This is a genomic window from Intestinimonas sp. UBA1698 (assembly GCF_002320075.1).
Classification (GTDB): Bacteria; Bacillota; Clostridia; order Oscillospirales; family Oscillospiraceae; genus Intestinimonas; species Intestinimonas massiliensis.
Genome location: NZ_DCJO01000044.1, coordinates 1 through 88616, shown reverse-complemented (window position 1 = coordinate 88616; position 88616 = coordinate 1). Strand labels below are relative to the sequence as shown.

The 88616-nt window shown below is 60.7% G+C and carries 88 protein-coding genes, 1 pseudogene and 1 CRISPR repeat array; of the genes and pseudogenes, 10 read left to right on the top strand and 79 right to left on the bottom strand.

Features of this window, described 5'->3' with window-relative positions:
• Positions 1–55 precede the first annotated feature (55 nt).
• Positions 56–1568: direct repeats of the CRISPR family, unit length 33 nt; unit sequence GTCGCGCCCCGCAAGGGGCGCGTGGATTGAAAT.
• Positions 1569–1727: 159 nt separating this feature from the next.
• The gene (locus B3H64_RS12020; protein WP_050618381.1) at positions 1728–2864 is read right to left on the bottom strand and encodes a protein kinase; all 1137 of its coding nucleotides are present in this window, start codon (positions 2862–2864) and stop codon (positions 1728–1730) included.
• 89 nt (positions 2865–2953) lie between these two features.
• Positions 2954–3907 carry a DUF6076 domain-containing protein gene (locus B3H64_RS12015; protein WP_286735322.1) on the bottom strand — a complete coding sequence of 318 codons (954 nt, stop codon included), beginning with the start codon at positions 3905–3907 and terminating at the stop codon, positions 2954–2956.
• 323 nt (positions 3908–4230) lie between these two features.
• Between B3H64_RS12015 and B3H64_RS12010 the strand changes: the two genes are divergently transcribed.
• Positions 4231–4425, top strand: a complete 195-nt coding sequence (locus tag B3H64_RS12010; RefSeq protein WP_050618379.1) for a hypothetical protein — start codon at positions 4231–4233, stop codon at positions 4423–4425.
• Between the two features lie 74 nt (positions 4426–4499).
• The gene (locus B3H64_RS12005; RefSeq protein WP_286735319.1) at positions 4500–6137 is read left to right on the top strand and encodes a recombinase family protein; all 1638 of its coding nucleotides are present in this window, start codon (positions 4500–4502) and stop codon (positions 6135–6137) included.
• Here the strand turns inward: B3H64_RS12005 and B3H64_RS12000 are convergent.
• Together B3H64_RS12000 and B3H64_RS11995 are read right to left on the bottom strand one after the other, a co-directional pair.
• Positions 6092–6286, bottom strand: a pseudogene (locus B3H64_RS12000) (manganese catalase family protein); the annotation flags it as partial. The gene B3H64_RS12005 and the pseudogene B3H64_RS12000 overlap by 46 nt on opposite strands.
• A complete protein-coding gene (locus B3H64_RS11995; protein WP_286735317.1) occupies positions 6287–6742 on the bottom strand; it encodes a spore coat protein CotJB in 456 nt (151 codons plus the stop codon). It abuts the pseudogene before it with no gap.
• 216 nt (positions 6743–6958) lie between these two features.
• Here B3H64_RS11995 and B3H64_RS11990 point away from each other — a divergent pair, with 216 nt between their 5' ends.
• The 3 genes from B3H64_RS11990 to B3H64_RS11980 all read left to right on the top strand — a co-directional run bounded on the left by B3H64_RS11990 (position 6959) and on the right by B3H64_RS11980 (position 10341).
• On the top strand, positions 6959–7678 hold the full coding sequence (locus tag B3H64_RS11990) for an N-acetylmuramoyl-L-alanine amidase (RefSeq protein ID WP_286735316.1): 720 nt from the start codon (positions 6959–6961) through the stop codon (positions 7676–7678).
• Positions 7679–7703: 25 nt separating this feature from the next.
• On the top strand, positions 7704–9077 hold the full coding sequence (gene radA, locus B3H64_RS11985) for a DNA repair protein RadA (RefSeq protein ID WP_286735315.1): 1374 nt from the start codon (positions 7704–7706) through the stop codon (positions 9075–9077).
• Between the two features lie 247 nt (positions 9078–9324).
• Positions 9325–10341: a tyrosine-type recombinase/integrase gene (locus B3H64_RS11980; protein ID WP_050618376.1), complete on the top strand. Its 1017-nt coding sequence runs from the start codon at positions 9325–9327 to the stop codon at positions 10339–10341.
• 22 nt (positions 10342–10363) lie between these two features.
• On the opposite strand, the gene B3H64_RS11975 is transcribed toward B3H64_RS11980, so the two are convergent.
• A complete protein-coding gene (locus B3H64_RS11975) occupies positions 10364–10915 on the bottom strand; it encodes an amidase domain-containing protein (RefSeq protein WP_050619584.1) in 552 nt (183 codons plus the stop codon).
• 86 nt (positions 10916–11001) lie between these two features.
• Here B3H64_RS11975 and B3H64_RS11970 point away from each other — a divergent pair, with 86 nt between their 5' ends.
• A complete protein-coding gene (locus B3H64_RS11970) occupies positions 11002–11652 on the top strand; it encodes an HAD family hydrolase (RefSeq protein ID WP_050618375.1) in 651 nt (216 codons plus the stop codon).
• A gap of 222 nt (positions 11653–11874) precedes the next feature.
• Here B3H64_RS11970 and fba read toward each other — a convergent pair whose 3' ends face one another.
• Positions 11875–12813 (bottom strand): class II fructose-1,6-bisphosphate aldolase, encoded by a 939-nt coding sequence (gene fba / locus B3H64_RS11965; protein WP_050618374.1) that lies wholly within the window; start codon positions 12811–12813, stop codon positions 11875–11877.
• A 158-nt stretch (positions 12814–12971) separates the two neighbouring features.
• On the opposite strand from fba, the gene B3H64_RS11960 reads away from it, so the two are divergent.
• Positions 12972–14216: a 6-phosphofructokinase gene (locus tag B3H64_RS11960; RefSeq protein ID WP_050618373.1), complete on the top strand. Its 1245-nt coding sequence runs from the start codon at positions 12972–12974 to the stop codon at positions 14214–14216.
• A gap of 103 nt (positions 14217–14319) precedes the next feature.
• On the opposite strand, the gene pfkA is transcribed toward B3H64_RS11960, so the two are convergent.
• The 7 genes from pfkA to leuC form a co-directional block, all read right to left on the bottom strand.
• Positions 14320–15306: a 6-phosphofructokinase gene (pfkA, locus tag B3H64_RS11955; RefSeq protein WP_050618372.1), complete on the bottom strand. Its 987-nt coding sequence runs from the start codon at positions 15304–15306 to the stop codon at positions 14320–14322.
• Between the two features lie 22 nt (positions 15307–15328).
• Positions 15329–16768, bottom strand: a complete 1440-nt coding sequence (gene purB / locus B3H64_RS11950; RefSeq protein WP_050618371.1) for an adenylosuccinate lyase — start codon at positions 16766–16768, stop codon at positions 15329–15331.
• A gap of 85 nt (positions 16769–16853) precedes the next feature.
• Positions 16854–18044 (bottom strand): pyridoxal phosphate-dependent aminotransferase, encoded by a 1191-nt coding sequence (locus B3H64_RS11945; protein WP_050618370.1) that lies wholly within the window; start codon positions 18042–18044, stop codon positions 16854–16856.
• Positions 18045–18234: 190 nt separating this feature from the next.
• Positions 18235–19029 (bottom strand): type III pantothenate kinase, encoded by a 795-nt coding sequence (locus B3H64_RS11940; RefSeq protein ID WP_286735311.1) that lies wholly within the window; start codon positions 19027–19029, stop codon positions 18235–18237.
• 127 nt (positions 19030–19156) lie between these two features.
• Positions 19157–20233, bottom strand: coding sequence for a 3-isopropylmalate dehydrogenase (gene leuB, locus B3H64_RS11935; protein ID WP_050618368.1), 1077 nt, complete (start codon positions 20231–20233; stop codon positions 19157–19159).
• Positions 20230–20715 (bottom strand): 3-isopropylmalate dehydratase small subunit, encoded by a 486-nt coding sequence (locus B3H64_RS11930; RefSeq protein WP_050618367.1) that lies wholly within the window; start codon positions 20713–20715, stop codon positions 20230–20232. Before B3H64_RS11930 ends, leuB begins: the two co-directional genes overlap by 4 nt.
• 15 nt (positions 20716–20730) lie before the next feature.
• Positions 20731–21990 (bottom strand): 3-isopropylmalate dehydratase large subunit, encoded by a 1260-nt coding sequence (gene leuC, locus B3H64_RS11925; protein WP_050618366.1) that lies wholly within the window; start codon positions 21988–21990, stop codon positions 20731–20733.
• Positions 21991–22099: 109 nt separating this feature from the next.
• Here leuC and B3H64_RS11920 point away from each other — a divergent pair, with 109 nt between their 5' ends.
• The gene (locus B3H64_RS11920; protein ID WP_050618365.1) at positions 22100–22720 is read left to right on the top strand and encodes a Crp/Fnr family transcriptional regulator; all 621 of its coding nucleotides are present in this window, start codon (positions 22100–22102) and stop codon (positions 22718–22720) included.
• A 4-nt stretch (positions 22721–22724) separates the two neighbouring features.
• On the opposite strand, the gene B3H64_RS11915 is transcribed toward B3H64_RS11920, so the two are convergent.
• Positions 22725–23306 (bottom strand): HD domain-containing protein, encoded by a 582-nt coding sequence (locus B3H64_RS11915; protein WP_050618364.1) that lies wholly within the window; start codon positions 23304–23306, stop codon positions 22725–22727.
• Complete coding sequence (locus B3H64_RS11910) at positions 23303–24127, bottom strand: formate/nitrite transporter family protein (RefSeq protein WP_050618363.1); 825 nt, start codon at positions 24125–24127, stop codon at positions 23303–23305. Before B3H64_RS11910 ends, B3H64_RS11915 begins: the two co-directional genes overlap by 4 nt.
• 270 nt (positions 24128–24397) lie before the next feature.
• On the opposite strand from B3H64_RS11910, the gene B3H64_RS11905 reads away from it, so the two are divergent.
• Positions 24398–24832 carry a GNAT family N-acetyltransferase gene (locus B3H64_RS11905; RefSeq protein ID WP_286735305.1) on the top strand — a complete coding sequence of 145 codons (435 nt, stop codon included), beginning with the start codon at positions 24398–24400 and terminating at the stop codon, positions 24830–24832.
• A gap of 51 nt (positions 24833–24883) precedes the next feature.
• Here the strand turns inward: B3H64_RS11905 and B3H64_RS11900 are convergent, their stop codons facing one another.
• The 60 genes from B3H64_RS11900 to hprK all read right to left on the bottom strand — a co-directional run bounded on the left by B3H64_RS11900 (position 24884) and on the right by hprK (position 83437).
• Positions 24884–26029 carry an acyl-CoA dehydrogenase family protein gene (locus B3H64_RS11900; RefSeq protein ID WP_414600965.1) on the bottom strand — a complete coding sequence of 382 codons (1146 nt, stop codon included), beginning with the start codon at positions 26027–26029 and terminating at the stop codon, positions 24884–24886.
• A gap of 192 nt (positions 26030–26221) precedes the next feature.
• Positions 26222–27700, bottom strand: coding sequence for a stage IV sporulation protein A (spoIVA, locus tag B3H64_RS11895; protein ID WP_286735304.1), 1479 nt, complete (start codon positions 27698–27700; stop codon positions 26222–26224).
• A 15-nt stretch (positions 27701–27715) separates the two neighbouring features.
• Complete coding sequence (locus B3H64_RS11890) at positions 27716–29248, bottom strand: DUF3794 and LysM peptidoglycan-binding domain-containing protein (protein ID WP_286735303.1); 1533 nt, start codon at positions 29246–29248, stop codon at positions 27716–27718.
• Positions 29249–29541: 293 nt separating this feature from the next.
• Entirely contained in the window at positions 29542–30438 is an 897-nt protein-coding gene (rsgA, locus tag B3H64_RS11885; RefSeq protein WP_286735302.1) for a ribosome small subunit-dependent GTPase A, read from the bottom strand.
• Positions 30438–32558 (bottom strand): Stk1 family PASTA domain-containing Ser/Thr kinase, encoded by a 2121-nt coding sequence (gene pknB, locus B3H64_RS11880; RefSeq protein ID WP_286735300.1) that lies wholly within the window; start codon positions 32556–32558, stop codon positions 30438–30440. The genes rsgA and pknB overlap by 1 nt, the downstream gene beginning before the upstream one ends.
• A 20-nt stretch (positions 32559–32578) precedes the next feature.
• Positions 32579–33307 (bottom strand): Stp1/IreP family PP2C-type Ser/Thr phosphatase, encoded by a 729-nt coding sequence (locus B3H64_RS11875; protein ID WP_050618358.1) that lies wholly within the window; start codon positions 33305–33307, stop codon positions 32579–32581.
• Positions 33308–33367: 60 nt separating this feature from the next.
• Positions 33368–34390: a 23S rRNA (adenine(2503)-C(2))-methyltransferase RlmN gene (gene rlmN, locus B3H64_RS11870; RefSeq protein WP_050618357.1), complete on the bottom strand. Its 1023-nt coding sequence runs from the start codon at positions 34388–34390 to the stop codon at positions 33368–33370.
• On the bottom strand, positions 34387–35727 hold the full coding sequence (rsmB, locus tag B3H64_RS11865) for a 16S rRNA (cytosine(967)-C(5))-methyltransferase RsmB (protein ID WP_050618356.1): 1341 nt from the start codon (positions 35725–35727) through the stop codon (positions 34387–34389). The genes rlmN and rsmB overlap by 4 nt, the downstream gene beginning before the upstream one ends.
• A 1-nt stretch (position 35728) precedes the next feature.
• Positions 35729–36430 (bottom strand): zinc metallopeptidase, encoded by a 702-nt coding sequence (locus tag B3H64_RS11860; protein ID WP_094762421.1) that lies wholly within the window; start codon positions 36428–36430, stop codon positions 35729–35731.
• A gap of 16 nt (positions 36431–36446) precedes the next feature.
• On the bottom strand, positions 36447–37361 hold the full coding sequence (gene fmt, locus B3H64_RS11855) for a methionyl-tRNA formyltransferase (RefSeq protein WP_050618355.1): 915 nt from the start codon (positions 37359–37361) through the stop codon (positions 36447–36449).
• Complete coding sequence (gene def, locus B3H64_RS11850; RefSeq protein WP_050618354.1) at positions 37358–37852, bottom strand: peptide deformylase; 495 nt, start codon at positions 37850–37852, stop codon at positions 37358–37360. Before def ends, fmt begins: the two co-directional genes overlap by 4 nt.
• A 14-nt stretch (positions 37853–37866) precedes the next feature.
• Positions 37867–40347 carry a replication restart helicase PriA gene (gene priA, locus B3H64_RS11845; RefSeq protein WP_242853719.1) on the bottom strand — a complete coding sequence of 827 codons (2481 nt, stop codon included), beginning with the start codon at positions 40345–40347 and terminating at the stop codon, positions 37867–37869.
• Between the two features lie 62 nt (positions 40348–40409).
• Entirely contained in the window at positions 40410–40616 is a 207-nt protein-coding gene (gene rpoZ, locus B3H64_RS11840) for a DNA-directed RNA polymerase subunit omega (protein ID WP_050618353.1), read from the bottom strand.
• 6 nt (positions 40617–40622) lie between these two features.
• On the bottom strand, positions 40623–41234 hold the full coding sequence (gmk, locus tag B3H64_RS11835) for a guanylate kinase (RefSeq protein ID WP_050618352.1): 612 nt from the start codon (positions 41232–41234) through the stop codon (positions 40623–40625).
• Positions 41234–41506 (bottom strand): extracellular matrix/biofilm regulator RemA, encoded by a 273-nt coding sequence (gene remA, locus B3H64_RS11830; protein WP_050618351.1) that lies wholly within the window; start codon positions 41504–41506, stop codon positions 41234–41236. The genes gmk and remA overlap by 1 nt, the downstream gene beginning before the upstream one ends.
• Positions 41507–41521: 15 nt before the next feature.
• Positions 41522–42400, bottom strand: coding sequence for a YicC/YloC family endoribonuclease (locus B3H64_RS11825; RefSeq protein ID WP_050618350.1), 879 nt, complete (start codon positions 42398–42400; stop codon positions 41522–41524).
• A 35-nt stretch (positions 42401–42435) separates the two neighbouring features.
• The gene (locus tag B3H64_RS11820; protein WP_286735295.1) at positions 42436–42966 is read right to left on the bottom strand and encodes a hypothetical protein; all 531 of its coding nucleotides are present in this window, start codon (positions 42964–42966) and stop codon (positions 42436–42438) included.
• Position 42967: 1 nt separating this feature from the next.
• The gene (locus B3H64_RS11815; protein ID WP_050618348.1) at positions 42968–43570 is read right to left on the bottom strand and encodes a J domain-containing protein; all 603 of its coding nucleotides are present in this window, start codon (positions 43568–43570) and stop codon (positions 42968–42970) included.
• Entirely contained in the window at positions 43567–44445 is an 879-nt protein-coding gene (locus B3H64_RS11810) for a DUF5685 family protein (protein ID WP_050618347.1), read from the bottom strand. The genes B3H64_RS11815 and B3H64_RS11810 overlap by 4 nt, the downstream gene beginning before the upstream one ends.
• Entirely contained in the window at positions 44445–44867 is a 423-nt protein-coding gene (locus tag B3H64_RS11805; protein ID WP_050618346.1) for a SoxR reducing system RseC family protein, read from the bottom strand. Before B3H64_RS11805 ends, B3H64_RS11810 begins: the two co-directional genes overlap by 1 nt.
• Before the next feature lie 8 nt (positions 44868–44875).
• Positions 44876–46132: a CdaR family protein gene (locus B3H64_RS11800; protein WP_050618345.1), complete on the bottom strand. Its 1257-nt coding sequence runs from the start codon at positions 46130–46132 to the stop codon at positions 44876–44878.
• A complete protein-coding gene (cdaA, locus tag B3H64_RS11795) occupies positions 46113–47003 on the bottom strand; it encodes a diadenylate cyclase CdaA (protein WP_094762419.1) in 891 nt (296 codons plus the stop codon). Before cdaA ends, B3H64_RS11800 begins: the two co-directional genes overlap by 20 nt.
• Before the next feature lie 221 nt (positions 47004–47224).
• Positions 47225–48346 (bottom strand): aminotransferase class V-fold PLP-dependent enzyme, encoded by a 1122-nt coding sequence (locus tag B3H64_RS11790; protein ID WP_286735292.1) that lies wholly within the window; start codon positions 48344–48346, stop codon positions 47225–47227.
• Positions 48343–48597 (bottom strand): DUF3343 domain-containing protein, encoded by a 255-nt coding sequence (locus tag B3H64_RS11785; RefSeq protein ID WP_286735290.1) that lies wholly within the window; start codon positions 48595–48597, stop codon positions 48343–48345. Before B3H64_RS11785 ends, B3H64_RS11790 begins: the two co-directional genes overlap by 4 nt.
• Positions 48598–48695: 98 nt before the next feature.
• A complete protein-coding gene (gene ispF, locus B3H64_RS11780; RefSeq protein ID WP_238073310.1) occupies positions 48696–49184 on the bottom strand; it encodes a 2-C-methyl-D-erythritol 2,4-cyclodiphosphate synthase in 489 nt (162 codons plus the stop codon).
• Positions 49181–49915, bottom strand: a complete 735-nt coding sequence (gene ispD / locus B3H64_RS11775) for a 2-C-methyl-D-erythritol 4-phosphate cytidylyltransferase (protein ID WP_286735289.1) — start codon at positions 49913–49915, stop codon at positions 49181–49183. The genes ispF and ispD overlap by 4 nt, the downstream gene beginning before the upstream one ends.
• A 72-nt stretch (positions 49916–49987) precedes the next feature.
• Positions 49988–50467, bottom strand: a complete 480-nt coding sequence (locus B3H64_RS11770) for a CarD family transcriptional regulator (RefSeq protein WP_050618340.1) — start codon at positions 50465–50467, stop codon at positions 49988–49990.
• Positions 50468–50643: 176 nt separating this feature from the next.
• Positions 50644–52614 carry a bifunctional 4-hydroxy-3-methylbut-2-enyl diphosphate reductase/30S ribosomal protein S1 gene (locus B3H64_RS11765; RefSeq protein ID WP_286735288.1) on the bottom strand — a complete coding sequence of 657 codons (1971 nt, stop codon included), beginning with the start codon at positions 52612–52614 and terminating at the stop codon, positions 50644–50646.
• Positions 52611–53207, bottom strand: coding sequence for a lysophospholipid acyltransferase family protein (locus B3H64_RS11760; protein WP_286735287.1), 597 nt, complete (start codon positions 53205–53207; stop codon positions 52611–52613). Before B3H64_RS11760 ends, B3H64_RS11765 begins: the two co-directional genes overlap by 4 nt.
• Positions 53204–53881, bottom strand: coding sequence for a (d)CMP kinase (cmk, locus tag B3H64_RS11755; protein ID WP_286735286.1), 678 nt, complete (start codon positions 53879–53881; stop codon positions 53204–53206). Before cmk ends, B3H64_RS11760 begins: the two co-directional genes overlap by 4 nt.
• Positions 53882–53885: 4 nt before the next feature.
• Positions 53886–55130, bottom strand: a complete 1245-nt coding sequence (locus tag B3H64_RS11750; protein ID WP_094762418.1) for an NAD(P)/FAD-dependent oxidoreductase — start codon at positions 55128–55130, stop codon at positions 53886–53888.
• Positions 55131–55154: 24 nt separating this feature from the next.
• Entirely contained in the window at positions 55155–56018 is an 864-nt protein-coding gene (locus tag B3H64_RS11745) for a MurR/RpiR family transcriptional regulator (protein WP_050618336.1), read from the bottom strand.
• Between the two features lie 132 nt (positions 56019–56150).
• Complete coding sequence (locus tag B3H64_RS11740) at positions 56151–56852, bottom strand: pseudouridine synthase (protein WP_050618335.1); 702 nt, start codon at positions 56850–56852, stop codon at positions 56151–56153.
• Positions 56853–56903: 51 nt separating this feature from the next.
• On the bottom strand, positions 56904–58055 hold the full coding sequence (locus B3H64_RS11735; protein WP_094762417.1) for a D-alanyl-D-alanine carboxypeptidase family protein: 1152 nt from the start codon (positions 58053–58055) through the stop codon (positions 56904–56906).
• Positions 58056–58094: 39 nt separating this feature from the next.
• On the bottom strand, positions 58095–58502 hold the full coding sequence (gene ytfJ, locus B3H64_RS11730) for a GerW family sporulation protein (RefSeq protein WP_050618334.1): 408 nt from the start codon (positions 58500–58502) through the stop codon (positions 58095–58097).
• A 2-nt stretch (positions 58503–58504) separates the two neighbouring features.
• Positions 58505–59116 (bottom strand): DUF2953 domain-containing protein, encoded by a 612-nt coding sequence (locus B3H64_RS11725; protein WP_286735285.1) that lies wholly within the window; start codon positions 59114–59116, stop codon positions 58505–58507.
• Positions 59117–59120: 4 nt separating this feature from the next.
• Positions 59121–59744: an SMC-Scp complex subunit ScpB gene (gene scpB / locus B3H64_RS11720; RefSeq protein WP_286735284.1), complete on the bottom strand. Its 624-nt coding sequence runs from the start codon at positions 59742–59744 to the stop codon at positions 59121–59123.
• Between the two features lie 16 nt (positions 59745–59760).
• Positions 59761–60561, bottom strand: coding sequence for a segregation and condensation protein A (locus B3H64_RS11715; protein WP_278895688.1), 801 nt, complete (start codon positions 60559–60561; stop codon positions 59761–59763).
• A gap of 20 nt (positions 60562–60581) precedes the next feature.
• Complete coding sequence (locus B3H64_RS11710; protein ID WP_238073300.1) at positions 60582–61268, bottom strand: site-2 protease family protein; 687 nt, start codon at positions 61266–61268, stop codon at positions 60582–60584.
• A 21-nt stretch (positions 61269–61289) separates the two neighbouring features.
• Positions 61290–61979 carry a tyrosine-protein phosphatase gene (locus B3H64_RS11705; protein WP_286735283.1) on the bottom strand — a complete coding sequence of 230 codons (690 nt, stop codon included), beginning with the start codon at positions 61977–61979 and terminating at the stop codon, positions 61290–61292.
• Positions 61980–62081: 102 nt separating this feature from the next.
• Positions 62082–62837 carry a fumarylacetoacetate hydrolase family protein gene (locus B3H64_RS11700; RefSeq protein WP_050618329.1) on the bottom strand — a complete coding sequence of 252 codons (756 nt, stop codon included), beginning with the start codon at positions 62835–62837 and terminating at the stop codon, positions 62082–62084.
• The gene (gene yihA / locus B3H64_RS11695) at positions 62834–63433 is read right to left on the bottom strand and encodes a ribosome biogenesis GTP-binding protein YihA/YsxC (protein ID WP_286735282.1); all 600 of its coding nucleotides are present in this window, start codon (positions 63431–63433) and stop codon (positions 62834–62836) included. The genes B3H64_RS11700 and yihA overlap by 4 nt, the downstream gene beginning before the upstream one ends.
• 13 nt (positions 63434–63446) lie before the next feature.
• Positions 63447–65855 carry an endopeptidase La gene (gene lon, locus B3H64_RS11690; protein ID WP_286735281.1) on the bottom strand — a complete coding sequence of 803 codons (2409 nt, stop codon included), beginning with the start codon at positions 65853–65855 and terminating at the stop codon, positions 63447–63449.
• 76 nt (positions 65856–65931) lie between these two features.
• Entirely contained in the window at positions 65932–67251 is a 1320-nt protein-coding gene (gene clpX, locus B3H64_RS11685; RefSeq protein WP_050618326.1) for an ATP-dependent Clp protease ATP-binding subunit ClpX, read from the bottom strand.
• Between the two features lie 90 nt (positions 67252–67341).
• Positions 67342–67926, bottom strand: coding sequence for an ATP-dependent Clp endopeptidase proteolytic subunit ClpP (gene clpP / locus B3H64_RS11680; RefSeq protein WP_050618325.1), 585 nt, complete (start codon positions 67924–67926; stop codon positions 67342–67344).
• 117 nt (positions 67927–68043) lie between these two features.
• A complete protein-coding gene (gene tig, locus B3H64_RS11675; protein WP_050618324.1) occupies positions 68044–69444 on the bottom strand; it encodes a trigger factor in 1401 nt (466 codons plus the stop codon).
• Between the two features lie 118 nt (positions 69445–69562).
• On the bottom strand, positions 69563–70252 hold the full coding sequence (locus B3H64_RS11670) for a metallophosphoesterase (protein WP_050618323.1): 690 nt from the start codon (positions 70250–70252) through the stop codon (positions 69563–69565).
• The gene (gene thrC / locus B3H64_RS11665; protein WP_050618322.1) at positions 70252–71739 is read right to left on the bottom strand and encodes a threonine synthase; all 1488 of its coding nucleotides are present in this window, start codon (positions 71737–71739) and stop codon (positions 70252–70254) included. The genes B3H64_RS11670 and thrC overlap by 1 nt, the downstream gene beginning before the upstream one ends.
• A complete protein-coding gene (locus tag B3H64_RS11660) occupies positions 71727–72662 on the bottom strand; it encodes a dipeptidase (RefSeq protein WP_286735280.1) in 936 nt (311 codons plus the stop codon). The genes thrC and B3H64_RS11660 overlap by 13 nt, the downstream gene beginning before the upstream one ends.
• Complete coding sequence (locus B3H64_RS11655; RefSeq protein ID WP_050618320.1) at positions 72663–73031, bottom strand: YraN family protein; 369 nt, start codon at positions 73029–73031, stop codon at positions 72663–72665.
• A complete protein-coding gene (locus B3H64_RS11650) occupies positions 73028–73630 on the bottom strand; it encodes a ribonuclease HII (protein WP_050618319.1) in 603 nt (200 codons plus the stop codon). Before B3H64_RS11650 ends, B3H64_RS11655 begins: the two co-directional genes overlap by 4 nt.
• Positions 73617–74516, bottom strand: a complete 900-nt coding sequence (gene ylqF / locus B3H64_RS11645) for a ribosome biogenesis GTPase YlqF (protein ID WP_286735279.1) — start codon at positions 74514–74516, stop codon at positions 73617–73619. The genes B3H64_RS11650 and ylqF overlap by 14 nt, the downstream gene beginning before the upstream one ends.
• Before the next feature lie 276 nt (positions 74517–74792).
• Positions 74793–75134: a 50S ribosomal protein L19 gene (gene rplS / locus B3H64_RS11640; protein WP_050618317.1), complete on the bottom strand. Its 342-nt coding sequence runs from the start codon at positions 75132–75134 to the stop codon at positions 74793–74795.
• A gap of 140 nt (positions 75135–75274) precedes the next feature.
• On the bottom strand, positions 75275–75883 hold the full coding sequence (locus tag B3H64_RS11635; protein WP_238073287.1) for a site-2 protease family protein: 609 nt from the start codon (positions 75881–75883) through the stop codon (positions 75275–75277).
• Positions 75884–75909: 26 nt separating this feature from the next.
• The gene (locus B3H64_RS11630) at positions 75910–76905 is read right to left on the bottom strand and encodes a M23 family metallopeptidase (protein ID WP_050618316.1); all 996 of its coding nucleotides are present in this window, start codon (positions 76903–76905) and stop codon (positions 75910–75912) included.
• Between the two features lie 59 nt (positions 76906–76964).
• A complete protein-coding gene (locus B3H64_RS11625) occupies positions 76965–77789 on the bottom strand; it encodes an ABC transporter permease (protein ID WP_256303639.1) in 825 nt (274 codons plus the stop codon).
• A 37-nt stretch (positions 77790–77826) separates the two neighbouring features.
• Positions 77827–78783, bottom strand: coding sequence for an ABC transporter permease (locus tag B3H64_RS11620; protein ID WP_050618314.1), 957 nt, complete (start codon positions 78781–78783; stop codon positions 77827–77829).
• Between the two features lie 87 nt (positions 78784–78870).
• The gene (locus tag B3H64_RS11615; RefSeq protein ID WP_094762415.1) at positions 78871–80481 is read right to left on the bottom strand and encodes an ABC transporter substrate-binding protein; all 1611 of its coding nucleotides are present in this window, start codon (positions 80479–80481) and stop codon (positions 78871–78873) included.
• 8 nt (positions 80482–80489) lie between these two features.
• Positions 80490–82325, bottom strand: a complete 1836-nt coding sequence (gene glmS, locus B3H64_RS11610) for a glutamine--fructose-6-phosphate transaminase (isomerizing) (RefSeq protein WP_286735274.1) — start codon at positions 82323–82325, stop codon at positions 80490–80492.
• A gap of 161 nt (positions 82326–82486) precedes the next feature.
• On the bottom strand, positions 82487–83437 hold the full coding sequence (gene hprK / locus B3H64_RS11605; protein WP_256319131.1) for an HPr(Ser) kinase/phosphatase: 951 nt from the start codon (positions 83435–83437) through the stop codon (positions 82487–82489).
• A 205-nt stretch (positions 83438–83642) separates the two neighbouring features.
• Here hprK and rpmB point away from each other — a divergent pair, with 205 nt between their 5' ends.
• Positions 83643–83831 carry a 50S ribosomal protein L28 gene (gene rpmB, locus B3H64_RS11600; protein ID WP_050618310.1) on the top strand — a complete coding sequence of 63 codons (189 nt, stop codon included), beginning with the start codon at positions 83643–83645 and terminating at the stop codon, positions 83829–83831.
• Positions 83832–84488: 657 nt separating this feature from the next.
• Here the strand turns inward: rpmB and B3H64_RS11595 are convergent.
• From B3H64_RS11595 to B3H64_RS11580, 4 genes are all read right to left on the bottom strand, one after another.
• On the bottom strand, positions 84489–85490 hold the full coding sequence (locus B3H64_RS11595) for an NAD(P)H-dependent glycerol-3-phosphate dehydrogenase (RefSeq protein WP_286735272.1): 1002 nt from the start codon (positions 85488–85490) through the stop codon (positions 84489–84491).
• A gap of 3 nt (positions 85491–85493) precedes the next feature.
• The gene (locus B3H64_RS11590; RefSeq protein WP_286735271.1) at positions 85494–86225 is read right to left on the bottom strand and encodes a glycerol-3-phosphate acyltransferase; all 732 of its coding nucleotides are present in this window, start codon (positions 86223–86225) and stop codon (positions 85494–85496) included.
• Positions 86226–86227: 2 nt separating this feature from the next.
• The gene (gene der, locus B3H64_RS11585; protein ID WP_349676183.1) at positions 86228–87553 is read right to left on the bottom strand and encodes a ribosome biogenesis GTPase Der; all 1326 of its coding nucleotides are present in this window, start codon (positions 87551–87553) and stop codon (positions 86228–86230) included.
• A 22-nt stretch (positions 87554–87575) separates the two neighbouring features.
• Positions 87576–88616 (bottom strand): DUF512 domain-containing protein (locus B3H64_RS11580; RefSeq protein ID WP_286735270.1); only part of this gene is annotated, 1041 nt, incomplete at its 5' end.

The following is an 88616-nucleotide window of genomic DNA, read 5'->3' as shown; positions in this document are numbered from 1 at the left end:
AAGGGGCGCGTGGATTGAAATAAGGGCCAGAAAATCCAGGCTTATCCCATATGACGTCGCGCCCCGCAAGGGGCGCGTGGATTGAAATACCAGATATAGGAGGGAAAAGCAATGGAGTATATCGTCGCGCCCCGCAAGGGGCGCGTGGATTGAAATCCAACCGCAACGGGAGGGCGGCAGAACTCCGGGTCGTCGCGCCCCGCAAGGGGCGCGTGGATTGAAATGAAAAATTGAGGCAAAGAAAAGTGAAGTGACTGAGTCGCGCCCCGCAAGGGGCGCGTGGATTGAAATTCGTCCGGCAGGGCCTTTGCGGCCTCTGCCAGCGGTCGCGCCCCGCAAGGGGCGCGTGGATTGAAATGCGAGTTGCGTCCATCGAAGGCGATATGGCTTGCGTCGCGCCCCGCAAGGGGCGCGTGGATTGAAATAATCCGCCCCGTCTCCACAGGCCGCTGGTAGGCCGTCGCGCCCCGCAAGGGGCGCGTGGATTGAAATGTATTTGGAACGGCAATAATGCATGTGTGCTAAGTCGCGCCCCGCAAGGGGCGCGTGGATTGAAATATGCCGGCCTCTTCCGCCGCACCAGACCACATGGCGTCGCGCCCCGCAAGGGGCGCGTGGATTGAAATCCTAATCGTGCCCATCACGCGGTATATCAGAGAGGTCGCGCCCCGCAAGGGGCGCGTGGATTGAAATACGGGAGACGCGGCGGCGGGGGAGGTCTGGCGGGTCGCGCCCCGCAAGGGGCGCGTGGATTGAAATATCCCGCATGAGTATCAAAGCTACTGCATCCGCCGGTCGCGCCCCGCAAGGGGCGCGTGGATTGAAATCAAGTACCAAGACGCGATCAGCCAGATTGATGGACGTCGCGCCCCGCAAGGGGCGCGTGGATTGAAATGTATGGCAAAGTCTGAGGGCGATATCGCAACTCGTCGCGCCCCGCAAGGGGCGCGTGGATTGAAATCCATAAGCGAGGTGATTTAATATGGCAGAGACAGAAGTCGCGCCCCGCAAGGGGCGCGTGGATTGAAATGTCGTAGCCGCCGGAACGGGGAGCCCAGTTGACGGTCGCGCCCCGCAAGGGGCGCGTGGATTGAAATTCCCACGATCCGGCGAGGGGCAAGGCCACTACCGTCGCGCCCCGCAAGGGGCGCGTGGATTGAAATCTTAGCGGACATAGAGCGCATCGCCATCGTCACGTCGCGCCCCGCAAGGGGCGCGTGGATTGAAATTTGATAAATTGATATGCGATACGCAGTTTCCTATCGGTCGCGCCCCGCAAGGGGCGCGTGGATTGAAATCAGTAAGCGGGGTTAATGATGATACTGGCCCCGGCGTCGCGCCCCGCAAGGGGCGCGTGGATTGAAATGTCGTAAAGCGAGTCCCAATTATCTGATATGTATGTCGCGCCCCGCAAGGGGCGCGTGGATTGAAATAAGAAGGTTACCTTTTAGGCGGTAACTTGGTAACGTCGCGCCCCGCAAGGGGCGCTTGGGTTGAAATCGCTCAAGCGTCTGTGCCGCCGTCATCGCCTCTGAGTCGCGCCCTGCAAAGGGCGCATGGGTTGAAATAAACGTGATGCCGCCCTCAGAATGGTCAGACTGTCGCGCCCCGCAAGGGGCGCGACGATGCCTTATTAAGGGCATGGTCAAGCACATTTATAGTAGGAATGTAGTATATGAGAAAAGAGCAAGGCTGTTGGTAAATGAGCCAACAGCCTTGCTTTCATTTCATATGGTTAACAGCAATTTAACTCGTTTCTGCACCTGCTTCTCAATCATCCGCAGGCGCTTTTCAGGCAGATTATATCTGGAATGCTTCTTGAATTTGAATGTCAGAAGATGCCGCAGTTTTTCGTGCAGCTCCGGTGTCAGGACGCTTGCTGCTGTGCCGAGAAAATCATCGTACACGCTGGGGTACAGCGTTTTGATATATTCCTCCAGCGCGGCCTCGTCCGTCCATGCGTCCCCACCCGCAAAGTTAAAGAGGGAATTGCCGTGGTCAAACAGGGGAGCAGGGGAGACGATGGTATTCGTTCGATTACCGACCATCACGCCAAAGTTTCCAAAATGGCGGTCTACATTACAGATCACCGCGTCAAACACCAGCATTTCGTTCAGCGCATGGACAAACTCAGTTCCCAGCTTTTCGTAATATGCTTTAACGGCCTCCATGCCGCCCTTAGAAACGAGATGGCCGACAGGAAGGTAGGCATACTCTTTGCTAGTGAAAAGCTCGCAGGTGGAGCAGAGAACGCCTTTCCAACGGGATAAGCCGTAGGGAATTGCATGAAGGCCCATCGCAGCGGCGATTTGAGCGGCGTAAAACTCAGAATATGGTTCGTTGCCTGTATTGGCCGCACCCTCTGTGCCGCCCTTGTATAGATAAACCTTGCCGCCGACGCGACGCCAGCATTTGCGGAGCATTCCGTTGGTGGTAAACTCCGGGCTGGAGAACCGGGAGGGACGAATACTGCTGCCATAACCCGTAAAGGCTAGCTCGGCTAAAACATTGCTGAACGGGTTGTCATAGAGGTTGACTTTATCAAAAGGAATAGCATCGCCATCTTCAACAACCCAATAGCAATCGTTAAGCGATAGCCCTTTACAAACACTTATAATACTAAGCGGACGGTTGAGGTTTAAGCCGCATTTCGCCAAAAGATTATGAACATAGGCACGATTCTTCGGGATCGTGCGGCGGCGAAGCCAACGGCTCATTCCGTCCGGCGTAAGCGTCAAATCAAGCGGCAGAAATGCCGCTTTTTCTTCATTTGTCCAAAGAATTTGAATCTCCGGTTCGCTGGTATCCGTTGTCGCGGAGAATTTAACAAGCGGTTCATCGAACTGCTTTAGAATATAGTCCATGATAAATCCTCCTCAAAGCTGTCATTATTTTTGTTATCATACCACATAAGAGCTATGTTGAAAACATGAAAATTTCGTATTTCTTTCGTCTATTTTTCGCCTTTCTTCTTAGGGAGCTGCGTGAGTGTATCCAGTTCCTCATAGGTCAATTCACCGTTCACATAGCAATCTCGCGCATCCTCGGCCTGTGCTTTCCAAGTTTGAAACTCAGCATCCGTATAAATTGCCGGAGTACGGCGCACGCGCATATCATAGGTTTTAATTCGCTGTCGAATGAGCTTTAAGCCATTATCGGCAGCAATTTTCTTTTCATGTTTTTCCTTTATGGCAAGCTCTTTGCAGCTTTTTCCAGTATTGCCGACCAACCGATCACAGTAAAGAGCCTTGGATGAAAAGGGGATAAAGTAACGATGACAATATTCACACTTTTTCAATTCGATCCCTTGCTCGACCATTTCCAACAGTTCCGTCAGCAGCATTGCGCCTAAATCATCCGATCCCTCAATGCGGGCAAAACGGACGGACTTCGGCGGCTCTGTAATACGGTCTGCAATTAAGACCGGATCATAATTGCGTTCATCCACATACATCTTTCGTTCTGCGCGCATTTTCTGGTTTAGACCGGCGATCTTTGTGGCGATTTGGAAATCGCGGCTCATATAGAGTGCCAACCGCTGCTTGGCGTTCAAGTCAGAACGATCTAACAGAAGCACGGTATCAACAAAAGCAGAAAACTCTTTTTGCAGTTTCTCAAAGCCTGACAGCCGTTTATCAAATGCATCAGATAGGTTTTCTTCAAAAAATAAGGACTGCACAAATCGCTCCAAGAAAGGGTGTGCTGCAATCAGTTCATTTTTGACTTCAGTAATTGCCGCATTTTCCATCATAGGCGTTTGCCGTTCCCGCAATTTGGCACGCAAACGGTCAAAATCTGTGGACAAAAAGGTGATGAGAGCGGTTCCGAGCTGATATTCCACGGGCTTGAGGTCTGTTTCTACATATTCCTTTTTGCGGCCAAAACTCAAGCAATACAAAGCTCTCAAGGCTTTTCCTCCATTCGTTACCACAACTCCGCATGGCGTGTGGTATATCATTTGTAATGTAAATAGTTTACCACATATTGAAATCTCCGTCAACGCTTGCTATCATTTTTGTGGAGGTTGAAATTCAACAGAAACAATCTTTCACAAAATTGAATGACCGCCGGAGCATTTCTTTTTCGGGGAAGCAGGCCATGACCGTAAATAATGCGAGCGTGCCAAGAATGAGAAATCGAGTTTCCGTCAGGCTGGAAACCGCTTCTGGGAAAACGGCAAACAAGTTCACTGACCTCTCCGCATAATCTCAAAAGAAGGGAGGGGGCAGGATGGCAAGCAAGCCGGAGCTGTTACAGTACCAAGCGGCAGATGAGATCGGGCAGGACTTTCTTCTCGCATATCAGCGAGCCGTCCTGCTCTCCTTGCAGCAGCAAGGTATCCTCAACGAAACGCAGTTCAAAGACTGCGTACAAAAATTAGGGCAGCAGGTAAGAACAACAAACAAATCAAATTCTGTAAAGTAATAATACCTTTCAGTATTCGCACATTTGCAAAGGCATGATTTGAGCCGTATGATACCCACAAAGGAGGCGGTTCTATGTTACAGGTAGCGGCGTACTGCCGCGTATCCACTGATAAAGAGGATCAGGCGAACTCATTTGAAGCCCAGCAGCGCTATTTCCATGACTATATCGAGCGCCAGCCGGATTGGGAACTGCAAGGCATCTATGCCGACGAGGGCATCTCCGGAACATCTACTCGAAAGCGTGTGGAGTTCAATAAAATGCTGCACGCGGCGGAAATGGGGCAAATCGATTTGATCGTAACCAAGGAGGTCAGCCGATTTGCCCGCAATACGGTAGACGCGCTTCAGATCACCCGTGATTTGCTGAAAAGGAAGGTCGGCGTTCTGTTTCTTAGTGACAACATCGACACGAGAGACGACGACATAAACCTTCGGCTGGCGATGATGAGTACATTCGCGGAGGAAGAAAGCCGAAAGACTTCAAAACGCTCCAAGTGGGGACAAATGCGAAGTATGGAGCAAGGCGTCGTCTTTGGCGGTTCTCTGCTGGGATACGATGTGGTAGGCGGTAAAATGAGCATCAATCCAGAGGGAGCGGAAATTGTTCGGCTCATCTTCCATAAGTATCTGCAAGAGCGCAAGGGGTGCAGCACCATCGCAAAGGAACTGCGGGAGGCCGGCATTCTCAGCAGCAAGGGCAACTGTTTATGGTCGTCGGCCACGGTGACAAAAATTCTGAAAAACGAGAAATACTGTGGCGATCTGATTCAGAAAAAGACATATACTCCGGATGTGCTGACCCATGAAAAGAAATATAATCATGGAGATGAGCCGCTGGTAGAACTGAAAGACCACCATGAACCCATTATTGACCGTGAAACGTGGCAGGCGGTACAGCGGGAACTGTACCGCCGCAACACGGCAAAGGGCAGCGGGGGACACGGCAATCGTTACCCGCTGTCCGGCAAAATACGATGTGGTGAGTGCGGCAAGAGCTTCGTCAGCCGCACGAAAAAGCGCAAGGATGGCAGCAGCTATAAACGCTGGTGCTGTTTCACCGCCACCAACGAGGGCCTACGGCGCACCGACGGGGCAGGAAACCCGATGGGGTGCAGCGTGGGACGGCAGATACGGGATGACATAGCCATGGACATTCTGCGGCGCTCCGTGAACGCTGTGACGCTGGATAAGAAAGCCATCATATCGAACCTTACCCGCATCGTGGAGAGCGTTCTGGCGTCCGGTGAGGACAGCGGCGAACAGGAGCTGCGGCGGCTGGAGATTGAGCTTGAAAAGCTGCAAGCCCGTAATGACACGATCCATGACCGCTTTTTCGACGAGAGTATCTCCAAGGCCGACTTTCAGCGGGCCAAAGCTCGCTGTGAAGGCGAAATAAATCGGGTGCAGGAGAAAATCACCGCTATCAAGCAGAGACAGGCGTTGAACACTGATACACAGACCTTAAAACCGGACATCCGTTCCGCCATCACCGGCATTGTCAGCGGACGCACGGCAAATGATGCCTTTTATGGGCATTTGCTCCAACAGATGACTGTGTATCAGGACGGCAGGGTAGAGGTGGCTCTGAATTTACTGCCCGCCAAATGGACATATGTGCTGGACGGACTGGAAAAATACCGAGCAAAAATAGGGGCGCATAGTGCTTCTTCTGTGCCGATGTCGGTCAGTAGCCCCTTCAGCTCCGGATAGGGCATGGCGTACCGCTGACTCAGATAGCGCAGGGATGCGCCCAATTCTCCGTCTGGACCGCCGTACTGGGAAATAATTACAGACGCCAGCTTTGGGTTGGGAGTTTTAATTTTTACCGGATACTGGAGTTTTTTTTCATAGGCAAACATTTATTTCGTACCTCCTTCCTGGAAGTTCCAGGGCCAAGGGTCATTGAGCCAGGTGTAGGTTTTGCTCTCAGCGGTTTCACTGCGGAGTACGGGGCCGTGGTTGGCCACGTAGGCGGCTCTGGCTTCCTGTTCCATAGCAGTGTACTGACGGAAGAGTTCAAAGGCTTCCGCATCGTTGGGATGAGTATCCAGATAGAGCGCCAGCTCCTGGTTCACGAACTCCAGGGCCTGAAGCTCCGTCAGCGGCGTCACGGGCACGCTGGTGGCGGTAGCCTTGATGTGGAAAGGCAGATTCAGACCCGGGTAAAGCGTACCGTTGTTGAGCGCGTCGCTCTGTGAGTAACGCTTGGGGTTGGACTGCTGAAAGGGCACATAGGGAACAGCCAGAGGCGCGCACTCCGGCAAGATACCGCAGTTGTCGCCGCAGGCAGGCATAGTTCCGTTTTCCGGATTCAAGTGATGTTCCTCCTTCGAAGGTATTGAGCGAGAGCCCGCCGTACCGCGGCGGGAATCCCCTCCGTTCTATCATATGCGACAGGCAACGAAGTGGAACGCCCTTTTCAATCGTACAAATGTATGTTATAATCATTCCAATAACATATTGACGGGGACAGCCTCATAAAGTGCTGAGAGGGGGTGTCCGCGTTGAAAAAAGACAGCATGCAGAGAGGCTTGGCAATCTTACTCGTATTCGCGCTGGCCGTCAGCACCAGCTATTACCTGTTCCTATGGCCTGGACGGACCGTAGAGACGATGGCCCATCCGGGGCGCTTTGGGACGGAGACGGTGGTCATTGACGCAGGCCATGGCGGCGAGGACGGAGGAGCGGTCTCCAAGGCGGGGAACGTGGAGAGCCATGTGAATCTGGCAATCGCCACCCGCTTGGACCATATTTTGGGCCTGTTTGGGGCCAATGTCGTGATGCTACGCACGGAGGATGTCTCTCTCCACGATGACAGCGCCTCCACGCTGCGGGAAAAAAAGGTGTCTGATCTGCACAATCGGGTGGCGCGAATCGAGGCTACGCCGCATGCAACGCTGATCAGCATCCACCAGAATACCTATGATGGCAGCTCCAGATACCATGGTGCGCAGGTATTTTACGCCAATGGAGCTTTGAGCCTGCCGCTGGCCCAGTATACGCAGGAGGTCCTGCGCCGGGCGCTGGACCCGGAAAACAGCCGTCAGGCCACAAAAATCCCGGATTCCGTTTATCTGATGAGCCATATCTCCTGCCGGGCGATTCTTGTGGAGTGCGGCTTTTTATCCAATCCCTCGGAGGACGCCCTGCTGCAGACCAGCGGTTACCAGACAAAGATCGCTGCCGCATTGGCGGGGGCCTATTTGGGATTTGACCCAGAAGAGACGGCCGATATAAGCGAAGGGGCCTGAAGGCCCTAGGGAAGGGAAGACCCCTATGCCAAAAGCCAAGACGATTTTTTACTGTACGCAATGTGGAAATGAGATGCCGAAATGGGCGGGGAAATGTCCGGCCTGCGGAAGCTGGAATACCATTGTAGAGCAGCCCGCTGAACCCAGGAAAAAGGCGTCGGCCGGACAGCAGGGGGGCGGTATCCGCGGGGGGCTGCTGAACCGCCCCAAGCCGATGGCGGAGGTGGAGACCACCGACGAGCTGCGGTTTGAGACCGGACTTTCCGAACTGGACCGCGTCCTGGGCGGTGGGGCGGTGCAGGGCTCACTGGTGCTGGTGGGCGGTGCGCCCGGTATTGGAAAGTCCACCCTGATGCTGCAGATCTGCGACAACCTCTGCCGCTTTTCCAGGGTCCTGTATGTATCGGGTGAGGAGTCGGAGCGCCAGATCAAGCTGCGGGCGGAGCGCCTCCATATCCGCGGCGAGGGCCTCTATCTACTGGCGGAGACAAGCCTGGAGGACATCCTGGAGGCGGTGCAGGAGCAGAAACCGGACGTTCTCATCGTGGACTCGATCCAAACCATGTACAATGGGGAGCTACAGGCCTCGCCGGGTAGCGTCGGACAGGTCAAGGACTGTACCATGGCGCTGATGCAGTTGGCGAAGGGACAGGGCGTTACCGTGTTCGTGATCGGCCATGTGAACAAAGAGGGCTCCATCGCGGGCCCCAAGGTACTGGAGCATATGGTGGACTGTGTACTGTACTTTGAGGGGGAACCCCACATGTCCTACCGCATTCTCCGGGCAGCGAAAAATCGGTTTGGTGCTACCAATGAGATCGGCGTATTTGAAATGGAGGACAGCGGCTTGGCGGCGGTCCCCAATCCCTCTGAAGTGCTGCTGTCCGGCAGGCCGAAAGATGCGCCGGGAACCTGCGTGACCTGCGTTATGGAGGGTGTCCGGCCGGTTTTGGCTGAGGTGCAGGCCCTTTTGGCGCCCAGCGGATATGGAAACGCACGGAGGACCAGCAATGGATTTGATTATAACCGCGCCATGCTTCTGCTGGCGGTCCTGGAGAAGCGGGGAGGCCTGATGGTCAGCGGCTGCGACGCCTATTTGAATGTCATTGGCGGGCTCTATTTGGACGAGCCGGCTGCCGATCTGGCGGCTGTGATCGCAATGGCTTCCAGTTTCAGAGACAAGCCTGTGCCCGGCAGCCTGGCCGCAATCGGCGAGGTGGGGCTGACCGGAGAGCTGCGCTCGGTCAGCGCCTTGAGCCAGCGGCTGTCTGAGGTGCGGCGTCTGGGCTTCACCCAGTGCCTGATTCCGGCCAGAAACAACGCCAAGCTGGCCGAGCCGGATGGCCTACAGCTCATCCGAGTCCGAAATATTCGGGAGGCGCTCCGTGCGGTGCTGTAGCGGCCGGGAACCTGCGGCGGGCCTGGGCAGAAAATTCACGCAGGGGTCATGGGCGCAGGGCAGTCCGGCAGAGTCGGCGCGCGCCAGTGAGCAATATCCGTCTCGTTGGTGTACGCACGCACTGGTGCAGGCAATGAGACTCATACAAGATCCACTCCAATCAGATCAGAAGGGAGGCAAAACAACCTCCGAAATGAACTCAACAAAATAAAAATTTTGTTGAGTAGAGAGGGGGCTGAAGTCTGCCATGGACTATCGTACCGAAGCGCCTGCCATCATTCGTGACTTTTTGGTCTATCACGAGACGATCCAGGGCCACTCCAGAAAAACAGTCGATGAGTATTACCTGGATCTGCGGAACTTCTTCCGATTTATGAAAATTGAAAAAGGAAAAGCATCCCGGTCCGCGGAACTGGATGAGATCGCGATTGATGATGTGGATCTGGATTTGGTCCGCTCGGTAACCTTGACCGATGTCTACTCCTACATGAACTACCTCAGCCGCGACCGCGTCAGGCACGCCAACAGCCCGGGCGCCGGTTATGGGCTTGCTCCGGCCGCCCGCGCCCGAAAGATTGCCGCCATCCGCTCGTTTTATAAGTATCTCACCAACAAGGCAAAATTAATCGCGGAAAATCCCATGCAGGATCTGGACTCTCCCAGACTGAAAAAAACCCTTCCGCGCTATCTGGATCTCCACGAGAGTATCCAGCTTCTGGAAAGTGTGGATGCGCCAAACAAGGAGCGGGACTACTGCATTTTGACCCTCTTTTTGAACTGTGGACTTCGGATCTCCGAGTTAGTCGGCCTGAATCTAACGGATGTTCGAGGAGAACAGCTCAGAGTGCTGGGCAAAGGCAATAAAGAGCGGATGCTCTATTTGAACGACGCCTGTCAGGGGGCGATTGAGGACTGGCTGGCGGTCCGCAGCCATTTGGCTGCAGCGGATAAGAACGCCCTATTTCTGACCCGTAAGCATACCCGCATGACTACGGACGCAGTCCACTACATGGTTAAACAGCGGCTGAAAAAGGCGGGGCTGGACAGCAGCCAGTATTCCAGCCACAAGCTGCGCCATACGGCCGCCACGCTGATGCTCCAAAACGGCGTGGATGTACGGACCCTTCAGGAATTACTGGGCCATGAGCATTTGAATACCACCCAGATTTACACCCATGTGGACCGTGATGATTTGCGTCTGGCGGCCCGGGCCAATCCACTGGGAACGGTTAAAAAAAGATCTGTAAAACCCGAGAAGCCGTAAAAAAGGGACCACGGCCACCCCCTCAGACGGGCGGCCGTGGTCCCGGCATCTGCGGCCAGGGCTGGGGTGCATAGGCCCCTAAAATGTGGAGGAAGCGGATTTCCTGAAAGAAGTAACTGCTAACCGGCCGCCAGTCGGCATCATAGGAGTGGGCGGCGACCAGCGTATTGTCCAGTGTGGGAGGTTCTCCCATGGCCACAATGATCGGCGTGTGGCCAAAGGCCTCTTTGTTGAATCGGAACTGGATGAAATCGCCAGGCTCCAGGTGGTCTAAGGTGGTCTCAACACCAAAGGGGCCTGGACTGATCTCGTTCCGGGTGATAAAATTATAAAAATAGGCCACACCGGTCCAGGCAGGGGCTTTGTTGTTGGCATCAATGTAGTACCAGCCGTAAGTGGGCGTAAAATTCATGACGCCGGTACCGGCATAAAGGCACTGGGAGGCGAAATTGGTGCAGTCGCCGCCCAGCTCCTCATAATCGTAAAAGGCGGGGTTGCGGCTGAAGGCCCACTGATGCGCATAGCGCACGGCCGCTTTTCTGTCGTATGGAATGATGGGCAATGCCAAGGGCAGCTCCCTCCTTTCCAAGGTTCTGCTTTATCCTATGCGGGGAAAGCACTTTGGGGCCATAATTTTGTTTGGAGGGAATGGAGAGAAAAATGAGACGATTCGATACCGTGATCTTTGATTTAGACGGCACACTCCTGGACACGCTGGAGGACCTGGCGGACAGCACCAACTATGCCCTGCGTGAGAACGGGTTTCCCACCCGCAGTCTGGCGGAGGTGCGGCAGTTCGTGGGAAACGGCGTGGCGCGGCTGATCCATCTGGCTTTACCGGCGCGGGTTTCGCCGGAGCTGGAGGCAAAATGCCTGGAGACGTTTAAGGGCCATTACCGACTTCACATGCGGGATAAGACCGGGCCCTACCCCGGCGTCCCAGCCCTGCTGGAACGGCTTCAGGCAGATGGATTCCGCATGGCGGTGGTATCCAACAAACTCGATGACGCGGTCAAGACGCTGTGCGACCATTCGTTTGGGCCGCTGGTGCCGCTGGCCCTCGGAGAACGTCCGGGACTGCGGAAAAAGCCGGCTCCGGACCTGGTACTTCAGGCGCTCCGGGAACTGAAGGCGGAACCCACACGGGCCGTCTATGTGGGCGATTCCGAGGTCGATCTCCAGACGGCTCACAATGCCCATCTCCCCTGCCTATCCGTATCCTGGGGATTTCGAGACAGGGCATTTCTCCAGGAACAGGGCGCTGAAAGCATCGTGGACACGCCGGAGGAGCTGCTCCGGCTCTTGCTTTGAGTGCGGAGGCGCTGCAGGGATACTGGCCGTAATTGACCGGCACGGCGGATGCAGGGGAAAGGCTGACGCCGCCTCCCCCTCTCCTGGCTCCAGGGCCCCCTGGCCCGGCTGAACGCCCTCTTGCGTCGGACGATGCCTGCGACGGAGCGAAGCCGGCTGCTCAGGAGGTATCAAACAGCCGCCCCAGTGTCATTCTGCACCGGGGCGGCTGTTTGGCAGGTTTTACGCTTTGTGATCGCAGCCCAGGACGTCCACGATCTTATGAGCCACCAGCTCCTTGATGTTTGCGCGGGCGGGCTTGAGGTATTCGCGGGGATCAAATTTGTCAGGATGCTCGTTGAAGAACTGTCGGATGGTGCCCGTCATGGCCAGGCGCAAATCAGAGTCGATATTGATCTTGCATACGGACATGCGGGCGGCCTGGCGGAGCTGGTCCTCCGGCACGCCAATGGCGCCAGGCATATTGCCGCCATTCTCGTTGATCATCTTCACATACTCCTGGGGCACGGAGGAAGAGCCGTGGAGCACGATGGGGAAGCCGGGCAGGCGCTTGGATACCTCCTCCAGCACATCGAAACGGAGCTGGGGCTTGGTGCCGGGCTTAAACTTATAGGCGCCGTGGCTGGTGCCGATGGCAATGGCCAGGGAGTCACAGCCGGTCTTGGTGACGAACTCCTCCACCTCTTCGGGGTGCGTATAGGAGGAATCTTCAGCAGAGACCTTCACGTCATCCTCGATGCCGGCCAGGGTACCCAGCTCCGCCTCCACCACCACGCCGTGGTCGTGGGCGTATTCCACCACCTTTTTGGTGATTTCAATGTTTTCGGCAAAGGGCTTGGAAGAGGCGTCAATCATGACAGAGGTAAAGCCTCCGTCGATGCAGCTCTTGCAGGTCTCGAAGTCGGGACCGTGGTCCAGATGCAGGACGATGGGGATGTTGGGGCACTCGATCACGGCGGCCTCCACCAGCTTCACCAGATAGGTGTGGTTGGCATAGGCGCGGGCGCCCTTGGAGACCTGAAGGATCAGGGGGGCGCTCAGATCCCGGGCGGCCTCGGTGATGCCCTGCACGATTTCCATATTGTTGACATTGAAAGCACCGATGGCATAGCCGCCCTCATAGGCCTTCTTGAACATTTCGGTGGATGTGACCAGTGGCATAGCAGATCAACTCCTTTTTTATTTTGTAATTCAATTTTAACAGCAATAGTTGATAAATGCAAGAGGGTGTGCTATTATATTTAGGCAGAAACGACTTTCTAGCGAAAGCATTTTGAGAGGAAACGAAAAATACTATAATTGCGATAGGAGGATTTCATATGAGCGAATTGAAGGGCGCGTGCATCATCGGACAGTCCGGCGGCCCCACCGCCGTCATCAATGCCAGTGTGCAGGGTGCTATCCAGGCGGCTCTGGAGGCTGACTGCATCACCCGCGTGCTGGGCGCAGCCCATGGCATCAAGGGCGTGCTGGAGGACCGGCTGTACGACATGGGGCAGGAGGAACCGACGGAACTGGAGCTGCTGCAGAACACCCCCTCCTCTGCCCTGGGCTCCTGCCGGTATAAGCTGGCCGACCCCGACGTGGACGACACGGACTACAAGCGCATTCTGGAGATTTTCCAGAAATATAATGTGCGCTATTTCTTCTATAACGGCGGCAACGATTCCATGGACACCTGCAACAAGATCTCCAAGTATATGCAGAAGGTGGGCTATGAATGCCGCATTATGGGGATTCCCAAGACCATTGACAACGATCTGAACGGCACGGATCACTGCCCGGGGTTCGCTAGCGCCGCCAAGTATATCTCCACCTCCTGCATGGAGGTCTGGCAGGACGCACATGTCTATGATACCGGCATGATTACCGTGGTGGAGATCATGGGCCGCCATGCCGGCTGGCTGGCTGGCTCCGCCGCTTTGGCTACCTGGGCCGGGTTCGGGCCGGACCTCATCTACCTGCCCGAGACCGACTTCGACATGGAGCGGTTCATCGCGGATGTAGAGGATATCTATCGCCGGACCGGAAAATGTATGATTGCGGTATCTGAGGGCATCCACTACGCCGACGGCACGTTTGTGTCCGAGGCCAAGACCTCTGCGACCGACGGCTTTGGCCACGCTCAACTGGGCGGGCTGGCCACGATGCTGGCCGAAGTGGTGAAGCAACGGACCGGCGCCAAGGTCCGGGGCATTGAGCTCTCTCTGCTTCAGCGCTGCGGTTCTCACCTGGCCTCTCAGGCCGACGTGGAGGAGGCTAAGCTGGCCGGCCGGGTGGCGGTGGAGTCCGCCGTGGCCGGCGTGACCGACAAGATGGTGGCGTTCGAATGCCTGCGGGCCGGAGAGCGGTATGAGTGCAGAACCGTGCTCCAGCCGTTGGATATCGTGGCCAATTTTGAAAAAAAGGTGCCACGCGAGTGGATCAATGAGGCGGGCAATGGCATTGAGCAGCCCTTCATTGACTATGTACTGCCGCTGATCCAGGGAGAACCGGAGCGCCCCAGAGAGCACTCCCTCCCCCGCTTTGCAAGGTTGAAAAAGGTTCTCACCACAGAGATGTGATCCCAAACGGCACGGTCGTTCGATGGGCGAACAAAAGTGCAGGGTATGACTTTTCCATACCCTGCACTTTTCTCTTTTATGGACACCCGGCTTTGGCTTTTGATCATTCCGCCCCCACGCCGGTCAGGGCGCGCATAACGGTATAGGTCTGCTCATTGAGATCTTTTTTCATTTTGAGGGCCTCCGTGATGTCGTAATCCACATAGGTCTCACCCTGAACGCAGACGACGCGGTTGGTCTTTCCCTCCGCCAACAGGCGAACAGCTTCATAGCCCATATAGGTGGCCACCACCCGGTCGCGGACCGAGGGGGCTCCGCCTCGCTGGACGTGTCCCAGTACCGTGACCCGGGTATCGAGAGAAGTGGCCTCTGTGATGTGCTTGGCTACATCGTAGGCACTGGCCACGCCTTCGGCCACGATGACCATGAAGTGTGTCCGGCCGCCCAAGCGGGCCCGACGGATGGGTTCAATGACATCCCGCTCAAAATCCACCTTCCGCTCCGGCACCAGCACGCAGGTGGCCCCGCAGGCCACGCCCACATAGAGAGCCAGGTGCCCCGCGCGGCGCCCCATTACTTCCACCACCGAGCAGCGCTCATGGGACTGCATGGTGTCGCGCAGTTTATCGATGGAGTCCAGGGCAGTATTGCAAGCGGTGTCAAACCCGATGGTATAGGTGGAGCAGGCAATGTCATTGTCGATGGTACCGGGTACGCCTACCACGGAGATTCCCAGCCGGGAGAGCTCCAGAAGACCGCGGAAGGTGCCGTCGCCGCCGATGCCGACAAGGCCCTCCAAGCCCAGCAGCTTACAGGTGGCCGCTGCTTTCTCCTGACCGGCCTCCCCGCGGAATTCTTCACTCCGGGCGGAGTAGAGCATGGTGCCGCCCCGGCGGCTCAGGCCGCTGACGCTTTCAAAATTCAAAGGGGTGAAGTCTCCTGTAATCAGGCCGTGATACCCCCTGCGGATACCAATACACTCAATACCCATGTGCAGAGAGGTGCGGACCACGGAACGGATTGCGGCGTTCATACCGGGCGCGTCACCGCCGCTGGTAAACACGCCGATACGGCGTACTGCACTTGCCATACTGCTGACCTCCTTATTTCATTTAGACCTTTAATTCCACACTGCCGGTGCTCAAGGCCTCCGCATGGCGCGCCAGGACCGGCTTCACGCTGCCCTCCAGGAACTCCGTCACCTGCTCCGGGCAGCGGCCGATATAGCGGGAGGGCTCGAGATGGGCGGTAAGCGCTTCCCTGTTCATGCCAAACATGGGGTCCGCGGCGATGAGCTCGATCAGATTATTGGACAGGCCAAGCTCCTTTACATTCCGCCCCGCCTCCTGGGAGAGGACCCGGATGCGCTCATGGAGGGCCTGCCGGTCGCCGCCCCGCTTCACCGCGTCCATCATGATGTTTTCCGAAGCCATGAACGGCAGCTCTTCCAGGATGTGCTTTTCGATGACCTTTTCATGGACCACCAGACCCGACACCACGTTTTCATAGATATTGAGGATGGCATCTACCGCCAGGAAGGCCTCGGGGACCGAGATGCGCTTGTTGGCAGAGTCATCCAATGTGCGCTCAAACCATTGGGTGGAGGCTGTGACCGCAGGATTGAGGGCATCCACCATCACGTACCGGGCCAGGGAGCAGATGCGCTCCGAGCGCATGGGGTTGCGCTTGTAAGGCATGGCGGAGGAGCCGATCTGATTTTTCTCAAAGGGCTCCTCCACCTCCTTCAGGTGACACAGAAGCCGCAGATCGGTGGCAAATTTACTGGCCGACTGGGCAATCCCGGACAGGGTGGCCAGAACGGCGGCATCCACCTTGCGGGAGTAGGTCTGACCACATACGGGTACAGTGGATGTAAAGCCCATCTCCTTCGCAATTTTGCGGTCCAGCTCCAGCACTTTCTCATGGTCGCCCTCAAAGAGTTCCAGAAAGCTGGCCTGGGTACCGGTGGTCCCCTTTACGCCACGGAGCGGAAGCCGGTCGATCCGGTACTCCACCTCATCCAAATCCATCAGCAGCTCATTCATCCAGAGGGTGGCCCGTTTTCCCACGGTGACAAGCTGTGCAGGCTGAAAGTGAGTAAAACCAAGGGTCGGAAGGGATTTATACTTGTCGGAAAAATCGGCCAAAACCGCCAGCACACGTACCAGCTTATCCCGGATGAGTCCAAGGCCCTCCCGCATAAGGATGAGGTCGGTATTGTCGCCGACATAACAACTGGTGGCGCCCAGGTGGATAATGGGCATAGCCTTGGGGCACTGCTCTCCATAGGCATGAATGTGGGCCATCACGTCGTGGCGGAGCTTCTTTTCCCACTGGGCGGCGGAGTCGTAATTGATGTCGTCCAGATGGGCTTCCAGCTCGGCCACCTGTTCGGCGGTGACTGGGAGGCCCAGTTCCATCTCTCCCCTGGCCAAGGCCACCCACAGGCGCCGCCAGGTTGAAAACTTTTTGTCAGCGGAAAACAGCCGGAGCATTTCATCGCTGGCATACCGGGAGGACAGCGGGCTTTCATAGGTACTGGTGTTACTCATGGGTCCACCTCGTCTTCAAAAATTCAAACACAGGATACCACAAAAACGGAGCGGACACAAGGTCCGCTCCGTTTTTCAGCGGGGTTTATTCCGCCAGGAACTTTTCCAGGCGGTTCAGGCCTTCGTCGATGTTTTGCAGGGAGGTGGCATAGGACCAGCGGACAAAGTTGGGAGCGCCAAAGCCGGTACAGGGCACCGTGGCGACCAGCCCATGCTTCAGGAAGGCATCGGCAAAATCGTCGGCATCCCGGATGAATACCCCGTGGAGGGTCTTCCCCACCAACTGCTCCAGATTCATCATAATATAGAAGGCGCCCTCGGGCTTCAGACAGCTCACGCCGGGGATCCGGTTCATCCGCTCCACCAGATGGTCGCGGCGGGCCTCAAAGGCGGAGGTCATGGTGTCCACCGTGTCCTGGGGACCAATGAGAGCTTCCACGGCGGCTTTCTGGGCGATGGAACAGGGGGCGGCGGTGGAGTGACTGAGGTAGTTGGACATGACCTTGGCGATCTGCTCGTTGGCGGCAGCATAGCCGATCCGCCAGCCCGTCATGGCATAGGACTTGGACACGCCGTTGATCAGGACGGTGCGCTCCTTGACCTCCTCGCTCACAGATGGGAAGCTGGTAAAGGTTTTTCCGTCGTAAATCAGATGATAATAAATCTCGTCGGCAATGACATAGATGTCCTTTTCCACGCAGACCCGGCCGATGGCCTGAAGCTCTTCCCTGCTGTAGACCATGCCCGTGGGGTTGGAGGGGTTGTTCAGGATCAGGGCTTTGGTCCTGGGCGTGATGGCGGCGGAGAGCTGCTCGGCTGTCAGCTTGAAGTGACTGGCTTCGGTCGCATCCAGCACCACCGGAACCGCGCCCACCATTCTGATCAGCTCGTAGTAGCTCACCCAGAACGGCGCGGGCAGGATGATCTCGTCCCCAGGGTTCACCAGCGTCTGGAGCGCGATATACAAGGCGTGCTTGGCTCCGCTGGCAGCCACAATTTGTGCGGGCTTATAGTCCAGATCACAGTCGGCCTTGAGCCGGGCGCAGATGGCTTGGCGCAGCTCCATGATGCCAGAGGCGGGGGTATAGCGGGTAAAGTTGTCACGGATGGCGGCGATACCGGCCTCCTTGATGTTATCAGGCGTATTAAAATCGGGCTCACCGGCGCCGAAACCGATCACATCAATGCCGTCAGCCTTCATCTGCTTGAACAGGGCGTCAATGGCCAATGTCGTGGATGCGCGGACAGCCTGTGCGGTTTGGGACAACTCTTTCATAACAAACTCCTCCAGCTTGCGATTAAAATCACTATGACACATTATATGACGCAACTTGCAGAATTGCAAGTACAAATCCCGTTGAAGCCCAAAATTTTGAATGACAGTTTGACGTATAGTTCATGCAAAATGCAAAAAAGGGGCCGCCGCAGATGTCCGCAGCGGCCCCTTTGGGGTCCAAATGCAAGAGTCAGGATTTTTTTTGCTTGGCTTCGATGTTTTTGCGGTATACGAGGTGAAGGCCGTCCAGAAGCAGATCGGCATCGTAGAGGATGTCACGCTTGCACTCTCTGAGGACGGCCAGCGTGTTGCCGCCGGTGGCGACAACGGCCGCAGCCGGAGCGCTGGCATCCTCCAGGCGCTGGATCATACCGTCGATCATGCTGGCATTGCCGTAGACCACGCCGGAGCGCATGGCGTCCACCGTATTGTGGCCGAAGATTGAAGGCGGCTGGACGATGGAGATATGGGGCAGCTCGGCCGCCCGCTCTGACAGAGCTTCCAGGGAGACCCGAATCCCCGGCATGATGACGCAGCCCTCGTAGGTATTGCCCCGCAGGTAGGACATGGTGACGGCGGTCCCCATGTCGATGACGATGACCGGGGAGGGATACTTGGCGATGGCGGCCACGGAGCAGGCCACGATATCGCTGCCCATCTGAGTATGGATGTCGGATTTGATATTAAGCCCCGTCTTGACCCCGGGGCCCATGACCATTGGGGCCTTGCCGGTGAGCATCCGGATTGCCTTAAACATGGCGCCTGTGACCGAGGGGACCACGCTGGACATAATCGCGCCTGTGACGGCCTGGATGTCCGCCTGATAGAGTGTGAATACCCCCATTAGGCTGATGGCGCACTGATCCTGGCTGGTATTGCGGCTGGTGGCCAGGTCGGAGCGAAACCGCAGCTTGCCGTCCGGACCATACAGACCGATACTTGTGGTGGAATTTCCAATGTCAATGGTCAGAACCAATTGCGCCACGCCCCTTCTTGCTCGTAAGCTGATTTTAACAGAAAGCCGACCTTCTTGCAAGTGCGGGCCTTCCTCTTTCCATCATCCATATGCGGGAACAGCGCCGGTTTTTCCGGCGCTGTTCCCTGGAATGGGTCTAGATATGCTCCCGGATCAACTGCCCCATCTTTTTGGTCCCGATGGGGACGACGCCGGGCCCGGCAATGTCGGGGGTCCGCCAGCCCTCGGCCAGGACCGCGTCCACCGCGCGCTCGATGACGGCGGCCTCGTCGGGCTTCTGGAAGGAGTAACGGAACATCATGGCCACGGACAGGATGGTGGCGATGGGATTGGCCTTGTCCTGGCCGGCGATATCCGGCGCGGAGCCATGGATGGGCTCATAGAGGCCGGGGGCGGTATCTCCGATGGAGGCGGAGGGCAGCAGGCCGATGGAGCCGGTGACCATAGACGCCTCGTCCGAGAGTATGTCGCCGAACATATTCTCGGTGACCACCACGTCGAACTGACCGGGGTCCCGGACCAACTGCATGGCGCAGTTGTCCACCAGAACATCTTCATAGGCCACATCCGGGTACTCCTCCGCCAGCCGGTGCATGACCGACCGCCACAGACGGGAGGTCTCCAGCACATTGGCCTTGTCCACGCTGGACACCTTTTTGCGGCGGAGGCGGGCCAGCTCGAAGGCCCGGCGGCCGATCCGCTCGATCTCATACTCCGAGTAGGCCATCCGGTCGGCGGCCTCCATGCCCCGGTTCGCGGTCTGGTACTTCTCGCGCTGGCCAAAGTAGATGCCGCCGGTGAGCTCACGGACCATCATCAGGTCGATCCCCTTTTCCGCCGTCTCCTTTTTCAACGGGCAGGCGTCGGCCATAGCGGGCCGAAGGGTGGCCGGACGCAGGTTGGCATACAGGCCCAGGTCTTTTCGGATGGCCAGCAGTGCCGTCTCGGGGCGCTGCTCAGCGGGCTTATCGGAGCCCCACCTGGGCCCCCCCACTGCGCCCAGAAGCACCGCGTCGCAGGCCCTGCACTGATCTGCGGTGCCGTCCGGGTAGCTCTTCCCCACCGCATCCGTGGCGCAGCCGCCCAGCAGCACGTCCACAAATTCATAGGTGTGGCCGAACTTTTTCCCCACGGCCTCCAGGACGCCTACCGCTTCGTTGACCACTTCCGGGCCGATGCCGTCGCCCCGGATCAGAGCGATCTGATACTTCATTTTGCCACACCTCTCGCTTTCAGAGACTTGAGCAGACCGCCGCTCTCAATGATGCCGTCGATAAAGGCCGGGAAAGGAGCGGCCTGGAAGGTCCTGCCCTGGGTCTCGTCGGTGATGACGCCGGTTTTGAAATCCACACGCACGGCATCACCGGGCAGGATGGCCGCCGCGGCCTCCTGGCACTCCAGAATGGGAAATCCGATATTGATGGCGTTGCGGTAGAAGATGCGGGCAAAGGAAGCGGCGATGACGCACTTCACGCCGCAGGCCTTGATGGCCAGAGGGGCGTGCTCACGGGAGGAGCCGCAGCCGAAGTTGGCTCCGGCCACCATGATGTCCCCCAGCTCCACCGTGGAGGAGAACTGGGCGTCGATGTCCTCCATGCAGTGGGAGGCCAGGGACTTTTCGTCTGGGGCGTTCAGATAGCGGGCCGGGATGATGACATCGGTATCTACGTTGTCTCCATATTTGTAAACGTTCATAGCATGACACCTCCATTACACCTTGGCCGGGTCGGTAATGCACCCGGTGATGGCGGACGCGGCGGCCACGGCCGGGCTGGCCAGGATGATCTCCGAGCTGACGGGGCCCATGCGGCCGACAAAATTGCGGTTGGTAGTGGAGACCGCCCGCTCCCCGTCGGCCAGCACCCCCATATGACCGCCCAGACAGGGGCCGCAGGTGGGCGTGGAGACGGCGCAGCCCGCCTCGATAAAGGTCTGGATGAGCCCCTGCGCCAGGGCGTCCATATAGATCTGCTGGGTGGCAGGGATGACAATGCAGCGGACGCCTCTGGCCACCTTTTTGCCCTTCAGGATATCGGCGGACTCCTGAAGGTCCTTGAGCCGCCCGTTGGTGCAGGAGCCAATGACCACCTGCTGGATGGGAATGCCGGCCGCCTCGTCCACGGTCCTGGTGTTGGAGGGCAGATGGGGCAGGGCCACCGTGGGGCGCAGGGAGCTGAGGTCTATGACCACTTCGCGGTCATAGACCGCGTCGGCATCGGGCTCCACTGCCTCCCAGGGGCGGTCCACCCGTCCGTCCAGATAGGCGCGGGTCTTGTCATCCACGGGGAAAATGCCGTTCTTGGCCCCCGCCTCAATGGCCATGTTGGAGATGGTGAAGCGGTCGTCCATTGTGAGCGCAGCCACCCCTTCCCCGGCAAACTCCAGGGACTGGTACAGTCCGCCGTCCACACCGATCTCACCGATCAGATGGAGAACCACGTCCTTGCCGCTGACGTATGGCTTCCGTTTGCCCTTCAGCGTCACCTTGATGGCGGGGGGCACCTTGAACCAGCACAGGCCGGTGGCCATGCCGGCGGCCATGTCGGTAGAGCCCACGCCGGTGGAAAAGGCGCCCAGGGCACCGTACGTACAGGTGTGGGAGTCGGCGCCGATGATAGCCTCTCCCGGGGCTGCCAGGCCCTTTTCCGGCACCAGGGCGTGTTCCACGCCCATCTGTCCCACGTCGTAGAAGTGGGTGATGTCGAAGCGCTGGGCAAAAGCCCGGGCCTGAGCGCAGAGTTGGGCCGCCTTGATGTCCTTGCAGGGGGTATAGTGGTCCAGAATGATGGCGATCTTGTCCTTGTCAAAGACCTGGGTCAGCCCTGCCTTTTCAAACTCGGTGATGGCCACAGGCGTGGTGATGTCATTGCCCAGCACCAGGTCCAGCCTGGCCTCAATGAGCTGGCCTGCCTCTACGGCGTCCAGGCCCGCGTGCTTGGCCAGAATCTTCTGGGTCATGGTCATTCCCATGGTTGGGTCCCTCCTTGTGCAAATCGTTGTACTCAGTATGCCAGAGCCCTTGTCAAAAGAATGTAACGCGTGATACAATAATAAAAAAAGCGGAAAGGCGGCAGTAAGGATGTCCCAGATTTGGGCCCCCCTGGCCGAGGGGCAGCGCCCCGGCATATATGTGCCGGGGCAGTTTATCTACCTGCAGGGCACGCAGGCGGATGCCTTTTTCTATCTGGTCAGCGGGGCGGCCCGCAGCTTTATCAGTTCGGAGTCCGGCGGCGAACGGGTCCTGACCGTCCATCGGGCGGGGGACCTGATGGGAGAGGCGTCCTTTTTCGATGAGCGCCCCAGGGTCTCTTCCGCTGTGGCGCTGGTACGCAGCGAGGCGATCTCCGTGGACCGGGAACGGCTGAACGCCGTATTCCGGGCCCACCCGGACCTGGCGCTTCCCATGCTGCAGTATCTGGCCAGGACCGTCCGCATGGTTACCGGCCACGTGGACGACATGTCCTTTCTGCGGGCGGACCAGCGGGTAGCCCGTTATCTGCTGTCCCTGCCGGAGGAAGCGGAAAGGGGGCGGCTGGCCTGCACCCATGAGGAGATCGGCTTTTCCGTGGGGGTCAGCCGAGTGACCGTGAGCCGGGTGCTGGGGGACTTCGTCCGGCGGGGCTGGGTGGAGACGGCCTACCGCGGGGTGCGGCTGAAGGACCGGAGCGCGCTCCAGAAGCTGGCTGACGCGCCGGGATGAGGTCTTACCTCATTCCCTGCTGTTCCTCCATCCGGAGGCGCGTGCCCCGGTCCAGCGCATCCCGCAGGGCCTCCAGGATGAGGTCGCCCTGGAAGTAGGCCTTGCCATAGTCCAGATTGAAGTCGTAGTCAAAGTCCGGCGGGTTTTGCCCCTGGTTGTGCTGCAGGATGGTTTCGGCCTTATCCAGCGCCTTCACCAGCCGGGCCTCCTGGGTGGCGGCGGCGTCATACTCCTCCCACAGGGCGAGCAGTTCCTCCCCCTTGGGGGCGGGCAGCAGTGCCGCCAGGCGGCGCAGGCAGGCCTGCTCCTCCCGGCGCTTGGCCGCCGGGTCCGGCAGGTCAGAGGCGCTGCGGTCGCCGCAGTCCCGTTCCCCCAAGTCGTGGACGAGGCAGAGCGCAAGGACCTTGGCATGATCCAGCCTGGGATAGCGGTCCAGCAGGGCACAGGCCAGCAGAGCCAGCCGCCAGGAGTGCTCAGCGGTGCTCTCCCGGCGCCCGGAGGAGGTCCAGGCCGTGCGCTCCACGGATTTGAGTCCCTCCGCTTCTTGCAGAAAGCACAACAGGTTTTCAGGCAGAGAACCGCTCATGCGCCCCTCCCCTTTCGTAGCCAGCAGGCCCAGAACAGGCCGCCCACCAGCACCCCGCCGATGATATTGCCCAGCGTGACGGGCAGCAGGTTCCCGATCGCAAAGCCGCTCCATGTGAGACCGCTGAGGTCCAGCCCGGCATCGGCGGCCAGGGCGGCGTAGGCGGGGATGGACTTGGCGAACAGTCCGGCCGGTATGTAAAACAAATTGGCCACGCTGTGCTCAAAGCCGCAGATGACAAAGAAGGACACCGGCAGGTAGGCCCCGAGGACCCGCCCGGGCAAGTCCTTGGCAGAGAGGGAGAGCAGGACTCCTACAGTGACCAGAACGTTGCAGAAGACGCCCAGGACCAAGGCGCTGCCGAAGGCGAGGCCGCACTTTCCGGCAGCCAGCTTCATGGTAAACAGGGCCAGGCCTCCGGCGGAGTCGTTCAATTGTCCGGAAAAGGCGCAGCCCGCGGCTGTCAGCAGGGCGCCGATGAAGTTGCCCAAGTAGACCAGCAGCCAGTTGCGGAGCATCTTCCCCACCGTGGTCTGACGGTCCAGAACGGACAGGGAGATCAGGGTATTGCCGGTGAAGAGTTCCCCGCCGGTCAGGACTACCATGGCCAGGCCGAAGGGGAAAAGCAGGCCGGAAAGTACCCGCGCCAGCCCCACATTGTCCAGGGAATGGCTGGCGGTATTGGTGACGGCGGCTCCCATGGCGATGAAAAAGCCGGCCAATATGCCCAGCAGCAAAAGCCGCCAAGCCGGCTGGCGCGTTTTGGCCGCTCCGGCGGCCGCGTAATTTTCCGCTGTCTCGGCGGGGGTGAAAAGCTGCATGGGAATGACCTCCTAAGCATTCTTTTAAAATCCTATGATACCGGAATCCCGCACATTTTTCAAGATTGACAGCGGCGATGGATTCTGCTATGATAACAACATCTGATTCGAAGGGAGCGATGTTTTATGACGAGGGCAATCAAGACGTGCGCCGCAAACATGGCTCCCGGCATGGCCCGCCCAAGGCGGGAGGCTAGTTACTGTGACTGCCCGGGAGAGGTCACCTCACCCGGGCATTTTTATGCCCATTTTTGAAAAGGAGCATAAAATATGGTAACTTTACGTGCGATTACAGTGGAAAACTTTGACGCCATCCTGGGGCTTCAGGTCGGGGTAGACCAGCGTGAGCTGGTGTGCTCCAATGCGGAGTCCATCGCCCAGGCCTATGTGCAGCCGGAATGCATCCCACTGGCCATTTATGCGGCGGATACTCCGGTGGGCTTTGTCATGTACTGTGTGGACCGCGACGACAATGAGTGGTGGCTGTATCGGCTCATGGTGGAGGAGACGTACCAGGGGCTCGGCTATGGACGAGCTGCTCTTCAGAAGCTCCTGGAGCTGGTACAGGCAGACCGGAGCCGACACCTGATGTATCTGGGCGTCGATTTGACGGGAAAGGCATCTGTTCGCCTCTATCAAAGCCTGGGCTTCCGCTTTGACGGGAGGGTCTTTGGGAAAGAGCATATCATGGTGCTGGAGTATTGAAAAAAGGTCCGTGTATCAACTGATACACGGACCTTTTTGACGTTCGATGGCTTACTTCAGGTTCAGGGAGCCGGAGATGACCATCTTCATGACCTCGGAGGTGCCCTCATAGATCTCTGTGATCTTGGCGTCGCGCATGAAGCGCTCCACGGTGTACTCCCGGGCGTAGCCGTAGCCGCCCAGAAGCTGTACGCAGCCGCGGGTGACCTCGTTGGCCACGTCGGAAGCCAGCAGCTTGGCCATAGCGGCGTAGACGTTGTAGGGCTTGCCCTGGTCCTTGGTGACGGCGGCACGGTAGGTCATCAGGCGGGCGGCGTCCACCTTGGTCTGCATCTCGGCCAGCTTGAACTGGGTGTTCTGGAAAGAGGCGATGGTCTTGCCGAACTGGACGCGCTCCTTGTCGTACTTGATGGCCTCGTTGATGGCGCCCTGGGCAATGCCCACGCACTGCGCGGCAATCCCGATCCGGCCGCCGTCCAGGGCCTTCATGGCGATCTTGAAGCCCTTGCCCTCACCGCCCAGCAGGTCGCAGGCGGGCACACGGACGTCCTCATATACTACGGCAGCGTTGGAGGCGGCGCGGATGCCCATCCGGGGGATGTCAGGGGTGACGGTGATGCCCGGAGTGTTGCGGTCCACCAGGAAGGCGGACATGCCCTTGGCGGCGGGGACAGACTTATCGGTGACCGCGAACACCAGGAAGGTGTCAGCGAAGCCAGAGTTGGTGGTGAAGATCTTCTCGCCGTTGATGATGTACTCGTCGCCGTCCTTCACAGCGGTGGTGCGGCCGGCGGCCACATCAGAGCCGGCGCCGGGCTCGGTCAGGCCGAAGCAGCCGATCTTGCTGCCGTCCACCAGCGGACGCAGCCACTTCTCCTTCTGCTCCTCAGTGGCGAACTCGTTGATGCTGGAGGCGCAAAGAGAGGTGTGGACCGACAGAGTGATGCCGGTGCTGGCGTCCACCTTGGACATCTCCTCCATGCACAGCACGTAGGACAGCACGTCGGAACCGGCGCCGCCGTACTTCTCCTCAAAAGGAATCCCGAAGAAGCCGCACTCCTGCATCTCCTTCAGCAGACCCATGTCGAACTTTTCGTTCTCATCCATTTCGTGTGCCAGAGGCCGGACCCGCTCCTCGGCAAACTTGCGGTACATCTCCTGGAGTTCCTGATGCTCGGGGGAGAGAGTGAAATCAATCATTTCAGTTCTTCCTTTCTATTATTCTGGTTATGAACAATTCGATGGACGTTTATCTTGGCTACAATATAACATAGGAAAAAAATTTAGTCAACAAGTATTTTTATATAAGAATAATTTTAATTGGCACTAATTTTGCTTGTATATAGGGCAAAAGGACCTATTCCGTTTCAACGGAATAGGTCCTTTTTGTTATAAAATAATACAGATCAGGCCGCCGGAGCCCTCGTTGATGATGCGCTGCAGGGTCTCCTGGAGCTTGGCGCGGGCATCGTCCGGCATCCGTTTGAGCTTGCCGTTCAGGTCCTCGCTGACCAGCTCGTGGAAGGACTTTCCAAATATATTGGACTGCCATATTTTTGTGGTATCCCCTTCAAACTCCTGGAGCAGGTAGTTGATCATCTCCTCCGACTGCTTTTCGTTGCCGACGATGGGAGAGACCTCCGTCTCGATATCGGCGCGTATCATATGGATGCTCGGGGCGCTCGCCTTGAGGCGCACCCCATAGCGTCCTCCCTGCTTGACGATCTCCGGCTCCTCCAGATGGAGCTCTTCTGTGGTGGGGACCACGATGCCGTAGCCCGTCTCCTTCACCTCCTGAAGAGCCGTTGCCACTTTGTCGTATTCGCATTTGACTCCCGCCAGTTCGGTGAGCAGGTCCATCAGATCCCCGTCGTCCCGGATGGTGAAGCCGGACTGATCGGACAGGGTCTCGTAGAACAGGCTGCGGGGCAGATCCAGGTCGGCGGCCGCCAGCCCAATTCCAAGCTGGATGCCGCTGATGCGGGCGCTGCTGACGCCCTCGTAAGCTCCGATGGCGGAGACGGCCCGGTCTACGTCCCGGATGCGCCGCAGGTCGGTGCAGCCCTCGCGGATGGCGGTGTAGAGCCCGCTTTTGATGGGGTGGTCATAGGGCAGCGCGTCTACCCAGGGGGGCAGATTCAGATCCAGCTCCTTGAGCGGAAACTCATAGAGAACGGCCTTAATGATGTCGGTGACGTCTCCCACCCCCAGTTCCAGACAGTTGACCGCCATGCAGGTCACGTCATACCGGGCGGAGATGTCGGCCCGGATGGCCTTGGCCCGGTCGGAATTGGGATAGGCCGAGTTGAGCAGCACCAAAAAGGGCTTTCCAAGCTCCTGGAGCTCGGTGATGACCCGCTCTTCCGCCTCCAGATAATCCTCACGGGGGATATCGGTGATGGTGCCGTCGGTGGTGATGACGATGCCGATGGTGGAGTGCTCGGCGATCACCTTGCGGGTACCGATCTCCGCCGCCTCCGTCATGGGGATTTCGTGGTCGTACCAGGGGGTGGTAACCATCCGGGGCAGATCGTCCTCGAACTGGCCCGCCGCCCCGGGGACCATATAGCCCACGCAGTCGATGAGCCGGACGGACAGGTGTGCGCCGCCCTCCATGGCGATGTCCACCGCGTCCTCTGGGACGAACTTGGGCTCAGCGGTCATCACCGTCCGGCCGGAGCCGCTCTGGGGCAGCTCATCCCGGGCCCGCTCCCGGCGGTAGACGTTTTCAATGTTGGGGATGACCAGGGTCTCCATGAACCGCTTGATAAAGGTGGACTTGCCCGTGCGGACCGGGCCTACCACGCCGACATAGATGTCGCCGTCCGTGCGTTTGGCGATATCCTCGTAAATCTTCCGCTCTTCCACGTCAATTCCTCCTTTTTACCGCTTCTTGGGGATGAGCAGCAGCTGACCCATGGGAAGGCTCTCCTCTTCCAGAGCATTGGCCTGGACAATATCGCCGGTGGTAGTGCCATAGGCCTTGGCGATATCCCAGAGCCGCTCCCCCTCCCCTACCATACGCAGTACAATGGAGGGCTGATTGGCGGTATCTCTGGGGGAATCCTCATCCATCTGGATATCTGAGACCCCAGTGGTGTTGCGGGCAGTCAGCGCCAGGTATTGGAAGTCAATGGAATAGCGTACCTCCACGCCGCCGCCGGCCGGGGTGGCAAAGCGCTCTCCGCCCAGACGGCAGCGGCAGGTCACCGCGCAATCCCCGGGCAGATCGACCGGACAGGCCGCCTGCAGAGGGCGGGTGATGGTACTCAGCCCGCCGTCTTCTCCTATGTATACCACCGTCACGGTGGTATCTGCGGTGAGGGTGACTCGCTCGCCCTCCCGTGTCTGGCCGGCCCCGCCCACATTGACGTAGATGTCGGCCACGCTTCTGGCTGCAGTCATGGTTTCCAGAATCTCGCGCACCATGACCCGCCGCTCGCCGTTTTCCACCAACTGGTGGAAGGTATAAGTCCGGCGCTCGGCATGGAGCCCGCAGACGGTGCTGTATACGTCGGATAAGAGCTGGACCGGCCGCACCTCGCAGACCACGGCCTGCGCCAGCAGGGCCAGCGCTACCGAAATCATGCTGTCGCCGTCGTTCCCATCGTTCAGGATACATTCACAGCCGGTCAATTGGACCTGGAGGGCACAGTCCGCCTCCTCCTCCACGCCGGAGACCTCCATGATCTGGGAGAACGGCAGATCAAAGCTGGCCGGGCACAGGGTATTGGAGGGGTCCCGGTAGAGCAACTGAAGGTGGACCTCCCCTTTAAAGATCAGTTTATTGCCGATGAGCTTGGATTCGCTGCATTCGATATCGGCCCGGCTCTTGAGCAGCTCTTCCACCCGGGGTTTGGTGCCTGAGATGGATACATCGTCGGAGAAGGAGAAGGGCTTCTCCTCCACCGCAGTGACCAGATAGGCGTTCTGGGTCTCTGTGAGCTGCTGGATGCCGCCCTCGGCCGGGCAGGTCACGCCGTCGCAGAGGCTCTCCGTCTGCCGGGCAAAGACCGACACTTCCACCGCCAGATCCACCCGGGTCAGGACCTTGCGGGGGTTAAGACTCCGGGCATCTGCCGAGTGGACCCGCGGCATTGCCGTCACCAGACAGCCGGCATGGATGCCCAGGGCCTCCGCAGAGCAGGTAAAGGGGATTGTGACGGTCATGCGGCGGACGCCCTCCGCCCCGTCGGGCAGATAGAGCACAGCGGCACGGACAGAGCCGGAAATCTCTGCCCGTCCCTCCTGGGCCTCTTTTCCCTTGAGGCACACCATGGCCTCACAGTCCACGATGCGGAGGATGTCTGGACAGGCGTCGGGGACGATGGTCTCCAAGGTTTCCTCGTGGAAGAGGGTGGTGTCCAGCACGGTATCATAACAGTTGAGATGGGTTGTGTTCAATTCCAGCTCCATAGCATTCCTCTCCTTGTACTCCTGCGGGTCGCGGGACGGGCCGGGCGCATCCCGTCCCACGCCTGCACTTGATTCTAGGAGAAGCATATGTAGAAGGGGCCAGGCTTATGATTCTTTTCCGATGTGTTATTTCAGTCCAAAGAGGGCCCTGAGGATGCCGCACAGGCATTTGGGAGAGCGGACGACGACGATCTTCAACAAAAACGCCTCCTTTCCACGGAAACTGGCAGGTCTGCTGCTACCAGTATACGCAGAAAGAAGGCGCTGTGTGTGCCGGTCCGCCGGCGAAAAACCTATGTCTGGGGCAATTCCCACGCTTTGTGCTCTTTGGCCTGCTCGTACAGCCGGACATAGCTCTCATGGCGGCTGGCCGGGATTCGTCCTTCCGCCAGGGCGGCACGTACGGCGCAGCCCTTCTCCTTTACATGGGCGCAGCCGGTGAACCGGCACTGGCCCAGGTAAGGCTGAAACTCCCGGAACGCGTGCTCCAGGTCCTCTTTCCGCACAAGCTCCATGCGCTCGGTGTCAAAGGAGGAGAAGCCGGGGGTATCGGCCACGATGGCTCCGCTGGAGAGCTGGTAGAGCTCCACATGGCGGGTGGTATGCCGCCCACGGCCCAGCTTATCGCTGACCGCTCCCACCTGAAGCCGGAAGCCGGGCTCCAGGCAGTTCAGAATACTGGACTTGCCCACTCCCGAGTTCCCGGTGAAGGCAGATACCTTTCCGGCGATGAGTTCCGCCAGCCGGTCCATCCCCTCGCCCGTCTCCGCACTTACCCGCAGGGTGGGGAATCCGGCGGCGGTATAGGTGTCATAAAGACAATCCCCTGCGTCCAGATCACACTTGTTGATGCAGATGACGCAGCCGCAGCCCTCTTTCCCGTCAGCGATGGCGGTCATCCGGTCGATGAGGAAGGGATCGGTAACCGGGATGGCCCCGGAAGCAATGATGACGAGCTGGTCGATGTTGGCCACCGCCGGCCGCTGGAACTGATTGACCCTGGGCAGAATCTCGTCCAGCGCGCCGGTACCGTCACCCAAATCGGTGAACCGCACCCGGTCCCCCACCAGGGGCGTGACCCGCTGGTGGCGAAATTTGCCCCTGGCCCGGCAGGTGACCGTCTCCGTCCCGGTGTAGACGTAGTAAAAGCCGCTGAGCGCCCGCAGAATCATTCCGCTGTCCGTACCCATCAGGAGAAGGTCACCGTCCTGCTCTCATAGAGAGAGCCGTTGATATAGATGTCCACCCGCTGTGTGCCGCTGCCCGGCACTGAGGGGCTGATCGGGCTCATGTGGCGGGGGACACTGTTTTCGTACATCTTGGTTCCGCCCACATCAATCCGCACGGTAAGCGTGTCGTCCGGATCGCCCTCCGGCAGTGTGATGGGTATGCTCTGACTGCTGACGGTGGGCTCCGTGCCGCCAGACCCATTGGCCGGTACGTCCGGCTCGCCGCTGGGGGGCGAGCTCTCCCCTCCCGGTGCAGTCGGCGACTCCTCCGGCGGCGTGGAGGATGCGGGGGGCTGGGTGGGTTCGGTGACCGTGCCCTTGCTGTACTGGACGTTGACGGTGGTGCCCACCTCCACATCCTGATAGGATTCAATGCTCTGCCAGACGATTCTGCCCGCCTCTTCTTCGCTTGTGACCGGCAGAGCCTGCCCCAATTTAAGCCCCAATTCATTCAGCATGGTCTCGGCATCCTCCACATACTGGCCGATCAGAGGGATCATGGTAACCGTCTCAGGCTTGGGGCCCAGGCTCACCACCAGGTGGACCTTCTGGCCGGGTGCCAGCTCGATACCCTCCACCGGGTCCGTGGAGATCACGTAGTTGCGGGTCACAGTGCTGGACGCATATTCCGGGTCCGCCCAGCCTATGCCCTCATTTTTGAGTATGGCCAGCGCTTCCCGGAGCTCCTTGTTCACCACGCCCGGCATAAGGATGGAATCCTCGCCGGCACTGATATTTACGGTAATGGTAAAGCTGTTGCCTTTTACCGTTTTTTCCGCCTCCGGAGACTGCTTGACCACCTGGCCCGCCGGATACTCGTCGCTGAGGATGGTATCCCCTTCCACAATGGAAAAGACTCCGGACTCCACTTCGGGCAGCTTTGCGATCTCCTCCAGCGTCTTGCCCCGCAGGTCGGGCACTTTGTGCTCCTGAACGGCCGGATTAAAGATGTCGCTGAAAAAGGTCATCCAGAGGAATACGCCGATGCCGACGATGAAGATCAGAATCGCGGCCACCGCCATGGGGGCGGCCAGTGAAGAGCCGTGATCACGGCTGCGCCCCCGCCTGCTGCCCCGGTAGTCGTCATCGTCCTCCTCTGGCTCGTCCTCCCGAGGGCCGGCCGGGCGGCTATGGACCGGCGGCGGGGTGTGGTAGATACGCTGCCGGCCTGTGGTCTCGATGACCTGGGTGGGTTCATCTCCGGCGTCCCCTGTGAACAGGTCGGCGGGGGTATATTCAAAATTGATGTTGGGGTTTTTGCGGAACTCCTCCAAATCGGCCAGCATGGCGTCGGCGGAGAGATAGCGCTGCTCCACATTGGAGGCCATGGCCTTCATGGTGATGGCCTCCAGGGCCTCGGGAATGTCGGGATTCAGCTCCCGGGGGGCCAGAGGGATGGAGTTGATGTGCTGGATGGCCACGGAGACCGGCGAGTCCCCCTCGTAGGGCAGGCGGCCGGTCAGCATCTCATAGAGCACCACGCCGGCGGAGTAGATATCGCTGCGGGCGTCGATGCGGCTGCCTCTGGCCTGTTCCGGCGAGATATAGTGGACCGAGCCCAGCGCCTCCTGAGTCAGGGTAGACTGCGCGGCGGAGGCCAGCCGGGCAATGCCGAAGTCCGCCACCTTGATGCTGCCGTCCCGGAGCACCATAATGTTCTGGGGCTTGATGTCCCGATGGATGATGCCTCTGCCGTGGGCATGGGACAGCGCCTTCATGATCTGGGTGATGAAGTGCAGGGCCTCCTTCCAGCTCAGAGGCTCCCCCTTTTTCTGCATATACTGCTTGAGTGTGATGCCGTCCAGCAGCTCCATGACGATATATTCCAGATCGGAGGATTTGCTCACGTCATATACCGCCATGATATTGGGGTGGGAGAGCATCGCCACGGCCTGTGATTCGTCGTGAAACCGGCGCCGGAATTCGGCGTCCTGGGCCAGATCGTCCCGGAGAATTTTGATGGCCACCAGGCGGTTGAGGCGGTGGCAGCGGGCCTTATAGACCACTGCCATGCCGCCGGTGCCGATGACCTCCAATATTTCGTACCGGTTGTCCAGCATTTTCCCTATGTACTGATCCATGATACAGGTATCCCCCTTGGTCACATTTGAAGCAGGACCGCAGTCACGTTGTCCGGCGCCCCCCGGGAGAGTGCGATCTCCAGCAGACGCTGGCAGCAGTCCCCGGCCGCGCCGCCGTGGAGCACCTCATAGAGGATTTCCTGTTCCGTCACTACATTACTCAGTCCGTCGGAGCACAGCAGCAGCCAATCCCCCTCTTTGAGGGGCTGCCGGTAAAGGTCGGCCCGGAGCTGGGACTCGGAGCCCAGCGCCCGGGTAATGAGATTCTTCTGCGGATGCTGTCTGGCCTCCTCAGGCGTGATCCGGCCCTTGGCCACCAGGTCCTCTACCACCGAATGGTCCCGGGTCAGCCGTTGGATACCCCCCGCGTTGACCAGATAGGCCCGGCTGTCTCCGATGTTAAGGAGATAGGCCATTTCCCCGATGACCAGCACGGCCACCATGGTGGTCCCCATTCCCCGGCACTCCGCGTCGATACCCGCGCGGAAGTGGACTGCCTGGTTGGCCTGTTCCGCCCCAAAGTTGAGCAGAGCCTCGGGGTCGGCCCGCCACTGATCCACGCTGCGCTCCCGCGCCGTGTCCAGAAAGGTGTCCACCGCCAGGCGGCTGGCTACATTGCCTGCTCTGGCGCCCCCCATACCGTCGCACACGATGCCCAGAGCCACGTCGGGCTGGGTAAGCTCTATGTGGAAATCATCCTGATTTTGCTGTCGGACCACACCCTTATCGGTGACGCCCCATATGTTCATGGTTAACCATTCCTTTCGCCGGTCCGGCCGGCCTTTCAATGAATGGACGTATGTCGGAAGTCAGCCCTCCTGCATGGCCTTGCGACGCAGTTGTCCGCAGGAGGCGTCGATGTCGCCGCCCAGCTTCCGCCGGACGGTGACGGTGATGCCGTGCCATTCCAGCCGTTTCTGAAATGCCGCTACCCGGCGGCTGGGCTTCAGCGGGCTCTCCTTCACCTCGTTGAGAGGGATCAGATTCACATGCCCCGGCGTGCCCTTCAGATGCCTGGCCAGCAGGTCGGCCTGCCAATCGCTGTCGTTCACACCGTCGATCATGGCGTACTCATAAGAGATGCGCCGGCCCGTCGTCTCAAAATAGCGGCGGCAGGCGGCAAAGAGCCGCTCCACCCCCACCGCCCGGTTTACCGGCATGATGCGAGACCGGGTCTCATCGTCCGGTGCGTGGAGGGACACCGATAAAGTCAATTGTAGCTTATAATCGGCCAGTTTGTCAATTTGATCGGCCAGACCGCAGGTAGACAGCGAGATGTGACGCATGCCGATGTTGAGCCCCTCCGGGTGGTTGACCAGTTCCAGAAACCGCAGTACCGTGTCAAGATTGTCCAGCGGCTCCCCAATGCCCATCAGCACGATGTTGGAAATGGGTACGCCGGAATCCAGTCCGGTAAAGAGCACCTGGTCCAGCATTTCAGCCGGTGTCAAGTCTCTTACCTTGCCGCCAAGCGTAGAGGCGCAGAAGGCACAGCCCATCCGGCAGCCTACCTGAGAGGATATGCATACAGTATTCCCATGATGATAACGCATCAAAACCGTTTCAATGCAGTTTCCGTCCTCCAGACGCCATAAATATTTGATGGTACCGTCCAGGGCGGAGACCTGCTTCCGGGCGACTTGAGGCCGGGTGATAAGGCATTCGGCCGCCAGCTTCTCCCGCAGGGCCTTGGAGAGGTTGGTCATCTCATCGAAGCTGCCCGCGCCCCTGTGGAGCCAGGTGAAGATCTGCTTGGCCCGGAAGGCGGGCTCTCCCCCTGTCTTGAGATAGGCGCCCATCTCCTCCAGGGTCATGGATTTCAAATCAATCATAGGCGCCTCCGTAATTTGGCGATGTAAAAGCCGTCTGTGCCATGGATATGCGGCCACAGGGTCAACCGCCCTCCCTCTACCGGCCCAATGGGGGCGGGAAGAGAAAAGGCTTCCGGCTGAAAATCGGGGTGGGCGTCCAGGAAGGCGTCCACCACCTCCCCGTTTTCCCGGGGCAGCAGCGTACAGGTGCAATACAGGAGGACGCCGCCCGGCCGGACATAGGCGGATACATTGTCCAGAATCGCCCGCTGTACAGCCGGCAGTCCCTCCAGCGGAGCGGGGTCCTTATAGCGGATGTCCGGCTTCTTACGGATGATGCCCAACCCGGAGCAGGGCACGTCGGCCATCACCAGATCAAAGGCGTTCTCATAGCCCGGCTTCCGGCTCCTGGCATCCAGCACGCCGGCCTGCACACAGGTGAGGCCCAGGCGTTTCGCCCCCGCCTCAATCAATTTTTTCTTATGCGGGTGGATGTCGCAGGAGAAGACCTCGCCCCTGTCTTCCATCGCGATGGCGGCAGCAAAGGACTTGCCGCCCGGCGCCGCACAGGCGTCCAGGACCCGCGTACCGGGCTCCGGGCCGGCCGCCAGCACCGCCAGCCGCGCGCCGGCGTCCTGGATATAAAACCGCCCCTCCTGAAAGGCGGCCAACCGCTCCAGATCCCCGCCTCCGGTGAGGGTGATGCAGTTGGGCAGCCATGGATGGGGCTCGGCCCGCAGCCCTGCGGCTTCCAGGGTCTCCAGCACCTGCTCGGACGTCGTCCGAACCGTATTGATCTGAGCCACCGTGGCCGGCTCCCCATTGTCCGCCGCCAGAAGACGCTCGGTTTCCTCCGACCCCAGCATGGACTGAAATGTGCGTACCAGCCAGAGAGGATGGCTGTACCGGATGGACAGATATTGGGCCTGGTCCTCCCGGTCGATGAGGGGCAGCCGTTCCAGATTACGGGCCGCCGTCCGCAGGATACCGTTGACCAGACCTGGGCTGCGGGGATTCTTGCTGTATTTCCGGGCCAGCTCCACCGACTCGTTCACTGCGGCGCTGGCAGGAATCTTGGTCAGAAAGGCCATCTGATAGATGCCCAGGCGCAGCGCGTTGAGCACCCGGTTTTCCAGCCGTTCCACCTTTACCGTGGAGAATTTCCCGATATAGAAGTCACAGAGCAGCTTGTTCTGAAGCACGCCGAAACAGAGCCGGGTGGCCAGCGCCGCATCCCGGCTGTCCAGTCCCGCCTCTCGGATGTTCTTTTTCAGGGCCAGGTCGGACCAGGCCCCCTGCTTTTCGCAGGCGGACAGGGTCACCAGGGCCACTTCACGGGCGCTCGGCACACCTGCCATATCAGTCTCGCCGCCTTCCGTTGAATGCCAGTACAAACCGCAGGAGCTGAGCCAGGGACACCAACAGCGCCGCCACATAGGTCATGGCGGCCGCGCTGAGTACCTTTCTGGCGCCTCGCAGCTCCTCATCGTCCAGCAGGTAGCCGCCCTCCAGACTCTCCACTGCCCGCCTAGAGGCGTTGAACTCCACAGGGAGGGTCACCACCTGGCCCAGCACCGCCACGCCAAAGAGGATGACCCCCAGGCCAAACAGGGGCTGGGAGTATAAAAACAGGCCGATGAGGATGAGGAGGATGGAGAGCTGAGAGCCGAAATTGCATACGGGTATGATGGCGTTTCGAAGCCGGATGGGTCCGTAGCCCACGGCGTACTGCACCGCGTGGCCCGCCTCATGGGCGGCTACGCCCATGGCGGCCACGCTGTTGGAGGCGTAGACCGCGTCGGACAAGCGGATCACATTGCTCCGCGGGTCGTAGTGATCGGTCAGCCTTCCTCTGACCCGCTCAATGCGCACATCGGTGACGCCGTGTTGCCGCAGCACCGCCTCGGCCGCCTGGGCGCCGGTATAGCCCCTTGCGCTGCGCACCCGGTCATAGCGGTTAAAGGTAGAGGAAACCTTGAGCTGGGCGAACAGGGCGATCAGCATGGCGGGGACCAGGATCATCCAGTAGTAGGGATCGTAGCCATAGAAAAAGTAGGGCAAGGCAAACGCCTCCTTGTCAGTTCAGCGGGTGGCCCCGCAGATAATCCGCCGCCTTCATCCGTTTTCCGCCATCAGCCTGGAGCTCGTCGATGTGGAGCACCGTGCCACCGCCGCAGGCAATGTCGATCCCCCGCTTCCCCGCCTCCAGGATGGTGCCGGGGGCCGCATCGGTGGTTTGGAGGGGAAGGTCAGTGGAAAAGACTTTACAGCGGATGCCGCCGAACTCCGCCACCGCAGCGGGCCAGGGCAACAGGCCCCGGACCTGGTCGTGGAGCGTCCGGGCCGGTTTGCTCCAGTCCATGGGAGACAGCTCGCGGGACAGCATGGGAGCATAGGTGGAGTCCGCCTCGTCCTGGGGCGTCCGGGCGGCGGTCCCCGCCCCGATTGCCTCCACGGCGGAGACCAGCAGCTCTGCACCCAACTCCGCCAGTCGGGCTGTGAGCGTCGGGGCCGTCTCGTCCGCGCCGATGGGAGTGGACGCCTGGGCAATGATGTCGCCTGCGTCCAGCGCGGGGGCCATATGCATGATGGTGACGCCGGTGACGGCCTCGCCGTTGAGAATGGCCCAGTTGATGGGGGCGGCCCCCCGGTATTTGGGCAGCAGGGACGAGTGGACGTTGATGCAGCCCTTGACGGGATAGTCCAAAATCTCAGAGGGCAGGATCTTACCGTAGGCCGCCACCACGATGAGCTCCGGGTCCAGCTCCCGGAGATACCCCAGTGCCTCCCCATCCCGCATCTTTGCGGGCTGGAACACGGGGATTTCATGGGAAAGGGCACATACCTTTACAGGACTTGGCAGCAGCTTCATTCCCCTGTTCTTGGGTTTGTCCGGCTGGGTAAAGACGCCACAGACAGTATGCCCCGCTCCCAGAAGGGCATTCAGAGAGGGCACCGCAAATTCCGGCGTGCCCATAAAGAGGATCTTCACTGGCCCTCCTCCTCCAGCATCTCATCCAGCTCCTCCTGGGTATAGAGCCGGTCTGCCAGCTCGGTGAACAGATGCCCGTCCAGATGGTCGATCTCGTGGCAGAAGCAGCGGGCCACGATGCCCTCTCCCTCCGCCTCAAAGGTCTGACCGCTGCGGTCCTGCGCCCGGACCCGGACCTGCATGGGCCGCTCCACCATGCCCCACATCCCGGGGACGCTGAGGCAGCCCTCCAGGCCGTCCTGGACCGTTTCGGAGCGGGAGATGATCTCCGGGTTTACCAGCTCCAGCATCTCCCCCTTGCCATCCACTACGATGACGCAGCGGCGGAGAATGCCCACCTGGGGCGCCGCCAATCCCGCGCCGCCCGCCTGCTCCAAAGTTTCCTTCAGATCGTCCAGCAGGTCATGAAGGCGTCCGTCAAAGCCGGTGACGGGCCGGGACTTTTTGCGGAGAACCGGGTCCTTATCCGTCAAAATCTTTCTCAAAGCCATGTTTCTATCCTCCGTTAATCGTATGGATTGACGTCTGCAAACACGGAGACGCCTTTGTTTTCCCTGTCGCTGTGGGCTGCGTACAGCAGATGGGACAGCAGCGCGCGCACCTGTCTGGTATTTTTGCAGCACAGGGTGAGCCGGTAGCGGTAGCGGTTGTTCACCTTGGCCACCGATGCCGGGGCCGGTCCCAGCAGTCTGGGGCCCAGCGCCGCCAGCTCCGGCCGGCGCAGCCAGTCCTCCAGCCCCAGGCGCAGACGCATGCAGGTCCGGAGCACCGCCGCCTCGTCCACCCCGGAAGCGGTGAGGACGAACAGGTCCTGAAAGGGTGGGCGCCCCATGAGCTTCCGAAAGCCGATCTCCTGCTCATAGAAGCTGTCGTAATCCTGGGCGGCGGCAAACCGGATGACCTCGTTGTCGGGGGTATAAGTCTGGATGACCGCCCGGCCCGCCTTTTCACCCCGACCCGCCCGGCCTACCACCTGGGTCAGCAGGGAGAAGGTCCGCTCCCCCGCCCGGAAGGAGTCCACATAGAGGGCCAGATCTGCTGCGATCACGCCCACCAGGGTGACGTTCTCAAAATCCAGCCCCTTGGCGACCATCTGGGTCCCCACCAGGATGGGAATCTTTTCCCGCTCAAACCGGGAGAGCATGGCCTCGTGGGATTGGGTGGCGGTGACGGTATCGGTGTCCATGCGGAGGACTTCCACGCCGGGGAACCGCTCCTGGAGCTCCTCCTGGACCCGCTGGGTGCCGATGCCGATGAAGTTGAGGCCGCCGCCGCACGCCGGGCAGGCCGGAGGCAGCTTTTCTGAATGGCCGCAGTGGTGGCACATCAGGCGGCCATTGGCGGAGTGGTAGGTGAGGTAGGCCGAGCACCGGGGGCAGGTGGGCGCCGCACCGCACTCCCCGCAGGACACCATCCGGCTGGCCCCCCGCCGGTTGAGGAACAGGATGCTCTGTTCCCCCCGCTCCAGGTTGGCCATCAGCTCCCGGTGGAGCAAGGCGCTGATGGGGCCCCCGTTGCCGCGGCGCAGCTCATCCTTCAGATCGGTGATATAGACCCGGGGCAGTGCCCGTTCGTTGTAGCGCCGGGTCAGAGACACCATATGGTAGACCCCGGTTTTGGCCAGGTACATCGTTTCCACCGAAGGGGTGGCCGAGCCCAGCACCAGTAGGCCCCCGCCCTTGGCACAGCGGTATTTTGCCACGTCCCGGGCGTGGTATCGGGGGGTATTCTCCGATTTGTAGCTGGCCTCCTGCTCCTCGTCCAAAATAATGAGGCCCAGATTCCGCAGCGGCGCAAACACCGCAGAACGGGTGCCCAGCACCACCCGGGCCGCTCCGGACCGAACCCGCTTCCACTCGTCGTACCGCTCCCCCGCCCGCAGGGAGCTGTGGAGCACCGCCACATCCGGGCCGAAGTGGGAGGAAAAAATATGCAGGAGCTGTGGTGTCAGCGCGATCTCCGGCACCAGCACCAGGGCGGTCTGTCCCCGCTTCAGCGCGGCGCGGATGAGCTGGATATAAACCTGAGTCTTGCCGCTGCCCGTCACACCATAAAGCAGAGCCACGGCGGCCTGCTTGCTACGGGCCAGGGTGTCCAGCGCCGCAAAGGCCGCTTGCTGCTGGTCATTGAGGACCGGGGGAGCGGCGGGCTCGGACTCTTCCGGCACCGCGCGGCGGAAGACCTCTCTCTTTTGCAACGTCAGAATGCCGCTTTTGGCCAGAGAGCGCAGAGTCGCGCTGGATGCGCCGGTAAAGTAACAGATCTCCTTGGAGGACGCGCAGCCGATGCCGCACAGGAGCTCCACCACCGCATAGCGGAGAGGTGCGGATTTCCGCTTTGGCGTTACCAGCGATAGTGCCTCCTCGGCGGGCATGGCCAGCGCGGCCACCTGCTCGGTCTTATCACCCACGCCTCGGGCGGCGCTGGTCTCCAGCGTCAGAATGCCTCGCTCCACAAGCTGGCGCAGAGTCGGATTGAGGTCCTTGCCCTCAAAGGCCGCACGGATATCCGTGCGCTCGGCGGAACCCCCGCAGGCCCAGAGCATATCCAACAGCCGCCGAGCGGGCTCGGAGCGGCCCACGGCCTGGTAGGATTTCTCCCTGTCGATCCCTTCCGCAATGCGATAGCTGTCGTGCAGAGAGAACCACAGCCCCGCCGGGAGCATGGCCCGGACCGCCTCATAGACCGTGCAGAAAAAGCGCTCCCGCATCCACAGGGCTAGCCGGATTCCCTCCCGGTCCAGCACCGGGGCCTCGTCCAGCAGCGACACCAGGGACTTGAGCCTCTTCTCCGTGGCGGAGGCCTGACCCGTGGTCAGTATGATCCCCTCCGTCCGCCGGTTTCCGGCTCCAAAGGGTACGATGACCCGGACGCCCGGACAGGCGCCTTCTTCCAGTTCGGGAGGAATCCGATAATCATAGGGCTTGTCGATGGCGTAGGTCACGGCGGAGAGCGCCACCCGTGCAATGCGTGCCGGTTCTGTCACGCGCTTCCCCCCTGTCTCCACAAAAGGCAAGCGCCGTGTCTGTCCGGCACTTGCCTTTCCTTTCATTGCGCCTGCGGCACCGTCTCGCCGGTTACCTTGCCGTCGGCCACTTCACGGATAGCGATGGATACCGGCTTGTCCTCCAGTGGATAGCCCTCATCCTCGGCCTCGGCGGCAATTTCGCGGGCCCGGTGGGCCACCACGTTCACCAGCTGATACCGGCTGGGCACCTGTTTGAGCAGATCGTTCATTGCGGGATAGAGCATCATAAGTCATTACACTCCTTCTACAAGATGAATGCGGTTTCTGGTTCGGCAGCCCTCTGCGACCAGGATGGAGATGATCTCCGCAGCCGCTTCGGATACCTTGTCATTGACCACCAGATAATCGTAGTGGGGAATTTCCTTATATTCCTCCCTCGCCTTCTGGAGCCGCCCGGCAATCACGTCCTCACCATCGGTGTGGCGGCCGTGGAGACGGCGGGAGAGCTCCTCAAAGGAGGGCGGAATGATGAAAATGAGAACTGCCTCCGGACACTTGGCGCGAACCTTGGCGGCGCCCTGCACCTCAATGTCCAGCAATACGTCGATCCCGGCGGCCAGCTTCTCCTCGATGACCTTCAGAGAAGTGCCGTAGTAATTGCCTACATACTCCGCGTGCTCCAGCAGCTCGCCGTCGGCGATCATCCGCTCAAACTCCGGCCGATCCACAAAATTGTAGTTAACGCCGTTGGCCTCTCCCACCCGGGGCTGCCGGGTGGTGAAGGAGACGGAGAAGTGGATGTCCTGCCGCTGGCCCAACAGCTCTGAGATGACGGTGCTCTTTCCCACGCCGGAGGGGCCGGAGAGAACAATCAACTGTCCCCGCGCCTTTTTCCGAAATGGCATCAGTCCTCCCCCTCCTCTTCCGCGGCCTCTGCGGCCTCACGGGCGCCCAAGCGCCCGGCCACGGTCTCCGGCTGGATGGCCGAGAGGACGATGTGGTCACTGTCCATGACCAGAACGGCGCGGGTCCGCCGCCCATAGGTGGCGTCGATCAGGACGCCGCGGTCCCGTGCCTCCTGGATCATGCGCTTAATGGGCGCAGACTCCGGACTGACAATGGCAATCAGCCGCCCGGCCGATACCATGTTGCCAAATCCAATATTGATCAGCTTCATGTGCTCCGCCCCTCTTTACTCCAGGTTCTGAATCTGCTCACGGATCTTTTCAATCTCCGCTTTGATGTCGATCACCTTTTTGGAGGTCTCAATATCATTGCATTTTGAGCCGATGGTGTTGGCCTCGCGGTTGAATTCCTGAATGAGGAAGTCCAGCTTTCGGCCCACCGGTACGTCCAGCTCCAGCATCTCCCGAAGCTGGGACAGATGGCTGCGCAGACGCACCGTCTCTTCATCCACGGCCACCTTATCGGCAAAAATGGCGGCCTCCGTGAGGATGCGGCTTTCGTCAATCTGAGTATTTTGGAGCACATCCCTCATTTTAGCCTCCAAGCGGGCCCGGTATTCCGAAACCGTTTTGGGCGACTGCTCCTCCACGAAGGAGGTGAGGCGGCCAATGGTCTCTGCCCGGGAGAGGATATCCTCCCGCAGCTTCTGCCCCTCACGCTCCCGCATGGCGCTGAAGTCGGCCAGGGCCAGATCCAGCACCTGACAGATATCCGCCGCCACGGTCTCCACGTCCTCCTGCGCCTTTTCCACCAGGAGCACGTCCTGGAACCGGGACAGCAGGGATACCGAGAGATCGTCCCGCAGGCCGTAGGCGTCGCGCAGCTCCGTCAGTGCCGCATAGTAGCCGTCTGCCACCGGACGATTCACCGAGACGGAAACGCTGTCCGCCTTGGAGCTGTCGATGCTGACGAATACGTCTACCTTGCCACGGGAGATGCTGGTCTGGACCCGGGTCTTGATGGCGTCCTCGGCAAAGACATACAGCCGGGGCATTTTAATGGAGCAGTCCAGATAGCGGTTATTGACCGAGCGAACCTCCACCGTGATGGTGCGCTCATGCAGGACCGCCTCTCCTCTGCCATAACCGGTCATACTTTTGACCATATGCGGTCCCCCCTTTCTCTTTCTTCCATCGTATGTTATAAGCGTCCCTTCCGCAGGACCCGGTCGATCCGCCGGCCGTAGAAGGAGATGACCTGTGAAAACCCAAAATCATAGAGCAGAAACACCACATTTCCGCCTGCGTAAACCAGCCAGAGGGCCTGCCCCGCCGCCGGCAGCGCTGAGAGCAGGACGGCCCGCAGGCCAAACCAAAAAACGGTAAGCACTCCGTTGAAAAAGACCAGCTTCAAAAATAGCTCCAGCGGCAGTCTACGCAGGCGCTCAACGGCATACTTGACGATGGGATAGAGTCCGAAAAAGAGCAGGTACAGCAAAGCGCCGCCCTTGTCCGGTAGCAGGATCAGGGCCAAAATACCCGTGCCCGCATAACACAGCACACCGGCGCCCACCCCGCTGGACACCACAGCCGCCGCCGGGGTCAGTCCTGCCAGAGCCACAATACCCATCCGTCCCGTGGGCAGGAGCGTAGACAGATAGAGCAGAATCAGGGACACAGCGGCCAGAACGGCGGTCAGCGCCACCCGGTATACGCCACGGCTCCCCCTCATGTCAGTGCCCACAGCCGCCGCACAGGCAGTTCATACACAGCATGGTGGTGCAGCAGTCGCAGCTATCCATTCCCATGCCGTAGCCGGCGGGCCGGTAGGCCTGTCCCCCCTGCTGCATCATGTTGTATGCCTGGCGGTACTCCGGGTTGCCCGGTTCCATGTTGCAGGCGATTTGAAATTGCTGCATGGCCTCGTCCAGCCAGCCCTTCCGATAGGCGATGCTCCCCATCAGGAAATGCCACTCGCCGTCTTGGCGGGTCACTGTGTTCAAGAGCTGTTCCGCCTGCCCCAGATTGCCCAGATTGATGGCCTGGCGGACTCTGGCGTACACGCTGCCGCCGGAATAGGAGGCGCTCTGCTGCTGGTATCCGCCCTGATAGGAGCCCTGAGTTTGATATGCTCCGGCCGAGCCGCCGCTGCGCATCTTGGTGATGGCGTCGTACGCCTCATTGATCTCCTTCATCTTCTCTTCCGCCAGATCAGCCAGGGGATTGTTCTGGTAGTTATCGGGATGGTACTTCCGGGCCAGCTCCCGGTAAGCGCGCTTAATCTCTTCGTCACTGGCATTCGAGCTGACGCCCAACACGCTGTATGGATCGTTCATGTCTCGTGTCTCCCACCTAATCGATTCTTCAGACGTCTCCAACGTCCGGTAAAGACCGCCTCCTCCACCATGGGGAGGCCCAGATACAGGATATTTGCCAATATATCGCTCCAACATCCAAAGTCCGCCAGGCTGTATGCCGAGGCAGCCAAATTCAGCGAGTGCCGCAGCGTGGTCCGCAGCTCGTCTCCGTGGTTCTCCGGCCCATCGGGCCAGCGGGCCGCCGCTGGATTGTAGGCTCCGCTCTCCCGATCCTCCTGCAGATCGTCCCAGGCGTCCGTCAGGTAGATCCAGCGGCCCACATGGTAGAGCATCTGCGCCACCGCCCGGTCCCGGTCCGGCGGCCCAGCCGCCGGGGCCGCGCCCTGCAGGATGCGTGCAAAGGTGTCCGCCGTCCGGTCCAGGGACGGTGAGCCCGCCCGCTCCAGCGCCTGAAGCTCCTCCAAGCAGGCCACCACCTGTCGGTCAAAGTCCGGGACCCGGGCGGCGGCCTTCCGATAGGACGGGCGGAGCAGCAGCGACAGGAGCCGTGCGAAAATTCCCTTCCAAAAAGAGCGGTCCGCCACGCTGTCCCGCAGCTTCCAATAGGTCAGGATAACGCTCTCGTCCGCCGCGCGTTCCAGCGCCTGTCCGCCCTGGCAGGACGGCTTGCCCCGGAGCGGACAGGCCATACACCGTCGTCTGTGGATGACCGGTGGTGCTTTCCCGCCGTCCAGCACCATCACCAGGAATACAAAATCATAATTGAGGAACATCCGGGGAAGGAGCCCGTACCGCCGCCCCAGGGTGTGGCACAGGCCGCAGTAGACCGCCTGATAGGCCTCCCAGTCGCGGACCTTCAACTCATCCTTCCGCGGGCGTACATATCCGAACATCAGGCCCCTTTGATCTGAATGATGCGGAAGGTCATAGACCGGCTGCGCTTGAGGCGCCGGTCCACCAGAATGAGGATGCCGACGCTCAGAGCAAAGGCCAGGGCGGCCGTGCCGATGGAGCCCAGTTCGGACAGGTGCAGGAGCTGCCCCATTACATAACCGAGCACCAGCAGGACCATGGGCAGCAGGTACATGATCGCCGCCAGGCCAATGACCGGGGCGCTGTCGCTTTCTACCAGTACGGTGTCCCCCACATGGGCGCCCACCCGGTTATCCGCATCGGCCATCACGGTGGGAAGAGCCGCCGTGGGGGTGCAGCCGCCGCACTTGGAGCAGTCGTGGCTGCAAGCCCCTTTCCGAACCACCGCCACCCTGGCCTGTCCGTTGGAATAAATTTCTTTTACTTGCGCTACTTGTGTCATGGTGCCTCCTACGATGCCGCCGTCACCTTGATGACGATGGAATACTCGCCAACGACGCCGCACTTGCCGTCGCCGTCCAGATAGATCTTGACTTTTTGATTGAACTGCCCGGGCATCTGTGCGGCGTCCTGAAGGTCTGCCACCACCCGGAGCTGATAGGCCTCCACCGAATCCAGCAGCTCCGCCGGGCCGCGCACCTGTACCTGTAGGGACTGGGTGACCTTTTCCACATCCACGCCCGCAGGCTTATTGATGATCTCGATGTCGTTGGTCTCCAGCGTCCGGGTCTCCAGTCCGCTGACCTTCACCTTGACGGTGACCTTGGTCATACCGCTGTCGTTGGTCAGCGCCGGGTCCAGGACCAGGTTGAACTCATAGGTGTCCTTCAACTCAGACAGATCAATCTCGCCCACAATCTTGGTGCTGCCCTCCAGGGGCTGGATGTCCTCGGCCGCGCCGGAGATGGAAATGCTGTCCGGGGAGAGCTCGTAGCTCACCACGTCGTTGAAGTTGTCCGCCGTGACGCCGCCTCCATAGACAAATCGAACGTCCAGAGGCAGGTCCAGGGTCATATAGACGGGCAGAACCACGCTGGCCGACTCCGCGTCTGTGACGATATCGGAGCCGTCCACCTCGCTGCCCTCGGCATCAATGAAGGTAATGCTCAGCTCGCCGGTATAGGTTTCAGACAGGTCCTGGCGGGAAACGGTGACTTGGGCGTGATCCACATTCTTGATCAGCTCTTCCGGACCCTTGATCTCCACGGTGGATGGGGTGATGATGAAGTCCCCGACGCGGAAGCCCTCCGCCACCGTGCCGGTAAAGTTGCCCCTGACCTCCACCTGTTTGTTCATCATCCGTTCGATCAGGAGCTGGACGGTGTAGCTCTCCTGGTCCTGGACTGCGACGGAGCCGCCGGTGGCCGTGTAGGGCACGGTCACCTTACACTGGAATTCCTTCTCCCCCGCCGATTGGACGTCCGCCACATCTACTGAAACGGTGATGCTGTCCTTGTCGCTTTTGATACGGCTGATGGCGTTCCGGTTGCCGTATACTTTCAGATCGACGGCCAGCTCGGAAGAGGGTGCGATCATCAGGCCGCGGCTGGTCAGGACGTCCTCGTTGACGATGGTCACCGGGACATTGTAGATGGTCGCGCTGGTAGTGGAGTTTACCTCGACCGTCACATAAAACCACAGCCCGATGGCGATGAGGATGGCGAGGACGATATTAAAGGCCTTGCTGTCAGTGATTCGTTTCCCCATCGTCACTTTCACCTTTTTTCGACTTGAATAGATTGGCCAGTACCGAGGGCTTGGCCGGTTCCTGCTCGGGCATCAGCTCGTTTTCCATCAGGCGCTCCAGCGTCTCGGGCGCCAAATGCCGCTTGAGCATCCCGTTGACCGCCACGGAGATGGAGCCGGTCTCCTCTGAGACGATGGCCACCACCGCGTCGGAGTTCTCGCTCATGCCGATCCCCGCCCGGTGGCGCATTCCCAGGTCCTTGGACAAATTGGTGTTCCCGGACAGGGGGAGCACACAGCCGGCGCCGACGATACGACCGTTGCGCACGATCACCGCTCCGTCGTGGAGCGGCGCTTTGTTCCAGAAAAGGTTTTTCAGCAGCTCTGAGGAGACGCTGCAGTCCAGCACCGTGCCGGTCTTGATGATGTCATCCAGAGGGGTTTTACGCTCAAAGACCATGAGTGCGCCCACCTTGTCCCGGGAAAGAGCCGTATAGGCCGCCACGGTCTGGCCAATGGCATCCTCAATCTCGGAGGGGATCTCCTCCTTGCTAAACATGTCCCCCAGCCGGCTGCTGCCCACCTGCTCGAGAAAACGGCGGATCTCCGGCTGGAATACCACCACCAGGGCCAACAGACCCAGCTCCACCGTCTTGCTCAAAATGAAATTGACGACGTTCAGCCGGAAAGCATTGGACAGGACAAGGGCGGCCAGCAGCAATACGATTGCCTTGGCCACCTGAGCGCCCCGGCTGTGCCGCACCAGCAGCAGCATCCGGTAGGCGATATAGGCGATGATGGCGATGTCGATGATATCGCTGATGGTGATCATCTGGATCTGGTTCCGGATGTTCACGAACAGTTGACCCGCCGCTGCAAAGAACGTGTCCATTTCCAAAGTCTCCCACAAAAACCGAATGCGCCGGGACGGCGCTTTAGCTGTTCCTGGAGCCAGCCAGAAAAAGCTGCCCTCCATTTGAATTATTATACTTGATTCAGTGGGAAATGGCAATACGACGCCCCATTAATTTTCCCTTAAATTCCGAAGAGAACAGGAGAAAATGGACGCGCGAAGGCGCACGGCGGAGCGCCGTGCGCCTGACGATGGGACTGCTATTTTCCAAGCCGCGCCACAGCCGCCGCGAGCTGGTCGGCCTCTTTGCCGTGGTTGAAGGCGGAGAAGCTGGCCCGCACGGTCCCCGCCTTGAGGGTCCCGGCAGAGCGGTGCGCCAGCGGGGCGCAGTGGAGTCCTGCCCGGACGGCAATCCCCATGCCGCCCAGGGTCTCCCCCACCTCCTCGCAGTCCATCCCTTCCACCTGGAAGGAGAGGACGCCCGACTGGCAGAACAGGCCCCGGGCGGCATAGACCCGAACCCCCGGCAGAGCAGAGAGCTGCTCCGCGGCTCGGGCGGCCAGCCTGCGCTCGTGATCCAGGATCTTCTCCTCCCCCTGGCTGCGTACGAAACGCAGGCCCTCCAGCAGTCCGGCCACGCCGGCGATGTTCTGGGTCCCCGCCTCCAGCCGGTCGGGCAGAAAATCCGGCATATCCTGCCGGATGGACACCGAACCTGTTCCGCCCCGCAGAATGGGGGCGGTCTCGTGATTGCACAGCAGCAGCCCGGTCCCCTGCGGTCCGTAAAGGCCCTTATGGCCGGGCATGGCGATGAAAGCCGCCCCCAGCTCATCCAGGTGCACCGGCAGGCAGCCGGCGGACTGGGAGGCATCCAGAATCAGAGGTACGCCCCTTCTGGCGCACAGGGCGGAGATCTCAGCCACCGGCAGCACATAGCCAAAGACGTTGGAGACATGGTTGCATACGACTGCGGAGACCTCCGGGGTCAGCAGCCGCTGGAACTGGTACAGGATGGTCTCCGGCTGAAACAGGGGCGAGGCGGCCACCTTCACCTTGACGTTTGGGATTGCGGCCAGAGGCCGCGTGACGGCGTTGTGCTCGTAGCCGGAAATCAGCACGGTGTCCCCCGGCTTGACCAGGGACTGAATGGCGATGTTGAGCCCATGGGTGGCGTTGAAGGTCAGTACCACATTGTCGGGCTCCCCCACGTGAAACAGCTCCGCCGCCGCCTGGCGGCAGGCGAAGGCAGTCTCCGCGGCCAGCATGGCAGGTCGGTGTCCGCCCCGTCCGGGCGTGGCCATGTGGTTGACCGCATAGGCACTGGCACTGGCCACGGCGGTCGGTTTTTGCAGCGTGGTAGCGGCGGCGTCCAGGTAGATCATAGATCCACCTCCCGGTAGCTTCCGTCTGCTTCCGTCATATAGATTCGCTTGGGGGACAGGTAGGCGCGGTTGAGGAGCACCAACGCGTCGGATAGACGGCGCTCGGACACCTTCACCGCGTGGCTGCAGCCTTCGCCCGCGATATTTTTGGGAGAGCGGAGAATGCGCGCGGTGATGCCCGCCCGCTCCAGAACGGAGGCCGTCCGCTGGGCATAGGTCAGGGAACGGCACACGATGAGATAATAGACCATTGGCATGACACTCCTCTCTTGCCCAGTGTATGCCGCAGGACTGGCACAGGGGACAAAAAAGCCCTTCCGGCTCCTGGCCGAGAGGGCTTTTTCCTGCGCTACCGCTCCAGCGTCTCCAGCAGGGCCACCGCGTGAGCGGCCATGCCGTCCCCACGCCCCGTGAAGCCCAACCCCTCCTCTGTGGTGGCCTTCACATTGACCCGTTCCGCCGGGACCCCCATATGCCGCGCCAGGTTCTGCCGCATCAGCGGGATGTGGGAGGCCAGCTTGGGGGCTTGGGCAACCACGGTGGCGTCTACATTTCCCACCTGCCAGCCGCTCTCCGCCAGCCGCAGGACCACCCGGTCCAGCAGCAGCAGGCTGGAAATACCCCGATAGGCCGGGTCGCGGTCGGGAAATAACTTGCCGATGTCTCCCAGCCCGGCGGCGCCCAGCAGGGCGTCCATTACCGCGTGGGTAAGCACGTCGGCGTCGGAGTGTCCCAGCAGTCCCCGCTCAAAGGGCACGTCCACCCCGCCCAGGATCAGCTTTCGCCCTGCCGTGAGGCGGTGCACGTCGTAGCCGTGACCGATGCGGAATCCGCTCATACCAGCTCTCCCCTTCCGTTCAGGATGCCCAGCCCCAGATTCAGGTCGGCCGGGGTGGTGATCTTGATGTTCTCATCGGAGCCCCGGGTCAGGCAGACCGTCATGCCCAGCCGCTCTACGGCCGCGCAGTCGTCTGTCAGTGCGGCGCCCTCCTCCGCCGCCTTTTGCAGCGCCGCCTTGATCAGGGAGGGCTCAAATACCTGCGGCGTCTGTACCGCGAACAGCTCTTCCCGGTTCAGCGTCTCCTCCACCAGACCGCCTGCGGCCCGCTTGATGGTGTCGTGGACCGGAACGGCCGACGCGGCGGCCCCGCACTCGGCGGCCCGCAGGATGACCTGCTCCAGCACCTCCGGAGTGACAAAGGGCCTGGCTCCGTCGTGGACGCCGATGACATCGGCTGCCGGGTCGGTCTCCCGGACGCCCGCCAGCACCGACTGGGTGCGGGTGGCTCCGCCCACCACCAGCTTCCGCACCTTCTGTAAATCAAAATCCTTGCAGAGCTGGCCGGCGGGGACAATCAGATCCTGCCGGGTCACCACGATGATCTCCTGGACCAGCGGACAGTTCTCCAAGGCTTGCAGCGTGCGGATGAGAATGGGCACGTCCCCCAGAGGCAGCAGGATCTTATCCATCCCCTCCATCCGTGCAGAGGAACCGGCGGCGGGGACCACCATGGAGCACCGGGGCCCGGCGTGCTTTTTTCGGCGCAGTCGTTCAAACAGCGGCGGCATCTGCCATACACTTCCTTCCTGCTTGGCAAAAAAGGAGCCTGACGGCTCCTTTTCAGTGTACTCGAAAACAGCTTATTGCGCAAGTGCCGTATTTATGCGGGCTTCCACATCTTCATAGCTGGTGTTTTGGGAAAGAACCAACTCGGAGATGAGGATCTGCTTGGCGGAGTGGAGCATCTTCCGCTCCCCGGTGGAGAGGCCGCGGTCCGTATCCCGCAGAGCCAGCCCCTTTACCACGCGGGCCACCTCGGTCAGGTCGCCGCTTTTCAGACGCAGCATATTTTCCCGGTAGCGCCGATTCCAGTTGGCGGTCATATCCACTTCAATGTCGGGGATAGAGGCAATGATACGGTCAGCCTCGGCGCTGTTCACCACCGGTCGCACGCCGATCTCTTCGCTGTTCGTGGTGGGGATCATGACCAGCATCCCACCGACGGGAATTTTGAGCAGATAGTATTCCCGTACCACGCCGTTCACCTTTTTGCTTACGATGCTGTCTACGACACCGGCACCATGCATCGGATGAACAATTTTATCCCCTACCTGAAACATGAATCCACCTCCACAAAAACCGAAAAATAACTCTTGACAAATCTTATGAATGAGTTTATTATAAACCTTTCAATCATGATTTGCAAGGGCCTTTCCGGAATAAACTCTGTAAAAAGCAGTAAAACACCCCGTTTCCAACTGGAAACGGGGTGTTTTTTCATTGGAACAGGATGGATTTACTCCTCCGCCTCAGAAGAAGCGACCACTTCGTCCGCCTCACCGGGCTGGTTGCGGGCATCCTCCAGCAGAGCGCGGATGGACAGAGACACCTTCTTGTTGTCCATGTCGATGTCGGTAATGCGCACGTCCACCATCTGACCCTCGCTCAGCACGTCGCCGGGCTTGTCGATGCGGTGGTCCGCGATCTGGGAGATGTGGATCAGGCCGTCCACACCGGGGACGATCTCAGCAAAGGCGCCGAAGGTCATGAGCTTGACCACCTTGACATTGGCGATGCTGCCGATGCTGTAGGTGTTGATGAACTTGGACCAGGGGTCCTCCGTGCGGTCCTTCATGCCCAGAGAGATTTTCTTCTTCTCGGGATCGAAGGAAATGACATACACCTCCACGGTATCGCCCACCTTCACCACCTCGGAGGGGTGCTTGATGCGAGACCAGGACAACTCGGAAATGTGGACCATGCCGTCCACGCCGCCGATGTCCACAAAGGCGCCGTAAGAGGTCAGAGACTTCACCACGCCGGTATAGCGCTTGCCCTCCTCGATCTCCTCCCAGACCTTGGCGGCCTTGGCGGCGCGCTCCTCCTGGGCCACGGCGCGGATGGAACCCACCACCCGACGGCGGGCACGGTTGACCTCGGTGATACGCATACGGACCTTCTGCTTCACCAGCTCGCTCATGTCGGCGTCACGGGGCAGGCCGGTCTGGGAAGCGGGAATGAACACGCGCACGCCCCGCACGGAGGCCTCTACGCCGCCCTTGTTGTCCTTGGTCACCACGCCCTCGACAGGGGTGTGATTCTCGCAGGCGGCCTCGATGTCATCCCAGCTCTTGACGGTATCCAGGCGCTTCTTGGACAGGGTGACAACGCCCTCCGCGTCGTTGACGCGCATGACGTAGGTTTCAATCTCGTCGCCCACCTTCACGATGTCCTCCACCTTGACGGTGGGGTCGTCGGACAGCTCGGATACGGGTATGTATCCGGCGTGCTTGGTGCCCAGATCCACGTAGATCTCCGTGGGCGTGATTTCCGTGACGATGCCCGTTACCTTCTCCCCTGTATTTAAAGTCTTGATCGATTTCTCCAGCAGATCAGCGAAGGATTCTTCGATCTCCATGATTTCGTCGCTCATTTTGTCATAGACCTCCTTTATAATCCACCCGGGCGTGGAAGCGCCCGCAGTGACTCCTACAGAAGCCAGTCCCCGGAACGAGGACGGTTCCAACTCCTCCGCCCCCTCGACGGCGACCACCCGGGGACAGAGGGCGCGGCACAGTTCCGCCAGCCGTTTGGTGTTGGAGCTTCGCCGGTCTCCGATGACGATCATGGCATCGGAACGGGCGGCCAACGCCTGGGCCTCCGTTTGCCGCGTACACGTAGCGCTACATATTGTATCAAAAATTTCTGCGTTTGTACATAGTTTTTTTGTTTTTTCTATACTTGATTCCCAAATTGCGCGGGTGGAGGTGGTCTGCGAGACCAGCGTCAAGGGTTTTTCCCGATATTCTGGATGTTCCGACAACCAAGTCTCCCATTCTTCCGCGCCAGCCAGCACCACCGGGCGCCTGCACCAGCCGGCGATGGCCACCACCTCCGGATGATCGGGCGTGCCGATGATCACGGGCTGACGCCCCTCCTGCTCGGCTTTTTCTACCAGCCGGTGGATCTTGGTGACGTTGGGACAGGCCGCATCGATGATTTTGGCGCCCTTAGCCTTCAGCGCCTCATGCACCCGGCGGGGCTCTCCGTGGGAGCGCAGGATGACCGAGCTGCCCTCCGGGACCTCATCCACGCTCCCTACGCAGGACACGCCCTTTTTCGCCAGCCAGCTCACCACATGGTCGTTGTGGATGACGGGCCCCAGCATGACACAGGGCTCGCCCGATTCCGCCGCCTGTGCCGCCAGCTCCACCGCACGGCGGACGCCGTAGCAGAAACCGGCGGACTTCGCCAGCTCCACTCTCATGCCGCTGCCTGGGCCTTCAGAGCCCGAACCCGCGCCATCATGTCGTCGGCAATGGCGTGGTATTCCTCCGTGGTGGCCCGTCTGCCCGCCGTCACGGGATAATAGGGCTCTCCGATGATCACCGGAGTGCGGCCAAACCACTTTTTCTTTTCGGAGATATAGACCGGCAGGATGGGGACGCCGCACCGCACGGCCAGCATGGCGGCCCCGGTCTTGGCCTCGCCCGCTCCGCCGTCCTTGATGCGAGTGCCCTCCGGGAAGAGAAGCACTTTTTCCCCGCCTTTCAGGAACTTCATCGCCTGCTTGATGGCGCCCACATCGGCTTTGCCCCGGTCCACGCCGAATACGCCGGCCTTGCTCAGGAGCCAGCCAATCACGGGTACCCGGATCAACTCGGCTTTCGCCATGGCGCGGACCTGATGCTTGAGCCGGAAGGCGAATACCAAAAAAAAGGGATCAGAAGCCGCCGTGTGGTTGGCGCAGACCAGCACGCCGCCCTCCGGGATGTGCTCCCTGCCGACGGCCCGGCAGGGGTGCACCAAATTAAAAAAAGGAAAAATAATACAGTAAAGTATGGCGTAAACGGTCCTCATTGGCCCAGTTTCCTCCTGATAGTCTCAAGTAAGGCATCAAAGCTCTCCTGCAGGGACAGACCCGTGGTGTCCACTGCGATGGCGTCTTCCGCCTGACGAAGAGGCGCGGCGGCGCGGGTGGTGTCCTTGCGGTCGCGCTCAATGATATCGGCCAGCACGGTCTCATAGCAGTCCGGCAGCCCTTTGGCCGCCAGCTCGGCATGGCGGCGGCGGGCCCGGTCCTCGGCGGAGGCGGTCAGGAAAATCTTCACGTCTGCGGCAGGCAGAACCACTGTGCCGATGTCCCGTCCGTCCATGATGACGTCATGGGTCCTGGCCAGGTCCCGCTGCATATTCAGCAGAAACGCCCGTACCGCCGGGATGGCGGAGACGGAGGAGGCGTATTGGGAGATCTCCGGCCGGCGGATGGACTCGGTTACATCCTCGCCGCCCAGGTACATGTGCTGTAGCCCGTCGCTGCCGTAATGCAGGCGGATATCCGCGTCCGGCAGAAGGGCGGTGACGGCCGCCGCGTCGTCGGGGGCCACCCCCTGACGGCAGGCCAGCAGACCCAGCGTACGGTAGATCGCGCCGGTATCGACATAGACAAAACCCAGGGCCTCGGCCAACCGCTTGGCCATCGTACTCTTCCCCGCGCCGGACGGTCCGTCCACCGCGATGCTCCGAAATGACATATTCTTATCCCCCCAATACGCGCAGCGCCGCGGCCTGTCCCGCCGCACGGCCGGTACACCAGGCGATCTGCAGGTTGAACCCGCCGGTGTAGGCGTCCACGTCGATGAGTTCTCCAGCGAGGTATAACCCCTGCACCAATTTGGATTCCATTGTCCTGGGGTCGATCTCTCCCACCTTCACCCCGCCGGAGGTGACAATGGCGTCCTCCACCGGCCGCGGCCCCTGGACCTCAAAGCACAATGCCTTGAGCAACTCCAGCAGCCTGCGCCGCTGGACCTTGGTGACCGAATTGGCCGGCAGGTCCGCCGGAATGCCGGAGCGCGCCGTCAGCACGGGCACCAGCAGTCTGGGGGCCAGATGCTCCAGCACGTTGTGGAAGGCCTGGTTGGCATGCTCGCTGAACTCCCGCACCAGACGGGCGTCCAGCGTCTGCTCGTCCAGGGCGGGCTTCAGGTCGATGCAGACGGTATAGCGGTCCTTTTCATACTCCCGCATATGGGCGCTGGCGCTGAGAATCAGCGGTCCGGACAGGCCGAAGTGAGTGAACAACAGCTCCCCCTGCTCCTGAAAGACGACCTTGCCCCTTTGGTTCTTGACCCGCACCGACACATTGCGCAGGGAGAGCCCCTGCATTTGGGGGCACTCCTCCCCTTCGATCACCAGGGGGATCAGGGAGGGCCTGGGCGGCAGGACGGTATGCCCCAGCTCCGCCGCCATGCGGTAGCCGTCGCCGGTGGATCCGGTCAGAGGATAGGAGCACCCTCCCGTGGCCAACACGGCCGCAGCGCAGGGATAAGTGCCGCGCTCCCCTTTTACGCCGGAGATGCGGTCCTCCGTGGCCAGCAGGCGCACCGCCCGGTCCTCCACGATGGACACCTTCTGACGCCGCAGAGCCATGAAAAGCGCGTCGATGACATCCGCCGCCCGGTCGGACTGCGGAAAAACCCGGCCGCCGCGTTCCGTCTTGAGCGGGACGCCCAGGCCGGTAAAGAATTCCTGCACGGCGGAGGGCGGAAAGCGGGTCATAGCGCTGGTAAGAAAACGACTGTTATGCGGGACGTTGGAGAGCGCCTCGTCCGCAGGACAGTCGTTGGTAAGGTTACAGCGGCCTTTCCCTGTGATATAAAGCTTCCGGCCCACCTTCTGGTTGCGCTCCAGAAGGATGACGCAAGCGCCTGACTGGGCGGCGGACAGCGCGGCCATCATGCCCGCCGCGCCGCCACCTACCACAACGATCTGAGATTCCAAAGTGAAGCCCCTTTCAGCGGGTCTTTATTCCTCGACCTTTTCGTAGACGCCATACTCCGACCAAATCTGCTCCAGATTCACAAAGGTCTGCTCCACATCCTCGTTTTTCCTGCGGCCCACCGCCACAATGAGGGCGTTGACCAGACTCAAAGGCGCCACCAGGGAGTCCACAAAGGAGGCCATATCGCTCTTGGCCAGCAGGGTCTCGGTGGCGATTTCGGCCAGCGGAGAGGCCTCGGAATCGGTCAGCGCAATGACGTTGGCCCCCCGGTCCCGGGCAAAGTGCATGGCCTTTACCGTGCGGCTGGAGTACCGGGGAAAGCTGATGCCGATGACGGCGTCCTCGGGGCCCACACGCAGAAGCTGCTCGAAGATCTCACTGGCCGAGGTGGTGTGGACCAGCGCGATATTATCAAAGATCAGATTAAAATAGAACCCGATGAAGTCGGCCAGCGCGGCGGCGGACCGGACGCCCAGGATATAGATGCGCTTGGCGGCCAGAATGGCGTCCACCGCGGCCTTAAAGCTCTCCCGGTCGGTCTCCTCCATGGTCATGCGGATCTTCTCGATATCCGACTGCATCACCATGGACAGCACGTCCTGATTGCCGATGCGGTCGTTCGCCACCTCGATGCGCTGGATGGAGGTCAGCTTGTTGCGGATCATCTCCTGCAGTGCCTTCTGCATACTGGGGTAGCCATCGTAGCCCAACTCGGCGGCGAACCGCACCACGGTGGACTCGCTGACGTTGACCGTCTTGCCCAGCCGGCTGGCGGTCATAAAGGCAGCCTTGTCATAGGACTCCAGAATGAAGCGCGCAATCAGCTTTTGCCCTTTGGAGAAGGTGTTCATCCGGGTCTGAATTATGGAAAGAATATCACGGGTCATAAGGAAATACCCCCAGGCTCTGTTCCCCGCCCTTGGGGAGCATGGATTTTACGTACTAACGTACTATATCATAGCGGGAAGCCCGGAGAAAAGCAAGTAAAATCTGCAAGGAAAATTAGGTTTCTTGCAAAATCACAAAAGAAGCTTACGGAACCACGCCACTTCTGTATTGGCCAGCGGCCGCCACCGCCCCACGGGCAGATCTCCCAGAAAAATAGGCCCCTCCCGCACCCGGCGAAGGGTTTTTACCGTCAGCCCCGCCTGGGCGCACATCCGGCGCACCTGCCTGTTTTTCCCTTCGTGGATAACGATGGACAGGCAGTTTGCGCCCCGCTCCGTCACCTTGGCGGGGGCCAGCGGGACGCCGTCCAGCTCCATGGGCCCCCGCAGGTGGGGCAGCGCCCGTGCCAGATCGCCGGAGACCCATACCCAGTATTCCTTCTCCACCGCATGCCGAGGATGAATCAGGCGGTTGGTGACCGCTCCGTCATTGGTCATCAGAAGCAGGCCCTCTGAGTCCAGGTCCAGCCGTCCCACCGGCCACACCCGCGCCCCGCAGCCGGAGACCAGCTCTGCCACCGTCTTGCGCCCCCTCTCGTCCGAAAGGGTGGTTACATAGCCCCGTGGCTTGTTCAGCATCAAATAGACCGGGTGGGCCGGACCGCCGACCCGATGCCCGTCCAGCACGATCTGGTCCCGGACCGGGTCGGCCCTGGTCCCCAGAGCAGCGGTGACACCGTTGACCGTCACCCGGCCGGCGGAGATATACTCCTCCGCAGTCCGGCGGGAGCATACCCCGGCGGCAGATAGGATCTTTTGCAGACGCTCCTCCATAAAGAGAACTCCTCGCTTCCATATGTAAGGCCCGCCGCAGGCGGGCCTGTGTCAGCTCGTATGGGGGGCGAAGGCCGTCAGAAAGGCGGCGCTGTCCGCCCGGTTCAAAAAATCCAGCACCCGCCGCAGCAGGGAGCTGCCCACCACCGCGTCCCGGCGCACATCGGCGTCATAGAGCAGGTAGGTCTCCCCCACGCAGGTTTCTCCCAGATAGAAGGACAGCTTCCCCGCGATGGTCCCCTCCGTCACCGGTGCCTGCGCCCGCTCCGGCAGGAGGAGCTCTGCCTGGAGCTCCTCTTCCGCCGCAGTGGGGTAATATACATCCTCGCCGGTGCGGACGGCCACAAACCGGGTCAAACTGCCCTCCACCGGCACCCGCCGGAACACCTTCCCCGCCGTAGCCAGCACCTGCCGGGGATAGGTCTCAAACCCGTAGTCGAACAAAGCGGCGTGGTCCTTCCAGTCGTCGGGGTCGCTGAGGGTCACGCAGATCAAAAGCTGCCCTTCCCGCCGGGCACAGGATACCAGGGTCCGCCCCGCAAGCTGCGTATAGCCGGTCTTCATTCCCTCACAGCCCTCGTACTGCCACAACAGCTTGTTGTGATTGGTGAAGGTGCGGGCGCCCAGCGTAATGGACTTGGTGCCCACGATCTCCGCCAGCGCCTCATGCCTCAGGACCTCGGCGGCCAGAAGAGCCATATCGGCGGCAGTGGAATAGTGCGCTTCGTCGTTGAGTCCGTTGGGGTTTGCAAAGTGGGTGTCCTCCATACCCAGGCTCGCCGCACGCTGGTTCATCCAGTCCACAAAGGTCTCCACATCTCCGGCGCAGTGGCGGGCCACCGCCAGGGCGGCGTCATTGCCCGACTGGAGCAGCAGACCATACAGCAGCGTTTTCAGAGGCAGTTTCTCCCCCGGCTTCAGGTACATGGAGGAGCCCTCGGCCAGCGTGTCTGCCGGCTGGATCGTGACCTCATCCTCCAGGTCGGGAGTGGATTCCACCGCCACCAGGGCGGTCATCAGCTTGGTGATGCTGGCGATAAGCCGTTTTTCACGGGCGTTCTTCTCGTAGAGCACCCGGCCGCTGGCGGCATCGACCAGGATGGCGGAGGCCGCCGCGGTCTCCGGCCCCGCCGCCTGGGCGCTCCGGAGGGCAAAAGGGTACAGCAATACAGCGGCCAGCAGGGCCGCGAGCATACGCTTCATACGTGTCACCTCGACGCACAGATGACACTAGTATGGAGCTTAGAACCCGGATTTATCCTCGGCCTTTTTCTGGTCAATGAAGCCGGTGACCTTGTCAAACATTTCGGGCACCAGCTCCACCACCCGGTCCACCGTGGTATTGGCGGGAGGCGCTACAGGCAGCAGCTTTACAGTGTCTCCCTTCACGATGAGAAAGGCCACCGGAGAGATGTTGACGCCGGCCCCGCCGCCCCCGCCGAAGGCGTTGTCGGCCTCGGGCTTCTGGTTCTTGGTGGCAAAGTCGCTGCCTCCGGAGGCAAACCCGAAGGAGAGCTTCGATACGGGGATGAGCGTGATACCGTCGTCCGTCCGGATGGGGGTGCCGATAATGGTGTTGACGTCCACCATTTCCCGGATCTTCTGCATAGTGGTGCTCATCAGATCGCCGATGGGATGATTTTTTTCCATAGTTAAACCGCCTCTTTCTGTTTTTGACCGCTTTTGTATTGGGATAGGATGCGCAGAGCCTGGAACCCCAAGCGGACGGCGAGGACCACGCCCTGCCCGATGGTAAGGGAGAATGCCGCCTTCAGGTAGATTACAGGGCGGCTGCCCTCGAAATCCACCGCGGTGCGGATGCTCCGCTGCCGGACATTAAAATGATTCTCCAATAGGGGCAGCATCATACACAACGCGGCGTTGGCGCCGCCAAAGGCCATGGCCGCCGCCGCCGGGTTGGAGGCCGCCGCCGTCAGCTCCAGCTCCAGTTGGTCGATGCGCACCTTGCGCTTGAACCGTCCGGCCGTCTCGGCGGCCAGAGGCAGGAACTCCTTCACCCGAGACAGGGTCCCGCCCTTTTTCGGCGGCTTTTCCCTCTGACCTTCCGGCTGCGGATTTTTTTCCTGAGGCGGCCTGGGCTTCCGCGCCCTTTTCCGCATGGGGAAAACCGTGAGGCGCAGCCGTCCCAGCCGAATACGGACCAGCAGCCCCTGAGCGGAATACTCCAGCACTCCGCCCACCCGGACCAGGGAGAGTAGAAACAGGAGAACCAGAACAGTCCCTAAGATGATCCATGCCCTCATGGTCTCACCCCCCCGCCTCTTCCCCGCCGGTGGGAGAGGACTCCGGCTTCTCCTGCTGACTTTTGAGCTGCTCCAGGGCGGTCTGCATCTCCAGGGTGAGCTGCCCGTCCTCGGGGCTGGCGTTGGGCAGCTCGGGCAGCTCCTCCAGACTGGACAGCCCGAAGGAACGCAGAAAGGTGGGCGTGGTGCGGTACAGGATGGGCCGTCCGGGGACGGCCAGACGGCCGCACTCCTCGATGAGATCCCGGTCCAGCAGTAAACCAACGGTGTAGGAGCTGTCCACGCCCCGCACCTGGTCCACATAGGCCCGGGTGGCGGGCTGGTAATAGGCGATGATGGCCAGCACCTCCAGAGCGGACTGGGAGAGCTTGGCGGGCTTCCGGCTTTCCAGGGCCCTGCGGATATAGTCGGCATACTCCGGCGCCGAACAGAGCTGATAGCTGGCGTCCAGCCGAACCAGACGGATGCCCCGCCGCTCATAGCTGTAATAGTCCATCAGCCGCTGGGCCACCGCGTCCGCCGCGGCCCGGTCGATCCCCAGCGTCAGGCATAGGCGCTCCACGCCCACCGGCTCGCCGGCGGCGAAGAGGATGCCCTCCATGGCGGATTCGATTTCCTTCAATTCCATTGCAGTACCACCCCTATCAGTAGGCATCGGTGGAGAGCTCCAGGGCGTCGTCTCCCTCCCCGGTGCAGGTGACGGTGCAGTCGGCGTCGGTACCCGCCAGCCGGATGCGCTTGGCCTTGCAGAGCTCCAGCACGGCGATAAAGGTGGCCACCACCTCCGACCGGCTGCGGTTGCCCCGAAACAGGGCCCGGAACCGGGTGACGCCAAAGTGCACCAGCCGCTGGATCAGCTCCGCCGCCTTGTCGGAGACGGGATAGGGCTCCCGGCCAACAATGCCCTCAAAGGCGCTCATAGGCGGCGGCAGCTTGTTGTCCGCGCGCTCCAGCACCGCCGCCATGGCCCGCCGCAGGTCCTCCCGGCTGTGGACATAGCGGTAGGTCCGGCTGACCGGCAGGTGCTCCGGTAGCTTGGTGATGTAATCCCGACCGACGGCGTAGCGATCGGACAGCTCCCGCGTTACCACCTTGACCTTCAGATAGTTCTCATGGCGCTGGTGCGCCTCCAGAGAAGCGATGAGCTGCTCCATCTCGCTGAGGGCCTCCTCGTCGTGGATGGACAGCAGCATCCGGGACTTGATAAAGACCAGTTGGGCAGCCATGGACACAAAGTCGCTGGCCACCTCCAGATCCAGGCGCTTGCGCTGGTTCATCCAGGCCATGTACTGGTCCAGAATGACCGCGATCTGGATGTCCTTGATCTCCATCCTGTTTTTGGAGAGCAGGTGGAGGATCAGGTCCAGGGGGCCGGTAAAATCCCCCAGTTCCTCTTCCGCACGGGCCTTGACCACGCCCTCCAGATGATAGATGGGAGCCTCCACGCCGCCACCCCCTTTCCAATTCAGACGAACAGCCGGAACACCCACTCCGAGCCGTGGAGGAGCAGCTCCAGAATCCAGCGGCGCACCGCGTACAGGGGACCGTCCAGCACCCCCGTCCAAAGTACCGCCATCAGTACGACGATCCCAATGCGCTCGAAACGCAGGATCTGGTAATAGATTCGGTCGGGCAGGACTCCCTCCAGCACCTTGGAGCCGTCCAAGGGCGGAAACGGGATGAGATTGAATACCCCCAGGCCCACGCTCAGAGAGGCCAGCAGCCAGCAGAAGTCCAAAAGGCCCTCAGCCACAGTGCCGGACACCGCTCCTGCGTAAAGCAGTCCGTAAAACAGGGCATACAGCAGCATGGCGGCGTAGGCCAACAGGAAATTGGACGCCGGTCCCGCCAGGGCGGTCAGGGCCATGCCGCTTTTGGGGTGCTTGAAATAGCGCATATCCACCGGCACCGGTTTGGCCCATCCAAAGCCCACCGCCAGCATCATGAGGGCGCCAAAGGGATCGATGTGCCGCAGCGGATTGAGGGACAGCCGGTGCATCCGCTTGGCCGTGGGGTCACCCAGCGCATAAGCGGCCAGACCGTGACAGGTCTCGTGGATGGTGAGGCACAGCAGGACTGCCGCTACCTGCATCAGCAGGTCGATCAGTCCGCTCCAGTCCATATTCTGTGTAAAATTGGAAAAGGAATACAAGGGAGCTTCCCCTTTCATTGCTCAGGCCAGCAGCTTGTGCCGCAGGGTCTCCAGTTCTCCATCGGTCAGCCCGGCCGCCCGGAGGTAGTCCGGCACAGAGCCGTACTTGTCCAGCAGCAGGTCCATGCACTCCTCCAGATACTCCCGCCTGGACTGGCCGGCGAAGGCCGCCAGATCGGGAACCCGGAGCTGGATGAGCTGGATGATCTCCGCCAGATAGGTCTCGGAGATCTGATAGTCGGCCAGGATATCCTCCCGAGCCACGCCCGCCAGCGAGAGCAGCAGCATGGCCAGAATGCCGGTGCGGTCCTTACCCGCCGTGCAGTGGAAGAGCACACCGCCGGGCGCGGCCGCCAGGATACGCATGGCCCGTCCCACGCAGGTCAGCCGGTCCATGGCCTCAAAATAGGCCCTTCCGATGTCGGCCTCCAGATTGGGCAGCTTCTCGATTCCAACCAGCGGACAGTGGTGGTATAGAAAACCGGGCTGGCCGCGGAGCTGGTCCGGCTGACGCGCCAGCTCCTCCCCGCTGCGCAGGTCCACAATGGTGGTGATGTCCCGCTCCCGGAGCCATTGGATGTCCTGTTCGGACAGGCCAGCGGGGTTATCGCCCCGCAAAAAACGCTCCCAGACGGTAACGCCGTCGCCGGCGGGGTAGCCCCCCAGATCTCTCAGGTTGTTCATCTTCCCCAGGGGAATGCGCCGCAGCATAGCCTCTGCCTCCCATTGCCGATTCATTCAGACAGCTTAGTATACCAAATGATTCCGAAAAACACAAGGTGAAGACGCTCGCAGCGCCTTCACCTCGCGGTTTTACACGATATGGTTGCGCAAGACACCGATCCCCTCGATCTCCACCTCTACCGTGTCGCCGGGCTGCATGGAGCCGATTCCCGCCGGCGTGCCGGTGGACACCACATCGCCGGGCTCCAGCGTGATCCCGGCAGTGATAAACTCCATGAGCTCGGGGATCTTGGTCATGAACAGGGAGGTACGGGAGGACTGGACCGTCTTGCCGTTGAGCCGGGTCTCCAGTTTCAGATCGGTGGGATCTACCTCGTCGGTCAGCACCGGCCCGGCGGGCGCAAAGCCGTCCATGCACTTGCCGCGGGTCCACTGGCCGTCCCCTTTCTGGACATCCCGGGCGGTAACGTCGTTGAGAATCGTGAAGCCGAGTATGTATTCCCACGCCTCGGCGGCCTTCACCCTGGATGCGGTCTTTTTAACCACGAAGGCCAATTCCCCCTCGTAATCCAGCCGCTGTACAAAATCCGGGGCGTGGATTTCGCCTTCCGGATCGTTGATGCAGTTATGGGTCTTCATGAAGAGGATGGGGCGATCTGGGATGCCCTCCCCCATCTCCACGGCATGATCGTAGTAGTTCTTGCCTACGCAGACGATCTTGCCGGGGTCGCAGGGGGCCAGAAGCTGGCAGTCCGCCACCTTCCACGCCTTCCCATCGTAGTACTCCGCGCCGTCATAAGGCGGCCACTTCAGTGTCCGTATCACATCGCCGTCCAGCACGCCCCAGCGCACCCGGCCCAGCCGGTTTGCACGCACATATTTCATTGCACACTCTCCCCCACTTGTTCCGATATTAGGGCCAGCAGCGCCTGCCGCCCTGCTCCCTTCTCAGCCGAAAAGGGAATCACCTTTACGGCATCCTCCAGCTCCAGAGTCTCCCGGATTCGCCGGAGATTGGGTTCGATCTCGCTTTTCTTCAGCTTATCCAACTTGTTGGCCACCACTGCATAGGGCCTGCCCGCCTGCTTGAACCAGGCCCCCATTGTGCAGTCATCCGCCGTAGGTTTGTGCCGCGCGTCCACGATCATGACCCCCAAGGTCATCAGAGAAGGGTCGTCGAACCAGGATTGAATCAGGCGGCCCCACCGCTCTTTTTCCGCCTTGGATACCTTGGCATAGCCATAGCCAGGCAAATCCACCAGGTAGAGCCTGCCGTCGATCTTGAAATAGTTGATGTGGGTGGTCTTTCCCGGAGAATTGCCCACTCGGGCAAAATTTTTGCGGTTAAGCAGGCGGTTGATGACCGAGGACTTTCCCACATTGGACCGCCCGGAAAAGACCACCTGTGGCATACCGTCCCGGGGAAAGTCCTCCCGCTTGGCCGCTGAACGCACGAACTCCGCCTTTTGGAGATTGATCATATCCGTTCTCCCGTCACTGTTTCAGATTGAGACTGGCCTGCGCCCGTCTCGCCTCCTGACCGGTAAAGCCGGACAGGTCCGGCTGGACCTGGGACTCGTCGAAGTTCAGCGCGGCTGCCAGCACCTCGTCCACATGCTCCACGGGGATAAAGTGAAGGGCGCTGCGCACAGTCTGGTCAATCTCCGCCAGGTCGGGCGCATTCTCTGCGGGCAGGATCACTGTCCGCATCCCATTGCGCAGTGCGGCCATGGTCTTTTCCCGCAAGCCGCCGATGGGCAGCACCCGGCCCCGCAGGGTGATCTCCCCGGTCATGGCGATGCCCCGCTTTACGGTGGCCCCGGTCAAGGCCGAAACCATCGCCACCGCGATGGTGATGCCGGCGGAAGGTCCGTCCTTGGGGACCGCGCCCTCCGGGAAATGGACATGCAAATCCCTGGTCTTGTAAAAATCAGATGCAATCCCCAACTGCTGGGACCGACTGCGGATATAGGAGAGCGCCGCGTGAGCCGATTCCTTCATCACGTCGCCCAGGTTTCCGGTGAGCTCCACCTTGCCGGAGCCCGGAACCACATTGACCTCCACTTGGAGTAGTTCGCCGCCCACCGAGGTCCAGGCCAGGCCGTTGACGACGCCCACCTGCTCGCCGCCGTCCAGCTTTTCCGGGTGGTATTTTCTCACCCCAAGGTACCGCTCTAAATCATCTCCTGTAATGGAGATTTGCTTTACGGAATCGGATACAATATGCATCGCCGCCTTCCGGCTCAGAGCAGCCAGCTCACGCTCCAACACACGGACGCCGGACTCGCGGGTATAGCCGGTGATGACTTCCCGGATAGCGTCGTCCGTCAGCTTGAACTGCGTCTTTTTCAGGCCATGCCGCTTCATCTCCTTGGGAAGCAGGTGGCGCTTAGCGATCTGCAGCTTCTCCTCATCGGTATAGCTGGTCAGTTCAATGACCTCCATCCGGTCCAGCAGCGGCCGCGGAATGGTCTCGGTGGTATTGGCCGTGGTAATGAAGAGCACGTCGGATAGGTCATAGGGCAACTCTAAAAAGTGGTCCCGGAAGGTGCTGTTCTGTTCCGCATCCAGTACCTCCAGCAGGGCCGACGCCGGGTCGCCGTGGATATCGGAAGCCAGCTTGTCAATCTCGTCCAATAGCAGTAAAGGGTTACTACTTTCCGCCTGCCGAATGGCGGAAATGATCCGACCAGGCATGGCGCCCACATAAGTCTTCCGGTGGCCGCGAATTTCGGCTTCATCGTGAACGCCGCCCAGCGAGATCCGAGCCAGCTTCCGATTCAGTGCCCGGGCCACGCTCATGGCGATGGAGGTCTTGCCCACGCCAGGAGGGCCCACCAGGCAGATGATCTGCCCCTTCAGGTCAGGCGCCAACTGCTTGACGGCCAGAAATTCCAAAATGCGCTCCTTGACCTTCGTCAGGCCGTAGTGGTCGGCGTCCAGTACTCTGCGAGCGGACTCCACATTGACACGCTCCCGTGTCTTCTTGCTCCAGGGCAGCTCCAGACAGATATCCAGATAGTTGCGGATCACTGTGGCCTCGGCAGATCCAAAGGGCTGCTTGGCCAGGCGGTCCACCTCTTTGTTGAGCTTTTCCGCCACCTCCTGGGGGAGCCGCGCCTTTTTGATTTTCTGGCGGTACTCTCCCAGCTCACTGTCGCCGCTGTCCCCCTCGCCCAGTTCGCTCTGGATGGCCTTGAGCTGCTCCCGGAGAACGTAGTCCCGCTGGTTGCGGGTAAGCTGGTCCCGGACCTTGGACTGCATATCCTGCTCCAACTGGAGGATCTCCACCTCCCGTTTCAGGGCGTGGCATAGCCGCTCCAGGCGGCGCAAGGGACGAAGCTCCTCCAGAATAGCCTGCTTATCCCCCGCCCGCATGGCGATATTCTGGGCGATATAGTCGGCAATATAGCCCGGGTCCTCGCTGGCCAGTACGTGGATGAGCACGTCGCTGGTCATTCGGGGCGAGAGCTCGGTATAGGTCTCGAAAAGCTCATAGGTGCTGCGAATCAGGGCCTCGGTCCTGGGGGTATTGCGTACGGACTCTGGAATGGGCAACGTCTCTACCTGACCCTCCAGGAAGGGTGCAGTCTGCATCAGGCTCAACAGCTTGCCCCGGTCCTCTCCCTCCACCATGACCCGCACGTTGTCTCCCGGCAGACGCAGGATCTGTTTGACATTGGAGATGGTGCCCACGGAGAACAGATCCTCCTGCCGGGGCTCCTCCACCGCCAGATCCTTCTGGGTCACCAGAAACACCGGGGACCCGGAGGCCATAGCCTCGTCCAGGGCCTTGATCGACGCCTCCCGGCCCACGTCAAAGTGGAGCAGCATATTGGGAAAAATGGTAAGCCCCCGGAGAGCCAGTACCGGCATCGTGCTGATATCGGGATCAGCCTTCATGGAAAATCACTTCCTTTCAGGTTGCAAAACGAATAGAACAAGGAGGACGGAGCTCCGCCCCGCCCTCCTTGCGCTGTTATGACACGTTGCTGTTTCGGGGCTGCAGGCCGCCCCGCTCTGCCCGGAGCGCGGCGCCGCCCAGACGGGGCCTGGGCGGGCGTTCTGGATTCCGGACCAGCTCCGGCCGTACCTGCTCGGTGACGCAGGCGGGTGTGATGACCACTTTTTCGATGTCGGGCTGGTCGGGCACATCATACATGACCTGGGTCATGACCTCCTCCAGCACCGCCCGGAGTCCGCGGGCCCCGATGCCGCGCTGGATAGCCTTCTCGGCTGCCGCCTCCAGCGCCTCCGGCTGGAAATCCAATTCCACGTTGTCGTAAGCCAGCAGCTTCTGATATTGCTTTACCAGAGCGTTTTTGGGCTCGGTGAGGATGCGGACCAGTTGCTCCTTTCCCAAGGACTGGAGCGCCGTGATGACGGGCAGGCGGCCCACCAGCTCGGGGATGATGCCAAACTTCAGCAGGTCGTGAGGCTGGACCTGCTTGAGAATGGCGGATACATCCCGGTCCTTGCGGCTCTCCACCTGGGCGCCGAAGCCGATGGCCTTCTTGTCCAGGCGCTGCTCGATGATCTTCTCGATGCCGTCGAAGGCGCCGCCGCAGATGAACAGGATGTTTTTGGTGTCGATCTGGATAAACTCCTGGTGGGGGTGTTTCCGGCCACCCTGAGGCGGTACGTTGGCCACGGTGCCCTCCAGGATCTTCAAAAGAGCCTGCTGGACGCCCTCGCCGGAGACATCCCGGGTAATGGAGGTGTTCTCCGACTTCCGGGCGATCTTGTCGATCTCATCCACATAGATGATGCCACGCTGGGCCAGCTCGATATCGTAATCGGCGGCCTGGACCAGGCGCAGCAGGATGTTCTCCACGTCATCGCCCACATAGCCGGCTTCCGTCAGGGTGGTGGCGTCGGCGATGGCAAAGGGCACCTTCAGGATACGGGCTAGCGTCTGGGCGAAGAGGGTCTTGCCGCAGCCGGTGGGTCCCATGAGCAGGATATTGCTCTTCTGAAGCTCCACGTCGTCTCCGCCGCCGAAGTAGATGCGCTTATAGTGGTTGTATACCGCCACCGAGAGGGCCACTTTGGCATCCTCCTGGCCGATGATATACTGGTCCAGCACGTCTCGGATCTCCCGGGGCGTGGGGATCACGTCGGGGATATCCACGTGCGCCTCTTCGGGTGCGGTCCCCGCGTCGTCCAAAATGCTCATACAGAGCTGGACGCATTCGTTGCAGATATAAGCGCCGGGTCCGGCAATGATGCGGGAGACCTGCTCCTGGTGCTTTCCGCAGAAGGAACAGCGGACCGGACGCTTTTCGTCATTTTTAGGCATAACTCAACCTCTTGAATCCACGGCAGCCGCCGTGCGTTTCTGCCAGCAGGAGCGGGAGCGCAAAACGCCCCCACTCCTGCTGACCGCGTATTACCGCTTATATGTGATGACTTTGTCGATGAGGCCGTAGGCGCAGGCCTCATCCGCGGGCATGAAGTGGTCGCGCTCGGTATCCACGGCGATCTGCTCCACAGACTTCCCGGTGTTCTCCGCCAGGATCTTGTTCAGCTTCTCGCGGGTACGCAGCATCCACTCGGCCTGGATCTTGATGTCGCTGGCCTGGCCCTTGGTGCCGCCGGAGGGCTGATGGATCATGATCTCGGCATTGGGTAGGGCAAAGCGCTTGCCCTTGGTCCCGGAGGACAGCAGAAAAGCGCCCATGCTGGCAGCCATACCGATGCAGATGGTGGATACGTCGCACTTCACGTACTGCATGGTATCATAAATGGCCATGCCGGCCGTGACAGACCCGCCTGGGCTATTGATGTAGAACTGAATGTCCTTGTCCGGGTCCTGCGCCTCCAGATAGAGGAGCTGCGCCACCACCAGGCTGGCGGTGGTATCGTTCACTTCCTCACCCAGAAAGATGATACGGTCGTTGAGCAGACGGGAGAAGATGTCATAGGACCGCTCTCCGCGGTTGGTCTGCTCTACTACATAAGGTACTAGGCTCATAATATGCTCTCCTTTTTGCGGCAGTCACGCTAAGAAAGTATACCCGGAGGCTGGAACATTATTCCTGGTTTCACTCCATACCCATCTCCGGACTGCCGCCGCTGAAACAATGCCTGCTTATTCCTCGGTCTTGGGCGCCTGTTCCGTCTCGGCCCTCTTCTTGGATGCAGCCTTCTTCTTCGGCTTTTCCTCGGCGGTCTCGTCCTCGGTCTCCTTGGCGGCTTTCTTTGCGGCGGGCTTCTTGGCCTTGCCGACCTTGGCGCTGTCCTTGACCACGTCGATGGCTTTCCGGCGCAACAGCGTGGTCCTGACATCCTCGGCGGAAGCCAGCGCCTTCACCTGGTCCAGCTCCATCTTGTACTGGTCGGCCAGGGACTGGTACTCAGCGTCCAGCTCCTCGTCGGAGATGACGATTCCCTCGGCCGCAGCCACGGCGTCCATCGCCATCTCATACTTGATTTGCTTAATGGCGGACTCCTTGGCCTGCTCCTTCATCCTATCCATCGTCTGGCCGGTCATTTCCAGATATTTTTCAAAGGGGATGCCCTGGCTGGTGATGCGCTGGGCGTAATCCTGCACCATCTGCTCGGCGCGGTAGTCCACCATGGCGTCGGGCAGCTCTACCTCAAGGGCCTCCACCACCTGATCCATAAGGGCGTCCTCATAGGCGCGGTCGGCCTGGGTCTGACGGCGCTCCTTCAGCTTGTCGCCCAGGTCCTTCTTGAACTCGTCCAGCGTGTCGAACTCGGACACGTCTTTGGCAAACTCGTCGTCCACCACGGGGGCCTGGGGCTCCTTCACCTCGTGAACCTTGATCTTGAACACCACGGGCTTACCGGCCAGGTCGGCGTGATAGTCCTCGGGGAAGGTGACGTCAATGTCCTTCTCATCGCCGGGCTTCAGACCCACGACGCCCTCTTCAAAGCCGGGAACAAAGGAGTGGGAGCCCAGCTCCAGGGCGTGGTTCTCGGCCTTGCCGCCCTCGAAGGGCACGCCGTTGTCAAAGCCCTCAAAGTCCAGCAGAACGGTATCGCCCATCTTGGCCTCGCGCTCCACGTTTACCAGGCGGGTCGCGCGCTCGACATAGGGCTTGAGCTCGTTTTCGATGTCCTCGTCGGTGACGGCGACAGCTTCCTTCTCCGCACTCAGGCCCTTGTACGTACCGATCTTGGCCTCGGGTCGGACGGTGACCACGGCCTTAAAGGTAAAGCCGTCCTTGCCCACCTCCAGGACTTCCACCTTGGGGTAGGCCACCACATCCAGCTTCTCCTGCTCCACGGCTTCGGCGTAAGCGGAGGGATAAAGCTCTTCGATGGCGTCTTCATAGAACACGCCAGAGCCGTACATACCCTCGATGATCTTCCGGGGGGCCTTGCCCTTCCGGAAACCGGGGACGGCGATGCTGCCCCGCTGCTTCTTGTAGACCTTGTCCAGCGCGGCCTCAAACTCCTGAGCCCCGACCTCGATGACCAGCTCTACGGCGCTGTTCTCTACGTTCTCTTTACTCTTGACGTTCATCTGCTTACTTCCTCCTGCTATTTCGTGCCCTGCGCAGGCACCTAATCAGAATCTTACATATACTATCAGATAATTGTGAATTTTTCCACTCTTTTTTCAGAAAAAAACGAAACCGCCCTCAATCCATGATTTTCAGCGGACGAAAGCCCAGAAAATCTGCCGCAATCAGGTGGTAAGACAGGCCTCCCTGCCTGCCCTGTGCCGCCAGGCGGTGGCTGCCGCCGTGGAGGTGGCCGTAATAACAGTCCTCCACGCCATAACGCTCCATCAGGGCAATGATCTCCGGACAGCGGTAACCCTCGTAACAGGGCGGGTAGTGGAGAAAACACAGCTTCCGCCGCTCCCCCGCCGCCTTCAGCGACGCCTCCAGCCGGATGAGTTCCCGGTTGAACACCTTCTCGTTATGGCCGTTCTGGTCCTCCTCGTAAAACCAGCCCCGGGTTCCGCACAGGGCGGTCTCCCCATAAAAATGGCAATTGTTATGGAGAATTTCCAGGGTCGTAAAGCCGTGCTCGGCAAAAAAGCGGGTCATTTTGGACACCGTGGTCCACCAGTAGTCATGGTTGCCCTTGAGCAGCAGCTTCTTCCCGGGCAGCGCGTCCAGGAAGGCGAAATCCTTCTCCGCCTCCTCCAGACTCATCCCCCAAGAGACGTCCCCGGCGATGACCACCGTATCCTCCGGCGCCACCAGCGCGCGAAACCCGGCGGACAGCTTGTCCACATAGCCCGTCCAGCCGCCTCCGAACACATCCATCGGCTTGTTGGCGCTCAGAGAGAGGTGGGTATCTCCAATGGCGAACAGCGCCATTATTTCAGCATCTCCAGCACCTGGTCCACCATGCGGTCCTTCTCCACCACTTGGTCGAACCGCACAGCCTTGCCGGCCAGGGCGGCCAGGGGCGCGGGCGCCGGAACGCCGGTGACCTCGGCAAGCTGGTTCAGGATGGCCGTACCGTCCGCCAGCTCGCGGACCCCGAGCGCGCCCAGCACATTGTCACAGAACTTGAAGGGGCTGGCCGTGGAGACCACAATGGTGGGAGTGGCATCCCCCGTCCCGGCCCGGTACTGCTCCAGCACATGAAAGGCCACGGCGGTGTGGGTGTCAATGAGGTAGCGGCGCTCAGTCCACATTTTGGCGATCATGGCCTGGGTAGCGGCGTCGTCGCAGCAGCCGGCGGCAAAATGGCGCTCCAGCTTCTTCTTGACCGGTTCGCTCACCTCATACCGGCCGGTCTGGGCCAGGGCCTCCATATAGCCCCGCACCTCCTCGTCGTCGTGCTCGGTAAACTCGAAGAGCATCCGCTCCAAATTGGAGGAGATGAGGATATCCATGGAGGGGGACATGGTGTTATAGAACGTACGGTTCCGGTCGTACACGCCGGTCAGCAAAAAGTCCGTGAGGACGTTGTTGCGGTTGGAGGCGCAGATCAGCTTGTGGATGGGCACGCCCATCTGCCCGGCATAGTAGGCCGAAAGAATGTTGCCGAAGTTGCCGGTGGGCACACAGATGTTGACTGCTTCCCCCTTCTGCACCTTGCCCTCCCGCAGCAGATCGCAGTAGGCCGAGATGTAATACACCACCTGGGGAAGGATACGGCCCCAGTTAATGGAGTTGGCCGAGGAGAAGAAATAGCCGCGCTCGGCCAGCGTTTCCCGCAGGCTCTCGTCGGAGAACAGCCGTTTCACGCCGGTCTGGGCATCGTCGAAGTTGCCCACCACGGCGCAGACCCCAACGTTGCCGCCCTCCTGGGTGCGCATCTGGAGCTGCTGGATGTCGGAGACGCCGTCCTTCGGATAGAACACCAGGATGCGGGTCTTGTCCACATCCCGGAAGCCCTCCAGGGCGGCCTTTCCGGTATCGCCGGAGGTAGCCACCAGGATGCAGACCGTCTTTTTTTCCTCGTTCTTTACCAGCGAGGCGGACAGGAGGTGGGGCAGCATCTGCAGGGCCATATCCTTAAAGGCGCAGGTAGGACCGTGCCACAGCTCCAGGCAGTAGGTGCTGTCGTCCACTGCACGGACGGGGGCAACTTCCTTGGCGTCGAACTTGTCCGGCCCATAGGCGTGGTTGGCGTAGCTGGACAGCTCGGAGGCGGTGAAGTCCTCCAGGAAAGAGTTCATGACGAAGACCGCCCGCTGCTGATAGGACATGTCGGTCATGGTAGTCAGGCCGTTTGGGGACAGCTTGGGCAGCACCTCCGGCGTCAGAAGGCCGCCGTCGGGGGCCAAGCCCTGGGCGATGGCCTCGGAGGCCGAGCAGCGCCACCGCTTGTTTCTCGTACTTACGTATTGCATACTTCACTCACTACCCTCATCAAATTAGAATAAAAAATGCCCCGCACCAGCTCTTCGTGATAATTGCGGCGCAGCAAATGCTCATAAAGCCGGTCCAGATCCTGGATGCCCTCCATCCCCCTCGGCAGAACCGCACACCCGTCCCAATCGCCGCCCAGGGAGAGGTTTCGTTCTCCGCCCAGCGCCAGGAAGTGCTCCAGATGTCTGGTGACGGTATCCAGATCCGCCGCCTTGCCCAAAAAACCGGCGTACAGATTCAGCCCAGCAACACCATTGTTTTTTATTATGGCAGTAAATTGCGCATCGGTCAAGTTTCTGGTGTCGAAAAATACATCCCGTGCGTTGGAGTGACTGGCAAATATGGGTTTTTCCGCGATTTCCATCACATCCCAGAAGCCCGGGTCGGACAGATGGGAGACGTCCACCAGCATCCCCAGCCGCTGCATCTCCCGCACAAAGGCCCGGCCCTGGGAGCTGAGTCCCCGCTCCCGCTCCTCGGCGTTGGTGCCGGACAGCGCATTGGGATGGTTCCAGGTCAGGTTCACCGCCCGCACGCCCCACGCATGGGCCTGACGGAGCTTGTCCAGATCACAGTCCAGCAGCTCCGCCCCTTCCGCGGACAGAAAAGCCGCCGCCCGGCCTCCGGCGAAGGCGGCCTCCGCCTCCCTTCCGCTGCGGCAGAAAACCACCCGGTCGGCGTTTTGCTCCATCTCCCGCCGGAAGAGGGCCACCTCTTCCTGAAAAACTTCCCACAGAGGCCGGCCCGGCATGTCCTCCGGCTCTCCAAAGCAGGCGAAGAACTGAGCATAGCGGCTGAATTTCCGGGTTCGGGTCAGGTCCAGATGGCCGGGACGCTCCCGAAAGCCGCCGCCCTCCAGATAGCAGCGCAATATGGTGTCACAGTGCCCGTCGAATACTTCCACTTAAAACGCATCCTCTATGTAATGGATTTCGGGGTCCCGGGTGGCGGTCCCCTCCGGCGCGTAGACCTCGGCCACGTCGAATCTGGGCTGCCTTCCGGTGGGGAACTGCGCGAGATAGAGCTCCGCCGTGGTCCGCAGTCTGGCCTGCTTCCGGCGGTCCACAAAGGCCCGCGCCGGGGCAAAGGCGGCGCTTTTCCGCAGCTTCACCTCTGTAAAGAGGATATACTGTTCATCTTCTGCAATCAGGTCAATCTCGCCGTACCGACATTGCCAGCCGGCCGCCAGGAGCCGGAAACCTCGCCGCCGTAGGTACTCGGCCACCAAGGCCTCTCCCCACCGGCCCAGCAGCCGGGTGCTCTCCCCGCTCACAGCTTTTTCAGAAAGCTCCTGCGGTGGATGGGACAGGGCCCATACTGCCGCAGCAGCTCGTAGTGGCGTTTGGTGGGATAGCCCTTGTGGCGCTCAAACTCATATTGGGGGTAGAGCGCCGCCATTTTCTCCATGTAGCGGTCCCGGCTGACCTTGGCCAGGATGGAGGCCGCCGCGATGTTGGCGCTGCGGCTGTCCCCCTTGACCAGCGTCCGGTGGGGGCAGGTGATCCCCGCGTCCCGGTTGCCGTCGATCAGGGCAAAATCCGGCGCGGGGTCCAGGGCCTGGATGGCCCGCTCCATGGCCAGAAGGCGGGCGTTGAGGATGTTGATCTCGTCGATAACGGCGGCGCCCACCGACGTCACCGCCCAGGCTACCGCCTTCTCCCGGATTTCGTCAAAAAGCCGGTCCCGCTTCTTGGGACTCACCTGCTTGGAGTCGTTGAGGCCCTCCAGCAAGCATCCATAGGGCAGGATCACCGCGGCGGCGTATACGTCTCCGGCCAAAGGGCCGGCGCCGGCTTCGTCGGCTCCGCAGATCCGCCGCAGCCCCTGCGCCCGGCATTCCCGCTCCACCGTCCAGAGATCAGCCGTCGCCATACGCTTCCGCCCCTTCCGGTGTCTCCAGTGTAAAGCGCCCCAGCCTGCCGGCCCGGAATTCATCCAGCAACACCTTGGCCATGCGCTCGGTATCCGGCTCGCCGCCGGAAATGAGGAACCCGCGCTTTCGCGCAGCCCGCTCCAGCAGGTCGTAGCCATAGGAGAGCCCCCCCGTCTCCTCATCCTGGGCCCGCGGGGGCAGCTCCAGCTTGTAGCGCTCCAGCAGCGCCTGGGGATAGCGCTCCGCCAGCGTCTCCATCAAATAACAGGCCAGCGTCTCAGCGTCCATCACCTCGTCCTTGATGGCGCCGGTAAACGCCAGGTTCCGGCCCACCGTCTGGTCCTCGAACTTGGGCCACAGGATACCGGGCGTGTCCAGCAGATCCAGTCCCGCATCCACCGCCACCCACTGTTTTCCACGGGTGACCCCAGGGCGGTCTCCCGCCTTGGCCGATTTTCGCCTTGCCACTTTATTGATAAAGGTGGATTTGCCCACGTTCGGCACCCCCACCACCATCACCCGCACCGGGCGGCCTACCTGGCCCTTTTCCCGCCAGCGGGCAATCTGCTCCTTGAGCGCATCCTTGATGACAGCGGAAAACTGATTCACCCCGCCCCCCGTCTTGCTGTCGGTTTCCAGGACGGCGTAGCCTCTTGTCTTAAACCAGCGGGTCCAGGCCCTGGTCTGTTCCGGATCGGCCTGGTCAGCCCGGTTCAGAATAATGAGCCGGGGCTTGTCCCCCACCAGCTCATCAATGTCGGGATTCCGGCTGGAGATGGGGACACGGGCGTCAATGACCTCCGCCACCAGGTCTACCAGCTTGAGATCGGCCTGAATCATGCGCCGGGTCTTGGTCATGTGCCCCGGATACCAGTGGATGTCCATGGTATTTCCCGCTCCTTTCCACTCCGCGCTTCATCCTCATTTTTTATTATAATGCGTACTGAACAAAGCCAAAAGCCCTGAATCCCAAGGCTTTTGGCTTTGTTCAGGTGCAATGATGCGGCAGTGGCCGCACGCATAAACCGCTTGGCGGTTTATGGCGTAGATATTATTATACACAATATCTAGAGGTTTGAAAAGGTCCGCAACCCATTTTCTGCTCTATCCACAATATACAAAAAAGGAGCGGTTTCCCGCTCCTTTTCCGGCAGTAACTGCTTACAGCTTCTCCTTGATCTTGGCGCTCTTGCCCACGCGGTCACGCAGGTAATACAGCTTGGCCCGGCGCACCTTACCCGTGCGGACGGTCTCGATCTTCTCAATCACGGGAGAGTGCAGGGGGAACACCTTCTCCACGCCGATGCCGTAGGAGATGCGGCGGACGGTGAAGGTCTCCTCGATGCCGCCGTGCTTTTTAGCGATGACGGTGCCCTCGAAGACCTGGATACGCTCACGGTTGCCTTCCTTGACCTTAATGTGCACGCGGACGGTATCGCCCACTTCCACCTTGGGAGGCTCGGCCTTCTTGTACTTCTCAGAGAATGTCTGCATCAGATCCATGGTTTTTTCCTCCTAGTTTATAGGCGTTCATGCCGCTTTGAGCGCCGTTCCTCCAGTGAGATGGAGCGGCAGCGCAGAGGACCACCCTTTATTGAGACCAAAGTATGATACCACAGGACTTCTGGAAATGCAAGCGTATTTTACAGGAAATCTCGCTTTCTCCCGCTCTTTTGCCCTTTTCTCTTTGGAAATCTCCTCTGGAGCATCCCGGCCAGCAGCCAGAGGGCCGCCAGCAGCAGCGTAAAATTTCCACCGCCGTCTCCCAGCAGCCGCAGCCCACCCGTCAGCAGCAGTCCCGCCGCCAGCGCGGAGCAGCCACGCACCGTCCGCTCCGCCCAGTGGATCGGGATCAGCCCCGTCAGGATGAGCAGCAGCAGCCGACCGCCGTCCAGCGGCCAGATGGGCAGCAGGTTAAAGCAGCCCAGCGCCAGATTGAGGCCCGCGAACAGAAGCCCCGTCTCTCCCCCGCCGCCCAGCCGGGCGCACAGCGAGGCGCAAAGCAGATTGACGGTCGGTCCGGCCAGGATGGCGGCCATCTCGCCCGCGTAGCCCAGGGGCCTGGCCGGATCCAGGCCAAGATCTCCCCCCACCGCTGTAAGGCGAAAATAGGCCACCCCGCCCCCCGCCAGGCGGGTAACGGCATAGTGGCCCGACTCATGGAGGGCACAGGCCAGCAGGGCCCATGGCAGGATATTTTCCGTATCCAGGTAAAACAGTGCCGCGGCAGCCAGACAAAAGCCGCCGGTCACCTCCAGCCTTCCCCACCGCAGCATCCCTACTCACGCAAAGTCTCGATATAGTAGACGGGATTCAGCAGTTCCCCGTTGAGCCGCAGCTCAAAATGGAGGTGAGGCCCGGTGGTCTCCCCCGTGTCGCCCACCTCAGCCACCTTCTCCCCCAGCTTCACCTGCTGCCCCTGCTGAACACACAGCTTGCTGCAATGGGCGTAAAAGGAGGTCACACCGCCGGCGTGGCGGATCTGCAAATACTGCCCGTAGGCCGGGCTCTCCCCAATGTAGTCCACCACCCCGTCGGCAAAGGCCCCCACCGCTTCTCCATAAGGGGCGGCTAGGTCCGCCCCAGCGTGGAACTTCTCGCCGCCCTCAATGGGATGCTCCCGCCAGCCATAGCCGGACGAGACCACCGCCATCACCGGCGCCGCCGTCTGGTCCAAGCCCAGCGGCAGCCGCTCCATGGTGGCGTTCTCCGGCAGAGGGGGGCCGTCGTAAGCTACCGGCTCCGGCGCCGACGGCAGGACGGTCACGTCCTCCGCCACGGTCTCCCGCCGGGACATTGCCCCGGCCGGCAGGCCGCCAAACCGGCGCTCCAGCAGCTCCACCGCCGTAGGTCTGGCGTTGAGGAATGCCAGCTCCTCATGATACAGCGGAGCGTGGTCCCTGGGGTTCACATATGTGCTGCTCACCCGCCCGCCCCCTGCAAATACATCGACCCACAGATCTCCCAGCGTATCCAGCACCGGCTCGCCCCGCTGGATGGAGCGGCCCAGATTGGCAAAGGCCGCCTTGAAATCGGTGTCCGTCTGGATGAGCTGGAGCAGTTCCCCCCGCAGGGTATCCATGCGCTCAGGGAAGACGCCTCGCCCCAGAAAGATTACCAAAAACAGGGCCAGGCATACCCCCAGTTGGGTCAGTCTGCGCCGCTCCCGCGGGGCCAGCGCCACCTTTCTTTTCGGATGATACCCGCCTGCGGTCCGGCGGCTCCGGACCTTTCCCCGACGCTCCCGACCCGTACGGCTGTACGCTGATTCCATACCGGCGCCTCCCCTCTTTTGTTTCCGGGATAAGCCAGTATATTCGGACGGGCCCTGGGTTATGTGTGCCGGGATGATTTTTCACTCCAGATGCGGCAGCGCGGGTCCAGCGCATCCCGCAGCCCATCCCCCACCCATTGGAGGGCCAATACCGTCAGCACGATGCATACCCCGGGCGGAATCCACACCCAAGGCCGCCCGGTGAAGGTGGCCAGGCCGGTGGCGTATTGGATCAGGTTGCCCCAGGATGCCTGAGGCGTACGGATGCCCACCCCCAGAAAGCTGAGGCTGGACTCGGACAGGATGGCCCGCCCCACCCGCTGGGCCAGGGCTGCCCATACCGGAGCCACGGCGTTGGGCAGCACGTTGCGCCGTAAAATGGTTCTGGTGGGAGCGCCCAGGGCTCGGACGGCCAGAATGTATTCCTTCTCCCGGATGGACAGGGTGTTGCCGTAAACCAGCCGGGCGATGCTCACCCACCCCATCAGCCCGATGACCAGAATGATATTGACCACGGACGGACCCACCAGGGTTACCAGGCACAGGATCAGCACGATGCTGGGAAAGGACTGGAACACATCGGCGCAGCGCATGATCCAGAACTCCCATTTGCCCCGCCGGTAGCCAGCCAGCAGGCCCAGAGGGACGCCGATCAGCAGACTCAGGGCCGCCGACGCAAAGCCCACCAGCAGGGATACCCGCCCCCCGCAGATCAGACGGGCCAATACGTCCCGCCCCACCTCGTCGGTCCCCAGCCAGTGGGCGCCGGAGGGCGCCGCCCAAAAGCCTGCTGCCCGGTCGGTGACATTGGGCTCCAGCCCAAGCAGCGGCGGCAGCAGGAGGACCAGCAGCAGCTCCGCCGCCAGGAGGCCCAATCCGGCCATAGCCCGCCGGTCCTCCCGCAAACGGGCCCATGCGCCTCTATATCCGCTCATAGCGCACCCTCGGGTCCACCAGGCCATAGACCAGGTCCAGCAGAAGGCTGGTGGCCAACACCGCCAGGGCGATGACCACCGTGACCCCCATGATGACGTTGTAGTCTCGGCTGCTGATGGCAGAGAACATGAGACTGCCCATCCCTGGCCAGCCAAACACCCGCTCCACCACCACCGACCCGCCGATGATATGCGGAATGTGGGTCAGCACGGCGGTGAGCACCGGGATGAGGGCGGAGCGCAGGCCGTGGCGGAGGACCACTACGCCCTCCCGCAGCCCTTTGGCCCGGGCAGTGGTGATATAGTCCTCCCCCAGCACCTCCAGGCAGGCGCTGCGGGTCTGCTTCAGCAAGCCGCCCACGTTGCTGACCGCGATGACCAGCGCCGGCAGGAACAGGTGGCGCAGCAGCTCCCGCAGGCTCCCGCCGCCGTAGTCACTGGTAAAGGCCGCCGGCAGCCAGCGCAGCCGGACGGAGAAGAAATAGATTGCCAGCAGGGCCAGGAAAAAGCCCGGCGTGGCCGAGCCCGTCATGGCAAGGTTGGAGGCAAGGTTGTCCCAGCGGGACCGCGGCTTCCAGGCCGACAGGACCCCCAAGAGCAGGGCGACGGCCACCGCAAGGAGCACCCCCGTCCCCGTAAGGAGAAGGGATGGCCCGATGCGCTGGCCGATGAGCGCCGAGACTGCCTGGCCGGAGCGGTACGACCTGCCCAGTTCGCCCCGGACCAGTCCGCCCAGCCAGGTAAAATATCGTACCGGCAGGGGCTGGTCCAGGCCCAGGGTCTCCGCCAGGAGCGCTTTGTCTCCGGCGGTGCCGCCGCCCTCGCTCCCGGCCAGGTCGGTGATATCGGCGGGGGCGGCGTTCATCAGCAGGAATACCAATACCGTGATACCGAAAAAAACAGGGACAGCGGTGAGAACCCGCTTCCAGAGATAGTGCGCCATGCTCGTTCCTCCTGCACTTCCGGCCCCCAAGCCGGGGGCACAGGCCACGCCATAAAGCTCGGCCTTACGGAGGTTTTCTTTCTTTTGTCAGCGTTTTACCCAGTCCCACACATTCTCGTTGGAGAAGCTGGCAGAGGGATAGTCGATACCGGTCACCGTGGGAGACTGGACGTGCAGCGCCGTGGAGAACCACAGCGGGATGAAGGGCCGCTCTTGGGCCAGCAGATTGTCCAGCTCCTCCACCAGTGCCTGCCGGGCCGGCTGGTCCCGCTCTGTCCGGACGGCGGAGATCAGGGCCTGATAAGGCGACAGGTCAGCCACATGAAACAGATTATTGCCCTCCGTGAACCGGCTTTCCACGAACCATAAGGGCAGGGCGTTGGGGGTATGACTGGCGATGGCCATGTCATAGATGCCGTCGGACATTCCGGCAAACAGAGTGGCGGAATCCACAGTCTCAATCTCCACCCGGATGCCGGCCTCCGCCAGATTCTGCTGCATGAGCGCGGCCAGTCCCGCCCGGCTGGAGGTACAGGCCAGGGTGAAGGTCCGCCCGTCGTAGCCGGCCTTTGCCAGCAGGGCCTCCGCTTCCTCCGTATCCCGAATCGCCGCCGTCTTTTCCTGCGGCGCGTAGACGCTGGTGGGGACCACGTAGCTACCGGTCACTTGCCCCAACCCCTGGCTGCTTTGCAGGCAGAGCAGCTCTTTGTCCAGCGCCAGCTCCACTGCCCGCCGGAGCTGGGCGTCGGGCAGGGTCTTGTTGTTGAGCATCAGCTCATAGAAGGTATTGGGCACGGTGCCCGGGAGGACCTCCAGGCCGTGAGAACGGGCCACATCGGCATCCTCGGCGGACACGCTGCCGCCGATGGCGTAGTAGTCCAGGTCCCCGGCGATCAGCGCGGTGAGCAGGTTGGCCTTATCCATCACGGTGATGACCAGATAGTCGAAGCCGGGCGCGCCGAGCGGATACTTGGGGTTGGCGGCCAATTGGATCTGGCTGCCGGGCAGCTCGGAGACAAACTTACAGGGGCCGGAGCCGATGGGGTCCAGCCAAAGCGCCTGCTCCATGATCTCCGCCGGGTCCACCCCCTCCAGCCGGTGGGTGGGCAGAACGTAGAATTCCCGGTTTTTTTCCAGCAGGAAGTCCTCAGGGATCACCGGGTCCTTAAAGGTGAGCTTGAAGGTATAGGGGTCCGCCGCTTCCGCTCCGAAGGGCTCCCCCTCCAGTCGACAGCCGTCTTCATCCGTACCCACAAGCCCGGCAAAGTTGCCCCGGCCCAGCGTGGGACACGCAGGGTCTGTCATCAGGAAAAAGGTCCGGGCCCAGTGCTCCGCCGTCACCGGTGTGCCGTCGTGAAAGGCCGACCGTTCATCCAGATGAAACACAATGGCATAGCCGCCGTCGGCGCTCTCCCAGCTCTTGGCCGCCCGCGGGGACAGGGTCCCGTCCGCATGCACATAGGCCAGACGGTCATAGATCTTGTCGTAGACCATACGGGCGTAGTTGCTGCCCGATACGCTGTTGTAGGGCATGAGGGCGTCCCAGGAATTGGAGATGCCGTACTTCACCGTCACCGGCAATACCGCAGGCGAGGGTGTGGCGGATGCTGCCGGCGGGGCGCTCTCCCCCGCCGTGCCGCCGCAGGCGGCCAGGGCCAGGGCCAGGGCCGCGCAGAGGACCGTCAGTCTCTTCTTCATATTTCGTTTCACTCCACCGTCACCGATTTGGCCAGATTCCGGGGCTTGTCGATGTCACAGCCCCGCATCAGCGCCACATAATAGGCAAATAGCTGCATGGGGATCACAGCCAAGCTGGGCAGCAGCATGGGGTGGGTATCCGGCACCAGGATGGCGTGGTCCACCGTCTTTTTCAGCGCGCTCTCCTTGGACTCCACCGTCAGGCCCACCACGTCGGCACCCCGGGATTTGACCTCCACCACGTTGCTCATCAGCTTGTCAAACAACTGGACACAGCTCGCCAGCGCCACCACCAGGGTGCCGTTTTCGATGAGGGAGATGGTACCGTGCTTAAGTTCGCCGGCGGCATACGCCTCGGAGTGGATATAGGAGATCTCCTTCAGCTTGAGCGAGCCCTCCAGACCGATGGCGTAGTCGATGTTCCGGCCGATGAAGAAGATGGACTCGTGGTTGAAGTAGATGGAGGCATAGTACTGGATGGCCTCTCGGTTTTCCAGGATACGTTCCATCTTGGTGGGGATGGTGAGCAGCTCGGCCACCATATCCTCGTATTCCTCTTTCCCGATGGTGCCCAGCAGCTCGGCAAACCGCAGAGCGATCAGGTAGATGACCGCAAGCTGGGTGGAGTAGGCCTTGGTGGTCGCCACAGCGATCTCCGGCCCAGCCCAGGTGTAGAGTACGTCGTCGGACTCACGGGCGATGGAGGAGCCCACCACATTGACGATGGACAGAATGCGCGCGCCCAGCCGCTTGGCCTCGCGCATGGCGGCCAGGGTGTCGATGGTCTCACCGGACTGGCTGATGACGATGCACAGCGTCCGCTCACTCACCAGCGGATCGCAGTAGCGGAATTCGGAGGCCAGCGTCACCTCCACCGGTTTGCGCAGGAGTTTTTCCAGGACGTATTTGGCCACCATACCCACATGGTAGGAGGAGCCGCAGGCGATGATGTAAATCTTGTCGGCATTTTTCAGGTACTCTCCGTCGATGTTCAGGTCATCCAGCACCACCCGGCCATCCTGGATGCGGGGAAATACCGTGTCTCGGAAGGCCTTGGGCTGCTCCATGATCTCCTTGGCCATAAAGTGCTCGTACCCGCCTTTTTCGGCGGCGGAGATCTCCCAGTCCACATGGTGCTTTTCCTTCTCCACCGGTTGGAGGTAGGGGTGATTGTAGACGGTGATGCCGTCCGCCGTGAGGACGGCGATTTCCCCATCCTCCAGATAGCATACCTCCCGGGTGTATTTGATAACGGCGGTCACATCGCTGGCCATGAAATGGCAGCCCTCGCCATAGCCTAGGATCAACGGACTGTCCTTGCGGGCGGCGATGAGCCGGTCGGGGCAGTCGGCGCAGATGATGCCGAGGGCATACGCCCCCTCGATGCGGTGGAGCACCTTGGTAAGGGCCTCCATGATGTCGCCCCGGTAGTAGTATTCCAGAAGCTGGGCCACCACCTCGGTGTCGGTCTGTGAGACAAATTTAACGTCCTTGGACTCCAGAAATTCCTTGATCTGAACATAGTTCTCAATGATCCCGTTGTGGACCACCGCAATGCGCCCCGACATGCTGACCTGAGGGTGAGAGTTGACGTCCGACGGCTCCCCGTGCGTGGCCCAGCGGGTGTGCCCCAGGCCCACGGTCCCATGGATGTTCTTTCCGCCCTCCACGATGTCCGACAGGACCTGCAGCCGGCCCTTGGCCTTGACCACCTTCAGCCCCTCCACCTGGTCGTACACGGCCAATCCGGCCGAGTCATAGCCCCGGTATTCCAGCCGGGCCAGGCCGTCCAGCAGGATGGGGGCCGCCTCTTCCGTTCCAATGAATCCGACGATACCGCACATAGCAGCTACCTCCAATTGATCCACAGCCCGGCTCTGACAAGCGAGGCTGATTTTACGCAAAATCTAGTGGGACATTATATCATATTCCTCCGTCAGCGTCCAGTTCTTTCCGCAGCAGAACGGGACGGCCCCGCAGTAAGGCCGCCCCGCTTCGGGCTTGACTATTTGTTTTGGGCGCTGAGGGCCTGATCGAAGTGCTCGTTAATCTGCTGCGTAAAAGCCTGGGCGGCGTTATAGCCCATCTTTTTGTGGCGGTTGTTCATGGCGGCCACCTCCACAATGATGGCCAGGTTGCGGCCCGGTTTCACCGGCACCGTGAGGGCGGGCACCTTCACGTCCAGAATAACCGTATAGAGGTCCTCCAGGCCCAGCCGGTCGTACATGGTGTTGTCGTTCCACTGCTCCAGATTGACCACCAGGTCGATGTCCTGGTCCTCGCGGACGGCGGACATGCCAAAGAGCTGCTGCACATCCACCACGCCGATACCCCGCAGCTCAATATAATGGCGGATCAGTTCAGGCGCGGAGCCCACCAGCCGCTTGACGCCCACCCGCTTGATCTCCACCGCATCGTCGGCCACCAGCCGGTGTCCCCGCTTGACCAGCTCAATAGCGGTCTCGCTCTTGCCTACGCCGGATTCGCCCAGCAGGAGCACACCCTCGCCGTAGACCTCCACCAGCACGCCGTGCCGGGTGATGCGGGGGGACAGATAGTTGCGCAGGGTGGCAATCAGGGCGCCCATAAAGGCCGACGTTGTCTCTTGCGTACGCAGGATGGTGCGGTTGTAGCGCTCTGCCAGCTCCATGCACTCCGGGAAGGGGTCCATGCCCCGGGTGATGATGAGACAGGGGATATCCCGGGCCAGGAGCTGGTCAAAGCTGATGCGCCGCTCCTCTGCACTGAGCTGGGCCAGATAGGTGGCCTCCACCCTTCCGATCATTTGGATGCGCTTATAGTCGAAGTAGTCAAAAAAGCCCGCCAACTGAAGTGCCGGGCGGTTTACATCCTCTTTTTGGATCAGGATGTCCTCAAAGCCCGGCGCCCCCCGTAGGACCTCCAGCTCGAAGTCCTTGATGAGCTGCCCCAGTTTGACGGAATAGTGGCTGTCCATACGATCACCCCGTTCGTTTCCTTACCGCTTTAGTATAGCCGCGTTTGTTCCATTTGGCAATCCCATCTTCTCCTTCCGCCAAATATCCGGAAAAAGCGAAAAATAATACTTGCATTTTCAGCCTCCATCTGGTAATATATCATTCGATGCTTTGATTTGAGTCCAGGATAAGCTGATACTTTGACCAGCGAGGAGGTTCAAGGAAATGGCCAAATGCGAGTTTTGCGATAAGGGCGTTACGTTCGGTATTCAGGTGTCCCACTCTCACCGCCGCTCTAACCGCCCCTGGAAGCCCAATGTGAAGCGCGTCAAGGCGATCGTGAACGGCACGCCCAAGCACGTGTACGTCTGCACCCGCTGCCTCCGTTCGGGTAAGGTCACCCGCGCTGTGTGAGTGATACTTCCAAAAAGCCCTGCACCTTGGTGCAGGGCTTTTCTTTTGTCTTAAGCCAAAATCCCCGGCTCGAGTACCGCCTAACCCAACCCGATGATGAATAGCCGTAGGAGAAGAGACGCGGCGGGTAAACTCCCCGCGCTTCTTCTCTTACTCTTTCAGATTGGTTCCAGGCTATTGTATTTGCTCAAATGGTCAGGATCTGAATTCCTGTTATCATAAACAGAACCGAAAAAGACAAAACAGAGCCCCAGATATACCATATTTTTTCACTTTACTCCCCCAGACCCGTAGTGATTCCACCCATGGAATGCAGAATATCCCGATGTCTGTACTCCCGCCTCATCAGTTTATAGGTGGCATAACAGCCGCCTAAATATACGGGCACTAAGCACAGTGCACGAATGATAGAGTCCTTGATACTGCTATACCCTATCCTCAGCCAATCACATCCAAAACTCACGAGAGCTGCAAAATGAAATACGGGACCCCAGATCAAGAAGAAGTCTCTCTCGATCACTTGTTTCTTTTTCCGTTTTGCAAGCATTCTCTACCACCTTGCCAACACAATTCCGTAGGGTGAGACGGATGATATTTGCATGGGCGGTTTTCGCCTGCGGATCAGTAGAGCATCATCTTCTTATCCGGCCATACCCGTTACACCCAACTGTCCTCCAGCTCGTGCTTTTTTTCCCGGGTCATCAGTTCTGTGAGCACCAGATGGGCGTCCCGGCCCTCGTACAACACTTCATAGGCGGCCTGGGCGATGGGCATCTCCACCCCCAGCTTATTGGCCAGTGTCGTGGCCGTCACGGCGGCATAGTAGCCCTCTACCACCATGCCGATCTCCTTGACGGCCTGCTCCGGCGGGGTGCCCTGACCGATGAGGATGCCCGCACGCCGATTCCGGGAGTGCATGGAGGTGCAGGTGACGATCAGATCGCCCACGCCAGCCAGGCCGGCTACTGTCTCCCTCCGGCCGCCCATGGCCACGACCAGCCGGGCAATTTCGGTCAGCCCCCGGGTCATCAGCGCGGCTTTGGTGTTGTCGCCACAGCCCATGCCGTCGCAGCAGCCGGCGCACAAGGCGATGACGTTTTTCAGCGCCGCGCCCAACTCCACGCCGATTACGTCGTCGGAGGCATAAACTCGGAAACGTTCGTTCATGAAGAGGTCCTGAACCAGCTCTGCCGCCGCCCGGTCCTCCGACGCGGAAACCACGGCGGTGGGGACCCGCCGTCCCACCTCCTCGGCATGAGAGGGCCCGGACAGGGCTACCACCGGATAGCACTCTCCCACCTCCTGGGCAATCACCTGAGTCAGGCACAGGGAGGTATCCTTCTCAATGCCCTTGGAGACCGAAACCAGGACGGTGCCGGGCTCCAGGTGGGGGGCCAACTGATGGGCGGTGCTCCGCACGGCAAAGGAGGGCGTAGCCATCACCACCACCTTGCAGCCCCGGACGCAGGCCAGGTCGGTGGTCAGGCGGAGCGTCTCGGGCAGGGGCACTCCCTTGAGCACCGGATTTTCCCGCTTCTCCCGCAGGATCTGGGACTCCGCCTCGCTGTAGGACCACAGGGTGACGTCATGGCCGTTTTCCAGCAGCAGAAGCGCCAGCGCCGTGCCCCAGCCGCCAGAGCCGATGACCGATACCTTCATTGGTTATACCCCCTCTTTTTTCTTGTGAAACGTGAGCTTGGATTCTTTCCCGTGGATTAGACGCATAAAGTTGGCCCGGTGCTTCCAGAGGATCAGCGCCGTGATGATGAGCGACAGGAGCATAATCATCCGGTCATGGCTGACAAACAGCCAGGTCCCCACCGGGAACGACGCGGCGGCATAGATGGAGCCCAGCGAGACATAGCGGGTCAGAAGAGTCAGCAGCAAAAAGCCGCCCCAGGCCAGCAGAGCCAGCCGCCAGTCCAGCAGGAAGGCAACGGTTCCGCCGGAGAGGATGCCTTTGCCGCCCCGGAACCCAAACATGCAGGGAAACATGTGGCCCAGCAGGCAGAAGAGGCCGGACCAGTATTTCACAATCTCAAAGGCAATCTCCTCTTGGGCCCATATTGTACCTCCGCCCCAATACTGGACAGTCAGCACACCCACCCAGACGGCCACAACAGCCTTAAGCACATCGGTCAGGATGACCACAAAGGTCAATGGGCCGCCGAAGGTGCGGAAAAAATTGGTCAGGCCCGCGTTGCCGCTGCCATGGGTGCGGATATCATCCCGCAGGATATACTTGGAGACAATGACCGCCCCGTTGAAGCAGCCGCAGAAGTAGGCGATCACTGCGATCAGCAGGGCCGGAAGCAACAGGGCCGCCCCCAGCTCACTCAGTGCGGCGGGAAGGTTAGGCTGTATTCCCGTGGGAACTGTTGTAGGATCTGCCATGACTATCCCTCCTTGTCGCTCTTCTGCCGAATGGTCAACCGGACTGGCGTGCCCTCCAGGCCAAAGGTGGAGCGGATCTGGTTCTCCAGATAGCGCTGGTAGGAGAAGTGGAACAGCTTGGCGTCGTTGCAGAAGCAAACAAAGTGGGGGGGCTTGATACCGATCTGGGTCATATAGTAGATCTTCAGACGGCGTCCCTTGTCGGTGGGGGGCTGCACGCGGGCGGTGGCGTCAGCCAGCACGGTGTTGAGCATGCCGGTGGTAATGCGCAGGGATGCCTGGTCATTGACATAGTTGATGAGGTCAAAGAGACGGTCCACCCGCTGTCCGGTGAGGGCGGAAATGAAGACAATGGGGGCGTAGGTCATATAGGACAGATCCCTGCGGATGTCCTGGCGCATGTGGTCCATAGTCTTGTCATCCTTCTCAATGGCGTCCCACTTGTTGACCACGATGATACATGCCTTGCCCGCCTCGTGGGCCAGACCGGCCACCTTGGTATCCTGCTCGGTGACTCCCTCGTTGGCGCCTACCAGGATCAGGCACACGTCGGCCCGCTCAATGGCCATGGTGGCCCGCAGGACGGAAAACTTCTCGATGCGGTCGTCCACCTTGGACTTCTTGCGCATACCGGCGGTGTCGATGAACAGGTACTTGCCCTTCTGGTTCTCAAAATAGCTGTCCACCGCGTCCCGGGTGGTGCCCGCCATGTCGCTGACGATCACCCGCTGCTCCCCCAGGATGCGGTTTACCAGGGAGGACTTGCCCACGTTTGGCTTGCCGATGACCGCCACCTTAATGACATCGTCCTCCTCTTCCTCCTCGTCCTCAGGGGGGAAATACTCCATACAGGCATCCAGCAGATCCCCGGTGCCATGGCCGTGGACGGCGGAGACCGCGATGGGATCCCCCAGTCCCAGGTTATAGAACTCATAAATGTCTGGGTTGGTGATCCCCACCTGGTCCATCTTGTTGACCGCCAGCACCACCGGCTTCTGAGAGCGCAGCAGCATGTTGGCCACCTCTTGGTCGGAGGCGGTGAGGCCGGTCTTGATGTCGCAGACAAAGAGGATCACCGTGGCGTGCTGGATGGCGATCTCCGCCTGCTGGCGCATAAAGGCCAGAATCTGGCTGTCGGCGGAGGGCTCGATGCCGCCGGTGTCCACCAGGTCGAACTTCCGGTTTCTCCACTCCGCCTCGGCGTACAGCCGGTCGCGGGTGACGCCGGGGGTATCCTCCACGATGGACAACCGCTGGCCCACCAATTTATTAAACAGCATGGACTTGCCCACGTTGGGCCGGCCCACGATTGCAATCAAAGGCTTCATAATAGCACCCTCACTCTCTCTGTCACGGGTTGTAGCGATAATAGTCGTCCTCCGGCGGCAGGGCATAGGCGGGCGTCTCCACCGGCAGCCCCAGAATGGCGTCCACCAGGTCAAAGCCGCTGTCAGCCGTAAGGGCCGTCACCGGCACCCCCAGGGCCTCCTCCACCTGCTCCACAGTGACGTCGTCCAGGAAGATCCGTTCCCCCGCCCGGAGCATGCTGTCCGGGATGAGCAGCCGCTCGCCCAGCGCCTTCCCCTTGAGCTGCTCTATCAGATCCCGTCCGGTAATCAGACCAGAGACCGTGATGGTCTCCCCGAAAAAGCGGTTGACCATCGGATAGACATTTCCTATTATATTACCACATTTTTCCCGGCACATGTCAACGATTTTCTGCAAGAAGGGGGCAGCGGACACGCCGGTGGCAATGGCAAACGGCGGCGGGGCCTCCTCCAGCTCCATGTCCTCCAGGGCCATAGCCGCCTGACTGGTGAGCAGGCGGAGCATCCCCACGCCGTTTTCCATCTGGGCCATGTCCTCATAGTATCCCTTTTCCGGCAGGGGACGGCCGGCCAGCAGGTAGAACTCGTCGGAACACCAAGCCAGGTGGGTGCTGTGCTTTTTCAGGAAAGAAGCGGCAAATGCCTCCACCTGATCCAGCACCGCCGCGGCCTGGGCCGGAGTGTACGGGTCGATCCGACACAGGCCCTCCCGGAATCGGGTCACCCCCACCGGCACTACCGCCACGCTGCCCACCGCCGGGTGGAGTGCCCCCAGCTCCCGCAGGGTGCGGTCCAGGGCGGGGCCGTCGTTGACGCCGGGGCAGGCCACGATCTGGCAGTTCATGGTGATGCCCGCCGCAGCAAATCGCTCCATGATGGCCAGACACTCCCCCGCCCGCCGGTGCTTGAGCATGGCCTCCCGCAGGGCCGGATCAGTGGCATGAACCGAGATGTTGATGGGGCTGATGCGCAGCTCTGCGATGCGCGCAATCTCCCGCTCCGACAGGTTGGTCAGGGTGATATAGTTCCCCATCAGGAAGGACAGGCGGGCATCGTCATCCTT

Coding starts and splice junctions, on each gene's coding strand:
- B3H64_RS12020 (WP_050618381.1), bottom strand. CDS start 2,864: ATGGACTATATTCTAAAGCAGTTCGATGAACCGCTTGTTAAATTCTCC.
- B3H64_RS12010 (WP_050618379.1), top strand. CDS start 4,231: ATGGCAAGCAAGCCGGAGCTGTTACAGTACCAAGCGGCAGATGAGATC.
- B3H64_RS12005 (WP_286735319.1), top strand. CDS start 4,500: ATGTTACAGGTAGCGGCGTACTGCCGCGTATCCACTGATAAAGAGGAT.
- radA (WP_286735315.1), top strand. CDS start 7,704: ATGCCAAAAGCCAAGACGATTTTTTACTGTACGCAATGTGGAAATGAG.
- B3H64_RS11980 (WP_050618376.1), top strand. CDS start 9,325: ATGGACTATCGTACCGAAGCGCCTGCCATCATTCGTGACTTTTTGGTC.
- B3H64_RS11970 (WP_050618375.1), top strand. CDS start 11,002: ATGAGACGATTCGATACCGTGATCTTTGATTTAGACGGCACACTCCTG.
- fba (WP_050618374.1), bottom strand. CDS start 12,813: ATGCCACTGGTCACATCCACCGAAATGTTCAAGAAGGCCTATGAGGGC.
- B3H64_RS11960 (WP_050618373.1), top strand. CDS start 12,972: ATGAGCGAATTGAAGGGCGCGTGCATCATCGGACAGTCCGGCGGCCCC.
- pfkA (WP_050618372.1), bottom strand. CDS start 15,306: ATGGCAAGTGCAGTACGCCGTATCGGCGTGTTTACCAGCGGCGGTGAC.
- purB (WP_050618371.1), bottom strand. CDS start 16,768: ATGAGTAACACCAGTACCTATGAAAGCCCGCTGTCCTCCCGGTATGCC.
- B3H64_RS11945 (WP_050618370.1), bottom strand. CDS start 18,044: ATGAAAGAGTTGTCCCAAACCGCACAGGCTGTCCGCGCATCCACGACA.
- leuB (WP_050618368.1), bottom strand. CDS start 20,233: ATGAAGTATCAGATCGCTCTGATCCGGGGCGACGGCATCGGCCCGGAA.
- B3H64_RS11930 (WP_050618367.1), bottom strand. CDS start 20,715: ATGAACGTTTACAAATATGGAGACAACGTAGATACCGATGTCATCATC.
- leuC (WP_050618366.1), bottom strand. CDS start 21,990: ATGGGAATGACCATGACCCAGAAGATTCTGGCCAAGCACGCGGGCCTG.
- B3H64_RS11920 (WP_050618365.1), top strand. CDS start 22,100: ATGTCCCAGATTTGGGCCCCCCTGGCCGAGGGGCAGCGCCCCGGCATA.
- B3H64_RS11915 (WP_050618364.1), bottom strand. CDS start 23,306: ATGAGCGGTTCTCTGCCTGAAAACCTGTTGTGCTTTCTGCAAGAAGCG.
- B3H64_RS11910 (WP_050618363.1), bottom strand. CDS start 24,127: ATGCAGCTTTTCACCCCCGCCGAGACAGCGGAAAATTACGCGGCCGCC.
- B3H64_RS11905 (WP_286735305.1), top strand. CDS start 24,398: ATGGTAACTTTACGTGCGATTACAGTGGAAAACTTTGACGCCATCCTG.
- B3H64_RS11890 (WP_286735303.1), bottom strand. CDS start 29,248: ATGGAGCTGGAATTGAACACAACCCATCTCAACTGTTATGATACCGTG.
- rsgA (WP_286735302.1), bottom strand. CDS start 30,438: ATGGGTACGGACAGCGGAATGATTCTGCGGGCGCTCAGCGGCTTTTAC.
- pknB (WP_286735300.1), bottom strand. CDS start 32,558: ATGGATCAGTACATAGGGAAAATGCTGGACAACCGGTACGAAATATTG.
- B3H64_RS11875 (WP_050618358.1), bottom strand. CDS start 33,307: ATGAACATATGGGGCGTCACCGATAAGGGTGTGGTCCGACAGCAAAAT.
- rlmN (WP_050618357.1), bottom strand. CDS start 34,390: ATGATTGATTTGAAATCCATGACCCTGGAGGAGATGGGCGCCTATCTC.
- rsmB (WP_050618356.1), bottom strand. CDS start 35,727: ATGGCAGGTGTGCCGAGCGCCCGTGAAGTGGCCCTGGTGACCCTGTCC.
- def (WP_050618354.1), bottom strand. CDS start 37,852: ATGGCTTTGAGAAAGATTTTGACGGATAAGGACCCGGTTCTCCGCAAA.
- rpoZ (WP_050618353.1), bottom strand. CDS start 40,616: ATGATGCTCTATCCCGCAATGAACGATCTGCTCAAACAGGTGCCCAGC.
- gmk (WP_050618352.1), bottom strand. CDS start 41,234: ATGCCATTTCGGAAAAAGGCGCGGGGACAGTTGATTGTTCTCTCCGGC.
- remA (WP_050618351.1), bottom strand. CDS start 41,506: ATGAAGCTGATCAATATTGGATTTGGCAACATGGTATCGGCCGGGCGG.
- B3H64_RS11825 (WP_050618350.1), bottom strand. CDS start 42,400: ATGGTCAAAAGTATGACCGGTTATGGCAGAGGAGAGGCGGTCCTGCAT.
- B3H64_RS11820 (WP_286735295.1), bottom strand. CDS start 42,966: ATGAGGGGGAGCCGTGGCGTATACCGGGTGGCGCTGACCGCCGTTCTG.
- B3H64_RS11815 (WP_050618348.1), bottom strand. CDS start 43,570: ATGAACGATCCATACAGCGTGTTGGGCGTCAGCTCGAATGCCAGTGAC.
- B3H64_RS11810 (WP_050618347.1), bottom strand. CDS start 44,445: ATGTTCGGATATGTACGCCCGCGGAAGGATGAGTTGAAGGTCCGCGAC.
- B3H64_RS11805 (WP_050618346.1), bottom strand. CDS start 44,867: ATGACACAAGTAGCGCAAGTAAAAGAAATTTATTCCAACGGACAGGCC.
- B3H64_RS11800 (WP_050618345.1), bottom strand. CDS start 46,132: ATGGGGAAACGAATCACTGACAGCAAGGCCTTTAATATCGTCCTCGCC.
- cdaA (WP_094762419.1), bottom strand. CDS start 47,003: ATGGACACGTTCTTTGCAGCGGCGGGTCAACTGTTCGTGAACATCCGG.
- B3H64_RS11790 (WP_286735292.1), bottom strand. CDS start 48,346: ATGATCTACCTGGACGCCGCCGCTACCACGCTGCAAAAACCGACCGCC.
- B3H64_RS11785 (WP_286735290.1), bottom strand. CDS start 48,597: ATGGTCTATTATCTCATCGTGTGCCGTTCCCTGACCTATGCCCAGCGG.
- ispF (WP_238073310.1), bottom strand. CDS start 49,184: ATGAGCGGATTCCGCATCGGTCACGGCTACGACGTGCACCGCCTCACG.
- ispD (WP_286735289.1), bottom strand. CDS start 49,915: ATGCCGCCGCTGTTTGAACGACTGCGCCGAAAAAAGCACGCCGGGCCC.
- B3H64_RS11770 (WP_050618340.1), bottom strand. CDS start 50,467: ATGTTTCAGGTAGGGGATAAAATTGTTCATCCGATGCATGGTGCCGGT.
- B3H64_RS11765 (WP_286735288.1), bottom strand. CDS start 52,614: ATGAGAGTGGAGCTGGCGAAGTCCGCCGGTTTCTGCTACGGCGTCCGC.
- B3H64_RS11760 (WP_286735287.1), bottom strand. CDS start 53,207: ATGAGGACCGTTTACGCCATACTTTACTGTATTATTTTTCCTTTTTTT.
- cmk (WP_286735286.1), bottom strand. CDS start 53,881: ATGTCATTTCGGAGCATCGCGGTGGACGGACCGTCCGGCGCGGGGAAG.
- B3H64_RS11745 (WP_050618336.1), bottom strand. CDS start 56,018: ATGACCCGTGATATTCTTTCCATAATTCAGACCCGGATGAACACCTTC.
- B3H64_RS11740 (WP_050618335.1), bottom strand. CDS start 56,852: ATGGAGGAGCGTCTGCAAAAGATCCTATCTGCCGCCGGGGTATGCTCC.
- B3H64_RS11735 (WP_094762417.1), bottom strand. CDS start 58,055: ATGAAGCGTATGCTCGCGGCCCTGCTGGCCGCTGTATTGCTGTACCCT.
- ytfJ (WP_050618334.1), bottom strand. CDS start 58,502: ATGGAAAAAAATCATCCCATCGGCGATCTGATGAGCACCACTATGCAG.
- B3H64_RS11725 (WP_286735285.1), bottom strand. CDS start 59,116: ATGAGGGCATGGATCATCTTAGGGACTGTTCTGGTTCTCCTGTTTCTA.
- scpB (WP_286735284.1), bottom strand. CDS start 59,744: ATGGAATTGAAGGAAATCGAATCCGCCATGGAGGGCATCCTCTTCGCC.
- B3H64_RS11705 (WP_286735283.1), bottom strand. CDS start 61,979: ATGCTGCGGCGCATTCCCCTGGGGAAGATGAACAACCTGAGAGATCTG.
- B3H64_RS11700 (WP_050618329.1), bottom strand. CDS start 62,837: ATGAAATATGTGCGTGCAAACCGGCTGGGCCGGGTGCGCTGGGGCGTG.
- yihA (WP_286735282.1), bottom strand. CDS start 63,433: ATGATCAATCTCCAAAAGGCGGAGTTCGTGCGTTCAGCGGCCAAGCGG.
- lon (WP_286735281.1), bottom strand. CDS start 65,855: ATGAAGGCTGATCCCGATATCAGCACGATGCCGGTACTGGCTCTCCGG.
- clpX (WP_050618326.1), bottom strand. CDS start 67,251: ATGCCTAAAAATGACGAAAAGCGTCCGGTCCGCTGTTCCTTCTGCGGA.
- clpP (WP_050618325.1), bottom strand. CDS start 67,926: ATGAGCCTAGTACCTTATGTAGTAGAGCAGACCAACCGCGGAGAGCGG.
- tig (WP_050618324.1), bottom strand. CDS start 69,444: ATGAACGTCAAGAGTAAAGAGAACGTAGAGAACAGCGCCGTAGAGCTG.
- B3H64_RS11670 (WP_050618323.1), bottom strand. CDS start 70,252: ATGGCGCTGTTCGCCATTGGAGATACCCACCTCTCTCTGAGCGCCAAC.
- thrC (WP_050618322.1), bottom strand. CDS start 71,739: ATGCAATACGTAAGTACGAGAAACAAGCGGTGGCGCTGCTCGGCCTCC.
- B3H64_RS11650 (WP_050618319.1), bottom strand. CDS start 73,630: ATGGCGACGGCTGATCTCTGGACGGTGGAGCGGGAATGCCGGGCGCAG.
- ylqF (WP_286735279.1), bottom strand. CDS start 74,516: ATGGACATCCACTGGTATCCGGGGCACATGACCAAGACCCGGCGCATG.
- rplS (WP_050618317.1), bottom strand. CDS start 75,134: ATGGATCTGATGCAGACATTCTCTGAGAAGTACAAGAAGGCCGAGCCT.
- B3H64_RS11630 (WP_050618316.1), bottom strand. CDS start 76,905: ATGGAATCAGCGTACAGCCGTACGGGTCGGGAGCGTCGGGGAAAGGTC.
- B3H64_RS11625 (WP_256303639.1), bottom strand. CDS start 77,789: ATGGCCGGATTGGGCCTCCTGGCGGCGGAGCTGCTGCTGGTCCTCCTG.
- B3H64_RS11620 (WP_050618314.1), bottom strand. CDS start 78,783: ATGGCGCACTATCTCTGGAAGCGGGTTCTCACCGCTGTCCCTGTTTTT.
- B3H64_RS11615 (WP_094762415.1), bottom strand. CDS start 80,481: ATGAAGAAGAGACTGACGGTCCTCTGCGCGGCCCTGGCCCTGGCCCTG.
- glmS (WP_286735274.1), bottom strand. CDS start 82,325: ATGTGCGGTATCGTCGGATTCATTGGAACGGAAGAGGCGGCCCCCATC.
- hprK (WP_256319131.1), bottom strand. CDS start 83,437: ATGGACAGCCACTATTCCGTCAAACTGGGGCAGCTCATCAAGGACTTC.
- rpmB (WP_050618310.1), top strand. CDS start 83,643: ATGGCCAAATGCGAGTTTTGCGATAAGGGCGTTACGTTCGGTATTCAG.
- B3H64_RS11595 (WP_286735272.1), bottom strand. CDS start 85,490: ATGAAGGTATCGGTCATCGGCTCTGGCGGCTGGGGCACGGCGCTGGCG.
- B3H64_RS11590 (WP_286735271.1), bottom strand. CDS start 86,225: ATGGCAGATCCTACAACAGTTCCCACGGGAATACAGCCTAACCTTCCC.
- der (WP_349676183.1), bottom strand. CDS start 87,553: ATGAAGCCTTTGATTGCAATCGTGGGCCGGCCCAACGTGGGCAAGTCC.